Raw genomic sequence first — 113,457 nt, forward strand, 5'->3', positions numbered from 1 at the left:
TCCTGGCGCGTCGCCTCACCGTGCCCGAGGTGAAGTTCGTCACTTCGGCCTCGGACTTCGTGATCCTGGCCCTGGCCGCCGCGCCCTTCGTTACGGGCATCCTGGCCTACCACCAGATCGGCGGGGCGCAGTTCATGACCATCCTGCACATGCTCTCGGGCGAGGCCATGCTCGTGGCCATCCCCTTCTCGCGTCTGAGCCACATGCTCTACGCCCCGTTGACCAGGGCCTACATCGGTTCCGAGTTCGGCGCCGTGCGCCACGCCCGCGACTGGTAACCGCAAGCGTCATAAGGAGAAGCGAATGAGTTCCCAGCCGTACGAACTGGTGAAGGACAAAGGCCTGGACGAGGGCGTGGCCAGGCTCACCCCGGAGAAGATCGCCAAGGTGGTCGGGGCGGTTCTGGAGTCCGAGGGCGGGGCGAGGCTCAAGGCCTACGTGGACACCTGCGCCCACTGCGGCCTGTGCGCCGAGGCCTGCCACTTCTTCCATTCCCACGACCGCGACCCGCGCTACGCCCCCGTGGCCAAGGTGAAGCAGACCCTCTGGGGCATCCTGGACAAGGGCGGGGCCGTAAGCCCGGACTACATCGCCCGGGCCTCCCGCGTGGCCTATACCGAGTGCAACCTGTGCAAGCGCTGCGCCATGTACTGTCCCTTCGGCATCGACATCGCCTACGTGGTGGGCCTCATGCGCCGCATCTGCCACAAGCTGGGCGTTACGCCCCAGTACATCCAGGACACCGCCCACAGCCACTCCGCCACCATGAACCAGATGTGGGTCAAGGACGACGAGTGGATCGATTCCCTCATGTGGCAGGAGGCAGAGGCCCGCGACGAGGTGGCCGATCTGCGCATCCCCCTGGAAAAACACGGGGCGGAGATCATGTACTCGGTCATCGGGCCGGAGCCCAAGTTCCGCACCCAGCTTATCTACCAGGCCGCCGTGATCATGCACGCCGCCGGAGTGGACTGGACCATGCCCGCCACCCCGGGCTGGGACAACTCCGACATGGCCATGTATTCCGGCGACTACGAGATCATGGGCCGCCTCAAGCGCTCCCACTTCGAGTGCGCCCAGCGCCTTGGCGTGAAGCGCATCGTCATGGGCGAGTGCGGCCACGCCTTCCGCTCCGTGCACGACGTGGGCAACCGCTGGCTGGGCTGGCGCGACGAACCCGTGCCCGTGATCCACGCCGTGCAGTTCTACCACGAGCTCATCACCAGCGGTAAAATCATGATCGCCAAGAAGTTCCAGGAGCCCGTCACCTTCCACGACCCCTGCAACATCGCGCGCGGCATGGGCCTGCACGAGATGGGGCGCGAGGTGGCGCGCGCGCTCTGCGAAGAGGTGGTGGAGATGACCCCCAACCGCGAGCACAACTACTGCTGCTCGGCCGGAGGCGGGGTGATCAACTGCGGCCCGCCCTTCCGCAACACCCGCGTGCACGGCAACAAGGTCAAGGCCGAGCAGCTGGCCGCCACGGGCGTGAAGACCGTGATCGCCCCCTGCCACAACTGCCACGGCGGGCTTGAGGACATCATCCACCACTACAAGCTGGACATGAAGCTCAAGTTCCTGGGCGACCTCATCTACGAATGCATGGAAAAACCCTGGAACTGACCGGAGGGCATCATGAACAGGAAAATCCTCACGCTCTGCCTGGCCCTTCTGGCCGTGTCGCTCCTGGCCGGAACGCTCCATTCCCAGGACGACATGAAGCAACTGGCCGACCCGGCCTTCACCAAGGCGTCCAGGCCTGCCGTGTCCTTCAGGCACGACGAGCACAACCGCAAGGCCAAGCTTGAAGACTGCAAGGCCTGCCACCACGGCTTGGGCAAAGACGGCAGGATCGACCCCAAGGCCGACTCCTCGGGCACGAAATGCTCCGACTGCCACACCGTGGCCGGAGGCGGGAAGGGCATGCCGCTCATGCGGGCCTTCCACCGCCAGTGCGGCGAATGCCACGAGGCCAAGGGGGCCGGTCCGGTGGCCTGCGGCGAATGCCACCCGAGGAATCCAGGAAAATAGGGCTTTGCGCCCGCAAACGCCGCCGCGCGCCCGGAAGAGGTCCCGGGCGCGCGGACGGCGCGTGAAGAAAACCGGAGAACGCGGTCCAGCCTGCGCGCCGGAGCTGCCCCGAAGGCGCGCGCACGGAAACGCGGCGATGGACGGCTCCTGTCGAGGGGGCCGTGGAACGGGCCTGGCCGTGCGTCCCGGGCGCTCATGGGATTGGCGTCTCCGGCATCCGGGCGCGCGGCCAGGGTTTCGTTTGGCCCAAACAACTCGAAAGCGCAAGGCCCGTCCTGAACAGCGGGCCCGCGGGGAGCATCCCATGTCCCAGCATGTCGTCGTCATCGGGGCCGTGGCCCTGGGTCCCAAGGCCGCGGCGCGTTTCAAGCGCATGGAGCCCGGCTCCAGCGTGACCATGATCGACCGCGAGGAGCTCATCTCCTACGGCGGGTGCGGCATCCCCTACTTCGTTTCCGGCGACATCTCCGACTCCCGGGCGCTGCGCTCCACGAGCTTTCACATGGTGCGCGACGAGGCCTTCTTCCGCGACACCAAAGGCGTGGACGTGCTCACGGGCGTGGAGGCCCTGGAGATCGACCGCTCGGCCCGGGTGGTGCACGCGCGCCGCTTGAATGACCAGACGCCCCTCAGGCTGCCCTACGACAAGCTGGTGCTCGCCATGGGCTCCACGCCGCGCAGGCTGGGCCTGCCCGGCGAGACCCTGGGGGGCGTGCGCCACGTGGCCAACCTGCACGACGCCGAACGCATCCGCGACGCCGTGGCCAAAGGCCGCGTGAAAAAGGCCGTGGTTGTGGGCGCGGGCTTCATCGGCCTGGAGATGGCCGAGGCCCTCACGGACATGTGGGGCGTGGAGACCTCCGTGGTGGAGATCGCCCCGCAGATTCTGCCGCGCGTGGTGGGGCCGGTGCTGGCGCGCATGGCGCTCCGGCATTTGCGCTCCAAGGGCGTGCGCTTCCACCTGGGCGAGAGCGTGCGCGAGTTCACTGGCAACGAGGCCGGGCGCGTGTGCGGAGTGCGCACCGACGCCTCCCGCCTGGAGGCCGACCTGGTGATCGTGGCCGCCGGGGTGATCCCCAACGCGGGCCTGGCGCGCGCGTCGGGGCTGGACGTGTCGGCGCGCGGGGGCATAGTGGTCAACGCGCGGCTCCAGACCTCTGATGCGCGCATCTATGCCGGGGGCGACTGCGTGGAACTGCGCCATCTCATCACGGGCGATCCCTTCTACCTGCCCATGGGCTCGCTGGCCAACCGCCAGGGCCGGGTGATCGGCACCAACCTGGCGGGCGGGGCCGCGCAGTTCGAGGGGGCGCAGGGCTCCTTCGTGGTGAAGCTTTTCGACAAGACCGTAGCCGGATCCGGCCTTACGCTGGAAACGGCCCGCACCTGCGGCTTCGACGCACTGAGCGTGCTCATCGTGCAGCCCGACCGCGCGCACTTCTACCCCACCCGCGAGGCCATGACCCTGGAGCTAGTCTTTGAGCGGGGCACGCGGCGCATCCTGGGCATCTTCGGGTTCGGCTCGGCCGGGGACGCCCTGGTGGGACGTGTGGACGCCGTGGCGGCCATGCTGCGCTACCGCCCGGTGATCGACGATCTCTCCAATCTGGAGATGGCCTACTCGCCCCCCTTCGCCTCGGCCATGGACATCGTCAACTCCCTGGGCAACCTGGCCGACAACGTGCTGGCCGGGCGCAACGCGGTGCTGGGTCCCGACGAGTTCGAGCGCCTCTGGAACAACGGAAACGGTGAGCGCCCCTACTTCCTGGACTGCCGGGAGGAGGCCGACGCCAGGCAGCTCGTGGCGTGCGCGGGCGAACGCTGGCACAACATTCCCCAGGGGCGCATCCGCGAGCGCCTGGACGAGATCCCCCGCGACAGGCCCGTGGTGGTGGTCTGCAACACGGGGGCGCGCAGCTACGAAGCCCTTGTGACCCTCAAGGAGTCGGGCCTGGAGGACGTGGCGAGCGTTCAGGGAGGGCTGGCCGCGCTGGGCAGTCTCGGCGCCGCGCCTTAGCCGCCGGGGATCGCGCCGGGCGAGGGCCAGACGGGGCAGCCGGGACGTGACCCTTGCGACGCCGTAAGGTCCGGCGTCGCGCCTCCCGTATCCGTTGTCGGCCCGGGGCAACCACACGCCGCTCCGGGCTGGCCTCCGCCTCCCCTACCCCTTCCAAAAACCCGGGGCCGCGCCGGGCAGCCGTCTCATCTCCTCCCAGCGGTCCAGCCACTTGAAGTGGAACTTCACGTCGTTGCCCGTGATGTTGCCAAGGGAAGACATGCTCAGCACGCTGCGCACCGAAACCCCGGAGGTCTGGCGGTGCACGCAGGTCACGGTGCCGCAGTACATCACCTTCCACCCTGCCAGGCAGAGCTGGAGGTCGTGGTCGGTGTCGTCCACCTGGGAGGGGCTGTAGCGGATGTCGAAACTTGGGGCATCCTTGAGGGTGGCCACGCGCAGCAGGTGCTGGCAGCCCATGACCACGCTCGTCTCCTTGATCACGCCGTAGAGCCCGAAATCGTACTGCTGCGAAGGCGCTCCGGGACTCACGCGGACGCCTTCGGACGTGGCGATGGACATATGGCGGTAGAGGTATTGCAGCATGGGGAACTCGCCGGGGAACACCACCTTGCAGCCCACGTTGCCAATCTTCGGGTCCGATTCGGCCACGGTAAGCATGTGAGCCAGCCAGTCGGGCTGGAGGTACACGTCGTCGTCGAGGAAGGCCGCGTAGTCGCAGGCCTGCACGCTGGGCAGGCCCAGGAGCCAGTTGCGCGCGGCCGGAGCGCCGATGTTCACGTGCAGGTCGATGATCTCGTAGTCGCGGTCCGCGAAGAGCGCGCGGGCCTTCTCGGCCACGGCGCGGCTGTGGTCCTTGCAGCCGTTGAGCAGCACCTTGATGGACGCCGGGCCGATGTCGCAGCCGGCGAGGCTTTGCAGGGTATCCCCCAGCATGTCGGCCTTGTTCCAGGTGTAAAGGAGGATGCAGACCTTTTTTGCGCGCACCAGGGTGTGATCGGGCTGGAAAGGCGTGCGCAGGGCCTCCATGCGCCTGGCGTAGGGCCGCTGGAGAGGGTCCAGCTTCACGGCGCGGGCGTAGTGGGCCAGGGCTTCTCCCGTGTCGCCCCGGCGGTGGAACATCTCGGCGGCCTGGCTCAGGCTGATGGGGTCGTCGGCCGCGACGGAGCGCGCGCGTTTCCAAAGGGGCCAGGCGCGTTCGACATCGCCCATGGAGGCATGGTGGTTGAAGAGTCTCCTGCTCCACAGGGGCTCCAGCACCTTGGGGCAGCGGAAGCCCTCCAGGACATCGTCGGGTTGCTCGCTCCTGTGGTGGGCCACGGTCAGCAGCATGTCGGCGAAGCGCACGGCCATGGGGTGGCGCTTGAGCACCTCCCGGCACATCTCCTGGATTTCTTCGGAATGGTACTTGATGTTCGTCTGCCTGGCCTTCTCGAAGACCTCGGGCGCGGCGTGGGTGGCGTCCAGAACCTTGACCACGGTCTCCGCGCCTGGGGCCAACCCCAGCCCGGCCGCGAGCCTGAGGATGTCCGTGTCGAAGGGGGAGAGGCTCACGGCCGCGCGCACGGCCTGGGCCAGGAGCGCGCGCGCCTGGGGAGGCAGCGTGCTCGCGCCCGCGCCCAGCATCCGGTTGATGAAGGAGATGCATTGGAGCATATCCACCTGGAAACCGTCGATGATGGCTGCGTAGTAGCCGCAGGCGTCCTCGAAGGAGATCGCGTTGAGCTCCTCTTCGGGGTTCATCACCTGCCCGAAGGAAAGGGGGTTGGCCATGGGTCGCTCCATGCGTGTTTGATGTTCGTGCCATGCCGCGCCGGGCGCGGGTTGTGTCCGTGTGTTCCGGTCAGCGTCCGGCGGGCTCATCCTGGGGCGTTGAGCGCGTCGACGCGAGTTGGGTTTTGGGGGCGGCCTGGGCTTCCATTCGCAACAGAAGGTTCAGCAGTTGTCCGATGCGTGTCGCAGCCGTTTGCGCGTCGCCCTTGCGGCAGGCCGTTTCCAAGGAGGCTGTGCGCTCCGGCAGGTCGGGGATGCCCAGGGTCATGAACACGCCCTTGATGTCGTGAGCGGCCTGGGCCGCTTCCGCCATGCGCCCTTCGCCCACGGCCACCCGGGCTTGGGCCGCGCGTTCGCGCAGGTAGGCCAGAGCCTCGCCCATCAGGGGACGCAGGGCCGTCGCAGCCTGGGCCAAGAGCGCCTGAGGGGACGGAGCCCCGCCGCACGCGCGCGCGATGGCGGCGTCCAGGGCGTCCAGACTCACGGGCTTGGCCAGGTAGTCAGACATGCCCGCGTCCAGAAAACGTTCGCGATCTCCGGTCATGGCGTAGGCCGTCAGGGCGATCACGGGCATCCGTCGGGCGGACTCCCCGAATTGCCCTGCTCGCAGCCTGCGCACCACCTCCACGCCGTCCACACGGGGCATCTGCACGTCGAGCAGGGCCAGGTCGAAGCCGCCGCGCGCCAGGGCCTCCTGGGCCTGCTGGCCGTCCTCGACCTGGACCACGCGGTGCCCGAGGCTGGAAAGGAACTCACCGAAGACGTGGCGGTTGGAGGCGTTGTCCTCCGCCAGGAGCACTTTCAGGCACGCGGCGTCGTGTTGTTGCACGGAGGTGTCGGCACATGCAGCGCCGGGCGGCGCGGCCAGCTCGAAGCGCGCCGTAAAGGAGAACACGCTGCCTCCGCCCGGCCTGGCATCCACCCAGACGCGTCCTTCCATGAGGTGCGTGAGTTCGCGGCAGATGGCCAGCCCCAGGCCCACGCCCTGGTAGGCCTTGGAATAGCTTGAATCGCCTTGCCGGAAGCTCTCGAAGATGGACTCCTCCATGCCCGGGGGCACTCCCGGGCCGGTGTCGGAAACCCGGAAGAGCAGCTCCACCCTCCCATCCGCCGACGGCGCGGCCACGCGCACCGAGAACGCTATCTCCCCCTGGCGGGTGAACTTGGCGGCGTTGCCCAGGAGATTGTCCACCACCTGCCCCAGGCGCAGGGAATCGCCCTGGAGCCAGGGGGGAAGATCCTCCGGCACGTCTTGTTCGAAGGTGAGACCGCGTTCGTGCAGGGCGGCGGCATGGGGGGCCAGCATGCCCAGGATGGTCCGGCGCGTCTCGAAGGTTTTGCGCTCCAGCCGGAGTTCTCCGGCTTCCACGCGCGAGAGGTCCAGCACTTCGCCGATGATGCCCAGGAGCGAGCTGGCGCAGGTGGTGATCATCTCCAGATTGGCTTCGATCTTGCCCAGGTCGCGCGAACGGCGCGAGAGATCGGCCAGGCCGATGATGGCCGAGAGAGGCGTGCGGATCTCGTGGCTCATGTTGGCCAGAAATTCGCTTTTGGCGCGGTTGGCGGCCTGAGCGGCGGAGGTCATGCGGCGGGCCTTTTCCAGGGCCGAGTCGAGTTCGGCCGTGCGGTCGCGCACGGTCTGGTCCAGGTCGCTGTTGAGCATTTCGAGCCTGCGGGCGTAGGCCTCCTTTTCCCGGTTGGCGCTGTCCAGGGCGTCCAGGTAGCCCTGGAGGCGTTCGTGCATTTCTAGGAAGGCGCGCGCCAGCGTGGATATCTCGTCGCTGCCCGTCGAGGCGCCGGCCAGTTCCCGGCGCATTCCCTTCGGCAGACGGAAGCGCGCGCGCGGCAGCTCCGCCGAGGCCTCGGCCATGGCCCGCAGCGGCTGCGTGGAGCGCGCCAGCACCCAGTAGAGCAGCAAGGCGAAGGTTCCCAGGAAAGCCATGACGATGAAGGCCTGCTTGGTCGCCGTGGCCAGTCCCGCCGCGCGCAACGCGGCGGTCTCCACGGTGTAGTACACGCGCCAGTCCAGGGGCTTGAAGGCGACGGAGAAGACCAGGGCTTCCACCGTACGGCCCGAGGGTTCCCTCCAGCGCAGGGTGGCGGGCTCGCCGGGCTGGATCTCGCGCAGGAGCTTCCAGGTCAGGGGCGTGCCCGATTCGTCGGTGAGTTCCCGTATGGGAGGAACATCCGCCGGAGGCGCGACCACCTCCGAACCGTCTCCGGCGAGGATGAACACCTGGTGGGGCAGGTGTTGCCGCAGGCGGGCCGTCATCTGGCTCATTTCCCCGGCGAGGCGGTCCTTGCGGGCCGTTTCGGCCGTTTCGATGTCGTCGATGGAGTGCCGGGCCACCGCGAGCCAGCCCCACGGGGCGAAGAACCGCGTGTAGGTGAGATAGCGCTTCGTTTCGTCGTTTTCATCCCACAGGATCACGGAGAAGGCTCCGTCGCTCTTGCGGGTTTCCTGGCGAAGGCTTTCGAAAGCCAGGTTGCCGCGCAGGTCGGTGAGACCCGCCAGCACGGGGTGCCCGGCCCCCGGCGGTGCGGCCAGGGCTTGCAGCGTGGCCGCGTCCACCACGTAGAGTTCCGAGTACGCGGGGATGGTCTGGATGCGACCCAGGCAGGACCGGCGCGCCGCCTCTTCCGCCAAGGCCCCGGAATCGGCAAGCTCCCGGAAGGACTCCATGGTGACGACGGCCAGGGCGGCGTCCGCGCTCAGTTGGCCGCGCCGCTTGGCCACCGTCTCCAGGGTGAAGCGCATGAACTCTTCGTAGCGCTCATTGAGGCCCGCCAGAACGATGTCCAGGTGGTCCATGGCCGCGCGTTCCGTGGCCCGGTTGGTTTCACGGTTGAGATCGTTCCAGGCCACCAGGGCCAGACCTGCGGAGCAAGCCCCGAGACAGGCAAGGATGACCAGGAAGAGCTTGCCCGCGAAGGACCTGGGGAACAGGTGCGCCGTCATGTCCTGTCAGGGGGCGGGTTTCGCGGCGGGTTCGGCATCGTGGAGCGTGGCCTCGGCCAGGTATTCCACGGGGATGTGAAACTGGATGCGCCGCGCGGTGTTCAGGTTGATGGCCAGCTTGTGGGGGTCCTCGAAAATCTGCGGGAGGCTGCGCGGCGCGGCACCGGCGAGGATGCGCGTGAGGGTGCGGCTGTAGAACGCGCCGCACCAGTAGAAGTCGGGCTGGGCCATGGAGAGCAGCGCGCCCCGGCGGACTTCGAAGTCCGTGCCCATGGCGAACACGGGGATGCGCCGATCCAGGAGCGGCGCGAGGAGTTCCTGGAGGTTGTCCTCGGCCACGCCCCGGTGGGTGGTCAGGTAGAAGGCGTCCACTTCGGAGGCGAGGCGGCGGTGGCATTCCAGCACGGCGGCCTTGGAGGCCGCGAGGTCCACCCCGGAAAAGGGGGCGTGGCACTCCACGATGGCGAAGCCCTGCTGGGCGGCCAGTGGGGCGATCTGGTCCATGCCTGCGTAGGTCCTGCCCTCTGGGGTGTCCTCGAAGACCACGCCGAGGCGCTTGAAGCCCGCGAGTTTGTGGAAGAGCCTGATCTGGCGCGCGTAACGCGTGGGGTCCACCCGGGCGTGCACGTGGTCGAAGCCGGAATCCGAAGCGCTCTTGATGATGCCCGCAGACACCGGGTTGCTGGAGGAGGCCACCAGGATGGGCACGTGGTGCTCGTTGTTTGCCAGGTCCTGCCCGGCCCAGGTTCCCATGGCCAGCACGAGGTCCAGGTCGCTGGTCTTGAGGCGGCCGATGGCCGCGCGGCGCACGCCGGGGCGCACGGTCTTGTCCCATTCGGAGGACCAGAAGGCGTCCGGCGCGAAGCGCAGCCATGGGCCGGTGTCCGAGGCGGAAAGACAGGCCCATACGTCGCGGTTCGCGCGCGGCGGGTCGAAGCATTCGCCGCAGTCGGTGGGCATCCAGCCGTCCTCATGCAGGCCCTGGAGGATGGACCGGAGCACCGGGGCATAGTCCTTGTAATCGCCGCCCTGGTAGTAGCCGATGCGCCAGGGGGCTCCATCCGGTCTTCCGGCGGGTGGGGCGGGGGGGTCAAAGCCCTGGGCTGTCCCGGCTGCCAGGAAGACGAGGAACAGGAGGGCGGCGAGTTTCATGATGGACCCTTGGACCGGCCGAAACGCGCCGGGTTGAGGCGGAAGCGTGCCGGAGAACTGATTCGGTTGCCAAGAAAACAGATATTCGTCGTAAAGTCCACGACGCATCGCGAGCGACCAGCCGGTTGCCGTGAACGTCCGCCCGGGCTAGAGAAGGGGAAATCTGCGGGTTCCTGCCTGCTCCGCCGTGAGGTGGCCATGCCCTTCGTCCGCGTTCCCGTCATCGGGGTTCTTCGCACGCCCCACTTCACCCTGGAGGCCATCCCCCGCCAGGCCCACCTCGCTCCGCAGGCCGTGGGCCGCGCGGAATTGTATCCCGAGTTCGCCCCGGGGCTGAAGGGCATCGCCCCGGGCGACCGCGTGGTGCTCACCTTCCGCTTCCACAAGGCGCGGCGCACGGAACTGACCACGACGACCCGGAGCACGGGGCGCGTCTGCGGTGTGTTCGCCTCGCGTTCGCCGCGCAGGCCTTCGCGCCTGGGCGAGAGCGTGGTGGAGGTGACGGCCGTGGAGCCTTCGGCCCTGGTCTTCCGGGGGGTGGACATGCTCGACGGCACGCCGCTTCTTGACATCAAACCCTGGATCGGCCCGGACAGGGACCGGGGCTGACCCCGGCGCTCCTGCCCCGGGCCTGCCGGTCCAGCACGCGACGGGAGCGCCCGGCCGGAAGTCCCGGCGGCGCAAGGGGGCAGCCCCCGCCGGAGGGGCCGGACCGCAAGGCGGCCCGGCGCGCTCAGGCGTCTTTGCGATCGTAGGGGGCCAGGGCCTGGACGATGTAGGGCGGGATGACCACCCCCGCGCGGGCCAGGTTGTCGCGCGCCTCCAGCACTTTGGCGATGTCGATGCCCGCCCCGCTCCAGTAGGCGGCCGGGTCGTCCAGGAAGGCGCGGATCACGGTCAGGGCCTCGGGGTAGGAGCGCACCAGGTGGCAGCAGTTGACCACCCACATGGGGCCGAGGGGAGGTATCTCGGCCTGGCCTGTCTTGTGGGCCGAGGAAAGCTCCTGGAACTGCTCGATGGACTTGCGCCAGAGATGCCCGCCCTCGCCGCCCAGGCCCAGGGGGTCCACGAAGACGTAGGGGGCCGGGAGGCAGTGGCCGATCTTCATGAAGGTGAGGGCCATGTTCACCTCGTAGCTCGTGCCGTAGCCGCCCACGTTGAACACCTTGAAGAGGCTGCGCCGGTCCAGGATGTCCTGGCGGGTGTTCAGGGCGATGTTCACGAACTGCACCACGGCCTCGGGGGAGAAGTTGGTGCGCTGGCCGATCTTCTCGCCGTCGATGCCCACGCCGATGCGGTAGATGCCGTGGCGCGCGGCGGCGTCGTCCGCGGCCTTCATGACGCCCGGGCCGGAACCGTGGGCGATGGCCAGGCCCTCGCCCAGGCGGGGATCGGCGGCCAGGGCGGCGAAGAACTCCTCGAACTGGGGCATGAGGATGGGCTTCAACTCGTCCACCACGGAGCCGAAGAGCGCCGCCGTGGTGTGCAGGCGGCCCAGGCGCTCCTTGCCCTCGGCGGAGACCCAGAAGCCGCTGTTGAATTCGCGCACGTGGCAGGCCTCGTCCTGGGCGAAGATCATGTAGAAGCGCATGCCCTCGCGCCAGAGGCGGTTGATCTCCTCGTAGGAGGACTGGTCCAGGTAGTATTCCGGATTGCCGCCGTTGCGCGATCCGCGCATGTTGATGCTGCGGATCACCACGACGCCCACGCCGTTGCGCTTGAGCACGCGCAGGGCGTCCACGGGCGGCAGGGAGTCGCTGACGAACACCTTGGAGAGGCTCTGCTCGCCGCCCACGTATTTGAGGTCGTGCAGGAAGTTCCTGAAACGCTTGGGGATCTCCTCGCCCGTGAGGATGGACTCGGGCACGTTGCCCCGGGCGCACTCGTAGACCAGGCGCCACTGGAATTCCGGAATCCAGCGGTTGTCCTCCTGCTCCCAGGGGATGGTCACGATGCGTCCGGGCATCATGATGCGTCCGTAGAGCCCGCCGCCGCCGGGCGCGGCCGAGATCTCGTCGAAGAGGGCGCGGCAGGCCTCGGCGTTGAAGATGTCGGTGATTTCCGCGAAGTCCACGCCCCGGGCCAGGATGGCCGTGGCCTTGCCGGGCTTGAGCACCCGGGTGGTGATGGCGCTCACGCGCTCGTCGGCCGGATAGAGCTTGATGCGCAGGCGCAGGTCGCGGAAGGGCACGGGATCGTCGCCGCGGTTGTAGATTTCGGCCTGGCGCAGGGTGTCGATGCCCGTGGTGCGCACGCCGTCGAGCAGGCGCGAGGCCAGGTGGAACACGCCGGGGCGGTTGAGATTGCGCGAGATGAAAGCCGTGTAAGGCCCCAGCGAAATGCGCAGGGCGCTCACCATGAATTCCTTGGGGCCGAACTCCTCGGGCAGGCCCGAGGGCGCTGGCTGCTGGAACATGGCCAGGCCATGCTTGCCGCGCACGATCATCTCCGCGAAATTGTTGGGGATGGAGATGAGCCGCTGGGAGAGGATGTAGCGCACGTTCTCCAGGGGCACTTCCAGCACGCCGTCGGCTCCGATCTCGTGGCCCTCGCTCAGCAGCAGTTCCTCGCGCTCCAGGGCCTTGAGGACCTCCTCGCGTGAAAGGTGGTCCGAGAGGGGCACGAAAAGGCGGCCTATGTCCACGGGGGTGCGGCTTGCCAGGGCCTGGAGGTCGGAAAGGGACTCGGCCAGGTGGCGGTTGAGCGCCGAAACCACCACCGGAAGTTCGATGGTCTTGGTCTTGTCCGAAACGTGGGGCTCTCCCTCGCTCAGGTGGATGTCGATGCCGATGCGCGAATGGCCGCTGCGCCCGCTCACGTCCAGGAAGTCTTCCAGCGGGCGCGATTCACTCTTGGCCCGCCCGGCGATGTCGCGCACGAGGCCGCGCAGGGAATCGGAGACGTGGCTGAAGCGCATGGTCCCGAAAAGCTGGGGCGCGGCGAGGTCCTGGTTGAAATGGATGACGCTGGCTTCGACGAGCTGGCCGTCTCCGGTGACGAAGGGAGCGAGTTTCATGCCGTGGTCCGGGTCCTTTGCATGGCGGTTGAAAAGGGATAGACTGGTTAGCGTGATTCGCCCACCAGTGCAACAACCCCGCCGCGGCGCCTGAGGTGGACCCGTGGTTTCCCTGATAGGCGTGGTGATCTCCAACCGCGACTACGGTCCGCGCCTGCCCGGGCTCTTCGCTTCCCTGGCGGCCCAGACCGTGGGCCTTCAGCGCGTGGCGTGCGTCTTCGCCGACGACGCGAGCTCCGACGGCTCCCTGGAGAAGGCCCGCGCGCTGGGAAGCGCCCTGCCCTTCGCGCGCTTCGAGGCCCGGGCCGTGGGGCCGCTTGGCCACCCCGCGCGCACGCGCAACGCGGGCTTCGACCTCGCCGGGGCCGCCGACCCCCTGCTGTTTCTCGACGCCGACGACCTGCTCCTGCCCCGCTATCTGGAAGCCTGCCTGGAGGCCCTGGAGCGCGGCGCCCAGGTGGTCGCCTGCGACTACGAGGAGCGCTCCCCCGAGGACAGCCGCATCGTGCGCCTGGCCGATTTCGACCCCGCCCTCCTGCGCACCCAGAACATCCTGGGCATCGGCAGCATGATGCGCCGCGAGGTGTTCCTGGCGTTGGAGGGCTTCCGGGACCACTCCGACTACGAGGACTGGGACTTCTGGGTGCGCGCCGCCCACGGTGGCTTCCGCTTCGCCCGCGTGCCCGAGGCCCTCTACGTGCACATGCGCCACGGCGTCGGTTTCTCAAGCCGGGCCGAGGCGCGCGACGGCCGGGCCAAGGCCGCCATCGTGGCCGCCACCCCGGGCTTCTTCCCGCCCGAGACCCGGCGCTGGGCCAAGGCCCTTCTGGAGGGCAAGCCCTGGGCGCAGCCCCTGGCGAGGGGGGTGATCCCCCGCGAGGAGGACGTGCGCGCCCTGCGCGACGCCTGGGCCGCCCTGCGTACGGCCCGGGCGCGCCGGGAGGGCTGAGAGGCCCGGCTTGCGTGCGGCCGGACCGCGCCTCCCGCCCGAAAACGGAACCTGCCGGGGCCATCGCCCCCCACGCGGGGGGCGACGGCCGGAAGGGCTCAGATCTCGTGGACTTCCAGGTAGACCAGGGTCTGGTTGAGCAGCTGGTAGGCGATCTCGCCGAAGGTGGCGGGACCGCTGAAGGGCTCGGTCTTTTTGCCTTCCAGCTCGGAATAGAGGTAGTTCAGGATGCAGTTGCAGGAGAACACCAAGTTGGCGGGCTGGATGTTGCAGGCCGAACAGAGCTTGCCGGTGAACTGTGCGGCGTAGTCCGGCACGGGGCGGGCGTGCTTGTAGCGGATGCCGGTGAACACGGGGGCGTAGAACTTCACCTCTCCGTCGGCCTCGTCGATGCCCTGGAAGCTGATGTTCACCAGGGCCCCGTAGTAGTCGGCCACCAGGGGGAGCTTGGTGTCCAGGCGGTTCTTCACCAGATAGGCCGCGAAGTTGCGGCGTTCGCCGTTGACGAGCACGTCCTTGGTGGCGAATCCGGTTTCCGGGAAGGTGAGCGTGTCGCCCTCGCCCTGCTCGAAAAGGTTCACGATGCCGATTTCGGCCGCCTTGCCCGGGGGCAGCGTGGCCGAGAGCACCAGCGCGCCCTCCTCCAGGAACTCGCCCGTCTGCCCGTTGTAGACCTTGGGCGTGCGCTTGCCCAGGTCGTCCAGGTGCACGCCCGCGATCCAGCCGATGAGGGGTACTGTGCCGAAGTCCTTGTAATTTGGGGCGTTGAGCGCGAAGGAGAGATGGGCCTTGCTCATTGCCGGGATGAGGATGAAGCTGAAGCCGTTGTCCGGGCCGTCCGAATAGACGTGGCTCAAGGAGTTTTGATCGTAGGCCTTGATCTCCAGGGACGTGGCGATGTCCGTGATGTCGGTGGCGAACACCTGCTCGCGGGTTGAAAGGCCGCCCTGCTCGTTGGTGATGAAATAGGGGATGGTTCCGGCGATCCAGGAACCTTTGGGCAGGCGGTTCAGGGCCTGCTCGTCGCCCGCCAGGATCAGTTTGCGCCCGGAGGCGATGGCCGTGGAGGCCGTTTCGAGGGACATCAGTTGCTGGCTCATGGGTCCTCCTAGCCGAAGATGGTCTTCAGGTCGTCCTGGACGCTGGGGATGTGGCTGTTCTTGGCGTAGACGTCGTACAGCTGGTCGATGCCCGCCTTGACGTTGTCGGGAGACGGGTTCTCGCTCAGGCTTCGCGTCAGACGCCCAAGAAGAATCTTCGCGGCGAGGAACTTCAGCTCGTAGGCCTTCTTTCCGGTCACCACGTCCTGCCATTGTTTGCTGCTCTTCGCGGGAAGACTCATGCCAACCTCCTTGCGTTGCGGAATGCTCGGGAGCCGCCGGGTGAACCCCACGGCCCCGGCTGGACGGCAGAAAAGCAAGGACCAAACCACAATGAAAAAGCATGTATGTTCAGTGTGTTGCGTGCGCATGGGGCGAAGTGCCCCCTTCCGGGAGGGACAAATGGATACGGTCCTCACCACGTGTGCCGCACGAAGCCTCGTAAATTCGGGAGGATATCCTCCCTCTCCGGCGTGCCTGGATTGTACGGATTCGGGTCATTTTGATGCGGAGCGTGGCTGAGAGGTCACGAACGGGCGACATTTCGTGTTCCTGTTCGCCGGGTGCTCTGTTCGCCTGCAAGTGCTTCCCAGAATGCGCGGGAGGATTATATGAGAGGTTCGCGGACGGCGCTGCCCGCCGTCCCACACCAGGACCATCCACCGGAGACACGCGCATGCAAGACGCTCAGTGCCTGATCATCGGCGCGGGCCCCGCCGGGCTCTCGGCCGCCATCTACACCGCCCGGGCCGGCATGAGGACCCTCGTGCTCGGCAGCGACCCGAAAATCGCGGGCGACTACGACATCGACAACTACTTCGGCTTCGAGGACACCATCTCCGGGCGCGACCTCATGGCGCGCGGACGCCTCCAGGCCCAGCGCTTCGGGGCCGAGATCCGCCAGGAGAAGGTCCTGGGAGTGCACCACGGCGACAACGGGCGCTTCCACGTGAAGACCGACCAGGGCGAATACGACGCCTGCGCCGTGATCCTGGCCACGGGCGCGGCGCGCAACCGCCCGAAGATCAAAGGGCTGGCGGACTACGAGGGCAAGGGCGTCTCCTACTGCGTCTCCTGCGACGGCTTCTTCCACAGGGGCAAGCCCGTGATGGTGGCCGGGGAGGGGCTCTTCGCCGCCAACCAGGCCCTGGAGCTTTTGGCCTACACCCCGGACGTGCGCATCTGCACCCTGGGCAAGCCCTCGGCCATCCCCCCGGAATACGGCGAACGCCTGGCCAGGGCGGGCATCGAGGTGATCGAGGCGGCCGTGGAATCCCTGGAGGGCGATCCCGGCCTGACGGCCGTGCGCCTTGCCGACGGCCGCCGCATCGAGATTTCCGGCCTCTTCATCGCCATGGGCGAAGCCTCGTCCACGGACTTCGCCTACACCCTGGGCGTGGCGCGCAGCGGCATCTTTCTGGAAACCGACCGGGACATGAAGACCAACATCGAGGGCGTGTTCGCCGCCGGGGACTGCACCGGGGGCTTCCTGCAGATCGCCGTGGCCGTAGGAGAAGGCGCGCTGGCCGGACGCTCGGCCATCGCATGGCTCAAGTCCAGCTGCCCGGGCGGGGGCAAACGGTGAAGATGCGGCGCGAAAATTCTTGACACGTCTTTAAAATGGAGCGTATGAATCCAGATTCAGACTTGAGCTGGAGGGGCCTATAGCTCAGTTGGCAGAGCTTCCGGCTCATAACCGGGTGGTCCCAGGTTCGAATCCTGGTGGGCCCACCACTCGCATCGAGGACCAGCACTTGCCGATTTTCCGCACCTTGAATCAATCCCGCGCCCGGCGCACCAACTGCAGGCATCAAGGCGCTTTCCCAGGGGTCTACCCGGAAAGCGCCTTCCTTTTTGCGCAATGAACATCACAGATCTCTTCGCACTCGTCGAGCGCCTCGCTCCGCCGCGCATGGCCGCCTCCTGGGACCGCTGCGGCGTCCAGGTGGCCGGCGCTCACGGCAAGGCCTCCCGGCTGGCCGTGGCCCTGGACCCCCTGCCCGCCACCCTGGCCCAGGCCCTGGACTGGGGCGCGCAGGCCGTGCTCACCCACCACCCCCTGGGCAAAACCCCGCGCCTGCCGGACCGCCGCGACGCCCACCGCGAGGCGCTCAAGCTCCTGCTCGGACGCGATGCCTGGCTCTACGCGGCCCACACCTCGCTCGACTGCGCCCCCGGCGGCCCCGCCGCATGGCTGGCCGACGAGCTGGGCCTCTCGGAGCGCGCCGTGGTGGACCCCCAGGGCGAAACCCGCCGCGTCATGGCCTTCTACAAGGAAGTGGCCATGGACGGCTTCGACGCCTTTCAGCTGCCCGAGGGCCTGGACGTGGACCGCCTCCACTTCGACCGCGACGCCCTGCGCCACGCCCCCCAGGCCTTCTCCTGCCCCGAGCCCCACTGGCCCGCCTTGCGCGCGGCCCTGCAGGCCTGCCCGGACGTTTCGTCCATGGCCGGGGCCGTGTCCCTGGTCGAGCCCTCCGAGCCATACGGCTACGGCATCGTCGGCCGACTGCCCTCCCCCATGGGCTGGGACGATTTCCTTGCCGAACTCTGGCGGCTGCTGCCCCGGGCCTTCCTCTCCTTCGCGGGCGAAGCCGCCGCCAGGGTGGAGCGCGTGGCCTACTGCACCGGGTCCGGCGCGTCCTGCGGGGCCAGGGCTTTCGCCCTGGGCGCGGACGTGTTCCTTACGGGCGACGTGCCCCATCACTTCGCCCTGGACCTGGCTCCCCTGGGGCTCACCGTGGACTGCGGCCACCACGTGCTGGAGCAGGAGATGATGCGTCGGTTCGCCGGTCGTCTCGCCGACGAGACGCGCGGCCAGGAATTGGAAGTTCGCTTTTTCGAGAGCCCTGACCCCCTGCGGGCGGCGCTCAGACCTTCGTGACGGACCGCCGGGGCTTCGTTTCCCGGCCTTGCGACCTCGTGTCGGTAGAGAATCATCCCGGCGGCGCCACGCCTCGGGGGACATAAGCCAGGGGCGCTTCGGGCGCCTGGAGACGGCAATGTACCACAAGCAGATCGAACAGTTGGTGATGCTCCAGCGCATCGACGGCGAAATCCTCACGCTGCGCACCGAGCTGGACAACGCGCCCCAGGAGATCCAGAGCCTGGAGAAGAGGCACCAGGATGCCGAGACCGCGCGCAACGTGGTGCTCGAAAAGCTGGGCTACCTCACCGACCAGCTCAAGCGCCTGGAAAACGACATGGAAGAAGACCATGTCCGCCTGCGCAAGTCCAAAAGCAAGATGATGATGGTGGGCAACTCCAAGGAATACCACGCCATGGTGCGCGAGATGGACAACCTGGAGAAGCTCAACCGCTCCCGCGACGAGGAGAAGGCCGCCTTCGCCGAGGAGCTGGAGCGCCAGACCAGCGCCGAACAGGAAGTGACCGCCAAGGCCGAGGCCGTGAGCAAGGAGCTGGAAGTGGCCCGCGCCGGGCTCGACGAGCGCATGCAGGCCGCCCGCAAGCGCCTGGACGTGCTGGCCGGGCAGCGCAAGGAGGCCTGCAAGGTCCTGCCGCCGCCCATCCTCTCCCGCTACGAGTTCATCCGCTCGCGTCTGCCCAACCCGGTCATCGTCTCCGTGGATCAGGGCGTGTGCGCGGGCTGCAACATCTCCATTCCGCCCCAGGCCTTCATCGAGCTGCAGAAGGGCCAGCAGATCCTCTCCTGCCCCAACTGCCAGCGCCTGATCTTCTGGGTGCAGCACATCGCCCCCCAGACGACCCCCGAAGAGGGCAAGGACGCCAAGGCCTAGTTTGTTATCCCCCGGCCGGACGCACACCGAGGCGGACGCGCCCGGACCGGGGGCTTCTGAAGGTTCGGGGAGTCGGACAGGCTGTCGCCGCGGGGAAACCCGGGGAGGAAAGTCCGGACTCCGCAGGGCAGGACGCTGGGTAACCCCCAGGGGGAGCGATCCCCGGAGAAGCGCCACAGAAAGCAAACCGCCGGCCGGGTCCACCCGGCCGGTAAGGGTGAAACGGTGGAGTAAGAGCCCACCAGTTGCCGCGGTGACGCGGCAAGCTAGGCATGCCCCGTCCGGAGCAAGACCAAATAGGGAAGCGTTCGAGGCCGGCCCGGCCGAGCTTCCGGGTAGGTTGCTGGAGGCGGCGGGCAACCGCCGTCCTAGAGGAATGACAGCCGCCGTCCCGCAAGGGGCGGTTACAGAATCCGGCTTACGTCCGGCTCCCCTTACACCTTCATCATGAACACCTGGATCGTCCTTCTCGCCGCCGGCAGCGGCTCCCGGCTGGCAGCCGCCTCGGGCGGCGCGAAAAAACAGTTCCTGGACGCGGGCGGCTCGCCCGTGTTCTGGCGCTCGGCCCAGGCCCTGGCCCGCTGCGCGGGCGTCTCCGGCATCGTCTTCGTCTTCCCTCCCGACGAACTGGACGCGGCCCGCGAGGCCGTCGACACCCTCGACGCGTCAGCGCCCCTCGGGCTCGACCGGCGCGTGGTCCACGGCGGCGCGCGCCGCCAGGATTCACTGGAGAACGCCCTCTCCGCCCTGCCCCGGGAGTGCACCCACGTGCTCGTGCACGACGCGGCGCGCTGCTTCGTCACCCCGGACGTGGCCGCACGGGTCCTGGAGGCCCTGCGATCCGGGGCCAAGGCCGTCATTCCCGCCGTGCCCGTCAAGGACACCGTGAAGCAGGTGGACGCCCAGGGCGTGGTGGTCGCCACGCCCGAGCGCGCCAGCCTCAGGGCCGTGCAGACCCCACAGGGCGTGGAACTGGAAGCCCTGCGCGCCGGGTTCGCGCTGGCCCGGCGCGAAAACCTCACCGTCACCGACGACGCGGGCCTCGTGGAGGCCCTGGGCCTGCCCGTGTCCGTGGTGGAAGGCTCGGAAGCCAACGTGAAGATCACCACTCCGGAAGACCTGCGCCTGCTCGCCCCGGCCCGGGTCCCGGCCGCCCTGCCCCGCGTGGGCTTCGGCTACGACGTGCACCGCTACGCCTCCGAGGCCGAGGCCGACGCCCCCAACGCCCGGCCCATGGTCCTGGGCTGCGCGCCCATCCCCGGCGCGCCGCGCGTGCTGGCCCACTCCGACGGCGACGTGCTCCTGCACGCCCTGGCAGACGCCCTCCTGGGCTGCCTCTGCCTGGGCGACATCGGCCAGCACTTCCCGGACACGGACCCCTCCCTCTCCGGGGCCGCAAGCTCCGTGCTGGTGGCCGAGATCCTGGCCCGCTTCGCGCCCGCGGGGCTCGCGCTGGTGCACGTGGACCTCACCGTGGTGGCCCAGGTCCCCAAGGTGGGGCCGCACCGGGAGCACATCCGGCGCAACGTGGCCGGGCTGCTGGGCCTTGCCCCGGAGCGCGTCAACGTGAAGGCGACCACCGAGGAAAAGCTCGGCTTCACGGGCCGCAAGCAGGGCATCAAGGCCTACGCCACGGCCACCGCGGTGGAGACCGGAGCCCCCCGCGCGGACTGATCCGCCGCGCAAGGGATTCCATGGCAAAATATTGAAATAAAAAGGTAAAGTGCGTGCAGCGTGCTCGCTCCACCACCCGGAAGCCCGGCGCGCCTTGACTTTTGCCCCCCGCTCTGCAACCTGATTCCCCCGACCTCCAAGCTCTTCAAGGACCAGCAATGCAGCTTTACAACACCCTCACGCGCGCCAAGGAACCCTTCACGCCCGCCCACGAAGGCCGGGTGAACATGTACGTCTGCGGCATCACCGCCTACGACTACTGCCACATCGGCCACGCCCGCTCGGCCGTGGTCTTCGACGTGCTCGTGCGCTACCTGCGCTCGAAGGACCTGGAGGTGCGCTTCGCCCGCAACTTCACCGATGTGGACGACAAGATCATCAAGCGCGCCCAGGAGGAAGGGCTTTCCTCCGAGGCGGTCTCGGAGAAGTACATCGCCGCCTTCTACGAAGACATGGACCGCCTGGGCATCCTGCGCGCCGACATGGAGCCCCGCGCCACCCGCTACATCGGGGAAATGCTCCAGCTGGCGCAGCACCTCATCGACACCGGATTCGCCTACGCAACGCCCTCTGGCGACGTGTACTTCCGCGTGCGGGCCTTCAAGCCCTACGGCAAGCTTTCCGGGCGCAACCTGGAAGAGCTCCAGAGCGGCGCGCGCGTGGCCCCGGGAGAGGAAAAGGAGGACCCCCTGGACTTTGCCCTCTGGAAGGCCGCCAAGCCCGGCGAGCCCACCTGGGAGAGCCCCTGGGGGCCGGGACGCCCCGGCTGGCATCTGGAGTGCTCCGCCATGAGCGAAGACCTCCTGGGCCTGCCCCTGGACATCCACGGCGGCGGCCAGGACCTCGTCTTCCCCCACCACGAGAACGAGATCGCCCAGACCGAGGCCGCCACCGGAAAGGACTTCGCCCGCTTCTGGGTGCACAACGGCTTCGTGCAGATCAATTCTGAAAAAATGTCGAAATCGTTGAATAATTTTGTGACGATCCGCGACATTTTCGGCTACTGCCTGCCCGAGGTGCTGCGCTTCTTCCTGGTGGCCGCCCACTACCGCTCGCCCCTGGACTACTCCACCGAAGCCCTGGACGAGGCCGAGAAGGGCATCCGCCGCATCTACGCGGCCCTGGCCCAGATGGACGATGCGCTGGCCGGAACCAAATGGTCCGCCAACGCCGCCCCGGCCGAACTGCTCGCCGAGCTGGACGGCCTGGAAAAGGACTTCGACCAGTCCATGGAGGACGACCTGAACACCGCCGCCGCACTGGGCCACATCTTCGGCATGGTGCGCCTGGCCGGGCGCGTGATGGAAGACAAGGCCCTGCGCAAGAGCCAGGGCGGCAAGGCGATTCTCGAACGCATCCGGGGCGGCTTCGCCCGCTACGCCGCCATCCTGGGCGTGTTCGGCAGCGAACCGGCCCGCTTCCTGGCCGACCTGCGCGACTCCAGGGCCGCACGCAAGGGCATCGAGTCCTCCAAAGTGGACGACCTGCTGGCCCAGCGCAAGCAGGCCCGCCAGGACAAGGACTTCGCCCGCTCCGACGCCATCCGCGACGAACTGGCCGCCATGGGCGTGGAGGTGAAGGACACCCCCGTCGGGGCCGTCTGGGACGTAGCGTAGCGCCCCTTGGGGGGGCCGAATGGCCGGAATCTCCCGGATTCCCGTTGCGGACGGGACGCTTTCCTTGAGCCTTGCGATCTCCTGGCTTGCCGTGAACGGATGAATAACATCGCCCGCACAGTCGCTTTGGTGATCTTGTCGACCTGGGTCCTGATCCTGCTGGCCGAGGCGGTGCTGCACGTCGTGTCATCCGCGCCGGAATACGTAAATTACGAGTTCCATCCCGACTTGGCGGGCGATCTGCCGCCCAACGTCTCCGTCATGGACACCCTCATCAAGGGCCTGCCCTATCGCGTCAGCACAAACGCGCAGGGGCTGCGCGCCCAGGAACCCCTCCTCCCCCGCGACGAGGTGGGCGTGCGGGTGCTCTGCCTGGGCGACTCCTTCACCTTCGGTGTCGGGGTGGACGACAAGGCGACGTATCCCTTTCTGTTGCAACAATTCCTGCGAAAGGCCATGCCGGGAAAGGTGGTGGATGTTGTCAACAGCGGCATCCCCTTCTTCGATATAGTGGACGAACTCGACTACTGGTATCAGAAGGGGCAGGCGCTCAAGCCCGACGTGGTGGTCTGCCAATTCTACTACAACGATCTCCAGACCATGAACGGCAGATCGTTCAGGCGCGAGCGCAGGGCTCAGTCAGCCCCTTACAGCCGTGTCAAGGCCGTCCTGAAAGAGTCGCGCCTTTTCGCTCTGGCGGCCAGCCTGGCCTATCGTCTTGCCAGCATTGCCCCGGCCGCTTCGGGCGGGGGGGCCTCCGGCGCGGATCCCTGGTACGAAGGGCGTTATTGTTCCGATATGTCTCCGGAGATCATGGAGATCGTCCGCGGCGGCGTGCTTGATGCGGCAAATAACGGTGCACTGGCTTGCCGCTGGGACAAGTATCTGGCGAACCTGCTGGAACTCAAAAGCGCGGTGGAAGCAACCGGAGCGCGTTTCGTGCTGGTGATGATCCCGGACGAGGCGCAGCTAGCCGCCCCCCTTGCAGGTCCGGACGTGTACTTCCAGTCCGTGCTGCCGGGGCTGGGGGTGGACGCCCTGGACCTGCTCTTCGTTTTCCGGGAAGTTCACCACCGGGAACGGCTGAAGCTCTACAACTCCCCTCTGGATTTTCACACTAACGCCCAAGGCAATACGCTGGTGGCCAAACTGACGGCAGAGAGTGTTCTCAGAACGTTATCGGTCCGGGACGACGCCCCGCCCGACAGGGCGAAAGGCTTTCCGGGCTCTTGGCGCGTGGCTTTCCGATTCGGCGCGCACGGCCTGGAAGCTGACCAGGCCCCTCCAGGAGGCGAACGCGTGGAGGTTCAACAGTCCCAGACCCTGCACTGGCAGGGGATGGACACTGTTGACGGTCCAGCCGTGGCCACCACCTATGCCGACGTGCCCGGTGAGCTGACTGTCCGGGTCACCGGTATGGAGCCATCCACCTATCTGGGGCTGACACTGCATCCGATCGTCTACAACGAAGCCGTCAATGGCGGAATTCGCATTTACGTCGAACTCGACAACGGACAGGTGCTCCAGGTTCTGGACAGAGAGAACAGCACACCTCAGGGCACCCGCTTGCTCTGCGATCTTTTCTTTCCCGACAAGCCATTCCGCGCGGTCACGCTCCGCTTTGTGATCGGCAAGTCAACGGGGCTGGCCGTGGACAAGGCCAAAGGCTCGACGTCTTCCCAGCAGCTGACGCTCCGCGCAGGTTGAGCGCGCAGGCGCTCAAAGCGGCAGCCGCGAGGCCTCGCGGGCCAGGGCGGCCAGACGCCGGGCGCGCGCCCCGCTTTTTTCCACGGCGGAGCGGGCCTGAGGGTCGCGGATGTTCAGGGCCACGGTCTCCAGGGCCGTGGCCGACTCGTCCAGGCGGTCGGCCAACAGAGGCAGGCCGCGCAGCCCCTCCTCGCCCAAGGGCCTGGCCAGCAGGCCTTCCAGTTCGCGGGCGGCCTCCCTGGCCTTGGCGGAGGCGCGGGCGTAGGTCTCGCGCAGGAAGGTCCGCTCCTGGGCGGAGAGGCCGTCGCCCGCGGCCGCGCGCTGGGCCGCCTCGGCCATGAGTCGCCCCAGTGCTTCGTCTTCGGCGCCCACGGCCTGGGCGTAGGTCCCCCGAAGGCTCGCGCCCACGTCCCCGGCCGAGGCCGCGGAGAACCGGGCCTGGGGCGCAAATTCCAGCCCGGCGAACATGGTGTTGAAATCCTTGATGTACTTCTGAAGCGATCCAGCAGGACCCACGCCCGTCAGCTCCAGGCGGCCGAAGCCCGTGAGGCGCACGCACAGGTAGTATTCCAGACCGGTCCCGTCCTTGGGGACCAGCCAGGCCACCAGCGTGCGCGCGGTGTCGTCCTGCTGGAGGTGGCGCAGGGCGTAGCGCTCCGGGGAGACGTGCCAGAGCGCCGTGAACTCCAGGTTCCTGTCGCGGGCCATCACCTCCAGCACGCCCTGGGGCGTGGGGGTGCGCACGGCCTTGACCACCAGCGTGGGGTAGCCCTTGGCGGTCTTCACGCCGTCCTCGTGGGCCAGCACGGCGGCCACTCCGCCCTCGCCGCGCTGGGTGACGCTCCAGCCCGGCGCGGGCGTGAGCACGTAGGCCCCGCCGGAACCGGCCAGGGGATCACGGGGATCGCCAGACGGGCCTGAACCCATGCAGGCGGACACGAACAGCGTCAGAAGGGCGGCAAAGAGCGTGCGCATGGCGAAGGTCTCCTCGGCACGGGGCAATGCGCCGCCCTGCGGGCTTTTGTCAAGGAGGCTCCTGGTGTAGGGTGCCCCCATGGACCTTGCCCCCCTCACGCAGCTCGACCCCTGGCGCTGGATGCTGCCGCCCCGCGGCGGCATGGGCGTGCCCGCCGTTTTCGTTGGCTCGCGCCGCCTCCTGCGCGACCTGGAGGAGGCCGCCGCGCGCCAGGCCGCCAACGTGGCCCGTCTCCCGGGCATCGTGGGCGCCTGCTACGTGATGCCCGACGCCCACTCGGGCTACGGCTTCCCCATCGGCGGCGTGGCCGCCTTCGATCCGGACCAGGGCGGCGTGGTCTGCGCAGGGGGCGTGGGCTACGACATCGCCTGCGGCGTGCGCACCCTGGCCACGGACCTGGACGCCAGGGACCTGGATCCGGTGATGGAGCGCCTGGCCGACCGCCTCTTCGCCGCGATTCCCTGCGGCGTGGGCGTGGGCGGCGGTCTCGCCCTGAAGGACAGGGACCTGGACGCCCTGCTGACGGGGGGAGCTGCCTGGGCCGTGAAACGGGGTTTCGGCGAGAAGGCCGACCTGGAGCGCATCGAGGACAGGGGCACGGCCCCGGACGCGCTGCCGGACAAGGTCTCCCCCGGAGCGCGCGCCCGCCTGGGCTCCCAGGTGGGCACCCTGGGCTCGGGCAACCACTACCTGGAGGTGCAGCGCATCGAGGAGCTTTTCGACGCCCGTGCGGCCGCCGTTCTTGGGCTCTTTCCCGGGCAGACGCTGGTGAGCGTGCACTGCGGCTCGCGCGGGCTGGGGCATCAGGTGGCCACCGATTTCATCGACCGCATGCGCCGCGAGGCCCAGAGGCACGGCCTCAGCCTGCCCGACCCGGAGCTGGCCTGCGCACCCATCGACTCGCAGCCGGGCCGGGACTACCTGGGGGCCATGCGCGCGGCGGTCAACTGCGCCCTGGCCAACCGCCAGGTGATCGACCACCTCGTGCGCCGCGTCCTGGAGGAATTCTTCCCCGGGGCGCGCCCGCGCCTGGTGTGCGACGTGTCCCACAACACCTGCAGGGAGGAGCGCCTGGACGTTGAAGGCCGCGCCAGGCGGCTCTTCGTGCACCGAAAGGGGGCCACGCGCGCCTGGGGGCCGTCACACCCCGGATTGACCGACGCCTTCCGGGGCCTGGGCCAGATCATGCCCGTTGGCGGCAGCATGGGCGCGGCCTCCTATCTCCTGCGCGGGACCGACCTCTCCCTGGAGCGCTCCCTGGGCTCGGCCTGCCACGGCGCGGGGCGCGCCCTATCCCGCTCCCAGGCGCTCAAACGCTTCAAAGGCCGCGACGTGATGGAGGGCCTGGCCCGGCGGGGCGTGACGCTGCGGGCCAAGGGGCTTCGGGCCGTGGGCGAGGAGGCCCCGGGGGCCTACAAGGACATCGAGGCCGTGGTGGAGGCCGCGGAGCAGGCCGGGCTGGCCGCGCGGGTGGCCCGGCTGGCCCCGCTGGCCTGCGTCAAGGGTTGATGTTGCAAATGCTCACGAAGCTGCTAGTGAAAAGCACTCAATGCTGCACCACGACTTCTCCAAAACCCGGCTGAGCCTCCTGGTCATCGACGCCTCGGCGGACTTCCGCCTGTCCCTGGCCAACAGGCTTCTGGGGCTCTCGCGTATCGACGGCGACCTGCACACGGCGGCCAGCGTGGCCGAGGCCTGGCAGATCCTGGCCATGGGCTCCTTCGACGCCGTATTGGCCGGTCTGCCCCTGCCCCCGCCCTCGGATTCCGACCCGGGCGAACTGGCGGCCATCTTCTCCGGCATCCAGGTGGTGGGCTTCAGCGACACCGGGGCGCGGCTATTCCTGCACCCGTCGCTCACCGACAACGTGGCCATGGTGCTGCCGCGCGCCCGCCTGGACAACTCCCTGCTGGAACAGGCCATCCTGGCCGCCGTGGGCAAGGCCCGCCTCTGCCGTCAGCTGGAGGCCGCCCAGGTGGGGCTCATCGCTTCGGAAAAGCGCTTCCAGAACGTCATCGACAACAATGCCGACGGCATCGTGGTGGTGGACCTGAGCGGTCGCATCCGCTTCGTGAACCCGAGCGCCGAAAAGCTCTTCGGCGTGCCCGCCTACCTGCTGGTGGGCGAGCCCTTCGGCCATGCGCTCATCCCGGGCGGGAGCATGGAGATCGAGATGCTCACCCGCGACGGCGAACTCAAGACCGTGGAGATGCGCGCCGTGCAGTCGCGCTGGGAGGGAGGCGAGTTCGTCTACCTGGCCAGCCTGCGCGACATCTCATCGCGCAAGCGCCTGGAGCGCGACCTCACTTCCATGAAAGAGGCCGCCGAGTCCGCCAACCGCGCCAAAAGCCAGTTCCTGGCCAACATGAGCCACGAGATCCGCACGCCCATGAACGGCATCCTGGGCATGACGGAGCTGCTGCTGGCCTCGGAGCTCACGCGCAAGCAGCGCTACCACCTGGACATGGTGCGCCAGTCCGCAGCCTCGCTCATGGAGATCCTCAACGACATCCTCGATTTTTCCAAGATCGAGGCGGGGAAGCTGGAATTGGAGGAACAGGTCTTCGACCTGCACGCAACCATCCGCAGCGCCATCCGCATCTTCACCGCCCTGGCCCAGGACAAGGGGCTGGACCTGGGCTACTCCATCGCGGGAGACGTGCCCCGCCGCGCCCGGGGCGACTCCGGACGCCTGCGCCAGATCATCGTGAACCTCGTGGGCAATGCCGTGAAGTTCACCTCCCAGGGGGACATCCGCATCAAGGCCGGGTGCCTGCGTCTCCCCTGCGACGCCGGCCCTGCCGAGGTCCTGCTCAGCATGGAGGTGGCCGACACCGGCTCGGGCATCGCCAAATCCAAGCTGGACACCATCTTCGAGAGCTTCACCCAGGTGGACAACTCCTCCACCCGCAAATACTACGGCACCGGCCTGGGGCTGGCCATCTGCAAGCACCTGGTGGAACGCATGGGCGGCTCCATCCGCGTGGAGAGCGAAGAAGGCAAAGGCAGCGTCTTCAGTTTCGAGGTGAGGCTGCGCCTCGTGGACGACATCTGCCCCCTCCCCCTGCCCAAGCCCGCGCCAAAACCCAAGATCGCCCCCCTGACCATCCTCCTGGCCGAAGACAACCTGATCAACCAGCTCTTCGCCACCGAAATCCTGGAGCAGGACGGCCATAAGGTGGTGGCCGTGCCCAACGGCGCGCTGGCCCTGGAAACTCTGAGCACCACAGCCGTGGACGTGGTGCTCATGGACATCCAGATGCCCGAGATGGACGGCCTGGAGGCCACCCGCCGCATCCGCGAGGGGCTGGCGCCGGGCGTGCCGCGCGACCTGCCCGTCATCGCCATGACCGCCCACGCCCTCAAGGGCGACCGCGAACGCTTCCTGAATTCCGGCATGGACGACTACCTTTCCAAACCCGTCGGATCGGAGGAAATCCAGGCCGCCCTGCACCGCGTGCTCTCCGGCAGGCGCGGGGAACAGGCGGGCGCGCCGCCACCGGGCTCCAAGCTCCTCAACGAGGCATGGCTCCTGGAGAAGGCCCGTGGCAACCGGGACTTTCTCAAAAAGCTCTTCGCCGTGTTCGTGGACCAGCAGCCCGGCAAGGTGGAGGAGATGCGCGCCGCCCTGGCCGCCGGCGACCTGCGCGAGGTGGCCTTCATGGCCCACACCCTCAAGGGCGGCGCGGCGACCATGGGCGCGGAAGTGCTCAAGGACAGGGCCTTCGAGCTGGAAAAGGCCGCCAAGGCTGGCGACTCCGAACTGGCCGGGCAGGAGCTGGACGCCCTGGGCGACGAACTCCTGGAGACCATGCAGGCCATGCGCGAGTTCATGGCACGCTGACACCGGCCCTGCGTGACCCCCTCCTCCCTTCCCGCTTCCGGCGCGGCGCGGTCCCTCCCGTCCTTGCTGCTGCCGGGCCCGCTTCTGCTGCTGGGGCTTTGGCTCGGGCCTGCCGGGACCCTGGGGACCGGCCTGGAGCGCCTGCCCTCCTCCATCGAACGCTCAGGACCCGTCCAGTACTGCCTTGAGCACGGGTTTCGACTGCTGACGAGCCGCGAGCAGGCGTTCACCGTCCTCCCGGTCTTCTTTCCCGCGCGTCAGGTGCAGCCCCTGCAGGAGATGCACCCCGTCACCCTGCCCCTCTACGCCCTGGCCCGGTTCGCCGGAATGGAGCGCGAAAGGGCCTTCCAGGCGTGGTTCGCGGGGCTTTTCGCGCTCAATTTCCTCTGCGCCTGGCTGGCCTTGCGCCGAGAGGGCCCGGGCCAACCGGCCTTGAACGGGGCGGGGCTGGACGGATCGACCGCGCGCGGCGCTTCCCTGGGCGGCACGGGGCCGACCGGAGCCGTCGCGGCGTGCGGCGCGCTCCTCTTCGCCCTGGCGGCCCAGACACCCCGCGCCCTGGCGTATCCGGCGTTCCTTCACGCCTTCCCCCTGCCCCTGGCCTTCTGGGCGTTCCGCACATGGGCGCGCTCGGGGTCCCTGGGGGCCTGGGCCGGGGGATGCGCGGCCGCCGCGCTCCAGTGGCACGCCTGCCCGGAGCTGGGCGCGGCACTTTGCCTGGGGCTCGCCGCCGTGGGCGTCCGGCGCGCCATGGCGCGCCGGGGCAGAGCGGCGTGGGACTTCTTCCGGGCCGAGCGCCAGGGGGCCGTGGCTCTGGCCGCCCTGGCCTGCATGATCCCCCTGGGCCTCAACCTCCGGGAGGCCTTCCCCGGCGGCCCGCCCCTGGACTCCCTCGCCGCCTCCTTGCCGTGGTCCTTCGCGACCCTGGCCGCCTGCGCCCTGGCCTTGCCCGGCGCGCACGCCCTGGCGGCCCTTTTCGCCCGGAGGCGACCCGGTTGGCCATCCCTTGCGGCTCTGACGGCGGGCTTTCTGCTGGCCCTGGCCAGCCTCGCGACCGGCCCCGGCGGGGCGCGTCTGGACCATCTGCGCGCCCTGACGGACGAGGCACGTGGGGCTTTCGAAGTCCGACCGCCCGACAGCTCGGCGGTGGCGCTGGTCTTCGCAGCCGGAACGGACGGCGCGGCGGCTTCGGCGGTGGCCGAAACCCGTCCGGATTTTGGGCCGGACATGGCCCCGCCCGCGTCGCCGGACGGATCATCGTCCGCTGCCGGGTTCACGAGCGGAATCGCGGGCGCATCCGCCGTGGAGCGAACGGTGGCGGCCATGCTGGCGGCCCAGGACCTTGGGCTGCCGGTGGTCAACGGGCTGGCGGCCGCCGTGCCGCCGGGCTACGCCGCCTTCTCGCTGGAGCCCGACTGCCGGGGGCTGGCGCGCTGGCTTGCGCGGACGCAGTCGCGCGCCGAGGACCCGCTCGCCGGGAAATTGGGCGTGGTGCGGATCGACAGAAAGACCTCGCCCGGAGCCACCGGGGCCGCATCCCTGGTCGCACCGGGGACCGGGACGGAAACCCGCGACCCATGCGCCCTGCCCGCTCCGGTACGCGCCGAGGCGCGGGCCTGGCTGGAACGAAGCGCCCAGGAGGGCGACTCGGCGGACCTGGCCTGGCTCCTGGAGCTTCGTGGGTTCGAGCCTTACGGCGGCGGGTCGTGGCGGCTCCAGGGCGCGGGCGGCCTGACGCTTCTCGGCGGCGAACGAGCCACCCTGGAGTGGACGGGCGGCCCCTCGGGCGTGTTGCGGGTTCTGGTGGACGGCCGCTTCGCCGGACGACTTGAGACGGGCGGCGGCCCCGGCCGGGCGAGCTTCTCCCCCGCGCGCGAGACGCGCTACGTCTTTGAAGTGGAAAAGCCCGGCGAGGCGGTAGAGCTCTCCCGCATCGTCTTCACGCCCGCCGCGCGCTGAGAAAGGGCTCTACGCCCGAGGGGGCTTCGCTCCGGCGGACGCGGAGCCGACAAGGCGGCGTGTGCGCCACACCCCGCTGGAGAACGGCAGCCCCGGCCGGATGCGCGCGGGGCTCAGCACTCCATGCGGCTGGCCACGGGCATGCGCCATCCCGTGCCGAAGGCCCGGTCGGTGATCTTGATGCCCGGCGCGGCCTGGCGGCGCTTGAATTCGGCGATCTTCACCAGGCGGCAGACCTGGCGCACGGTCTCGGGGTCGAACCCGGCGGCCACGATCTCCTCCACGGACTGGTGGCGCTCCACGCGCAGGCGCAGGATGGCGTCCAGCACGTCGTAGGGCGGCAGGCTGTCCTGGTCGGTCTGGTCCGGGCGCAGCTCCGCAGAGGGCGTCTTTTCCACGATGGCCCGGGGGATCGGCTCCGGGCCGCGCGCGTTGAGCCACTCGCAGATGCGCCAGACCATGGTCTTGGGCACGTCGGAGACCACGGCCAGCCCGCCGGACATGTCGCCATAGATGGTGCAGTAGCCAACGGCCAGCTCGCTCTTGTTGCCCGTCGTGAGCAGGAGCGACCTGTGCTTGTTGGAAATGGCCATGAGCAGGTTGCCCCGGATGCGCGATTGGACGTTCTCCTCGGTGGTGTCCGGCGGCAGGCCCGCGAAGGCCGGGGCCAGGCTCCTCTCGAAGGCCTCCATGATGTCGCTGATGGGGATGGTGAGGGTCTTCACGCCAAGACGCCGGGCCAGATCCAGGGAATCCTCCACGCTGCCCCTGCTGGAATAGGGGCTGGGCATGAGCACGCCCAGCACGTTTTCCGGCCCCAGGGCCTCGGCGGCCACGGCGGCGGTGAGGGCAGAGTCCACGCCCCCCGAGAGGCCCAGGAGCGCGCCCTTGAAGCCGCACTTGGCGCAGTAGTCGCGCACGCCCAGCACCAGGGCGCGCCAGGCCTCGGACTCCTCGGAGAAGTCGTCCGGGGCGATGCGCCCTTCGCCGCGCCCCTGTTCCAGATCTTCGAGGTCCATCACGAGCACGTCCTCGGAGAAGGCCGCCGCGCGCGCGGCCAGCCGACCCCGGGCGTCCAGGGCCATGGAGCGGCCGTCGAAGACCAGATCGTCGTTGCCGCCCGCCTGGTTGCAGTAGACCACCGGAAGGCCGTATTTGCGCGCCGCCGCGCCCAGCATGGCCTCGCGCACGGGCTGCTTGCCCAGGGTGAAGGGCGAGGCCGAGAGGTTCAGGATGGCCTGGACGCCCTCCGCGACCAGACGCTCCACGGGGTCCTCGTGGTAGCGCCGGTCGCGCCAGTAGGCCTTGTCGTTCCAGATGTCCTCGCAGATGGTCACGCCCAGTCGGCGTCCCGCGAAATCGATGAAGCCCAGGCGCTCGCCCGGCTCGAAGTAGCGGTCCTCGTCGAAGACGTCGTAGGTGGGCAGGAGCTTCTTGGGCAGCAGCGCCTCCACGCGTCCGCCCGCGAGGAAGGCCGCGCAGTTCATCAGGGGGCGGCCCTGGGCCAGGGGACTGCGCGCCGCCGTGCCCGCCAGCAGGGCCGGGCCGTCGGCCAGGGAGCGGGCCAGCTCCTCCAGCACGGCGCGGGCCTTGTCCACGAAGGCGCTCGAGAGCAACAGGTCGCGCGGGGGATAGCCCGTGAGGGCCAGCTCCGGCGTGATGCAAAGCTCCGCCCCTGCCGCCTGGGCCTTGCGCGCCGCGCGGGCGATCCTTCCAGCGTTGCCGGTGAGGTCGCCCACCACGGGGTTCACCTGGAGCAGTCCGATCTTCATGCGAGCATGTCGGCCATGGAGTAGAGCTTGCCCGGCTCCTGCGCGCCGATCCAGAGCGCTGCCCGCAGCGCGCCGCGCGCGAAGTTCTCGCGGGTGTGGGCACGGTGCGTCACCTCGATGCGTTCGCCGGGGCCGAAGAAGTAGACGGTGTGGTCGCCCACCACGTCGCCGCCGCGCAGGGCCATGACGCCCAGCTCCTCCTGCGTGCGCGCCCCGATGATGCCCTCGCGGCCGCACTTCATCACGTCCTGGAGCTCCTGGCCGCGCGCCCCGGCCAGCACCTGGCCCAGCTTGATGGCCGTGCCGCTGGGCGAGTCGGCCTTCTTGTTGTGGTGGATCTCCATGATCTCCATGTCGTAGGCGGGGCCGAGGGCCTTGACCAGCAGCGGCAGGAACTGGGCCAGGGCGTTGATGCCCAGGCTCATGTTGGGCGACCAGAAGATGCGCCCCCTGGCGGAGGCGGCCTGGACGCGCTCCAACTGCTCGCCCTTGAGGCCCGTGGTGCCGATGACCACGGGATTGCCCAGGCGCGCGGCCGTCTCGGACACCAGCACGCTGGAGTCCGGGGCCGTGAAGTCCACGATTACGGCGCCGGGGAGCCTGGAGAAAACCTCCTCCATGGACGAGCCCTTGACGCAGTCCGGGTAGCGGTCCAGGGCCGCCTCGTTGCCCGGGCGCTCCACCACGCCCGCCAGCCGGAAGGCCGGGTCGGCCATGGCCAGCTGGCACAGGGTCTGGCCCATGCGGCCGCCGGCCCCCATGATGATCACGTCGCGCACGCTCATATCGTCCCCCTCGGTTGCGGCCGCCCCGCGCGGGCGGCCGGGTGATGGATCAGGAAAACCATGTGCCCAGAAGTTGTCGCAACAAGACCCGGTGTGAACGCTCGCGTCGCGAAGCCGAAGGGGAGTCCATAGGGCGCGAGCCCTTTGGCCGCCGGAGGCTTCTGAAACCATGACTGGGCAAGTTCCTCATGCTCCGCTTGAAATTGCGGTCTCGTCGCCACGGGAAACCGGGCCTTCGCGCCGTGGGGCGCGGGCTCAGGCCTCCGGGGCCTCCCCGGCCTGGCGCAGCAGGGTCTCGAAGCCCTCCTGGTCCAGCACTGGTACACCAAGAGCCCGGGCTTTATCCAGCTTGGAGCCGGGGTCCTGCCCGGCCACCAGGTAGTCGAGCTTCTTGGAGACGGACCCGGCCGCCGTGCCGCCCAGGCCCTCCACCAGGGCCTCGGCCTGGGAGCGCGTCATGCCCGCGAGCCCGCCGGTGAACAGGAACCGCTTGCCCGCCAGGGGCTTTGGTCCCATGGCGGCCGGGGCGTCGGCTGGCCTTGAGGGCCAGAGGCCAATGGCCCGGAAGCGCTCCAGGAGTTCGCGGTTGCCTGGGTTGTCGAAGAAGGCGCGCAGGCTCTGGGCCACCTCGGGGCCGATGTCGGGCAGGAGCTGCAGCTCCTCGGCCGTCGCCCGGGCCAGGGCGTCCAGGTCCCGGAAGGCCCCGGCCAGGGTGCGCGCGGTCTGCGCCCCCACCTGGCGGATTCCCAGGGCCGCGATGAGCCGGGCCAGCGTGGCGCTCCGGCGCGCCTTGTCGAAGGCCTCCACGAAGTTGGCGGCCAGCTTCTCCCCCATGCGCTCCAGGGGCAGGAGGTCCTCCAGGGTGAGGGCGAAGAGGTCCGCCGGGGACTTCACTATCCCCTTCTCCACGAGGATTTCGATCCAGCGCTTGCCCACGCCTTCGATGTCCAGCCCGGACTTGGAGACGAAGAAGACGATGGCCCCCTTGAGCACCGCCGGACAGGAGACGTTGAGGCAGCGCCAGGCCGCCTCGTCCGCCAGACGCGTGACCCGGGAGCCGCAGGAGGGGCACGCTTCCGGGAAAACGAAGGGCTCAAGGCCCACGGGGCGCTTTTCGGGGACGCTGCGCACCACCTCGGGGATCACGTCGCCCGCGCGCTGCACCACCACGGTGTCGCCGGGGCGCACGTCCTTGGCCTTGATCTCGTCCTCGTTGTGCAGGGTGGCGCGCGAGACGGTCACCCCGGCCAGGCTCACGGGGGCCAGCACCGCCACGGGCGTGAGCACCCCGGTGCGGCCCACCTGGACCTCGATGCGCTCCAAGAGCGTCTCGGCCTGGCGCGGCGGAAACTTCCAGGCCACGGCCCAGCGCGGTGCGCGCGCCGTGAAGCCCGCCTCGCGCTGCCAGTCCAGACGGTCGAGCTTGACCACCATGCCGTCGATCTCGAACGGCAGCTTGTCGCGGGTGCGCTCCAGTTCGGCGTAGAGGGCCTCCACTCCGGCGGCGTCCACGGCCCTGCCCTCGCGGGCCACGGTGAAGCCCAGCCTGCCCAGGCCCTCCATGAGCGCGTGCTGGGTGGGCCATGGGTCGCCCATGGGCCAGCGGGTCTCGCCCGCGCCGTAGGCGAAGAAGCGCAGAGGGCGGGAGGCCGTCACGCGCGAATCGAGCTGGCGCACGCTGCCTGCGGCCGCGTTGCGCGGGTTGGCGAACACCTTGGCCCCGGCCTCGTCCTGGGTCTGGTTGAGGGCGTGGAAGTCGGCCTTGGTGATCACCACCTCGCCGCGCACCTCCAGAAGTTCGGGCACGGGCAGGTTGGCCTTGGCCGCGTGGCGGCGCAGGTCCAGGGGGAGGTTGCGCACGGTGCGCATGTTGTCGGTGACGTCCTCGCCCGTCTCGCCGTCGCCCCGGGTGAGGGCCTGGACGAAGCGGCCGTGCTCGTAGATGACCTCCAGGGCCAGACCGTCGAATTTGGGGTCGGCCCAGAAGGAGAACGCGCGCTCGGGCAGCACGCGGCCCAGGCGCTCCAGGAAGGCCTGCCATTCCTCCGGGGTGAGGGCGTTGTCCAGGCTGTACATCCTCTGGCGGTGCGGGCGGGAGGCGAAGGCCTGGGCCACGGCCCCGCCCACGCGGCGCGTGGGGGAGTTGGGGTCGTCCAGTTCGGGATGGGCGTCCTCCAGGTCCTTCAGCTCGCGGAACAGGGCGTCGTACTGGGCGTCGGTAATCTCGGGAGCGTCCAGGGTGTAATAGAGGAGGTTGTGGCGCTCCAGTTCGTGGCGCAGCTGCTGGACGCGCTGGGCCGGGGTCTGGCCGGTGGGGTTCATGGGTCGATCCCTTGTCTGCTGGGGGTCTTGGCGTTGAAGATCACCTGCCAGAGCCGCTCGAAGGCGTGGCCGGTGTTGCGGGCGTCGTCCGGGTCGTCCAGGATGAGTTGCAAGCAACGTTTATAGAAACGTTTTGAGCGCGACAAGATGCGCTCTTTACTGACGAAAAGCAATCCGGCAGGGGCCGTCGCTAGAAACGTCTCGGGCACGTCGCCCGCGAAAAGCTCCGCGTACACAGCACCCACGGGGATGTCCCGGGAGCGGCCCTTCCAGCGATCGCGGGCCTCGGGAGTGTCCATGGCGTGGGGCCTGCCCAGGCGGTCGCACTTGAGCTTGAACCAGGCGAAGCCGGTGAAGGCCGATCCCAGGCGGACGTTGCGTTCGATGGCCGCCTTGAGGGCCGCCGCGTCCGCTTCGCCGTCCGCGCTCAGGTGCTTGAAGGGGTCTCCCTGGAGGAAGGCCGTGAAGTCCGGAAAGTCCGGGTAGCGGGCCAGGATGTGCGTCAGGTAGGTGTGGCTCTCCCGGCCCACGTTGGGCAATGGCGTCCAGACCGCGCCGAAAGTCTCCGGGGGCGTCGGGTCGCCGGACTTGTCGTAGACCGTGGCGGGCAGACCCATGTCCGCCAGCCAGGAGACGTCCTCGCGGTAGCGCGCGATCACCAGCTCCACCGAAGGCGGCTCCAGCGCATGCTCCCGCTGGCCCGGCCCGCGCATCTGGCCCTCCGGCTTGTTGAGGATCGGTTCCATGGGGTACACCTGCTGGGCCGGTCCGCGCGCGGCGTCCCGGCCGGGTCGCGGCCTAGCTGGCGGCCTCGCGCTGGAGGTCGGCCAGGAGCTTCTTGCCTCCCACCAGGATGAGGGTGTCTCCGGCCTGGAGCACGGACTGGGGCTGTGGGTTGAAGAGCAGCTTGCCGTCGGGCTTCTGGATGCCGATGACGATGACGTTCCAGCGCTGGCGCAACTGGGAGGCGATGAGGTCCTTGCCCGCGAGGCTCGATCCCTGGGAGATGGTGAGCTGTTCCATCTGGAGGTCCTCGTTGTCGCCGCGCATGGCCAGGTCCATGAAGCCCAGCACCGAGGGGCGCAGCACCGAGTGGGCCATGCGCACGCCGCCGTAGAGGTGCGGGAAGAGCACCTGGTTGGCCCCGGCGCGCTGGAGGCGCTGGGAGTGGTCGGGCGAGTCGGAGCGGGCCACGATGACGATCTCGGGGTTGAGCTGGCGGGCCGTGAGCGTCACGTAGACGTTGGCCGCCTCCTCGGAGAGCGCCGAGACCAGGGCCTTGGCGTGTTTGAGCCCGGCGGCCAGGAGGATGTCGTCCTTGGTGGCGTCTCCGGCCACGAAGGGGATGTCCTTGCCTTCCAGCTCCTCCACCAGGGCGTGGGAGCGCTCCACCACCACCACGTCCTGGCCCTCGGCCGCGATCTCGCGGGCCACCACGGACCCGATGCGGCCGTAGCCGCAGACGATGGTGTGCCCCCGCATGTTCTCGATGGCGTGCCGCATCCAGCGCCTCCCGAAGATGTTTTGGATGTGCCCCTCGATCATGAGCTGCACGATGGCTCCCGCCAGGTAGAAGAAGGTGCCCACGCCCGAGAGCAGCAGCACGGCCGTGACCGCCCTGCCCGCCCGGGTGAGGGGGTGCACCTCGCCGTAGCCCACGGTGGTGAGCGAGATGATCACCATGTACACGCTGTCGAAGAGGTCCCACTCCTCCACGAACATGTAGGCCAGCGTGCCGCCCACGAAGATGAAGGCCACGGCCGTGAGGCCCGCGATAACGGGCCAGAGCACGCCCAGCCTGCGCCGCATGAGCGTGAAGCGGTTCACGCGGCGCAGCACCCTGCCCCGGCGCATGCCGCGCACGCCGGGTTCGATCTTGCGCGGGGCTTTCACGGGGCGTCCCCGCCATCCTGCCGGGCGCGCAGGGCGGTGATGGCGTCGCGCAGTTCGGCGGCGCGCTCGAAGGCCAGGTCCTTTGCGGCGGCGCGCATGTCCTTCTCCAGGCGTTTGAGGAGCTTTTCCACGGTCTGGGCGTCCTGGGCCTGTTCCATAAGCCCGTCCACGAAGCTCACGGAACGGCCCTTGGGCTCCTTGACCGGCTTGGACTGGGCGTAGATGCCCTCCAGCACGTTGTCCATCTCTTTGTGGATGGTGCGGGGCACGATGCCGTGTCGGGCGTTGTGCTCCTCCTGGCGGGCGCGGCGGCGGGCCGTCTCGTCGAGCGCGTCCCTCATGGAGCGCGTCACCTGGTCGGCGTAGAGGATCACCCGGCCCGAGACGTTGCGCGCGGCGCGCCCGAAGGTCTGGATGAGCGAGCGCGTGGAGCGCAGGAAGCCCTCCTTGTCGGCGTCCAGCACGGCCACCAGCGAGACCTCGGGGATGTCCAGGCCCTCGCGCAGCAGGTTGATGCCCACCAGCACCGAGAACTCCCCGGCGCGCAGGGCCTGGATGATGGCCACGCGCTCCAGGGTGTCGATGTCCGAGTGCAGGTAGCGGGTGGCCACTCCGAAATTGTTCAAGTAGTCCGTGAGCTCTTCGGCCATGCGCTTGGTGAGCGTGGTCACCAGCACACGATCGCCCAGGGCCACGCGCTTCTTGCATTCCGAGAGCAGGTCGTCCACCTGGCCCTTCACGGGGCGCACCTCGGCCACGGGGTCCAGGAGCCCGGTGGGGCGGATGATCTGCTCCACCACCAGGCCCTGGGCGCGCTCCATCTCCCAGGGGCCGGGCGTGGCCGAGACGTACACCGCCTGGCCGATGCGCGTCTGGAACTCCTGGAAGTTCAGGGGCCTGTTGTCCAGGGCCGAGGGCAGGCGGAAGCCGTAATCCACCAGGGTGGATTTGCGCGAGAGGTCGCCGTTGTACATGCCCCCGATCTGGGGCACGGTGATGTGCGATTCGTCCACGAAGAGGATGAAGTCGTCGGGGAAGTAGTCCAGGAGGGTGGCCGGGGGGTCGCCCGCCTTTCGGCCGTCCAGGTGCCTGGAATAGTTCTCGATGCCGTTGCAGTAGCCCACTTCCTCGATCATCTCCAGGTCGTAGAGTGTGCGCTGCTCCAGGCGCTGGGCCTCCACGAGCCGGTTTTCCCGCTGGTACTGCATCAGGCGTTCGCGCAGTTCCTCGCGGATGTCGTGCATGGCGCGCGTGAGGTTGTCGCGGTCCGAAACATAGTGGGAGTTGGGGAAGATGACGGTCTTCTTCAGCCGCGAGAGCACCTCTCCGGTGAGTGGGTCGGTCTCCAGCATGGCTTCCAGTTCGTCCCCGAAAAATTCCAGGCGCAGGGCGCGCTCGCGGGAATAGGCGGGGATGATCTCCAGCACGTCGCCGCGCACGCGGAAGACGCCGCGGTGGAAGTCCATGTCGTTGCGCTCGTACTGCACCTCCACCAGCCGGGAGATGACCTCCTCCATGGCGATGCGCTGGCCCTCCTCCAGGGGGAGCACCATCTTGGCGTAGTATTCGGGCGACCCCAGGCCGTAGATGCAGCTCACCGAGGCCACGATGAGCACGTCGCGCCGGGTGAGCAGCGCGTGGGTGGCCGCGTGCCGGAGCTTGTCGATATCCTCGTTGATGGAGGAGTCCTTTTCGATGTAGGTGTCCGTGCGGGGCAGATAGGCTTCGGGCTGGTAGTAGTCGTAGTAACTGACGAAGTACTCCACGGCGTTCTCCGGGAAGAGTCCCCGGAATTCGTTGAAGAGCTGCGCGGCCAGGGTCTTGTTGGGCGCGATCACCAGGGCCGGGCGGCCCGTGGCGGCCACCACCTGGGCCATGGTGAAGGTCTTGCCCGTGCCCGTGGCGCCCAGGAGCACCTGATCGCGCACGCCCTCGTTCAGGTTTTCCACCAGCCCGGCGATGGCCTGGGGCTGGTCGCCCTGCGGCGAGAACGGGCTGGAGAGCCGGAATGCTGATTGACTTTTGCCCAGTTTTTTCAAATCTTTCCCCCTCGGCAACCAACACGGCGATTCTACGGCCTCCAGGGCCATAAAACAAGCGGAGAAGCCACCATGCTCAGAGAGTTCGTCCCGGCCAGCGAAAAGCTCCCCGTGGACCGCGCCTGGTCCATGTCCATCGTGATCAAAAGCTTCAAGGGGCGCAAGGACGTGGAAGTCCACCTCTTCCGGCCCGAATGGGACTGCCTGGAAGAAGACTCCTTCGACTGGAACGACATCCTGGGCGACCCCATGCACCCGGACATGGACGCCGACATGGGCTCGGGCCGCAAGCTCGTGATGGAATCCTTCACCCCCGACGAGCGCGACATGGTGGCCGCCTACTTCGAGGAGCGCTACGCGGGCAAGCTGGCCGCCATCCGCGCCTGCCCCATCGACTTCCCCGTGCCCCTGGGCATCCCCGCCCTCTGCGACCTGGAGGAAGGCAAGGACATGGGCTTCGTGCTCTTCGACCGCATCCCCAACTACGCCCTGCCCTTCCCCGTGCGCGGCTTCTTCGACCTGAGCCAGCACGCGCCCATCGTGGAGGTGGAGGAAGGGTCATGAAGAACCTCTGCGTGTTCCTGGGCTCCAACCCCGGGACGAAGCCGGGCTACGCCGAGGCCGCCGGGGAGATGGGACGTCTCCTGGCGGCCCGGGGCGTGGGGCTGGTGTACGGCGGGGCCAAAAACGGGCTCATGGGCGTGCTGGCCCGGGCCGCGGCCGAGGCCGGAGGCCGCGTGATCGGCGTGCTGCCGGGGTTCCTCAAGGCCAAGGAGCTGGCCTTCGAGGGGCTTACGGAGATGCACGAGGTGGAGTCCATGCACGAGCGCAAGGCGCTCATGGCCGAACTCTCCGACGGCTTCGTGGCCATGCCGGGGGGGCTCGGAACGCTGGAGGAGATCTTCGAGGTGGCCACCTGGGGACAGCTGGCCCTGCACGCCAAACCGGTGGGTTTCCTGAACATCCTCGGCTACTACGACAAGCTCACGGGATTTCTGAACCACATGGTGGACGAAGGCTTCCTCAAAAGCCCTCACCGCAACAACCTGCTCTTCTCCGACGACCCCGGGGAACTGCTGGACCTCATGGAGGCGCACCGCCCCGCCGTGCTCGGCAAGTGGTACGGGCTGGAGAAGTCGTGATCCGTTCCGGCGGAGAGAGCCCTCTTGACGCTGTATCGTAAAAGATACATTCTCCCATGACGTACACCGCCCGCCGATACGCCTTTGAAGATGGCAAGGAGCCTTTCAGCCTGTGGTTCAAAGCCTTGCGCGACTTCCGGGCCAAGGCCGCGATCCTGAAGCGGATCGAGCGCCTTGAAGCGGGCAATTTCGGCGCTGCCAAACCATGCCGGAACGGAGTGCATGAATTGGTGGTGGATTTCGGGCCAGGGTACAGAGTCTATTACGGCCTGGTGGGGAAGGAGATCGTCCTGTTGCTCTGCGCCGGGGACAAAAGGACGCAGCAGGCCGACATAGACAGGGCCATCAGCTATTTGGACGACTACAGGGAGCGTACGCGGTGAAATCTGCATGCAGGGCCAGTGTGAGCCATCATGACGCCGTGGTCCGGGAACTGCGGGAAGACCCGGAACTGGCGTTCGAATACCTGAAGGCCACTCTGGAGGAAGAGGACGAGGTTGCGCTCCGGCTGGGGCTTCGCCGTCTGGTGCAGGCCTATGGCGCGGCGGAGGTGGCCGGAAAGGCCGGACTGCGCAGGGAAAATCTCTACCGGGCGCTCTCTCCTGGCGGCAATCCCACCCTGAAGACGCTTACGTCCATCCTGCGGGCCTTGGGCCTGCGCCTGAGCGTGGAGCGCATCCAGAGCGACGCCCAGGCGGGTTGCTGATTTCCGCAGGGCTGAAGGCCCCGCCAGCCCCCTCCCCCCAATCCAACAAAACCGGCCCGGGAATCTCTCGATTCCCGGGCCGTTCGTTATCTTGGTCCGCGACGATCCGTTCGACTTCGCTAGGCCTTTTCCTTGCCCTTGGCGGGTGCGTACTCGAAGCTCAGCTCCGAATCCGCCTTGCCGTCCGCGTCGTTCTTTTCGCCCACGTCCACCTTGGCCGTGCCGCCCTTCTGGAGCGCGCCGAAGAGCATCTCGTCGGCCAGGGGGTCCTTGAGCTTTTCCTGCACCAGCCGGGCCAGGGGCCTGGCGCCGAAGGCCGGGTCGAAGCCGCGTTTGGCCAGCCAGGCCACGGCCGCCTCGCTCAGTTCCGCCGAGGCCTTGCGCTCCTTGAGCTGGGCGTTCAACTCCGCCAGGTACTTGCGCACGATGCGCTCCATCACCGCGCTCGAGAGCGGATTGAAGGAGAGCACCGCATCCAGGCGGTTGCGGAACTCCGGCGAAAAGAGTTTTTCCAGGGCCTTCTGGCCGTGCCAGGAGGCGTCGTCCACCTGGGTGCCGAAGCCGATGGTCTTGGCGGCCATCTCGCGGGCACCGGCGTTGGAGGTCATGAGCAGGATCACGTGGCTGAAGTCGGCCTTGCGCCCGTTGTTGTCGGTGAGCGTGGCGTAGTCCATCACCTGGAGCAGGATGTTGAACATGTCCGGGTGGGCCTTCTCGATCTCGTCGAGCAGGAGCACGCAGTGCGGGTGCTTGCGGATGCCGTCGGTGAGCAGCCCGCCCTGGTCGAAGCCCACATAGCCCGGGGGCGCGCCGATGAGCCGGGCCACGGCGTGCTTCTCCATGTATTCGCTCATGTCGAAGCGCATGAAGTGGATGCCCAGCACCTCGGCCAGTTGCTTGGCCAGCTCGGTCTTGCCCACGCCCGTGGGACCGGTGAGCAGGAAGTTGCCCGTGGGCTTGCCCGCAGGGGAGAGACCGGCCCGGGAGCGCTTGATGGCCTTGGCGAGCACGTCGATGGCTTCGTCCTGGCCGAAGACCAGACGCTTGAGCTCCTCCTCCACGGCGGCCAGGCGGCCCCGGTCCGAGGCCGAGACGCGCTGCACGGGCACGCGGGCCATGCCCGAGACCACCTTCTCGATCTCGTGCACGCCGATGGCGTTCTTGCCCGGTTTGGGGGAAAGGCGGAACACCGCCCCGGCCTCGTCGATCACGTCGATGGCCTTGTCGGGCAGGTAGCGGTCGGTGACGTGGCGCGCCGAGAGCTCCACGGCGCTGCGCAGGGCCGCCGCAGTGTACTGCACGCCGTGGTGCGCCTCATAGTGGCCCTTGAGGCCCTTGAGAATTTCCACGGCCTCGTCCTGGGTGGGTTCGCGCACGTCGATCTTCTGGAAGCGCCGGGAGAGGGCGCGGTCCTTCTCGAAGTGGTTGCGGTATTCCTCGTAGGTGGTGGAGCCGATGCAGCGCAGCTGCCCGGAGGCCAGCACGGGCTTGAGGATGTTGGAGGCGTCCATGGTGCCGCCGCTGGTGGCCCCCGCGCCCACGATGGTGTGGATCTCGTCCACGAAGAGGATGGCCCCGGGCTTGGCCTTGAGCTCGTTCAGCACGGCCTTCATGCGGGCCTCGAAGTCGCCCCGGTACTTGGTTCCGGCCAGGAGCGCGCCCATGTCCAGGGCGAAGACCTCGGTCTGGCGGAAGCTCTCGGGCACCTCGCCCTGGACGATGCGCAGGGCCAAGCCCTCGGCCAGGGCCGTCTTGCCCACGCCGGGGTCGCCCACGTAGAGGGGGTTGTTCTTGCGCCGCCGGGCCAGCACCTGGATGGTACGCGTGAGCTCCTCGGAGCGCCCGATGAGGGGATCGATGGCGTTGTCGCGGGCCTTGGCCACCAGGTCCACGGTGTACTGCTCCAGGGCGGACTGCTTGGTCGGCTCGCCCTGGCGGGCGTCGCCCGCGGCTTCGCGGCCCTCTTCCGCTCCCTGGCCGTGGGAGATGCACTCCAGGATGTCCAGGCGCGTGACGCCCTGAGCCTTGAGGAAGTAGACGGCGTAGGAGTCGTCCTCCTCGAAGAGGGCGGCCAGCACGTCGCCCACCTCCACCTTGTCGCGCCCGGCGGACTGGATCTGCATGATGGCGCGCTGGAGCACGCGCTGCACGCCCAGGGTCTGGACCACTTCCGGGGCCTGGGCCTGGGGCAGCGTTTCCATGTGTTCGGCGAAAAAGCGCTCCAGCTGGTGGCGCAGGCGCACCACGTTGGCCCCGCAGCTCACGAGGATGTTCTTGCCGCTCTCCTCCTGGACGATGGCGTGCAGGAGGTGTTCGAGCGTCAGGTACTCGTGGTTGCGCCGTTTGACTTCCTTCACCGCATTGGTGAGGACGCGTTCGAGTCTCTTGCCCAGCATTTATTCCTCTTCCATGGTGCACTTGAGGGGGAAGCCCCCCTCCTTGGCCAACTGGCGCACCATGACTACTTTCGTTTCGGCCACCTCGGCCGTGAACACGCCGCACACGCCCTTGCCGTTCTGGTGCACGGCAAGCATGATCCGGGTGGCCTCGGCCTCGGACTTGTGAAAGACGCTCACCAGCACCCGCACGACGAACTCCATGGTGGTGTAGTCGTCGTTGTGCAGGAGCACCTTGTATTTGCGGGGTTCCCGGATCTCGTCTTCGACGCCGGTTCCCGAGAGGGTTTCTTCCTGGTTCAGTGAGTCTGTCATGTCTGCGCTCCGGGGGCGCGCCCTTGGCGCTGAGTGAGATAAGACCTGATGCAGGCTTGTCGAGACGTGGACAGCACGAGCCCGCACTTGCGCCTGTACTGAAAAAGGTCCCTCCAGGCAAGGCGTGCAAAAGCCCACTGGACGCGCAAGCCCCGGGAGATGTATCAATGGCTGACACAGGCGCGGTTTCCCGACGGGGGGCCCTGGGCGCGCCGCAAGCAACGGGATCGCGGAGAAGAGCCATGCAGCACGAACTTACCTGGAACGGCCATTCCAACTTCACCCTGAAGACCGGGGGCCAGACCATCCTCATCGACCCCTTCTACGACGGCAACCCCAACGCGGCGCTGGCCTCCAAGGACGTGGCCCAGGCCGACCACGTGCTGGTGACCCACGACCACGGCGACCACGTGGGCCAGGCCGTGGCCATTTGCCAGGCCACCGGGGCCAAGCTCCTGGCCATCGTGGAGACGTGCTCCAAACTGGTGGACCAAGGGCTGCCGCGCGAGCAGGTGGTGAACGGCATCGGCATCAACATCGGGGGCTCCATCGCCCTGGGCGGCGTGAAGGCCACCATGGTGCAGGCCGTGCACTCCAGCGAGTCCGGCCTGCCGGTGGGCTACATCCTCACCCTGGCCGACGGCTTCACGCTCTACCACGCTGGCGACACGGCCATTTTCGCCACCATGGAGCTCTACGGGAAGCTCTTCCACATCGACATGGCCCTGCTGCCCGTGGGCGGCGTGTTCACCATGGACGCACGCCAGGCGGCCGTGGCCTGCAAGCTGCTGCGCTGCCATCAGGTGCTGCCCATGCACTGGGGGACCTTCCCGGTGCTCGAGAAGAACACCCGGGCCTTCGGACTGGCCCTTGAGGACCTGGGCGTGGAGACCATGATGGTGCGCTGCCAGCCCGGGCAGACCATCACCCTCCAGAAGAACCCCTTCAACGAGGACTGCGGCTGCGACTGATCCGCACCAAGACTCCGCGACCAGATCCGCGAAACGTTCGCCGGGACCGCGAGCCGGTCCCGGCGGAGCGCCACTGCACCGCCGCGAGGTTCTCCCCGTTCGCTCCGTCCCTCGTCACGAAGCGCCCCCCGGCGATCCGGCCTGACGCCGGGGCGTTATACGCCGCCCGCCGCCGCGCGACGCTAGGCTGTTGACGGTCCGGCGCGCGCCGAAGCGTCTCCAACGGCCTAAGGCGCGTTGCGCCCCTGGTAGCGCCCCTGGGCGTCGTAGCGGCGTCCGTCCTTGTCGATGCGCCCCTGGTAGCTGCCGTGGCTGTCGTAGAGGCGCTGGTTGCCCGAGGTGTCCGTCTCCACCCTGCCCTTGTAGCTGCCGTGGCTGTCGTAGAGGCGTCCGTCCGGGGATTGCCGCCCCTGGTAGCCGCCGTGGGCGTCGTAGCTGCGCGTTTCCCCGGAGGCGTTGGTCTCGGTGCGGCCCCGGTAGGAGCCGTGGCTGTCGTAGGCGCGGGAGCCGCCCTGCTGGTCGCGCCGGACCTGGCCCTGGTAGCGCCCCTGGGCGTCGTAGCGGCGTTCGGTGGTCTGCGCCCGGACGGCGGACGCGCCGAGGAAAAGCAGAAAAAGGAAGAGGGGAATGAGGGCCTTCATGGGAACCTCCGGAGATCGCGGATGTTCCCTCATGCCACAGGGCGGGAGAAAGAGGAAGGATCGGCCTGGATCAGCGATACAATCGCATGAATTTGCGGGGCTTTTCGTAGCCGGGGGCGAGGTCCGAGAGCATCTGGATGTTCCAGCGGTCCTTGAAGAAGTCCCGGACGTATTCGAGAAGGTGCATCGCGCCGCCATGCAGGTAGGCCTCGGGGTAGAAGCGGCGCATGGTCTCCATGTCGGAGCCCAGCTCCTTGCGGACGTAGTAGGACTTCTGCACCGAGAGCACCAGCTCCTTGTCGGAGAGACGCTCGTAGAAGGCGAGCGTCCGCTCCACCAACCCTGCGCGCACGAAGGTCTTGCCCATGAACTCCACGAGCATGGCCATGTCGAAGGTGCGGCCTTGCAGGCAGTTGCCGGGGCTTTCGATGTCGCAGGCGAGAAAGTTCACAGTGTTTTGGCCGAAGGCGTCGCGCAGAAGGCATGCGCCCTGGAGCACATTCGCCTCACGATCCACGGCCAGCACGCTCGCCGCCCCCCTGCGGGCGGCCTCGAAGGCGAAGAACCCGAAGTTGCATCCGAGATCCACCACGTGCTTGCCCTGGAAATCCACCTTGCGGAAGGCTTCGAGCCCCTGGAAGTCCAGATCCTCGACCCCCTGGATGAGGGGCGTGTAGTGCTCGTCGTAGATGGTGCGGTAGACGTGTTCCCGGCCGATGCCGGACACGAGCTGGCGCAACCGCTCAAAGCGGGGCATGGGGACTCCTTGGCGTGGCGTGACCCAGCGCCGATACAGACTTTTTCCGGGAAATGCAAACGCAGAGCACATGTGAGGCGCCATACCGCCGACAACGCAGGCATTTCCTCCATGTCGGCAGCCCCGCGCGAAGCGCCGCTTGGAACCGGGCGGTTGTTTCGCCCGTCAACGGCTCTCGCGCTTCCGATCAGGGAGGCATCCGACAAGGCGCGCAAGCGCCATCCGATGGAACGGCTCCGTGCCCCGGGGAGGCGGGAGTTCAGGCGGGGCGGGAGCGGGCCTTTCGCAGCGCCGCCAGGGCCTCGCCCACGCTCTGGGCCTTGGCCGGGCCGAAGCCGTCCAGGCCCATGAGGTCCTGTTCGGTGGCGGCCAGGAGGCGCTCCAGATCGCCGAAGCGGTCCCAGAGGAGTTTCGCCGTTTTGGGGCCGACGCCCGGCAGGCCCAGCACCTCGCTGTGCAGTCCCGCCTTTTTGCGGGCCTGGCGCTGGCGCCCGATGACGTAGCGGTGGGCCTCGTCGCGCAGCTTTTGCAGGAAGAGCAGTTCCCTCGATCCGGGGCGCAGACCCACGGGGTTCTTGCGCCCGGGCCGGAAGATCTGGTCCTCCTGGGCGTTCTTGGCGCGGCCGGACTTGGCGATGGAGGCCAGCTCCCACAGGCGCGGCAGACCGGCCTGGGCCATGGCCCGCTCCACGGCCGCCAGCTGCCCCCTGCCGCCGTCCACCAGCACGAGGTCCGGCCAGGGCTCGCCCAGCCCGATGCGCCGGGCCACCCAGGAGGAGAGCGCGGCGTAGTCGTCCCCCGTGCCCTCCAGCTCCGGAAAGGCGAAAAGCCTGTAGTCGTCCTTGGCGAAGCGCCCCTCCTCGAAGACCACCATGCCCACGCGCATGCCCTTGCCGCCCAGGTGGGAGGCGTCCACGGTCTCGATGCGCCGGGCCTCGCGTCCGAGTCCCAGCCTGCGGCCCAGGAGCGCGGGAACGCCCTCGCCCTCCCCGTCCTGCACGCGGGCTTCGCTCAGGGCGCGCGATGCGTTGGCCGAGGCGATCTCCAGCAGGCGTTCCTCGGCCTCGTTGCGCGCTCCGTCCAGCACACAGCGCGCCTCCCGGCGCTCCGTGAGCACCTCGGCCGCCAGGGACAGGCCCGCTGCGCCCAGGGCCTCCAGGGCGCGGCGCGAAAGGAGCACCCGGCCCGGCACGAAGCTCTCGGGGCGGTAGAACTGGGCCAGGAAGCTCGGCAGGATATCGGGGAGCGCGGCCTCGTCCACGTCGGTCCAGTGGAAGCTGGCGCGGTCCAGGAGCCTGCCCTGGCGCACGAAGAGCACGCACAGGCCCAGGCCCGAAGGCGCGGTGAACACGTCCACGGCGTCCAGGTCGGCGTGGTTGGGCAAGACGGCGGCCTGGCCCTCGACGGTGGCGCGCATGGCGGCGGCCAGGTCGCGCAGGTCGGCGGCGCGCTCGAACTGGAGGGCCTCGGAGGCTTCGAGCATTTCGCGCTCCACGCGCTTGATCACCTCGGCCGAGCGCCCCGAGAGGAAGGCCTCCACCCTGCGTACGAGCGCGGCGTACTCCTGGGGCGAGACGTTGCCAGCGCAGGGGGCCAGGCATTGGCCGATGTGGTGGTAGAGGCAGGGGCGCACGCGGTTTTTGAAGCTGGCGTCGCGGCATTTGCGCAGGGGGAAGAGCTTGCCCAGCTCCTTCCAGGTGCGGCGGGCGGCCCCGGCGGAGGTGAAGGGGCCGAAATAGGCCGAGCCGTCGCGCACCACGCGGCGGGTGAAGGCGATCTTGGGGAACTCCTGGGTCTTGTCGAGCTTGAAGAGGATGTGGCTTTTGTCGTCGCGCAGCACCACGTTGTAGCGGGGACGGTGCTTCTTGATGAGGCTGGCCTCCAGGAGCAGGGCCTCCTTCTCCGTGGCCGTGACGAGCACGTCCACCCCGGCCACGCGCGCCACCATGGCCCGGGTGCGGGGATGGGGCACGTCGGCGCGGAAATAGGAGGAAAGCCGCGAGCGCAGGTTCACGGCCTTGCCCACGTAGAGCACCTTGCCCTGGGCGTTCTTCATGAGATAGACGCCCGGGTCCTGCGGGAAATCCCTGGGGACGAACTCGAACATGGTGCGATTGTGCCCGCAAGAGCGGCAGGCTTCAAGCCCCGCGGAATTTTCGCGCGTGAGCCTTGGCCGGAATCCTTCCTGCCGCTTGCCCTCGGGCCATCTTCCGTGTACGGGAATTGGACTCTTTCAAACGAAATCAAGAATGAAAAAGCGTATTTCCGTCATCGGTGCGGGCGAATGCGGCCCGGATGTCGAGGCCGTGGCCCATCGCCTCGGCACGCTCATCGCCCAGAACGGGTTCGACCTGCTCTGCGGCGGGCGCATGGGCGTGCAGCGCGCCGCCTGTCGCGGGGCCAAGGAGGCCGGAGGCTTCACCATCGGGTTGCTGCCCGGGCTCGATTTCACCCAGGCCAACGAGTTCGTGGACGTTCCCGTGGTCACGGGCCTGGGGCACATGCGCAACTTCCTGGTGGTGAAGAACGGCGCGGCTGCGGTGGCCGTGGAGGGCGGCGCGGGCACGCTCTCCGAGATCGGCCTGGCCATGAAATCCGGGATTCCCGTGGTGGCCATCGGGCGCTGGTCCGGCGTGGACGGCGTGCGCGCGGCGCGCGACGCCGACGAGGCCATGGACATCGTGCTCTCCCTGGTGGGCCGCTGATGGATGTGCTCTGGGCGCCCTGGCGGATGGACTACATCCTCGGCCCCAAGCCCGATTCCTGCGTCTTCTGCGTGCCGGAACACGCCGGGGAGGACCGCGAGCGCCTCATCCTGGGCCGGGCCGCCACCTGCTACGCCCTCATGAACAAGTTTCCCTACAACTCGGGGCACATCATGATCTGCCCCTACCGCCACGTGAGCTGTCCCACGGAACTCACGGCCGAGGAGTCCTCGGAGTGCATGGCGGCCCTCACGGCCACGGTGGCCATCCTCAAGGAGGCCTTCAGGCCCCACGGCATCAACGCCGGGCTCAACCTGGGCGAGGCCGCCGGGGCGGGCATCGCGGCGCACCTGCACTTCCAGATCGTGCCGCGCTGGAACGGCGACAATTCCTTCATGGCCGTGTTCGGCCAGACCCACGTGATCCCCGAGCTTCTGCTCGACACCTACGACAGGATCAGGCCGCGTTTCGCGAACGCCGGTCCATTTCGCAACATCTGACGAGGGAGGAGGCTATGCGTTTCATCAAGTTCGTGCTGCTGGTGGTGTTCTTCCTGTTCTTCATGGTGTTCTTCATCCAGAACCAGGCCCAGCTGGCCACGGCCCTGGAGCTGAAGTTCAGCCTGTTCACCCTGAACTGGCAGGCGCAGCCGCTGCCCTTCTACCTCGTGGTGCTCATCTTCTTCGTGCTGGGCGCGCTGTTCAGCACCATCTTCTTCGTGATCGACCGCATCCGCGTCGGATCGGTGTGCAGCTCCGCCCAGTCCAAGGCCAAGAGCCTCCAGGCCGAGCTGGACTCCCTCAAGGCCAAGCAGAGCCTCGCCTCCCCGGCTCCCGCCCCGGTCGTCACCCCGGCCCCCGAAGCCGAGACCAAGACCGAGAGCAAGGCCTAACGCCGCCGGCTCCCACGGATTCAAGCGGCCGGGCGCTTCCTGCGTCCGGCCGCTTTCGTGCCTTTTCCGGGTTGACGCGACGAAATTGCCAAGGATAGAAGACTTGGGCGACCTCAACCTGTCAATTCACAAAATCGTAAAACGCACCACGCCATGAGCACCCCCCGGCTCACCCCCATGCTCGAACAGTACCTGTCCTTCAAGGGCGAGTACCCTGACTGTCTGCTCATGTACCGCATGGGAGACTTCTACGAGCTTTTCTTCGAGGACGCCGAGGTGGCCGCCCGGGAGCTCCAGATCGCGCTCACCTCGCGCGACAAGAACTCCGACTCCCCCGTGCCCATGTGCGGCGTGCCCCACCACGCCTTCAACGCCTACGCCAGCCAGCTCACGGAAAAGGGCTACAAGGTGGCCGTGTGCGACCAGGTGGAGGACCCGCGCTTCGCCAAGGGGCTCGTCAAGCGCGAGGTCACCAAGGTGCTCACGCCCGGCACCGTCCTGGACGATGCAAGCCTCCAGGCCAAGGAGAGCAGCTTCCTGGCCGCCCTCTTCTGGGACGCCGACGAGCGCGCCGGCGGCCTGGCCTGGCTCGAATTCTCCACCGGCGAATGGGAGGGCCTGCACGCGCGCGACGAGGCCCAGCTCTGGCAATGGGTGGAAAAGCTCCAGCCCCGCGAGCTGCTCCTGCCCGACATGAAAACACCGCCCAGGCATCTGCCGGAACTGGGCATCCAGATCGCCAACCTGCCGCTCAAGCCCCATTTCCACCTGGCCACGGCCACGGAGCGCATCGTCAAGACCTTGCGCGTGGGCGGGCTCGAAGTGCTCGACGTGGCGGACAAGCCCCAGCTCGTGCGCGCCATGGGGGCCATCCTGGCCTACCTGGAGCGCACCCAGAAGCAGACGCCAGCCCACATCGCCTCCTTCCGCCCCCTGAACCTCTCCAAGCACATGCTCCTGGACGAGGTGACCGAGCGCAATCTCGAAATTTTCCGCAGGCTCGACGGCCGCAAAGGGCCTGGTGCCCTTTGGAACGTGCTGGACCGCACCGTCACCCCCATGGGCGGCAGGCTCCTGGAAAACCGCCTGCGCAAACCCTGGGTGGATTTGGAGACCATCACCGCCAACCAGGAGGCCGTGCGCTTCTTCTTCAAGGAGGACGCCCCCCGCGAGGCCCTGCGCCGCGCCCTGGACGACGTCTACGACCTGGAGCGCCTGACCACGCGCATCCTCCTGGGCCGCGCCGCGCCCAGGGACTACCTCGCCCTGCGCCACACCCTGGCCGCCCTGCCGCGCGTGCTTGCCCCCTTCGCCGAGGATGGTCCCGAGGACGCGCGCTTCCTCCAGGAGCGCCCCAAGGCCCTGGGCGACCAGTTGGGCGCCTGGGACCCTCTGGACGACGTGCGCGAACTCCTGGAACGCGCCCTGGCCGACAATCCGCCCCCGGCCATCACCGAGGGAGGCCTCTTCCGCCAGGGCTACGACCCGCGCCTGGACGAGCTGATGGAACTCACCGAGCACGGCGAGGCCCGCCTCAAGGAGCTTCTGGAGCGCGAACAGGCAGAACACGGGCTGCCCAAGCTCAAACTCGGCTACAACCGCGTCTTCGGCTACTATTTCGAGCTCTCGCGCGCCGCCGGACAGGCCCCGCCCCACTTCGAGCGCCGCCAGACCCTGGCCAACGCCGAGCGCTACCTCACCCCGGACCTCAAGGACCTGGAGGACAAGCTCCTCTCGGCCAGCGACCGCCGCAAGGACCTGGAACTTGCCCTCTTCCACGAGCTGCGCGAGGAGGTCTGCCGCGCCGGGGCGCGCTTCAAGCGCATGGGCCAGGCCCTGGCCGTGCTGGACTGCTGGCAGGGCCTGGCGGACGCCGCCCGCGCCAACGAATGGACCCGCCCCATCCTGCACCAGGGCATGGACATCGTGGTGCAGGCCGGACGCCACCCGGCGGTGGAGGCCGTGCAGGGCTCGGCCAACTACATCCCTTCGGACCTGACCCTGGCCGGGGAGTCGCGGCTGCTGCTCATCACCGGCCCCAACATGGCGGGCAAGTCCACGGTGCTGCGCCAGACGGCCATCATGGCCATCATGGCCCAGATCGGCTCCTACGTGCCCGCGGCCAAGGCCTCCATCGGGCTCACGGATCGCATCTTCTCCCGCGTGGGGGCCTCGGACAACCTGGCCCAGGGCCATTCCACCTTCATGGTGGAGATGATGGAGACCGCGCGCATCCTGCGCCAGGCCACGCGCCGCAGCCTGGTGATCCTGGACGAGATCGGCCGGGGCACCTCCACCTTCGACGGCCTGGCCCTGGCCTGGGCCGTGGTGGAGGAACTCTGCGGCCGGGGCCGCAAGCCCGATTCCCGCGAGCCCGGCGGCATCCGCACCCTCTTCGCCACCCACTATCACGAGCTGACGCAGCTGGAAGGCAAGCTTCCTGGCTTGCGAAACGTGAACATTGCGGTCAAGGAATGGCGAGGCGACATCATCTTCCTGCGCCGCCTGGTGCCCGGCCCCTCGGATCGCAGCTACGGCATCGAGGTGGCCCGGCTGGCGGGCGTGCCCGCCAGGGTGGTGGCGCGGGCCAAGGAACTTCTGGCCGGGCTGGAAAAGAAGGCGCGCGACTCGCGCGCTCCCCAGCCCGAGCAGGCCGCCTGCCAGAGCGTGCTGCCGGGCCTGGGCGCTCCCCGCGCGGAGGCCCCCAGGCCGGAGCATCCCCTGGTGGAAGAGCTTCTGAACCTCAAACTGGACTCCCTCACTCCCCTGGACGCCCTGAACATCCTGGGCGAATGGCGCAGGCGGTGGGGCGGGGACACCCCCAAGACCTTCTAAGGAGACAGCGCATGCATTTCTTCGAATACGTCGACGGCCAGCTCCACGCCGAGGGCGTTCCGGCCGCCGAGCTGGTCCGGCGCTTCGGCACGCCGCTCTACGTCTATTCGGCGGCCACCCTGCGCCGCCACTTCGAGGCCTTCGACTCGGCCTTCGCGGGCCTGCCCCACATCACCTGCTACTCGGTGAAGGCCAACTCCAACCTGGGCCTGCTCAAGCTCCTGGGCCAGTGCGGCGCGGGCATGGACATCGTGTCCGGCGGCGAGCTGCACCGGGCGCTCACGGCGGGCATCCCCGCCTCGCGCATCGTCTACTCGGGCGTGGGCAAGCGCGAGGCCGAGATCCGCCAGGCCCTGGAAGCCAACATCCTCATGTTCAACGTGGAGTCCATGGGCGAGCTGGAACGCCTCTCCTCCGTGGCCTCGGACATGGGCAAGACCGCGCGCATCAGCCTGCGCATCAACCCCGACGTGGACCCCAAGACCCACCCGTACATCTCCACGGGCATGAAGAAGAACAAGTTCGGCCTGGACATCGAACAGTCCCTGGCCGCCTACTCCCGGGCCATGACGCTGCCCGGCATCGAGCCCGTGGGCATCGACTGCCACATCGGCTCGCAGCTCACCACCCTGGAGCCTTTCATGGAGGCCCTGGACCGCATCATCCGCTTCTACGACCGCCTCAAGGGCATGGGCCTGCGCATCGAATACCTCGATCTGGGCGGCGGCCTGGGCATCACCTACAACGAGGAGGAGCCCCCCCACCCGGCCGAGTTCGGCAAGGCCCTGGTGGGCGTGCTCAAGGACCACCCCATGACCCTCATCCTGGAGCCCGGCCGCGTGATCGCCGGAAACTCCGGCATCCTGCTCACCGAGGTGGTCTACACCAAGAAGACCCCCTCCAAGGATTTCGTCATCGTGGACGCCGCCATGAACGACCTGGTGCGCCCCTCGCTCTACGGCTCCTTCCACGCCATCAAGGAAGTGACGCCCAAGGGACGCCCCGTGCTCAACGTGGACGTGGTGGGCCCCATCTGCGAATCCGGCGACTTCCTCGCAAAGGACCGCGACCTACCCGCCGTGGAACAGGGCGAACTGCTGGCCGTGTTCTCGGCCGGGGCCTACGGCTTCACCATGTCCTCCAACTACAACTCCCGCACCCGCGCCGCCGAGGTGCTCGTGGACGGCGACAAGGCCACCCTGGTGCGCCGCCGCGAAACCTACGACGACCTTATCGCCCTGGAGAAGGACGCCCTGAACGGCTGAGCAGCCCTCTGTCCCTGAATGATTGACCGGCGCACGGGATGCCCTTCCGTGCGCCGGTTTTTTATTGTCGGCTTTCCGATCGGATAGCGCGCACCGTGTATGCCTGCGGCGCGCTGAGCCTTCGCGCCACCCCGTGCCGGGCCATAGGGAATCCCCGTGGCCGATCCGTTCGTCATCCACGCCCTGTGCCGTCCGAAAGGGATTGGCGGCACGTCTCCAATATATCGAAATGCACTGCTCGTGCGTCTGAACTTGTTCGCCATTTGGCGTGTGTGGTATGCGATGTCCCATTCATCGACAGGGAGGGCCACCATGGCCAGACAAGTCATCATTCTCCACGGCTGGAGCGACAGCTCCAAATCCTTCAAAGCCTTGGCAAAATTTCTGGATGAGCACGGGTTCACTCCCCACGCCGTACACCTTGGAGACTATATCTCCATGGACGACGAGGTGCGCGTGGAAGACGTGAGCCGCCGCATGCGCGACGTCATCCGCCAGCGTCAGGATGAAGGAACGATCGACGCGTCTTTCGACATGATCGTGCACTCCACCGGAGGCCTCGTGGCCAGGCAGTGGATCGCCGACCTGGCGGGTCTGGGCCTGCCCTGCCCCCTGAAGCGTCTGGTCATGCTCGCCCCGGCCAATTTCGGCTCCGCCCTTGCGGTCAAGGGCAAGAGCCTGCTTGGACGCATCCTCAAGGGAGGGGGCAACTGGTTCCAGACGGGCAAGGCCATGCTGGACGCCCTGGAGTTGGCCTCCCCCTACCAGTGGAAGCTTGCGAGCCAGGACCTCTTTGTCCCGGCGGGGAAATCCGACGCACCCTCGCCCTACGGCGACGAGGGGGTGTGGCCCTTCGTGGTCGTCGGCAGCCACCCCTATTCCGATCTCCTGCGCAAGATCGTCAACGAGAACGGCTCGGACGGCACCGTGCGGGTCTGCGCAGCCAACCTCAACGCCCGGGGCATGACCATCGACTTCAGCTCGGACCCCGAAAACCCCGAAGTCACGCCCTGGACCTTGCGCAATCCTGAGTTGCGCATGCCCCTGGCCGTACTGCTGGACAGGGACCACGGCTCGATCACCCGGCCCGACACGAAGGGCGTTAACGCCGGAGACCCCAATCTGTTGGGGGAACTCATCCTCCAGGCCCTGCGCTGCGGCGATCTCAACGAGTACTCGGCCATCGGCCAGCAGTGGGACGCCATCACCGAGGGGACCGGACGCCTCGCGGGAGACAAGAATTCGAACAAGGACAGCCGGGCCTTCTACCACCAGTACTTCCAGGTGGTGGTCCGGGCCGTGGACGACCAGGGCAACGATATCGAAGATTTCTTCCTGGAGTTCGGTGGGGCAGACAAGAACGACCGGCTCACCGGCATCTTTCACACGGAGGTGCTGGAGAAGGTCAGCCCCAACCAGACCAACCCGGCTTTGCGTTGCCTCTACGTGGACCGCAACGACCTCTTCGAACTCTACTACGACCAGATCAAAGACCCGACCAACAAGGTGCTCACCCTCACCGTAAGCGCTGCTCCCCCCGGCCCCAACGTCGCCTACCTGAACCAGGGACAGGGTCGGATCAAGGTGCACAGCGAGCATGTCGACGTCCGCGACAATCTGGGAGAGTTACGCATGAGGCGCAACACGACGCACTTCCTCAAACTCGTGATCCCGCGCACGCCCAAGGACGATGTTTTCAAACTCAGAGTAGCGCCTTAAGGAGACGGTGTTCCGGCGGCTAGGGGATGCCCCCCAGACCCGCAATAGCCTCACAGGTTCCAAAGGGAACGACGACTGAGAGATGGAGAATGCATCCGGCCGCCGAGCGACGCTGGCTTGTCCAGCGCCGTTCGGCGGCAGGTTCTTTTGATCAGGGGAGTACGCGGAGCTAGGCGGTGAACTCGAAGGTGGTCTCCACGCCCTCGTCCCAGCCGTCCCAGAGGAAGTCGTCCGCGCGCCCGTCCGCGATCAGCCGGAAGGCGTAGCGGGCCTGTTCCTCGTAGAAGCGGCAGAAAGCGCCCTTGCGGTCCATGCCGCCGTTCATCTCGGCGGCCTCGGCCGGGCAGGGCGAGCCGCAGAAGTGCCGCACGGCGCAGCGCGAGCACTCCTCAATGTCCTCCACCTTGCGCCCGGTCACGGCCTTGAAGGGCGCGCTCTCCAGGATGTCGCCCAGGCTGTCGGCGAAGAGGTTGCCGCCCCGCCAGTCGGGCAGGCCGATGAACTCGCTGCAGGGGAACACGTCGCCGCCCGGGGCGAGGGCGAAGAAGCAGCGGCCGCCGCCGCAAGGCGAGATGTCGCACATCAGGCGGCGCGCCGTGGGGGCCAGGATCGCCAGCAGGATGTTGGCGAAGTTGCCCACCACGAGCTTGCGCCCGGTCTCTTTGTAGAGTTCGTGGGAGCGTTCCAGGGCCTTGACGAACCAGCGGGCCGCCAAATCCTCGTCAGGCTTGATCTTGCGCGCGCCGAGCAGGGTGCAGCGCACCATGTTCAGCAGGCAGGTTCCCACGCCGTGCTTGTGGAAGAACTCCACCACCTTGGGCAGGGTGCGAACGTTGCCTTCGGTGACCGTGCAGATGACGCTGAAGGCCGGATACCCGGCAAGCTTCTCCATGGCCCACAGCACCTTGCGCGAAACGCCCTCCCCGCCCCAGGTGACGCGGGCGCGGTCGGCCACGGCGGCGCTGGCCCCGTCCAGGGAGACGCCCACGCCCACGCCGTGCCCGGTGAGGAAGGCGATGGCCTCTTCGTCCAGGAGCGTGGCGTTGGTCTGGATGCCGAAGCGGAAATGATCCCGATGGCGCTCGATGCCCGCGAACATGGCTTCCCGGTTGAGCAAAGGTTCCGCCCCGTGGAACACCACCTGGGGGCGCGTGCCCTCCGGGAGCGTGGCGTCGAAGTGGGCCTTGAGCCTGTCCAGGGCTTCCAGAAGGCGTTCTCGGGACATGTGCTCGCCGCCGGAACGCATCGCTGCCGGGATGTAGCAGTAGGCGCAGTTGAGGTTGCAGCGCTCGGTGGGGTTGAAATAGACCGCCGAGGGCGTGAGCCCGAAGCGCAGGCGGCGCATCTCCTCGGCGAAGCGGTCGGCCTGGGAGGCATAGGCCTTCATGAACTTGCGGCTGGCGAGGGTCTGTCCCAGCTTCTCGGTGCGTACCAGGGCCCAAAAGGCCGTGTCGGGGTCCACCACGGCCATGTAGTCGCGGTGGCCGATGTCCACGGGTTGGAGCGCGGGGCCGGAGCCGGTGTTGAAGTGGCGGCCCCTCTCCGGGGCCGCCTGATTGCTCGTGGAAGGCATCGCTACTTCTTGGGGTCCATGAGGATGTAGTGGGACAGGCCGACGCCGTCGGCCTTGCAGGACTTGCGGACGGCGATCACGTCCTTCTTGTGTTTGCCTTTCATGCTTCCTCCGTGGCTGGGGTTGCGACAAAAAAAAGGTTCCGGCAGGAAGAACCTGCCGGAACCCTTTGCCTTCAGGTTCCGATGGGGCGGCGTTTCGACAGGTCTTCTGGCTTCCGGATCCTCCGCGCGGGGACGGCCTTCCCGGGGAAACCCCCAGTGACCGGCTTTCGCCATGTCCTCCCGCGTCCCCGGTTACAGCGACGGGTTCGCCACGGATTCGCACCGTGTTCCGAGATGTCGAACGCAAACAGAGGGTTGATACCCTCTCGCGGTCCGAAGGTCAAACCTCGGGCTACTTCCTGCCGAATTCCTGGAGCACGGCGTTGTGGCCGTGGGTGTCGGTGATGCGCACGAAATAGGCCACCTCGGGGGAGTACCAGAGGGTGTAGGTTCCGCTCCAGCCGGTGGTGTTCCTCTTCTGCACTTTGATGCGGAAGGTCTTGAAGGTCCCGGCCGGGGTGGTGACCTCTTCGGAGGCCTCCACGGTGACGGTGTTGGTGTAGCTTGCGCTGCCCTTGGCCGTGCTTGCGTTCTGGGTGAAGGTCCGGGTCTGGCCCACGGCCAGGGGGAAGAAGATGTAGGCGTCGGTTCCCGAATCCACGGAGTAGGCCAGCAGCGAACCGTTGGAGCTCCTGACGGAGAGGTCGCGCCCGAGCACGGCCTTGCGGGCCTGGTCGCCGTCGCCGGTCAGGACGATCTCGTCGCCCACGGAACGCACCTCCATGCGCTCGGCCAGGGCGTAGGGGCTCCTGGTCTTGGCGGAGAAGCGCCACCAGTCGCCGGTTTTCCACTGGGGGGCCTGGGCGGCGGGCAGCGGGGCCACCTCGGTATGGCGCGAGGCGCATCCCGCAAGGGACAGGGCCAGAACCAGGAGCAGCAGAACGCTGAGAGGCCGGACGGATGGGGCGTTAGTCGTCATCGGCGGACTTCCTTTCCTTGGCCAGCTCATCGGCGCTCATGCTCCACCAGGGCATACCGTCCTTGGTGCGGCGCACCTTGAGCTGGAGCTTCTCGTCCTTTTTCACCTTGGAGGCCATCACCACCTCCTTGCCGCCGATGCTGGCCCAGACGCCCGTGACCTTCACGGAGTCGCCCTTGCGCAGCCCGATGGACTCCAGGTCCACGAAGGACTTGGGGCCAAGGTGCACGGTTTCGGTCTTGTTGTCCTTCTTGTCGCGCACCACGAGGGCCACGCCCTTGTCCATGCCCGGCAGGGGGACGATTTCCAGGATGTCTTCCACGCGGCCCTTGAAGGAGTCTGCCTCCTTGGGGTCGTAGGCCTTGTCGTAGGCCCCTCCGCGCTCCCAGCCCTTGATGTTGTCGGCGGCCAGGACGGGCGCGAAGAGGCAGAAAACAGCGAGGAAAGGAAGGACGGCGAAACGGACGAACGATGCCATGGATTCCTCCGGAATGATGTGACGATTCTTGTTAGCTAATGCGCGAGGGCTCCCGTGTAAAGTCGTCGTCATGCGCTTTGGGGTGCGCGCCCGGGGGGGGCCGCCGCGTCCTGCCCCAGTCCGGTTTCGCCCGTCCCGCGCAGGCGCGCCAGGGCGTAGTCGTGCTCCGGGTCGCCCGGGAAGAGGAACTGGTAGGAGATGTTCTCGCGACAGAAGTCCTCGAAGGCCCCGGCCCAGTCCGCCCCGGGGAGCGCGGCGCGGCGCTCCATGTGCAGCAGGGCGAAGAGCGGCTCGCGCCCGAAGGCCTCGGACCCGAAGAGGTATTTGCCCGACATGTGGAAGGGTTTGCGCGAGGCGATGAGCGGGTTGCGCAGCGGCTCGGGCAGCATGGCCACGGCGAAGGACTGCATTTCCGTAAGGTGGAAGTTGCCGTAGAGGAACGCGCCCCAGCAGTGAAGCTCCCCGTGCAGGGAATTGGGCTCCGTCTCCAGGTAGAAGCGCGCGTCCAGGCGCAGGCAGTAGGGGTCGGCCGTGTGGATGGCCAGCGCCATCTTGTTCACGCCCACATCGAAGGGCACCTTGGCCAGGTAGACCACGTAGAAGCCTTTCAACAGTTCGAAGAGGGCGTTCACGTATTCGGGGCGGTTGTAGTCCAGGAATTGCTCGTTGACCGTCCCGCCGAAGATGTTCTGGAGCATGATCGTCGGTGGCGCCTGGTCCGGCTTGGCCGCGACCACGGCGGAGACGAAGGCCGGGTCCGTGGGGGCCAGGGCGTCGTCCGTGAGCATGGAGGGCGTGACGTTCAGGAGCGCCGCATACCTGGACACCCTGTCGAAGGAGACTCCGGCGCGGATGTCTTCCTTTACGGTCTTGATGCTTTTGGGAAGGCCGCACTGCCCCCAGCGCTTCATGTTGAAGAGGTGGTTGGGGGCGGCGGTGTTGCTGCCCCAGGTTTTGCCAAGGAGCATGAAGGCCATGCGCAGTTTGTCTCCGGCGCGGGCCAGGCGTCCCTTGCGGGGCCTTCCGGGCGATGCGGTCAACGGTTCCTGGGCTTTCGTCACGGTAGCGCCTCCGGGGTCGCGTCGTATCACGCCGGTGCGTCGATTTGTAACCCCTTTTTTACCATATAATAAACCAAAAAAGGGCCATTGCCAAATCGGGCCCTGCCTCCGATTGTGCGGCCAACACGGGAGCGAGTGCATGGGGGAAAAACAATCCGCCGCTGGCTGCCGGAACCCCGCACGCGAGGCGGCCAGAGCCTCCGCTCCCGCCCGGGGCTGGCTTGGCAGTGGTGGATCGGCAGAACGCTTGCGTGGTCCGGGATTACAACCTCTCATCAGGAGGTTCCATCATGTTGCGGCGCATCCAGGCAACACCGGCCGAGCCGTCGTCCATGCCTTCAGTGCCGTCCTGTCCCCCGGATCTCAGGAGCGCCCACCGCGTCGAGGTGGCCCGGGACTTCGTCATTGAGCTGGCGGTCTGGTTCGGCCGCTGCCTGGGGCTGCGCCGCATCCACCTGAGAGATCTCGGTTCCCCGGTGTTCACCCTTGGGAGGCCGCCCTACCCCTGCATCGACAACATCTCTGCCGGTGGCCTCGGGCTCTCCTTCGCCGCCTCGGCCCCGTCGCAACTTGCGGCCCTCCGTGAGCGCCTGCCCTTGGCCCTGGTCTACTTCAAACTTCACGACCCGGCCGAGACCAACTCCTGGCCCCTGGCGTTCATGGCCGGCTACGAAGTGAAACGCGTGCGTTACCACGAGGGCCGCATCTGCCTGGGCCTGAGCCTGGCCTTGGACGGAGCGCCACACCCCGAGGAAATGGCCCTGGACTTCGTGGACGCCCGCAAGTACGGCAACGCCTGCCTCACCAAGTGGTGCGACGACATGCAGCGTCGCAACGTCCGGGGCGGCTGCGCCAAGGGCTTCCAGGGCCTGCGACTGGACATGCTGCTCAGCCAGCTGGACGCCGCCCTGGCCGAACTTCCGGGCCGTTCCGTCTGTCCCGGAGCCTGACCACTGGATGCATGACACAATGGCCAGCCCACGCCGCAGCGCCCCGTGCGCCGCAGAACTCTCCCCCAGCGCAGGGAGCCCCGAGCGCATCCGCAAGATCGCCGTGGCCGAGTTGCGCCCGGGCATGACCGTGGTGGATACCGGGCTTTCCTGGACGGAACACCCCTTCCTCTATTCCGCGGCGGGGCCCGTGGACTCCCGGAGGCAGGTGGAGGCCCTGCTGGCCGAAGGCTACCGCGAGACCTTCATCCGGGAGGAACGCACGCCCGCGCCCCCTCGCCGTTCCGGCATGTCCCCGTCGTCCCGGCCGCTGCCGGGCCGGGACGATTACGCCCGGGCCCGGGCGCTCCAGGATGAATCCGTCGGTGTGATCAGCGCCTTCATGCGGGCCGCGCGCCTGGGCAAGCCCCTGGACCGCGAGGCCCCCGCGCGCCTTGTGGAAAAGGTGATCGATACCGTGGCCGGAAACCCCGACGCGCTGGTGAGCCTGGCGAACTTGCGCCGCAACGACGCCTATTCCTACACACACTCCCTCAACGTCTCGGTCCTGGCGGTTGTGTTCGGGCAGTACCTGGGCCTGGACAAGGACGCGCTGCGCGGGCTGGGAGAGGCCGGCCTCTTCCACGACCTGGGCAAAACCCGTATCCCGGACGCCATCCTGGACAAGCCCGGGCGTCTCACCCCGGAGGAGTTCGCCGTTATCAAGTCCCACCCGGGCGAGGGGGCGGACATCCTGGAAAGCCAGGGGCTCGGGTCCCCAAAGGTGTTGGCGGCCATCCGGGACCACCACGAGAAGTTCAACGGCGCGGGCTATCCCCGGGGCCTGGCCGGAGACAGACTGGAGCGCGCGGCGCAGGTCGTCGGGCTCGTGGACTCCTACGACGCCATGACCAGCAACCGGCCCTACCGGGGCGCCATACAGCCCAACACGGCCATGCGCATCCTGTTCGCCATGCGCGACAAGGACTTCTCGCGCGAACTGTTGGAATCGTTCATCAAATGCCTGGGCATCTATCCGGTTGGCAGCCCCGTGCGCCTGCGCGACGGCTCGGTGGCCCTTGTCTGCGGTTCCAACCCCGAGAGCCCCCTGCTTCCCACGGTGAAGATCATCCTGGACGCCCGCATGCGTCCCAGGCCCCACCTCGTGCTGGACCTCGCCTCGCCGCAGGTCAAGGCCCTGGGCGATGCTGTGGTCATCGAAGCCCCCCTGGACATGTCCGTGCTGGGCATGGACCCGGCCGGCTTTCTCTTCTGACGCTCTGTCCGTCCAGTGCGGCCCTGGTCATCCCCGGCTGCTCCCGGCCCGGGAGACGCGAAACGCCCGGCGAGGGCCGGGCGTTTCGTGCATGCCCTGCGTCGCGGGGAAAAGGCCGAGTCCCTTGCGGAGTTTCTCTCCGTGAGGGCCGGGCAATTCCCAGCGGCGCAGCGGGGGGATACTTCGACAGGTCGCTAGCAGGCGAACTGGCCGTTCTCGTAGACCACCTTGATGCCGCCGCCGCGCAGACGCGCCGTCACGCGCTTGGGTTCGGTGTTCACCAGGTCCCAGTGGAGGGCCGAGTCGTTGAAGCCCAGTTCGGCCTTGCGGGCCTCGGTGAGTTCGGCGGGGTCTCCGTCGTAGGTGTCGGAGTAGGAGCTTCCCAGGGCCACGTGGCAGTTGCCGTGCTCGCCGCCGAAGTTCTCGTCGAAGAGGGTGTTGGCCATGAAGCGGTCGATGCGGGAGAAGCGGCGGTCGGTCAGGGAGAATTCGCCCAGCCTGGAGGCCCCGGCGTCCATGGCCACCTGCTTTTTCACGAACTCCTCGCCTTCCTCCGCCTTCACGTCCGTTACCATGCCCTCGCGGAACTCCAGGCGCACGCCGCGCACGAGGTTGCCGTTGCGGTAGGAGGGCTGGTCGGCGAAGTAGACGCCCTCGGTGCCGCGCCAGTCCGGCGAGAGGAACAGCTCGAAGCTGGGGATGTTGTGCCCCGAGATGCCGATGAACCGGCGCTTGAGTCCGGGGGTGACGGTGAGGTCCACGTTGGCGGACTCCACGTGGTAGGCCTCCACGTCCAGGGCGTTGATCCATTCCTTGATGGTCGTGGCGTCCTTGTGGATGCGCCGCCATTCGGCCACGGGGTCGGCGGCGCGCAGGTGGCAGGCCTTGATCACCTGTTCGGTGAACTCCTTCTTGGTGAGCCCGGCGCAGCGCGCGTATTCCGCGGTGGGGTGCACGCAGAGCGTCCAGCCGAACTGCCCGGCCTCCTCGCGGCGGGTGAGGATGTCGCGGTAGGGCTTGCGGGCGATGGCGGTCTGGGCGATGCGCTTTGGGTCCACGCCGGAGAGGTGGGTGAGGCTGTCGGGCGCGATGATGTACACTGAGCCGTGCAGGTTCTCGTAGAGCTCCCTGGTGCCGGGTGCGATGAAGCTCAGCTGCGGGTCATTGCCCCGGGAGTAGAAATCCAGTTCCATGCGCGAGGTGAAGACCATGCGCGGCACCACGTTGAGGCCCCTGTCCACCAGTTTGGCGAAAAGGGTCTCGGCCAGCTTGAGCCCGGCCAGGTCGTACTGCACGAGCACGTTGTCCCCGGGCTGGTAGGGGGTGGTGCGGGAGGTGTCCAGGCCCCAGATCAGGACGTCGGCGTATTTGTCCAGGAGTTTGGCGGTCAGCACGGCGGATGGCTCCAAGAATGGGGTTGTCGGCGTGCAAGCCGTTTGCCCAAAAGAGCCCGCAATGTAAAGCGGGGCGGGAACCCGCGCCGCGCGGGCGGCGCTGGTTTCGTCACGGGGCCGTCACATCAGGGGCGGACACTCTCTGGCGATGCTGCCCTTCATCCAGTCCACCTATCTGGCCGCGCTTCTGGAGAGCTTCCACTCAGGGGTGTTGATCCTCAACGTCCGGGGCGACGTGTACGCCGCCAACGAGACGGCAGGAGCCATGCTCGGGCTCGATCGCGAGGACCTGCTGGCCGGGAGCTTTCGCGAGCACGTGCTTCCCGGCGTCCGGGAGAAGGACGAGGCCCTGGCCCTTTTCGAACGTATCCGCGACGGGGGCGAACCCGGTCCGGGCATCCAGACCACCTTCGACCATCCCGCGCTGGGGCCTCGCCACGTCACGCTTACGCTCTCCCGTCTGGTGGAATACGGCAAGGTTTTCGGCATCGTGGCCCAGCTGACCGACGTGACGCCCATCTACGAAATGCACCGGCGCGAAAAGGACATGCTCGAGGAGCAGGCCCGGCTCCAGCGCGAACGCATCGCCTCGTTGGACCAGCTATCCATGGCCCTTGCCCACCAGATGCGCAACCCGCTCATGAGCATCGCCGGCTTCGCGCGCATCCTGGAACGCAAGGGCCGTCTGGACGAGTACTGCACGGAGGCCCTGCGCGCCATCCTGGACGGGGCCGGACGCCTGGAGGAAATCGTGCGGGCCGTCACCTGCTACACCGCCTCGCGACCGCTGGAGCGCGTCGCCTCGGACCTGGGCGGCCTGGCCAGGGAGGCCCTGCGCGCCGTGGAGCCCCTGCCGGGCGGCGTGCGCGTGGAGTGCGCGCCGCACTGGCCCTGCGTCCAACTGGACCCCCGACGGGTCCGCGACGCCCTGGCGGAGGTGCTGCGCAACGCCGTGGAGGCCTGCATCCCGGCGGGGGGCGCTGTGCGCGTTGTGCCGGAACTCGACGCCGACGGCCCGGGCATCGTGGTCACCGACCAGGGGCCGGGCATCGACGCATCGATCCTGCCCTTTCTGTTCGACCCCTTCTTCACCACCAAGGCCGTGGGCGTGGGCATGGGCCTGCCCAAGGCAAGGCGCTGGATGCGGGAGATGGGGGGAGACGTGGCGATTCGCAGGATTCCCGGCGGAGGAACCATGGCCATCCTGCGTTTCCCGGCAGGCAGCGTCTTGAAGGGCGCGGAAAAATAGTCTAATAAACGCTGCTTCACATCACCGGAGGAGGCAGCCCATGCCCAAGGAAGACGCCATCGAAGTGGACGGAACCGTCCAGGAAGCCCTGCCCAACGCCATGTTCCGCGTGGAACTGGAGAACGGGCACGAGGTCCTGGCGCACATTTCCGGCAAGATGCGCAAATTCTACATCCGCATTCTGCCCGGCGACAAGGTCAAGGTCGAACTTTCGCCCTACGATCTCTCCCGGGGCCGCATCACCTACCGCATGAAATAGGCCTCCTTCCGGAGGCTTTCCGCCTGGCCGCGCGCCCCGTCCCGGGGATCCTTCGCAGCCCACGCCGTCCCGCAGCTTCCGCCGTCCGGCCTGCCACGCCCGTCAGGGCAGGAACGCCCGGCGCCTTGCGCCCCCTCGCCCGTTCCCAGAAGAGCTCTCTCCGGCGTCGGGAACATGCCGCGCGCTTCGGAAAATCCTCAGCGTCCTCCAGCTGTTCGTGCCCCCAGGGACCCCGTCCCGTGCGACCCTCATCCGATGGCGACACGGCCGCGCGGCAAACCGGAAACCGCTGGAAGCCCTCCGCGCCGTCTGGCGCGCGGCGGCACCGCAGGTCCGTCCCGCGCAGGGGCAGGCCCGGGAGCCCGCCCGACCGGCGGCGCGGCTCCCACGTCCCCGCCCGGAATGACCCGCGAGGTCCCGGCCGCCCCTGTGGGGACCGGCCGGTCCTGCTGTGAAGGCCTACATCTGGGAGATCATCTCCATGAGGTCCTTGTTCACTTCCAGAAGCCTGTCGCGCAACTCCACCTGCTCCACCCAGGGCCGCTCGGCGGCCTTGTCCAGGCGCTGCTTGAGCATCGTGAACTTGGATTCCGTGTCGGTGAGGATGAAGTTCCAGTCCACCCGGGGCATGGCGCGCTCGGTGTGCAGCACCATGGCCGTCTCGGCCCCGGGCTTGAGGGTGCACTCCTCCAGGTATTCCGGGGTGCGCACCGTGAATCCGAAGCGCTCCCGGATGAGCCCGGCCAGGGTGTTGATGGCCCCGTTTTCGCCGTGGACCAGGAAGACTTCCATGCCGTTGGGCTTGAAGTGGTTGAGCCATCCCAGGATCTGGCTCTGGCCCGCGTGGGCCGAGAAGCCGCCGATGGTCCAGATTCTGGCGGCCACCTGCACGTCCTCGCCCAGCAGCTTGACGGTCTTGGCGCCGTCCACGATCTTGCGGCCCGGGGTGCCCTGGCCCTGGTAGCCCACGAAGACCACGCTGGCTCCCTTGCGCCACAGGTTGTGGCGCAGGTGGTGCTTCACGCGCCCCGCGTTGCACATGCCGCTGGCCGAGATCACGACGGCCGGGCCGTCGGTGGTGTTGATATTGCGCGATTCGTCCGCCGTGAGCGTGAACTTGAGGTTCGGAAGGCTGAAAGGATCTTCCCCCGCTTCGATGAGCGCCTTGACCTCGGCCTCCATGTACTCGGGATGCTTTCGAAAAACCTCCGTGGCCCGGATGGCTAGGGGGCTGTCCACGTAGACGGGCATGTCCCGGGGCAACTTGCCTGCCTTGGAGAGCATGTGCAGCGAATAGAGCACCTCCTGGGTGCGCTCCACCGCGAAGGCTGGGATGATCACCTTCTCGCCGTGGGCATAGGAGAACGAGATGGCTTCGGCCATTTCGTCCAGGCTGGAGCCCAGGTCCTTGTGGTCGCGGTCGCCGTAGGTGGATTCCAGGAAAAGGTAGTTGGCGTCCTCCACGTGGCTGGGGTCGCGCACGAGGAGCTGGTCCTGACGGCCCAGGTCGCCCGAGAAGACCATCTTGCTGGTGGCCCCGTTCTCCGTCACCCAGATTTCGATGAAGGCCGAGCCCAGGATGTGCCCCGCGTCGCGGTAGATCACCTTCAAGCCCGGGGCCGGCTCGAACTCCTGATTGTATTCGATCACCTGCATCATGGGCATCACGGCCGCCGCGTCGGCCTGGGTGTAGAGGGGCTCCACCGGCTTGCCGCCACGCCGGGCGTTCTTGCGGTTGGCCCACTCGGCCTCCATCTCCTGGATGTGGGCCGAGTCCTGGAGCATGATCCAGAGCAGGTCGCGGGTGGCCGTGGTCACGTACACCTTGCCGGAGAAGCCGTGGCGCACCATGCGCGGCAGCAGGCCCGAGTGGTCCATGTGGGCGTGGGTGAGCAGGAAGAAGTCGATCTTGCGCGGCTGGTAGGCCGTCACGTCCTGGTTGCGGGACTCGATCTCGCGGTTGCCCTGGTGCAGGCCGCAGTCCACGGCAAATCGGATGCCGCCCGTCTCCAACACGTAGCACGACCCGGTGACGGTCTTGGCCGCACCCAGAAACTTGACTTTCATCAGTGCCCTCGGCAGGTTGCGGTTGCGCGTTACAACGCGGGGATCGCAGCCTACACCAAGACGACGCGGATTCCAAGGCGCGCCGGGAACCCGCCACGGAGCATCACGTCATGAGCACCCTTCCGGGCATCGTCCCTGCGGCCCCCCAGGACACCGAAGCCGTCCGCGCCCTCTTCCGCGACTACCAGCAGAGCCTGGGCATCTCTCTCTGCTTCCAGAATTTCGAGACCGAACTGGCCACCCTGCCCGGCCGCTACGCCCCCCCGCACGGCGAGATTCTCCTGGCCCGGGACGCTCAAGGCCCCGTGGGCTGCGTGGCCATGCGCCCCCTCGACCAGCCCGGCGTCTGCGAAATGAAGCGCCTCTTCGTGCGCCCCCAGGCCCAGGGCACGGGCCTGGGCCGCGCCCTGGCCCGGGCCGTGGTCGCCGCCGCGCGTGCCGCCGGATACCGCGTCATGCGCCTGGACACCCTGCCCTCCATGGGCCGGGCCATCGCCCTCTACGAGTCCCTTGGCTTCAGGGACATCCCCCCCTACTGCGCCAACCCCCACGAGGGCGTGCGCTACCTGGAGCTGGACCTGACCACTTAGCTGCCTGTCGACAAGGTCGATTCTTGCAGCCTGTTCAAAAAACTCGCTGCAACGCAACCAGCGAGGGTTGTTCAACAGGTTGTCAGGACCCCGGGGCGTAGAGCACCCCGCAATCCAGGCCCGATCCGCCCGCCAGCACGTCCTCGAACGCCGTGAGCCCGGCCGGATGGCTGGCGCTCCACCCCTTGGCCGAATAGACCAGGAACTCCGCCCCCGTGAAGGCGAACGTCTTCGCCGTCAGGTCCACCGTGAACTTCACCCGCAGAAAGGCGCGGGCGGCCTTCACCTGCCCGTCTTCCCCCGCCGCCGGGCACAGGCGCGCCTCCGGCAGGTCCATGCGGTATTCGCCCGTGGAGAGCACCCGCGTGACGCCCTGGGCGTCCACGTACTGCTCCCACGTCACCTCCTTGAACACCGGGCCCACGCGCATGGCCTGGCCCACCGGCACGGCCGGGTCCAAAGGCGTGACGCCGCCTTGCACCAGCTCCACGCCCGGATCGCCGCACCCCGCCAGAGCAAGGCAGATCGCAAAGCAGAGGAGAATGCGCCCTGGACGGCTCGCGATCCCGGATTCAGACGGTTGCCTCGTGTCGCCCATGGGTGGCTCCTTGCCGCGTGTGCTTGAATTCAACTGAAACCGGGGATAGAATCAACCATCCCCCCCATGCTGTCCACAACGGATGTCCTATGATCGAATGGAACGACTCCCTGTGCACCGGCGTCGAGGAGATCGACGCGCAGCACCGCGAACTGGTGCGCCGCTACAACGTTTTCTCCCAGGCGGCCGCAGACGGCGCGGGAGCCGCCGAACTGGCCGAGATGCTCCGCTTCATGCACGCCTACGCCGAAGAACACTTCCGCACCGAGGAACGCTTCATGGAGCGCACGGGCTATCCTGGCCTTCCCAGCCACATCCTGCAACACCGGGAATTCACCGGCAGGCAGTTCTGGCTCCTGGAAGGGGCCGACTCCCCCGAAACCGTCCAGGAAACCGTGGACTTCCTGCGCGAGTGGATCGCCCGGCACGTCGGTGAAGTGGACGCCAAGATCGGACTCCATGTGCGGGAACTCGCCCGCAAAAGCTGACCCGCGCGCCCTTCAGCAAGATCGTCGACTCGGCTGGAGGAGAGGCCTCCGGCGGCCAGGGCAGAGCCCTGCAGCAGGGGGCACAGCGTCCCAGGTTCTTCAGGAGGCGAAGCCCTGGCCGCCGGGGGCTCTTGCCCCGGCCGCCCTGCCGCACCTTGCCGCAGCCCCGGGCGTCCCCTCTTCCCCCCTACGCGCCGGCCGCCTGGAAGGCCTCGTCGAGCATGGCCTTCGCTTCGGCCTGGATGGCTCGCAGGTGCTCGGTTCCCTTGAAGCTCTCGGCGTAGATCTTGTAGACGGGCTCCGTGCCGGAGGGCCGGGCGGCGAACCAGCCGTTTTCGGCGGTGACCTTGAGCCCGCCGATGGACGCCCCGTTGGACGGGGCCTTGGTGAGCTTGGCCAGGATCGGCTCGCCCGCCAGGGAGTCGGCGCGGACGTTCTCGGGGGTGAGCTTGGCGAAGGCGGCCTTTCCGGCATCGGAGAGGGGCGCGTCCACGCGTTCGTAGACCGGGTCTCCGAAGCGGGCCGTGAGCTCGCGATAGTGGACGGCGGGGTCCTTGCCGGTGACGGCGGTGATCTCGGCGGCAAGGAGGTCCATGATGAAGCCGTCCTTGTCGGTGGTCCAGGCCTGGCCGTCCTTGCGCAGGAAAGATGCCCCGGCGGACTCCTCGCCTCCGAAGCCGAAGGCCCCGGAGAGCAGGCCCTCCACGAACCATTTGAAGCCCACCGGCACCTCGGCAAGATCGCGTCCCAGGTCCTTGGCCACGCGGTCGATCATGGCGCTGGAGACGAGGGTCTTGCCCACGGCGGCGCGTGCGGGCCAGCCGGGTCGGCTGCGGAAGAGGTAGCCTATGGCCGTGGCCAGGTAGTGGTTGGGGTTCATGAGCCCGCCGGTGGGGGTGACGATGCCGTGGCGGTCGTAGTCGGGGTCGTTGCCGAAGGCCACGGCGTAGGTGTCCTTGTGGCCGATGAGCCGGGCCATGGCGTAGGGCGAGGAGCAGTCCATGCGGATCTTGCCGTCGCGGTCCACGGTCATGAAGCCGAAGGTGGGGTCCACGGTGGGGTCGGTGACTTCCAGGTTCAGGCCGTAGCGCGCGGCGATGGGCTCCCAGAAAGCCACGCCGGAACCGCCCAGGGGGTCCACGCCGATGCGCAGGCCGCTCTTGGCGATGGCTTCCATGTCCACCACGTTCTGGAGGTCTTCCACGTAGGGGGTGACGAAGTCGTACGCCTGGACGTTGGGGGCCTTGAGGGCCTTCTCGAAGAGCACGCGTTTGACGCCCGAGAGCCCGGCGGCCAGGTAGGCGTTGGCCAGGTCCTGCACGGCCTTGGTCACGTCGGTGTCGGCCGGCCCGCCGGAGGGCGGGTTGTACTTGAAGCCGCCGTCGCGCGGGGGGTTGTGGGAGGGCGTGATGACCACGCCGTCGGCCAGCCCCTGGGAGCGCCCCCGATTGTAGCAGAGGATGGCGTGGGAGATCACGGGGGTGGGGGTGTAGCCCTCCCAGTTCATGCGGGTCTCCACGCCGTTGGCGGCCAGGACCTCCAGGGCCGAGACCATGGCCGGGGCCGAGAGGGCGTGGGTGTCCATGCCGATGAACAGGGGCCCGGTGATGCCCTTGGCCTTGCGGTAGTCGCAGATGGCCTGGGTGGTGGCCCAGATGTGGTTCTGGTTGAAGGTGGCGTCCAGGGAGGACCCCCGGTGTCCGGAGGTGCCGAAGGAGACGGCCTGCGCCTTCTCGGCCGGGTCGGGCTGGAGCGTGTAGTAGGCGCTCACGAGCTTGGGAACGTCGACCAGGAGCGAACGGGGCGCGGGCTTTCCGGCCAGGGGATGGACGGCCATGGGAGCTCCTTTACTGATGCTTGTAGTCGGCCGGGGCGTGGAACTTGTCCAGGCACTGGGCGAATTGCTTCACGAAGTCTCGGTAGTCCTCGAAGGTCATGTCGGTCTTCACGCCGATGGCCTCGGAGGAGAAGCAGTGGGAGTCCGAGAAGCAGCAGACGTCGAATTCGATGTCCACGTAGACGGTGTTGGGCTTCTCGAAATAGCGGTTGAATACCACGGAGCCGTCGGGGTCCACCAGGTCGATGCGGGCCGCGCCGAAGTCGGTGTTCAGGGCCTCCAGGCCGTCGAGGGTGTACTTCACCGCGTCGGCGTAGAGGTTCATGCGCGAGATGGAGTAGTCGTCGGTGACGTGCAGGGCGGGGTTGAACACCGGCTTGCCGTCGATGGTGACGACGAGTTCCACGGCGTAGCCGTAGTCGGTGGCTTCGAAGTCCAGCTCGACGCCGAGCACGCTGGAATTGACTTTCAGGGGGCATTTCATGGTTGGGATCACCTTTCGGGGCGCTATGGTTTCGGCTTGTCCTGCATACCCGCATTGTCCAGGATGGTGAAGTCCTTGGGAGGGGCGTACTGGAAAAAGTCCTTGGGCACGGCGGGGTTGGTCTTGAGGTTTTCCAGGGTGACGTCGTTCAAGTTCCCGTAGAAGTCCTCGATGACGATGCGGGCGAGCATGTTGGTCTTCAAGTCCACCCAGGCGTGGGCCAGCACGAGCCCTGGTTCGGCCTCGCGGGGCACGAGCTTGAGCTGTGCCTGGCCCTGGGGGGCCTCGGGCTCCTGGGAGACGTGGAAGTCCTCGCGCAGGTTGCCCTTGCCGGAGAGGAAGCGCAGCATGGTCTTGGAGCCCAGGATGTCTTCAACGGCGTAACGGTAGGCGGTCTTTTCCCCTGGGAAGACGTTCCAGGCGGCGTCCTTGCCCACGATGAGCAGCTCCTTCTCGGGGCGCTCGGTCTCCCAGCGGATCAGGGCGGGCTGGGAGAAGACGAGCTTTCCGGTGCGCGTTTCGCGCTCCTTGCTGGCGGCGTTGACGAGCACCTGGGTGAAGTCGGCGGAAAAGGACGTGACGGACTGGTACTGCTTCTGGACCTTGTCGGGGAGCCCGGCCACGTCGGCGGCCAGGGCGTTGGCGGAGCACAGGAGCGCGCACAGGGCGCACAACACGCGAAGCGTCATGGGGACCTCTCAGAAACCGGTGTGCCGGATGGCCTGGAACACGGCCTCCACGTCGAGGACGGCGGCCAGTTCCGGCGTGAGGGTGTAGGGGACCACGTGGATGTCGTGGCGGAAGAGCACCTGGGTGAAATAGGGGCCAAGGGGGCCGGGCACGGCCAGGCACTTGGCGGCGCGCAGGGTGTGGCGCGAGAGGATGAGCTCCCCGATGGCGCTCTCCAGGGCCGCGGGGGCCAGGGAATCGCGCACCTGGAACACGGCCTGCACCGCGCCCTCGCCCGAGGCCAGCACGATGTCGCAGCCGGGGGCGGAGCCCAGCTTGCAGCGCAGCTTGCGGGCGTCCACGAACTTCTGGAGCTGTTCGCGGAGGCTGCGGGCTACGGCCTCGCGCAGGGGCTGGGCCTGTGCGCCCTCCACGCAGGCGGAGGCCAGGGCGCGCGGGCCGAAGGCGATCCGCGAGCCCGCATCGCCCAGGCCCAGCGCGTTCCAGCGCTCGTGGTCGTGAAGGGCCCCTGCCAGGCGGCGCAGGTGGAAGCCCGCGTCGGGGCTCGCCGCGCTGCACAGGATGAAAGCCTTGAAGGAGCCCGCCCCGGGGCTATCCTGCTGTTGGCCGGATGCGCCCGGCGCGGAGCCCGGCTCTTCCAGTTCGTGAACGGTGGGACCGTGGCCGTGCCGTTCCAGAAAGGCGGCCAGGGATTCTCCGTTGCCGCGCTCGCGCAGGCGGCAGGCCACCAGGGCGTCGCCGCCGAAGCGCACGAAGAAGCCCGCCTCCCGGGGATCGATGCCCCCGGCGCGGAAGCCGATCTCGGCGCAGGGGGTGAGCCGGGCCGGGTACGCGGGGTCGCCCAAGCCCAGGAAAAGCGTCTCGCGAGCCTTGGTGGAGCGCCAGGCGGTCCACAGGCCCAGGCCGGGGTTCCACGCCACCTCCAGCCTGCGCCAGCCAGTGCCCACGCGCACCTGGGCGGTGAGGGGCACGCAGTCTTTCTTCAAGTGGGACTTGAACGATTCCAGGGCCGCGCGGGCCAAGTCGGAGTCGGTGAGGATGCGCATGGGGTCATTCCCTGCCCTTGAGCACGACGCGCGGCTTGCTGCCGTCGGCCGGTCCCAGCAGGCCGTCGCGCTCCATCTGTTCGATGAATCGGGCCGCACGGTTGAAGCCGATGCGGAAGCGGCGCTGGATGAGCGAAATGGAGGCCTTGCCCTGCTCCATCACGAATTCCAGGGCTTGGGGATAGACGGGGTCCGAGAGGGAGTCGCTGCCGTCGTCGCCGCCGCCTATGGCCACGCCCTCGGCCGAGGCCTCCTCCTTCCAGCTTGCCAGGTCCATGAGGTAGCTGGGGGCCTGGCGCTCCTTCCAGTATTGCACCACGCGGGCGCTCTCCTCGTCGGAGACGAAGGCCCCGTGCATACGCACCATCTTGGCCCCGCTGGGCTTGAAGAGCATGTCACCCTTGCCCAGCAGGTGCTCCGCGCCCACGGTGTCCAGGATGGTGCGCGCGTCGTGGCGGCTGGTCACCTGGAAGGCGATGCGCGTGGGGAAGTTGGCCTTGATGAGCCCGGTGACCACGTCCACGCTGGGGCGCTGTGTGGCCAGGATCAGGTGGATGCCCGCCGCGCGCGCCAACTGGGCCAGGCGCACGATGGAGATTTCCACCTCCTTGGCGGCGGTCATCATCAGGTCGGCCAGTTCGTCGATGATCAGCACCAGATAGGGCAGCGGGTCCACCACTTCCACGTCCGGGCCGGGGTTGGCGGCGAGCTTGGCGACCTTCTCGTTGAAGCCGTCGATGTTGCGCACGCCCATCTGGGCCATGGCTTCGTAGCGGCGGTCCATCTCGGCCACGCACCAGTCCAGCGCGGACTTGGCCAGGGCCATGTCCGTGACCACGGGGTGCACCAGATGGGGCAGGTCCTGGTACATGGCCAGCTCGATGCGCTTGGGGTCGATGAGCAGGAGCTTCACCTCGTCGGGCTGGGCCTTGTAGAGGATGGAGAGCAGGATGCCGTTGATGCACACGCTCTTGCCCGAACCCGTCGCGCCAGCCACCAGAAGATGGGGCATGCGCGCCAGATCGGCGGTGAAGGGCTTGCCCTGGATGTCCTTGCCCACGGAGAGCGTCAGGCGGGAGGGCTGGCCCGTGAAGGCCTCCGATTCCAGGATGTCGCGCAGGTAGACGGTCTGGCGTCGGGCGTTGGGTATTTCCACGCCCACGGTGTCGCGCCCGGGGATGGGGGCCTCGATGCGCACGGCCATGGCCTTCATGGCCAGGGCGATGTCGTTGGAGAGCCCGGCGATGCGGCTGACCTTCACGCCCGGCGCGGGCCTGATCTCGAACATGGTCACCACGGGGCCGGGCACCACGCGCACCACCTCGCCCTGGATGCCGAAGTCGGCCAGGCAGGTGACGAGGCTCGCGGCCTGGGCGCGCAGCACGTCGTCGCCGGGCCCCACGGCCTGGGCCGGGGGCTTGGAGAGGAGATCGAGCGAGGGCAGTCCGTCCGGACGCGGGGCGGGCGTGGGCGTCTTGCGCAAGAGCGGCCTGGCCTTGGGCCGGGCGGTGCGGGAGGCCTGCGCCTTGGGCGTGACCACCAGCTCCTCGTCGGGATCGTGGGCTTCATGGACCGCGGGCGCGGCTGCGTGGTCCTCGTCCTCGCGCTCCTCTTTTCCCGGGCCGAAGAGGAACCGCCGGACGGTCGGCCCGGCCACGTCCCATATACCGGCCAGGAAATCCTTCGCCTTGAGGAACATCTCCTGCCAGGAGACGCCCAGGAAGAGCTGCACGCTGGCCACGGCCAGGAAGGTGACGGCCAGATAGGTGCCCACCGGGCTCAAAAGCCTCGCGCCCAGGCCGTAGAGGGCGCTGCCGAACCAGCCCCCGCCCTTGACGTGGTTGATGGAGAGCCCCGGGCCGGGCCAGTCCGACCCCAGGGAGACGAGCACCACCAGGAAGATTCCGAAGAGCCCGGACCAGTGGGTGCGGGTGATGCCCATGAGCGGGAAGAGGCGCGCAAGCCCGGAATAGGCGGCCAGGGCGGGCAGGAACCAGCCGGCCAGCCCGAAGAGGTCCACCAGGAGCCCCGAGAGGTAGGCGCCGAGGAAGCCCGCCAGGTTGGCGATCTCGCGGCCCGCGATGCGCGTCTGGTTGAGCGTGGGGTCCAGCGGGTGGTGGGTGGCCAGGGCGAGCCCCAGCAGGGCGGCCACGAACAGCCAGCAGACCCCGGCCAGTTCGGTCAGGATTTTTTTGCCTTCGGGCGAGGGGTCTTGCGTGGTTTGTTCTTCCATGGGAGCGCCAAGGGCCGTGAAGCCCACGCTTCACGGCCCTTCTAGTCTAATTCGCGCGCGAACGCACTACACGCGGCCCAGGTATTCCCCGGAGCGGGTGTCCACCTTGATCTTCTCGCCCTCGTTGACGAAGAGCGGCACGTTGAGCGTGACGCCCGTGGAGAGCGTGGCGGGCTTGGTGGCGCCGCTCACGGTGTCGCCCTTCACGCCGGGCTCGGTGTGCGTCACTTCCAGCACCACTGAGGCGGGCAGGTCCAGGTCCAGGGCCTTGCCACGGTACATGAGCATGGTCAGCTCCATGCCGTCCACCAGGAAGCCGCCCTTCTGGCCCAGGGCGCTCTCCTCCACGGAGAACTGCTCGTAGTTCTCCATGTCCATGAACACGAAGCCCGAGGAATCCTTGTAGAGGTACTGCATGGAGCGGGTTTCCATGTCGGGCTTCTCCATCTTCTCGCCGGAGCGGAAGGTGTTCTCCACCGTGCGCCCGTTGAGCATGTTGCGCAGCTTGGTGCGCACGAAGGCCCCGCCCTTGCCGGGCTTGACGTGCTGGAAGTCGACGATTTCGTAGGGAACGCCGTCCAGCTCGATCTTGAGGCCGCGGCGGAAATCGGTGGTGGAAAGCATCGTGTCTCCTTGGATGTCAGCTGTTCTTTTTGAGCCAGTGTTGCCACAAGGCGCAAACCGCGAGGGCATAGCTCATCATGCCGAAACCTGCAATCACCCCGATGCAGTTGCGGCCGATGAGGCTCTGCTGGCGCAGAGGCTGGTCGGTGCGCCCGAAGATGTTGGAAAGATGCACCTCCACGCTGGGCACGCCGATCCAGGCCAGGCAGTCGGCCAGGGCCAGGCTCGTGTGGGTGTAGGCCCCGGCGTTGAGGGCCAGGCCGTCCACGCCGTCCTTGCGGGCGGCCTCCAGGCGGTCGATGATCTGCCCCTCGCCGTTGCCCTGGTAGTGGGAAAGCTCGATGCGCGACGCCTTCTGGCCCAGCACGGATTCCACCATGCCCGGCAGCGCGTCCATGCCCAGTGATCCGTAGATCTCGGGCTCGCGCACGCCCAGGTTGCCCAGGTTCGGGCCGTTGACGACCAGTATCCGGCAGTTGGTCATGTTCCCCACCTTGCTTTCGCGTGCGATCGCTGTATGCTTGGCGCTCCAAAATCGTTCGTGACGGAATCCCGAACCATGCGCAAGACGTTGCACCTAGAAAAGACCATCTACGGCCAGAACGACCTGACCGTGCCCGAGGCCCCGCAGATCGCCCTGGCCGGGCGCTCCAACGTGGGCAAGTCGAGCCTCCTGAACCGCCTTGCCGGGCGCAAGCAGCTGGCCAAGACCAGCTCCACACCCGGCAAGACCCAGTCCATCAACCTCTACCGGGTGGACCCCTCGGGCTACTACCTAGTGGACCTGCCCGGCTACGGCTACGCCCGGCGCTCCAAGGAGGAGCGCGCCCGCTGGGCCAAGCTCATCGAGAGATACCTCACCGGCAACGAACGCCTCCAGGGCGTGGCGGTGCTCATCGACTGCCGCCTGCCGCCCCAGCAGTCCGACCTGGACATGGTGGGATGGCTGCGCGCCGAGGGAGTGCCCGTGCTCGGCGTGCTCACCAAGGCCGACAAGTGCACCCAGCGCGACCGCCAGGCCCAGAAGGCCCGCTGGGCGGCGCTCCTGGGCGGACAGGCCCCGGTGCTCTTCTCCTCGGTGAGCGGCATGGGCTTCGAGGAACTCTGGCGTCTCTTCGACCAGGCCGTCGGCTTGGCCGATACCGAAAGCGCGGCCCCCGCGCAGCGCCAGGAGACTGCGCAAGACGCCTAGCTCCCCTGCCCTGCCCCCACCGGACCCGGCGCGGCCCGAGCGGACCCGGAATACGCCCAGGCCCCCGCACCGCCCCGATCAAATCCCGGCTCGCCGTCCGCAAGACGGCGGGCCGGGCGCGTTTCGATCTACGGCATCAGCTCCAGCACCTTGCGCATCACCTCGAAGGCGTCGGCCACGTAAAGCACGTCGGCCTTGCCCTGGGCCCAGCCGCACGAGGCGTCCAGGTTCACCGCGCGGCGCTCGCCGATGAAGCGCCAGCCCACGGTGTGGGGCTCCTCGCCGTGGCAGCACGTGGCCAGCCCCTTGGCGTGGCGCGGCGTGGCCCCGGTCTGCCCCACCTGGTGCATGTGCGTGAGGAAGCTCATCACCTGCTGGCCCTCGCCTGAGAGGTCCACCAGGGATTTGGACGTGCCCAGCGAGGCCTGCGCCTTGCCCAGGAACCCCAGGATAAGCTGCTCGGCCTCGGTGAGGTGCGCCTGGCCGTCGGCCTGCTTCTTGGTCCAGCCCGCGCCGGCCACGAAGAGCAGCGCCGCGTCGGGGCGGATGGTCTGCTCCTCGGCGGAGGGGCAGATCATGCCCGTCACCTTGGAGCGCACGCCGGCGGGAAGCTCCGGAGCGGCCGCAGCCACCTGGGCCTTGCCGGGAGCGGCCTCGCAGGGCGCGAAGCACCCCGTGGAAAGGGCGACGAACCAAGGACGCGCGGGACGAGCGATCTCGGCGTACATGCGCTGGCGGTAGTACCAGCGGGTGGCCACGGGCTTGCCGTCCTGCACGGACAGGGCCGTGACGCCCGTGTCGCACACGCCGCCCAGGCGGGCGGCCACGCCGGGCAGCGCGCGGCTCACCCGCGAGGTGGCAGCGCCCACCGCCACCGTGGCCCCGGAGGCCTTGCACAGCGCGGCGAAGGCCGCCGCGTCGGTGGCGTAGCGCGGCTGGGCGTATTCGGCCCCGGCCACACCGTAGAATTCGGCGGCCCCGCATCCGGCCACGGAATCGGCCGCGGCCTGCACGTCCGCGCCCACCAGGCCCACGCACAACGGCGCGCCCAGCTGGCCCGCGAGATCCCTGGCGGCCGTCAGGGCCTCCAGCGAAGCCTTGCCCAAAGAGCCGTCGCACTCGACGGGGGCGATGAGAAGAACCTTGTCCATGATGTCCTCCGGCGGTCCGGGCGTCCGGCCCGGGTTGCCAGTGTGGTCGTTGTCAGGCCTCCGGCGGCCAGAGAGGGCGCTGCCCTCTCTGGACTCGCCCGCCAGGGGGATGATCCCCCTGGACCCGCAATTGCTTCGCGTCGGTTCCCGGACCGCCCGGCGGTCCGGGAACCGGCGCGAAGCGGAAAGGGAGTCCAGAGGGCGTAGCCCTTTGGCCGCCGGAGGCTTCTCTTACGTCAATGCCACCCGACCGCGACTAGGCCTTGAGCCAGTCCACGATCTCCTTGGCGATCTCGTCCACGGGGGTGTCCTTCACCACGCGGGTCTCGCGCTTCTGGCTGGGCACCTGCACCGAGAGATATTCCGGGCCGCCCTCCACTTTCACGGGCTTGGCCTTCTGCAGGGCGGGCATCACCAGGCGCATATTCTGCATGCCCACCTGGGGGTTGTTGGGGGGCTCGGGGAGCTCGCCCGTAGCCCAGCCCACCACGGCGGGGGGGCCGTCCAGGGTCGATTCCTGGTAGCTGCCTCCCTCCACGCGCTCCAGCAGGCGCAGCGCGCCGCCGGACTGGACTTCCAGCTTGTCCACGCCCTGGAACTGCTCGAAGATGCCCAGCTTCTCGCCCACGATCTGCAGCGTGGCTCCGGCCCCGCGCGAGGCCGACATCCAGCCGCCGAACACCAGCAGGCGGGACTTGTCCAGCCCGGGAATGGCCTCGATGGCCTCGGCCAGGGCGGTCCCCACGGCCTGGGCCTCCACGAAGCCGCCCGCCGGGCCGTCCAGCACCACCAGCTCGAAAGGCACCTTCTGGGCGATGGTCATCATCACCTGCTGGAGCTTGGCCTTGGGGCCCATGCTCACCAGCCAGACCTTGCTGCCCGGCGCGTTCTTGGCCAGGTTGGCGGCCTCGAACAGCGCATGCCCGGCCCAAGGGTCCAGGATGGCCGGAAGCATCAGCTCGTTTTTCAGGCCCCACCCGGCGGGCCCCTTCACGGGTTCGAGCGTCTGGAGCGGATCGGGCACGATGCCGCCGCAGACCACGATATGATAGCCAGCGCTCATAGATTCTCCTTCAGGTCGTGTCTGGATGGCCTCCGGCGGCCGGGGCTTCGCCCCGGACCCCACCAGAGAGGGCGCCGCCCTCTCTGGACTCTCCCGCCAGGGGGATGATCCCCCTGGACCCGCAATTGCTTCGCGTCGCGTGCCGGGCCGCGTGCGCGGCCCGGCACGCGACGCGAAGCGGAATGGGAGTCCAGAGGGCGTAGCCCTTTGGCCGCCGGAGGCTTTCTTTACGTCGTTATCTCAAGCGTCACTTCAGCGTCTAGTTCTCGGCCGAATGCAGGCCGCCCGCACCGGCGCGGAAGTCCACGTTGGTCTTTTCCGGGTCATTGGGGTGGGCCTTGGAGCAGTTCCAGAGGCAGGCTCCGCAGTGCACGCATTTCTCGCGGTCGAACAGGGGCACGCCAGCCTCGGGGTTCATGGTGATGGCCTGGCCGGAGCACATGTCGATGCAGATCTTCTCGCCGCATTCCTCGCAAAGTTGCGGGTCCACGAAGACCACGTGGTCGGCGTAGCCGAAGGGGGCCTGCACCTTGCCGCCCAGGAGCAGCGCGTCCTGGTGCGACACCAGGAGCTGTCCGTCGTATTCGATTTTAGGCCAGCCCACGCGGTCCATCACGGCGTCGTGCAGGGCTTCGCCCTTGGCGCGGCATTCCTCGCGCATCCTGGCCAACTCGGCGGCGGGAATCTGGGGGTAGTAGGTCTCCTCCAGGGTGGGCACGCGCTCGTGGGGGGCGCGGTGGTCGCCGCACATGTTCAGTTTGCCCTCGGTGAAGCCCGTGAGGGCCATGCCCATCAGCCCCTGGATGAAGCCCTTGCCGAAGCCGTCGCGGGACTTTTCGGCGACCTTGGCCTCGGCCTCCAGGTGCGAGGCGCGCCTGCGGGCCACGTAGGCCTCTTTGAGGTTGGCCCGGCTGAAGGGCTTTCCGGCCCTGAGCAGTTCGAGGACGCCCTCGGCCAGCTGCACGCCCGAGGTCCAGGCCTCGTCCACGCCCGAGCCCGTGAGCACGTTGGTGGTGCCGGAGCCCTCCCCGATGCGGGCGTAGCCGTCGCCCACCAGCCAGGGCTCGCCCCTGCGGCCCGACTCCAGGAGCGACTTGGCCCCCCAGGAGCGCATGACGCCGCCCTTGAGGTGCTGCCAGAGGTAGGGATGGGTGATCCAGTGCTGCAGGTAGCGGTAGGCGGTGCGCACGGGGATGTCCAGCCAGGAGGGCACGAAGATGCCCAGGGAGGCCACGCGCCCGGGCAGCACGTAGAGGAAGCCGAAAATGTCGGGCTCCGGATAGCCGAACGTGTGGAGCACGAAGCCCTCGGGCAGCGTGCAGGATTCGGGCAGGTCCACCACCATCTTCATGCCCAGGGCCCAGTCGCGGCGGGTGTGGCCGTGGGGCATGCCCATGGCGTCGTCCAGGCCGCGCCCCACGGGGCCGACGGGGCCGTCGCCGATCACGGTGAGGGCCGCCTTGATGTCCATGCCGGGCATGTAGCCCGCGTCGGGCTCGCCCTGCTTGGTGACGCCCTGGTCCACCAGGCGCACGCCCACCACGCGGCCGTCCTCCACCAGCGCCTTGTCCACGGGCATGCCGGGCCAGACCTGGGCCACGCCCTCGGCCATCACCTGGGCGCCCACCCACTGGTTGAACTGGCCCAGGGAGAACACCAGGCCCGGCTCCTTGCGCAGGAACGGGGGAATCCAGGGCAGCTCCACGGAATGCTCGCCGCAGAAGGGCAGGTGCTTGCCGAAGGTGCGGATGAGGCCGTCCTTGATGTCCAGGAGGTCCTGGCGGCGGCTCGCGCCGTGGGGGTCCAGGAGGTAGGCCACCTTCTCGTGGGTCACCTCGGCGCACAGGGGCACCTGGGCCGGATCGAAGTCCGGGAAGGTCTCGCGGATGCCCCGGGCCTTGCTCACCACGCCGGAGACGCCCGCGGCGATGTCGTCGGCGCGCTCATAGCAGATCACCTGCGGGGGCATGCCGGGCATGACGGCGCTCTCCACGGCGGGCGTGCCGTCGGGGTTCATGAGGCCCCGGGACAGGGTGGTGAGGAATCCGCCCATGGCAGGGCCGAAACCGACGCAGACGATGTCCACGTCCATGCTTTGGCGTTCCATCTCCGACATGCTCTCTCCCTCGTTGGGCAGCCCCGGCGCGTCCGGGGTCACGGTAAGGTCTGTGGAATCAAAGGATCGCAAAGGGCGCGGCCCTTTGGCCCGCAGCGGGCTCTCCCCGTCGGGAGGGCCGCCGCTCACGATGCCCGCGAGACGTCACCAAGGACGGCCTCAGGGCGCGAACGCCGCCGGACGCCTTTCCGTGCGGAAAAGCGTCCGGCGGCCGGATCGTCGTTCGTCAGCCGGGGCCGGTCTACTGGGGGTAGTCCAGGGCCTCGGGGATCATCACCTGGGTCAGGGCCTGGCCGGCGCGGTCTTTGGCCAGGGCGGCCCCGGCGGTGGCGCGGTCGATTCCGGCGCGCAGGGCCTCGAAGGCGGCCAGCTCGGCCTCGTCCTGGGGGCCGAAGCCGTAGACCATCTGGGCGCACACCCGGGCGCACTCCCCGGCGGCGCGGGCGGCCTGCACCATGGAGAGGTCCGCGAAGAAGCCCAGCGTGCCTTCCAGGCCCTCGGCCACGATGGGGTTCTCGGGGCCCTTCTCGGCCAGCTCCAGCACGTCTCCGACCTGGGCGCGGGAGGCCATCACCCAGCAGAGGGCGTCGGCCATGGGGAAGGTCACGTTCTGGCGGCGGTTGTGGTAGAGGCGCGCGCCGGAGGGGTCCTTGGCGCGGTGGAGGAACTCCAGTGTCCACAGCCACAGCTCCATGGAGGCGGCCACGGCCCCCGCGCCGGTCTCGGGGCGGGTGGCGGCCAGGATATTGAACTCCTCGATCCAGATGCGCAGCCTGGCCAGGAAGACCTCGTTGGTCATGGTGATGGAGAGGTGGCGGCGCTGCACGGCCTCGGGGCCTTCGTAGGTGGCTTCCAGCTGGCAGTCGGTCCATTTGTAGAAGAGGAAGCCGGGGCAGTCTTCGGTGATGCCGTAGCCGCCCATGAGGGCCAGCACTTCGCGCATCATGTTGGCGCCCTGGCCGGTGTTCCAGAGCTTGCAGGCCGGGCAGAGGATGTTGGCCAGGGCCTCCAGGGTGGCGTAGCGCACCAGGGGGTCGGCCTTGAGCGCCTCGATGCGGGCCTCGTCGCGTTGGCCTTCGGGCTGGGCTTCCAGGCCGAGGAGCTCGATGGCCTGTTTCTCGACCTTGCGAAGGGCCGACAGCTGGGACTTGGGACCCATGATGCCCTGCTCGGAGAAGATGCGGTCCTTCTCCTTCTCGGAGGGGTCGAGCTGGTCGAAGAGGCGGGCGGTCTCGAAGCCCAGGGAGGCTCCGGCCTCGCCCATGGCCCATACTTCGGCCAGGCGCAGCACGGCGTCCTGCTTCTGCTGGATGCCCAGGTCGAACTTGGGGGTGCCGGGCTGGGCGTCGCCGCCGCGGAAGCGCTGGCGGTGGTAGCGGATCACGGGTTCCACGGCCGAGAGGAGCTTGGCCGTGGACATGAGCGCCACGGGCACGCGGGTACGGTGGAACACCGCGCCGATGATCTCGGAGTGGGTGTAGTTGGGAACGATGACGCCGTCCTTGACGGTGTAACCGCCCACGATGCGGCTGGCCGGGACCTTCAGGTTGAACACCGGGTCGCGCGTGGAGGAAAGCTGGTGCACCATCTTGAGGGTGGGCGCGCCCCGGTCGAAGAGGCCCTCGTCGGTGTCTTCCACGATGACGATGCAGGAGGTTTTGATGCGCGGATCGTCGGTGTCCACGGCGCAGGTGGCGAAGTTGGCGAAGTCCATGCCGGTGATGAAGCGGCCGCGCTTGTCCACCTGGAGGATGGGCTCCTTGCCCTCCTCCCACTCGGCCACGCGGAGCTTGCCCACCAGGGTGTTGGTCTCCACGCCCACGTAGGGCAGGGGCTCGGTGAGGGCGAAGGCGCCGCGGATGATGGTGCGGTCCTCGCCGGGCTGGGGGGGCACGCAGCGGCTCATGTAGGAGTCGCGCTGGTCGGGGGTGCCGCGTTCGTGGATGGGGGCCAGGGCCAGGTTGGTGGCCAGCGAGCAGGTGGCCGCACCGGCGTCCACCCAGGCCAGCTCGAAGGCGACCAGGGCCAGGGCGAGGTTCTTGGGACCCTCGATGAAGCCGCCCTGGTGGGGGTCCATGAAGAGGGCGGTGAGCCCGGAGGAGTCGAAGGCGTCGAGGAGCTGGGCCTTGTGGTCGGTCCACTCGTGGGTGTGGCGCGCGCCCTCCGCCACCAGGCGCGCCACCAGGGTGCGGGCCAGGGAGCGGGCGGACTGTACGGTCATCTGGATGTCGTAACGGTCGGCGAAGCGCCACATGATCTGGCGGACATCGTCGCCGGGAAGCGTGCGAAGGGTCTCCATGAGTGTTCCTATCACCTTTGGATTTGCGAAAAGACGGCCGGATACGGCGCGAAATTCAATGTTTTTACGCCATCGGGAGGGGCGCGTCAACGTGGCGCGAAGCCGCGCGTCCTCCTGCCGCTCCGGATTCAGAAGGTCAGGCTTTCGCCGGTGAGGGCCTGGTAGGCCTCCAGGTACTTGGCCTGGGTGCGCCGTGCCACCTCTTCGGGCATGGCGGGGGCGGGGGGCTTCTTGTTGAAGCCCACGGATTCCAGCCAATCGCGCAGGTACTGCTTGTCGAAGCTGGGCTGTCCCTGGCCGGGCTTGAAGCCCTCCGCGGGCCAGAAGCGCGAGGAGTCGGGCGTGAGCACCTCGTCGATGAGGATCAGCTTGTCGCCGATCATGCCGAACTCGAACTTGGTGTCCGCGATGAGGATGCCCCGGCCCGAGGCGTAGGCGCGGGCCTTGGAGTAGATGGCCAGGGCGGTCTCCTGGGCCTTGTGGAACACGTCCTGGCCGGTGAGGGCCTTGGCCTGCTCCAGGGTGATGTTCTCGTCGTGCTGGCCGATGTCGGCCTTGGTGGACGGCGTGAAGAGCGGGGCTTCGAGCATCTGCGACTCCTCGAGCCCCTGGGGCAGCTCGTGGCCGCAGACCTTGCCGGTGGCCTTGTAGTCCTTCCAGCCCGAGCCCGTGATGAAGCCGCGCACGATGCACTCGATGGGCAGTGGCTTGGCCTTGCGCGCCAGCACCGCCCTGCCCTCCAGCATGTCGGCGTAGGGCTTGAGCTTGGCCGGGAAGTCGGCCACGTCCACGGCGAGGAGGTGGTTCTCCACCACGCCATCGAACATGCGCATCCAGAACGTGGTGATCTTGTTGAGGATCACGCCCTTGAAGGGGATGGGGTCCGGCAGGACCACGTCGAAGGCGGAGATGCGGTCCGTGGTGACGATGAGCAGGGCGTCGTCGGCGACCTGGTAGATGTCGCGGACCTTGCCTCTGGAAATCAGGGGATATTCCTTGATGTCGGTGGTGACGGCCACTTGCATGGTCGGGTCCTCCGGGGAGCTATTCGTTGCGGCACTCGACGGAGCGGGCGTGGGCCTCCAGGCCCTCCAGGCGCGCCAGCCTCGCGATCTTGGCCCCGTGCCTGCGCGCGTAGGACGGGGGCGCGGCGATGAGGCTGGACTTCTTGATGAAGGTCTCCACGGACAAGGCCGAAGAGAACCGGGCGTTGCCCATGGTGGGCAGCACGTGGTTGGGCCCGGCGAAGTAGTCGCCCACGGGCTCGGGGCAGCCCGCGCCCAGGAAGATGGCCCCGGCGTGACGGATGCGCCCGAGGATGCCCCAGCCGTCTTCCACGGCCAATTCCAGGTGTTCCGGGGCCAGGCGGTTCACGGCCGCGAGGGCCTCGTCCATGTCCGGGGCGACGACCACCGCGCCCCATTGGGCCAGGGAGCGCCGGGCGATCTCGGCCCGGGGCAGGCGTTCGAGCTGGTCGCGCAAGGCGGCCAGCACGGCGTCGGCCTGGGCCGGGCTGTCCGTGACCAGGATGGAGGCGGCCAGGGGGTCGTGCTCGGCCTGGGAGAGCATGTCGGCCGCCAGCCAGGCGGCGGGGGCGCTCTTGTCGGCCAGGATGACGATTTCGGAGGGGCCTGCGATCATGTCGATGCCCACCTGGCCCACGAGAAGGCGCTTGGCGGTGGTGACGTACATGTTGCCCGGCCCGGCGATCACGTCCACCGAGGGGATGGTGCGGGTGCCGAAGGCCAGGGCGGCGATGCCCCAGGCGCTGCCCACGCGGTAGACCTCCCGGATGCCCAGGATGGCCGCTGCGGCGAGGATGTAGGGGTTGAGCGTGCCGTCGGCGCGCGGCGGCGAGATGGCCGCGATGCGCTCCACGCCCGCCACCTGGGCGGGGATGGCGTTCATGAGCAGCGAGGAGATGAGCGGCGTCTCGCCCCCCTGCCCTCCAGGCACGTAAAGGCCCACGGAGTCCACGGGGCGCACCATCTGGCCCAGGATCACGCCGTCGGGCCCCGTGGTCCACCAGGAGTTCTGTTTCTGGCGTTCGTGGAAGGCGCGGATGTTGGCGGCGGCCTCGCGGATGATGGCCAGGTCCGAGCCGATCACCAGGGACTCGGCCGCCTGGATCTCGGCCTCGGGCACGCGCAGCATGGAGGCGGCGAAGGAGGGGCAGTCGAAGCGGCGGTTGAAATCGGCCAGGGCTTCGTCTCCCTGGGCCTGGACGTAGGCCAGGATGTCGCGCACGCGGGCTTCCACGTCCTGGCCGGGGTCTTCCCGGCCCTTGAGCTTGGCGAGCAGCGGATCGAAATCGGCCTGACGCTGGATGACAATGCGGGGACAGGGCATGAGGGCTCCTGATGGCGTCGTTGGCGGCTTGATAGATGAAGAGGTGGTGTTTGTCGAGAGGCGGCGCGGGCAAACAGCGAAGGCTCCGGGGCGGCTAGCGGACGCGGCGGACGCCAAACGGTTCCGGCGGGCGGCCCCTCATGCCGCCCGCCGGAAACGCAGAATCAGCCCTTGAGGAAATTGCGCATGAAGAACTTTTGGGCGTACTCCGGCCGCCCTTCAAGGCCCATCTCCTGGATGCGCACCAGGCGCAGGGCGCCCTTGGGGCAGGTACGCACGCACTCGGGCTGTTCGCCGTGTCCTGCCTTGCCTCCGCAGAGATTGCACTTCACCGTGGGCGTGTCGCCCAGCACACGCGGCACGTGCCAGGGGCAGGCGTGCACGCACTCGGCGCAGCCGTGGCAATTTTCCTCGGAGACGCGCACCACGCCCTCCTCTGTTCGCACCATGGCCCCGTGCGGGCAGGCGTGCACGCACTTGGGGTCTTCGCAGTGGTGGCAGGAGAGAAAGGCGAAGTGATGCGTCCCCACCTTGGTGTGGTGGGGAGACACCATGTCCGCCATGCGCACCCTAGCCGGGAAATGGTTCGATTTCATGCACTTGGCCACGCACGCCTCGCAATGGCCGCACTTGTCCGCATCCTGGATCACAACGAAGTTGCTCATGATAAGGCCCCCCTTACATCTATGTAATAAAGGCTGGGACAAACTTGTCAATGAAGACCGTCGGAGGATGAATAGACACCAGGCACCACCCGTTAATCATATCGCAATGGTATTGCATTCCTCGGAATTTCACCGAAAATACGGACCTCTGCGGTCATTTTCAAAAATAGCGGCCCCCCGGACGACGGACTTCGCCCCCGGGTCCGTCTTGGGGATCAAGACGCGCGCATGACCACGGTCCCCTCGGACATCCCGGCAAGGGACGGGAGATCGTCGGGACGGACCGGTCAGGCGCCGACAAGGAACAGGCGAGCCGAACACAACGCGCCCGTCCAATCTTCCCCGAAACCGGGATGCGGAAGACGCGGACACAATTCAAGGAGGGGCCTCATGACTTCAAGGATCACCATCTTCCTGGCGACTCTCGCGTGCATCTTCGTATTCCATCAGGAATGCCGGGCTTACGACATCTACAGCAGGGAGCTGTCCTCCAGGGTCTCCTTCGACGCGGAGGGCCAGTTGCGCATTGAGTCGAGCGGCACTCGCAGGATTCCGGTGATCGGTTCGCCCGAGCCAGACCCGGAATTCCTCAGGCAATCGCTCACCGTGAAGAGCGCCGGGCGGGTCTATGTGGAGAACAGGATCGTCGGAGCGGTCACGAGCCTGAAGCTCGACGCGGACGACTTCTTCGGAGACGAACAGCTCGAGGTAACGCTCTGCGAAAGCGAATTTCCGTCGGTTTGCGCGAAGCAGACGGTCCGCACTCCCAAGCGCTCCGCCAGCATGCAGTTCACTCTGCGCGCCGACTTCGTCAACCGTCCCTACGAAGTCTCCTACGGGATCGCGCTCTCCTCCATGCCCGTGGAGAACGGCAAGCCCTCAGCGCGCAGGGAATACGGCAAGCCTTTCCAGACCAGGATCACCCTGTATCCCATGAACGACAGGTCCCTGGCGGTCACCTACACCGTGGACAAGGCCGAAGGCGTGCTGGACCTTCGCGATTCGAACCGGTTCGACGATTTCCAGAGGAAGATGCGCGACAACATCGACGCCTACGGCAACTGCTACATCGTGGCCGACGCCAGCGTGACCGCCGAGAGCAGGACCATGACCTTCGAGGGCTTCCGCCACCAGTTCTCGGGGATGTCGCGCCGTCAGCTCGAAGCCGACGTGGACGCAAAGGCCCAGGAGGCCGCTCGGAAGATCGTCTCGCTGGTGGGCGGGGGACGCGACATCCACGCCAACGTGCTGTCCTTCACCAAGGGGCCCCGTGCCGACTCCTACGAAATCAAGGTAGACGTCTCCTTCAACGGCGCGATCTTCGCTTTCAACCACTACCGTTTCGGGGCAGTCATCCGGATCGATGCAGGCGAAATGCGCTTCACGGAAACCTGGGCGTCCCAGAACTACACGGATCTCAAGGAGCGACTCAGGATCATCATTCCCCCTCTCTTGCTGCTTGCCAGCGTTGAGTAACGGTCGGCTCCCCGCCGCCCTTGCCGAACCCGGCAGGGGCGGCAAGGGCGTGGGACGCAGCGCGCCCCGAGAGGGACTGGGGAAGACGGCAGGGGCGTGGTCGGCGAAATCGGGGGGAGCGGCGGGCGGATATGCCGCAGAACAAGAGGATGCCCCCTATCAAAGGCCGGAGTACCCCTCCGGAGAACGCAAAAAGGCCGGGAGCAATCCCGGCCTTTGGGTTTTGCGGCGTCCGTGCGGCCTAGTGCCTGGTCTGGCCCTGGTATTCTTCCTTGAGCAGACTGGCGGCCAGGGGCGCGACGCCCGCTCCGCGCCCGCAGAAGAGCTTGTCCGGGCCTTCGCAGAGGATGGCCTGGGCCAGCACCTCGTCCATGTGCTTCACCTGGACGATCTCCAGGCCGTTCAGGATGGCCTCGGGCACTTCCTTGAGGTCCTTGGCGTTCTCCTCGGGAATGAGCACCTTCTTGATCTGGGCGCGGTGGGCGGCCAGGAGCTTCTCGCGCAGGCCGCCGATGGGCAGCACGCGCCCGCGCAGGGTGATCTCTCCGGTCATGGCCAGGTCGTTGCGCACGGGCATGTTCAAGAGGGCCGAGACCATGGCCGTGGCCAGGGTGATGCCCGCGCTGGGGCCGTCCTTGGGGATGGCGCCCTCGGGCACGTGGATGTGGATGTCGATCTCCTTGTGGAAGTCCGGCTTGAGCCCGAAGTTGGCCGAGCGCGAGCGGATGTAGCTCAGGGCCGCGCGGGCCGACTCCTGCATCACGTCGCCCAGCTTGCCGGTGATCTCCACCTTGCCCGCTCCGGGCATGAGGGCCGTCTCCACCATGAGCATCTCGCCGCCCAGCTCCGTGTAGGCCAGGCCGGTGGAGACGCCCACCTGGGGGGCCTCCTCCATCTCGCCGTAGCGGAACTTGGGCACGCCCAGGTACTGCTGGACGTTCTCCCCGTCGATGGGGAATTTGGCCTCGCGGTCGTGACCTTCCACCAGTTTGCGGGCCACCTTGCGGCACAAGGAGGAGATTTCGCGCTCCACGTTGCGCACGCCCGCCTCGCGGGTGTAGCGGCGGATGATCTCCAGCACGGCCTCGCTGGAGACGCTGATGTTGCCGGGCTTGAGCCCGTTCTCCGCGATCTTCTTGGGCAGGAGGAAGTTCTCCGCGATGGCCTGCTTCTCCGTCTCCAGGTAGCCGGGGATGCGGATGATCTCCATGCGGTCCTGCAGGGGCAGGGGAATGGAGTGCAGCGAGTTGGCCGTGGTGATGAAGAAGATCTTGGAAAGGTCGTAGTCCAGGTCCAGGTAGTGGTCCCCGAAGGCGTAGTTCTGTTCGGGGTCGAGCACTTCGAGGAGCGCCGAGGAGGGGTCGCCCCGGAAGTCGGTGGACATCTTGTCCACCTCGTCCAGGCAGAAGACGGGGTTGTTGAACTTCACGCGCTTGAGCGACTGGATGATCTTGCCGGGCAGCGCGCCCACGTAGGTACGCCTGTGGCCGCGGATTTCGGCCTCGTCGCGCACGCCGCCCAGGGAGAGGCGCACGAACTCGCGGTCCATGGACCGCGCGATGGACTTGGCCAGAGAGGTCTTGCCAACGCCCGGGGGGCCCACCAGGCAGAGGATGGGGCCCTTCATCTTCTCCACGAGGCTCTGCACGGCCAGGTATTCGAGGATGCGCTCCTTGGGCTTGTCCAGGCCGTAGTGGTCGGCGTCGAGAATCTCCTTGGCCTTGGTGACGTCGATGGTCACGTCCTGGAGGGTGTTCCAGGGCAGGTCCAGGATCCATTCCACATAGTTGCGCACCACCGTGTACTCCGCCGAGGAGGGCGGGGTGTGCTTCATCTTCTTGAGCTCGCGCAGGGCCTTCTCGCGGGCCTCCTGGGGCATGTCCTTTTCCTGGAGGCGCTGCTCGAACTCGGCCACCTCGGCAAGGGGGTCCTCGTCGCGGCCCATTTCCTTGTGGATGGCCTTGAGCTGCTCGTTGAGGTAGTATTCCCGCTGGTTCTTCTCCATCTGCTGCTTCACGCGGCTCTTGATCTTCTTCTCGATGGAGGAAATCTCGATTTCGCCCTGCAGGAGCGCGAAGGCCTCTTCCAGGCGCTTCACGGGGGCGAGCTGCTCCAGAATCTCCTGCTTCTTGATGTAGTCCACCTTGAGGTGGGGCATGATGGCGTCGGCCAGACGGCCGGGCGCGGTCTGGGCGTTGATGGCCAGGATGGTTTCCGGGGCGAGCTTCTTGTTGATGCGGCCGTAGTGCTCCATGGCTTCGTGGGCCGTGCGCACCAGGGCCTCGGCCTCGCTGCCCTCGCCGTCGTCTTCGGCCATGCGCGAGACGCGAGCGGTGGGGAAGTCGTCCTCGAAGCCTTCAAGGCCGTCCTCGTCCCACTCGGCGCGGTAGAGGCCCTCGAAGAGCACCTTGATGGTGCCGTCGGGCAGGCGCAGCATCTGGAGGATTTTGGAGACGGTGCCCATGCGGAACAGGTCGTCCGCCTGGGGCTTTTCGGTTTCGGGGGCACGCTGGGCCACCAGGAAGATCTTCTTGTCGTAGGTGGAGACCGCGTTCTCGATGGCTTTGATGGAGGCCTCCCGGCCCACGAACAGGGGCACGATGGAGCGCGGGAACATGACCACCTCGCGCAGGCTCATCACAGGCAGGCGGAGACGGTCCGCCCGGCGGGGCTGGTCATCGGAGAAAATGCTGGTCATTCTGGCCTCCTGGGAATGGTTGTCCGCGCCGGAGGGGCGCGAGACGGCACAACGAAAGGCAAGAGAGATTAAGACAGGCCCTGGAAATGTCAAATCATCAAAATGTGAAACAATTTTAATGCGCTGCCCGGACGTTACGGGAAGGGGATCTCCCGGGGGCACGCCCTTCGAGGCTGCTGTTGACAACGATGGGCCGCCAAAATACTGATTGGATCGGATGGACGAACCGTTCAAGCCGCATCCGACCGTAATCCTGGAGGGAGAATGACACGGGGCAAACGCAGGCTGTTTCACGTCGCAGCGTTCATGTTTTTGTGTCTCGCGTGGGCCGTCTCCTGCTCCAGGAACGAAGCGCAGCAGCCCTGCTCCGACCCCCTGGGCTGCGTCACCATTGCACCGGGCAAGCCCGTCCGCCTGGGCGTCATCCAGTCACTGAGCGGCAAGGTGGCGGTCATCGGACAGGACCAGCTGCGCGGCTTCGAACTGGCCCTGGAGAAGCGGGGCAACAAGCTCCTGGGCCGCGAGGTCTCCCTGCTGGTGGAGGACACCGGCTGCAAGCCCGAGGGCGGTGCCGTCTCGGCCCTGAAAATCGTCTCCGACCCGGCCGTGCTGGCCATCTTCGGCACCACCTGCTCGGCCGACGCCGCCACCGCCGCCCAGGTGATGACCGAGGCCGGGCTCTCCATGATCTCGGGCAACAACAGCGCCCCGTTCCTCACCTCCATCGGCGGACAGAAGGCCCCCAAGTGGCAGCCGGGCTTCTTCCGCACCGCTCCCAACGAGGAGTTCGCCGGCCCCGCCGCCGCCCGTTTCGCCTTCGAGAAACTCGGCCTGCGCCTGGCAGCCGTGATCAACGACGGCGACATCTACACCCGGGGGCTCACCGAGGGCTTCCGCACCGAATTCGAGCGCCTGGGAGGCAAGGTCGCCCTGAGCGCCACCGTGAACAAGGGAGACGCCAACATGGCCCCCGTGCTGGAGGCCGTGGCCGTAACCGGCGCGCAACTCGTGTTCTTTCCCCTCTTCCAGCCCGAAGGCAACCACGTGCTCGCACAGGCGCGCAAGACCCCCGGCCTGGAAAACCTGGTGCTCATGAGCGACGGGGCGCTCATCGACCAATCCTTCCTGGACGCCGTGTCCTCGGCAGCCGTGGGCATGTACTTCGTGGGGCCCACCCCGCCGCCCCAGGGGCCGGAAGTGGCCGCGCTGACCGCCCAGTACGTCCAGAAGTTCAAGCAGGACCCGCCCACGGACTACTGGCTCTCCGCCTACGACGCGGCGGGCATCCTCTTCGCCGCCATCGAAAAGGCCGCCCAGAAAGGACCGGGCGGCTCCGTGCGCATCGGCCGCCAGGCCCTGCGCGACGCCCTCTACGCCACGCGAGACCACAAGGGCGTCGGCGGTCTGTTGGCCTGCAACGAGTTCGGCGACTGCGCAAGACCAAGCTTCAACGTGTTGCGCCTGGAGGATTCTTCCCAGGGAGTCAAGGGGCTCAAGGCCAACGTCGTGTTCACCCATGCCCCTTGACCCAGCCCCCTCCTCCCCTGCTCCCGGCGTCCGGGCGCGCCTGGGCGTCACCTCCCGGTTCGGACTCGCCTTTGCCGTGGTGCTGGCGGCCTTCGTGCTGGGCGGCGCGGTGAACTTCGCCTCCATGATGATCATCCACGACGCCGAAGCCGACATCCAGACCAGCATGGACGTGCGCCAGAAGGTGTTCGACATGGACGCAGGTCTGGAAAAGGCCCGCCGCCTCTACCGCGACTTCCTGCTCACCTACCAGGAGGTGGGGTTTGCCAAGGCGCAGGAGACCTACGGCCAGCCAGCCTTCGCCGCCACGGCCCGCGTCATCGCCGTCAACGAGGAGCTCAGGAACCTGATGCCCGCCTTTGTCGCGGGCGAGTCCCTGCGTCGGCGCAACATGGACATCACCCTCTACCTTTCCATCGCCAAGCGTTTCTCCACGGTGATGCTCGAAAGCATGGCCCTGCTCACCGCCCTGGCCGATCCTGAAAACGGGCTGGAAACCCGTCTGGACCAGCGCATGGCGGAACTCAAGGCCGTCTTCGCCAGCAACCCGAACCTGAGCTTCCTCGTGCGCGAGGCGGAGCTGGATGAAAAGCGCTACCGCATCACGCGCCAACGTCCCTCCATGCAGCTGGCGTTCAACAAGCTCTCCAGGATCAGGCTCGCCCTGGGCGAAATGGACTCCATGCCCATGCAACGCAAGTTGGAGGCCATCCACCTCGTGGACGATTATGCAACCCTGGCTTCCAGGGTTCTGGACGCCGACGTGGAGGTGCGCTCCAAGATCAACGACATGTCCCTCCAGGCCAAGACCATCGACCCCATTTCCCAGGAACTGCGCAAAATCTCCCAGGACGAGGTGACACGCAGCCGGGAACGCATCGAGCGTGTCAGCGGAGCGGCGTTGTGGATCAACCTGGGCATGACGCTTCTGGGCATCGCCTGCGCCGCGGGCGCGGCGGCGTACGTCAGTCGGGGCGTCACATGGCGCATCCTGGCCATAACGCGCGGTGCCGAGCGGGTGCGAGCGGGTAACCTGGAGGTGACCGTGGACCCGGGCGGCCGCGACGAACTGGGCGCGCTGGCCGAAGCCTTCAACCAGATGACCGGACGCATCCGCGAACTTGTGGACCATCTGGAGGAAACACTGCGCGGGAAGGACCGGGAACTCGACCTCGGCAGGCGGGCGCTCGACGCGAAACAACGCGCCCTGCTGCAACTCTCCCCTGCAGACAGGCTCACGGGCCTGTGCAACCGTCGCAGGCTGGAACACTCCCTGCGCGCGGAACTGCGCCGCCACAAGCGCTTCCACAGCGCGCCCTTCTCGGTGATCCTCCTGGACGTGGACCTTTTCAAGACCGTCAACGACCGATTCGGCCAGCAGGTGGGCGACCTCGTGCTCGTGCGTATCGCCGACGCCCTGGAAGACCTGGCCCGCGAGACGGACACCGTGGGGCGCTGGGGCGGCGAGGAGTTCCTGCTGGTGTGCCCGGAGACGGACGCCAACGTGGCGGCCAAGCAGGCTCAACGGCTGCGCGAGGCCATCGGGGAGATCGAGTTTTCCCTGGTGGGACACGTAACGGCCAGCTTCGGCGTGACGGCCTGCGTGCCCGACGACGACGAGAACGGCGAATCGCTCCTGCGCCGCGCCGAAGCGGCCCTCTACCGGGCCAAATTGAACGGCAGGAACCGCATCGAGATATGTATCTAGGCTTTGGGTATCCACTCGCAACAGTCCGGAAAGCAACGTGACCGCCCCGGAATCAGCCCAGAGAATTCAATGAAATTTTCGCAACGATCCGCAGCAACATGATCCATATCCCGATGCCCGACGACGTGGGGCCCCCTCCGGCGACACGAGCGTCTATTGAAGGCTGCAAGGGATTCTGACCCGGAACGAACCCTGATGAGCACCCACCCGCGGATACGTCTCCCGGACCGCTCCAGCACGGAGTTCCCAGACCGCTCACCGTGACAGAATGCACGGGCGGCCTTGTAACAACAGGCACGTCCTGGTGCGTCACCCATGGGCGCTACGAATTTTCCTGGCGCCGGGGCCGTATGTACTCCAGCAAGTTCCGGACAAAACATCGCATGCCCCTGTCGAAGACGAGGCGCGGTTCATCAAGGGGCACAAAGCGGCGCAACGACGTAATCCTCCCGGACAAAGGGTGCAGGGACTGCGGCATGCTTGACAAGTGTACGCAGGAACCGTTTCTACTCCCCGAGACATCGATCGCCGCGTGATCGAAACGCCACGATCGGACAGCGATGGTTTGGTGGAGTATCCGACAATGACGTCAGTCGGTAAGCGTTTCCGGGATCAAGACTTTCAGTCGATTCTGGATCCAGTGACAGAAATTAACAGCGGCCGTTGACCTTTTTCGATGACCCCAACAGAAAACCTCCGACCATTCCGGGGAAACAAACGGGGGGACCCCAACTCGGCTGTCCTCGCAGGTCATCTTGAGAAGGCCAGAACGAAGACCGACGCGGCAGGCAATCCGGCTTAAACTCCCATCCGCTGGGCGTCGGCGTCGGGTTACAACCGCCACTCTGTACAGCATTTGGAAAATTTCGGAATGCAACCAGGATATGGGATGAAAGAGAATACAGGCCACGCCGGTAAATGTTGCGGAGTGCAAAGCGCACACATTTTGTATGTATTGACAGCCCTAGTTTACATACCGCATGTTTTACTGTTTCTGCCAGGATATCGATTGACGCCGGATCAGCTGGCAATACACAACAGGGCGATGGAGGGCCTAAATGACGTATTTTCTCTTGCCCTTGAAACAACTCTCGAATCAGGAAGGCTGAGTTTATTCTTTCCCTTCACATTTTGGATCGAGCTTGCATCGGACTACTTTCTCGCGAGACTTGTATATGTAGTCATATTTTTTATCACACACGCTCTGTTTGCCTATTACTTTTCAAAGGCCATCAAAAGCGATATATTTATACTGGTGATGGTTCTCACTGTTTCTTTTCAGGTGTTGGACCTCAACAACCTCCCGCCAAACAGCCACAATATTGCCACAACTCTGCCACTCATGGTGTTGCTTGTGGCAAGAATCATTATTCAAAGACATGAAGTTGGAGCCTGCCGTTTTCAGTCGGCGCACCTTGTGCTTGGTGTTCTCATATGCTGCATATGCTATCTTGCGTCAGACTACGTTTTTATATTCGGAATGACAATGCTACTGTTTGAGTATGTGATATATTTTCTGAATTCACCATTTTCAATGAAGCGCTCGTTGTTCAGTTTTGCCTCTTCCAGAAGGCTGCTGCTTGACATTGCACCCGTATTGATTTCCGGACTAACACAATACACCCTAAGGACATTTTCATCTCCATCATACGCTGGAGCCGTCGTCTCAACAAAATCCAACCCCTTGCTTATTGCTCAAACTATTTTTGAGCATACTGTTGGATGTATAAGCTTGGCGAGGCAGGACTTATACGACTTCAAGTTCTCTCTAGACTTTCTTCCGTCGGCATACTTCGTGGCCATGCTGCTGGTCGCCCTGTTGTGCACATATCTGTGTTATCGGACCATGTCGCGGGCCCTAAAACCAAACAATCGAGGCGTGATCATCGGCCTCTGCATCCTGCTCTCCGCATTCACTACCCTTCCATTAGCCCTTACTTCAAAGTATCAGAACATCCGCCTGGCAGCGTACATCGACAGCAGGTTCGCATTTTTTTGGGCGATTGCTGCAATGTCTTTGTTTGTCAATTATTTAGCGACAATTCGCAACCCCTTGGGGCGATTTCTTCCTGTAATAGTGTCTGTACTTGTCGGTCTTTCGTCTGCATTTACATACTATCACAACGTAGACTCAAGCCAGGTGATGAACGACTATGTGGAACCATGGGGTCTTGCGCGGCAACTCGCATTCGGATGCGGTCAAAAGCCTGTGCATGACGCAAACATACGAACTCTTGTCGATCCATTTTCGCAAGTGACACATCATGCTGGATTTAACTTGGACAAATACTGGAAGACATATATAATGTACAAAAAAATGCTCGGTCGGAATGCACTTCTGAATTGGAACCCGTTACACTTCGACCGCATAAACTTCGACCTCAAGCCTAATGTACTTTACAAGGTAAACGAATTGCCTAAGATGTTCTTCCATCGCAACGGGTGGCACACACCCGAACCATGGGGTGGAGCATGGAGCTCCGGCATCGTTTCCTACCTGCCGTTCACCGTCCCTTCTCCGAATCTCGGAATGACGCTCGAATTTATTGCAACAATTCCCGTATGGCCGGGCAGAACATCTAGGCTTCTTGAAGTGCGTATCAACGGAAGAGATGTCAAGTCCGTGCAACTTGAATCCGGTGTCCAAAAGTATATCGTAGAGGTACCGGGTGAACTTCTGTTGAGCGGTCATGCCGTCATTGAATTCATTGTCAATGATGCGCTCTCGCCCTCGCATTTTGGCGATGGCGACAGCAGAACGCTCGGAATTGGCCTTCTCAGCGTAAAACTCAGCGGCTGCTGACGCCCGAGCGCTATCGGACGGGCCTGACACAGCATCGCACCATCAATGTGTGCAAATCGTGGAGCAAGTGAGCAGCGTAACGCACGCTTTGGCCTTGGTGTGATTTGCAAAAAAAAGGGAGAGCTGCTGCTCTCCCCTAAGTGCTTTGGATTCGATACGGCTACGCGGTCTTCACTTCCTGCTGGTAGAAGAGCAACGGGTCCTGCCCTTTCTCCACCACGGCCTTGTTGATAACGCACTCTGTGACGCCGTTGAGCGAAGGCAGCTGGTACATGATGTCCAGCATGATGTTTTCCATCACGTTGCGCAGGCCGCGCGCGCCGGTCTTGCGTTCGATGGACTTGCGCGCGATGGAGGCCAGGGCGTTGGAGGTGAAGCGCAGGCGCACCTTGTCCAGCTCGAAGAGCTTCATGTACTGCTTCACGAGGGCGTTCTTGGGCTCGGTGAGGATGCGGATGAGGTCGTCCTCGGAGAGCTCCGTGAGCGAGGTGATGATGGGGATTCGGCCCACGAACTCCGGGATGAGGCCGAACTTCACCAGGTCCGAAGGGTGGGACTGCACCAGCAGCTTGGACACGTCGTCCTCGCGGGTTCCGTCCATCTTGGCGCCGAAGCCCAGGGACGCGCCGCGCATGCGCTGCTGCACGATCTTTTCCAGGCCGATGAAGGCGCCGCCGACGATAAACAGGATGTTCGAGGTGTTGAGGCGGATGAATTCCTGCTGGGGGTGCTTGCGTCCGCCCTTGGGGGGGATGTTGGCCTCGGTGCCCTCGATGATCTTGAGCAGGGCCTGCTGCACGCCCTCGCCGGACACGTCGCGGGTGATGCTGGGGCTGTCGGACTTGCGCGCGATCTTGTCGATCTCGTCGATGTAGATGATGCCCTTGGACGCGGCCTCGATGTCGTAGTCGGCGTTCTGCAGGAGCTGGACGAGGATGTTCTCCACGTCCTCGCCCACGTAGCCGGCCTCGGTGAGGGTGGTGGCGTCGGCGATGGCGAAGGGCACCTTGAGGATGCGCGCCAGGGTCTGGGCCAGGAGGGTCTTGCCCGAGCCGGTGGGGCCGATGAGCAGGATGTTGGACTTGTCCAGCTCCACGTCGTCGCCCTTGGCGCCGCCGGCGTAGAACACGCGCTTGTAGTGGTTGTGCACGGCCACGGCCAGAATCTTTTTGGCCTGGTCCTGGCCGATGACGTACTCGTCGAGCAGGCGCTTGATCTCGGCCGGAGGCAGGAGCTTGCCGTCCACTGTCTCCTCGTTGAGGCTCTCTTGCGCGATGATCTCGTTGCACAGCGAGACGCACTCGTCGCAGATGTAGACGTCGGGGCCTGCGATGAGGCGCTGCACCTCGTCCTGGCTCTTGCCGCAGAACGAGCAGCTCAGCTCGGAGGATACGGGATTCTTTTTCTTGGTCATGGCGTCTTCCCTGACGCCCGGGGGAAAAACCTTCCGGGCGGCGTTGCGGAGGCTATTTCTTCTCGTCTTCCTGGGTCTGGCGCGAAGCGAGCACTTTGTCGATAAGCCCGTAGGTTACGGCGTCCTCGGAGCTCATGAAGTAGTCGCGTTCCGTGTCGTCCCGGATTTTATCAATATTCATGCCAGTGTGATTGGCAAGGATCTGGTTGAGCTTTTCGCGCATGCGCAGGATTTCGCGCGCATGAATGTCGATGTCGGTCACCTGTCCCTGGAAGCCGCCGGAGGGCTGGTGGATCATGATGCGGGAGTTGGGCAGGGCGTAGCGCATGCCCTTGGCCCCGGCCGCCAGGAGGATGGCCCCCATGCTGGCCGCGCTGCCCATGCAGAGGGTGGCCACCGGGCAGGAGATGAACTGCATGGTGTCGTAGATGGCCATGCCCGCCGTGACGGAACCGCCGGGCGAGTTGATGTAGATGGAGATTTCCTTCTTGGGGTCCTCGGACTCCAGGAAGAGCAGCTGGGCGCAGACCACGTTGGCCACGTGGTCGTCGATGGCGGTGCCAAGGAGGATGATCCGGTCCTTGAGCAGGCGCGAATAGATGTCGTAGGCGCGCTCGGTGCGCCCGGTGGTCTCGATGACGATGGGTATCTGCGCGTGCACGGTGGTCTCCTTGCTGCGCGCCGGGCGTGAATCCGGCGTTGTTGTATCCTGCATGGTAGCAAGCCGTCCGGCGGGCGTGCAAGCGAAAAGGCCGGGGCGGCCTGCGGGCCGCCCCGGCGAATCGATGCGCGGCCCCCGCGCCGACCGGGCGGCGGGGTTCTCCGCTTTCTAGGCCTCGGCGGCCTGGGGGTCCTTCACGGGGACCTTGGTCACCTTGGCCTGGGTGTAGACGAAGTCCATGGCCTTGTCCGCCAGAAGCTTGTCGCGCACGGGGATGATCAGCCCGTTCTGCTCGTAGTGCTGCTTCACGGCCAGCACGTCCTGCCCGGTGCGGGAGGCGATCTGCATGAAGTAGGCGTCCATCTCCTGGGGAGTTGTCTCGATGCCTTCCTTGTCGGAGAGCTTGATCAGGAAGAGCTGGGTCTTCACGATCTCCTTGGCCTTGGGCTCGGCCTCGGCGCGCAGGTCCTCGTCGGACTTGCCCAGGGCCTCGGGCGACTTGCCGGTGCGTTCGATCTTGTGCTTGGCGTCCTCCACCAGCAGCTTGATCTGCTCTTCGACCATGGCGGGCGGCAGGGGGAAGTCGACTTTTTCGAGCAGGCCGTCCAAGAGCTTCTTCTGCGCGGTGGCCTTGAAGAGCTGCTGGCGGCTCTGCACGTAGGAGCGGCTGATGGCGTCGCGCAGCTTCTCCAGGCTCTCGAAGCTGCCGGCCTTCTGGGCCAACTCGTCGTCCACGGGCGGGAGGTCCTTCTCCTTGACCACGTGGACGGTGACGGTCATGTCCACGGTCTTGCCGGCCAGCTCCTGGTTGATGAAGTCGGCGGGGAAGCTCACGGGCGCGGTGTTGGTGGCGCCGGAGGAGGTGTTCTTCACCAGGTTCTCGAAGTCGGGCAGGGCCTGTCCCTCGCCCAGGGCCAGCTGGAAGTTCTCGGCGCGCACGCCGGGGACGGGCTCGCCGTCCTTGGTGGCGTGGAAGCTCACCACGGCCACGTCGCCGTCCACGGGGCAGCGGTTCTCCTTGACGACCTTGAGCTCGGCCAGGTTGCCGCGGATGCGCTCGATCACCTTGGCGATCTCTTCCTCACTGGCCAGGGCTTCCTCTTCCTCGACCTCGAGGCCCTTGTATTCGGGCAGATCGAACTCGGGGCAGTGCTCGAAGGAGAGGGTGTAGTCGATGCCCTTGCCCTTCTCCAGTTCCACGGGGCTCACGTCGAGCTTGGCGATGGCCAGGTACTTGAGGCTGGACATGATCTCGTTGATGTGAACGTTCATGAGTTCGTTGGCCGCCTCGCGCAGGATCTGCTTGCGGAACTTGGATTCCACGAGGCTGGAGGGCACCTTGCCCTTGCGGAAGCCGCGCAGGTCCAGGTTCTGGCGGTAGAGGGCGGTGGTCACCGCCAGGGAGGCGTCCACTTCTTCGGCGGGAACGGTGATCGAGACCTTGGTCTCGACCGGGGAGATGTCATTGACGGTATACTCCATGGGGCGTGGCTCCTCGATGATCTGTCGATGCGGAAAGTGGGGTTGTGTAAATGAGATCGCGAAAAAAGAAAAGCCCCCGCCGCCGGGAACGCTTGACTGCTACGGCGCGGACTGGGGAAAGGACACGGTGATGGCCGCGCCGCGACCAGGCGAGGACTCCACGCCCACCCGTCCACCGTGCTGTTCCACCACGATGTAGTAGACGATGGAGAGCCCCAGGCCAGTGCCCTCCCCGGGGGGCTTGGTGGTGAAAAAAGGCTCGAAGACGCGCTCCTTCTGGGCTTCGTCCATGCCCGGGCCGTTGTCCTCCACGCGCACGAAAGCCCAGCCGTCGGCCTGTCCGGTGCGGATGGCGATGCGGGGCTCGGGCGTGCGGCTGGCGGAGAGGGCCTGGGCCGCGTTCTTCACCAGGTTGAGCACCACCTGCTCCACCTGGGTGGGCACGCACCAGATCTCGGGCATGTGGGGGGCGTCCTCGCGCTCGATGCGGATGTGCCGGAAGTCGTATTTCTTCTTCAGGTCGAATTCGCTGCGGGCCAGTTCGAGGGCCTTGTCCACCAGGTCGCTCAGGCGGGCGCGCGCCTTGCTCATGTCCGAGCGGCGGCTGAACTCCAGGATGTTGTTCACGATGCGCGCCGCGCGCACGCCGGATTCCTGGATGGAATCGAGCATGACGGGAATCTTGCGGTCTTCTAGGTAGGCGGCCAGGGCCTGCAGGTCCAGCCCGGCGCGGGCGGCGACCTGGAGGTTGGCGGCCAGCCCCGGCGCGAGCCTGCGGCGCACCGACTGAACGCCCTGGAGGATCCCCGCCAGGGGATTGTTGATCTCGTGGGCCATGCCTGCCGCCAGCGCGCCCACGGAAAGCATCTTTTCGGTCTGCACGAGCACCTCTTCCATGCGCACCCGGGCGGTCACGTCGTCGATGCGCGCCACGGCCTCCACGCGTCCCTGGTTCAGGGGAAAGACGGTTGCGTCGTACCAGGTGGCCCCGGCTCCCCCTTTTCCCGGCATCTTGCGCAGCACGGCTGGGACGCGCCGGGACATGGCCTCGCGGAAGGCGCCCGGCAGACCGTGAAACCAGGGCATGAGCGCTTCGATCTCCATGCCCCGGGCCTGCTCGGGGGCCACGCCGGTGTGGAGGGCGCACTGGGCGTTGGCCAGGGTGACCCGCAGGTTGGCGTCCGCGCCCACGAGGACGGAGGGCATGGCGTCCATCACCGAGCGCAGGTAGCGTCCGGTGCGGTCCAGTTCGTCCATGCGCTCGCGCAGTTCGGGGTAGTAGCTCTTGCGCATGGAGCGCTCGCCCAGGCCGATGAGCTTGTCGCGCAGGGCCTCCTCCCCCTGCCCTTCCTGCCGCGGGTCTTCTTCAGAGGGCGGCTTCATAGATGGCCTCGATGTCGGCCTGCACGGGCACGCGCGGATTGGTGAGCAGGCAGGGGTCCTTCATGGCCATGGACGCGAGCCGTGGGATGTCGGCGCGGGTGACGCCAAGGTCGGCAAGATTCCGCGTGAGTCCCGTCTGCGAGCGCAGCAGGCGTATGGAATCCAGGAGCGCGGCCAGCACGCGGGAGTCCGGCTGCCCGTCCACCACGCAGCCCATGGCTCTGGCCACTTCGCGGTAGCGCTGGGGGGCGCTGGGGAAGTTGAAGGCGATCACGGGGCCCAGCAGGATGGCGTTGCATTCGCCGTGGGGCAGGTCCAGGCTGCCGCCCAGGCTGTGGGCCATGCTGTGCACCGCGCCCAGGATGGCGTTGGAGAAGGCCAGCCCTGCGTCGAGGCTGGCCAGGCACATCTGGCCCCGGGCTTCCATGTTGTGCGGTTCGCGCACGGCCAGCCCCAGGGAGGAGCGCGCCAGGCGCACGCTCTCCAGGGCGAAGAGGTCCGTGACCGGGGAACTGGCGTTGGAGACGTAGGCCTCCACGGCGTGCGTCAGGGCGTCGATGCCTGTCTCGGCGGTGAGCGCGGGGCTCATGGTGGTGGCCGGCGTGGGGTCGATGAGCGAGACGTCGGGAACGAGCATCTTGCTCACCAGGGCAATCTTCACCTTGCGTGTGGTGTCGGATATGATGGCGAACTGCGAAACGTCTGCGGAGCTTCCCGAGGTGGTGGGGATGCAGAGCAGCGGCGGCAGGGCGCGGGGGATGGTGTCCACGCCTTCATAATCGAGGATGTGGCCGCCGTTGGCGTGCACCACGCCGATGCCCTTGGCGCAGTCCAGCACGGAACCGCCGCCCAGGGCCACCAGGGCGTCGCACTCCCGCTCGGCGTAGACGCGCGCGCCCTCCATCACCTCGTGGTCTTTGGGGTTGGGCGTCACGTCCTGGAAGAGCACGCATTCCATGCCCACGTCGGCGAGGGCGCGTTCCATCTTCCCTGCCCAGCCCGATGCGATCAGGCCGGAATCGGTGACCAGCATGGGACGCCGGACGCCGTAGTTCTCTGCATAGCGCGGCGCAAGCAGCCACGCGCCTTTGCCCAGCACGAACTCCGGAGCGAGGAATTTACGCAGGCCGACGTTGGGGCTCTCGGTCATGACGCGTCCCCCATGGTTTAGATGCGAACATCCGATTCTCGCGCATATTTAGCACGGCCTCAGGACGTCGTAAAGAACACGTAACGATTCTTGGCAAAGTTCGCTCCGGTCAACAATGGAACGGCGCAAAACGGCCACGGGAGGGCTTTCACCCTCCCGTGCAAGCTTCCCGGCGCGACAAGGCGCGCCAGATGCCGTCCCTCTCCCCTTCGGGTTCAGCCCGCCTTGTCCACGAAGCGGCTCCCGGCCGCTGACGTGCGCATGGACGAACGGTACCCGGTCAAACGCTGGTTTTCCTGCTTGGCGCGCAACAGGTCGCGCCGGATGGCCTCGTGCAGGCGCTTGGCTTCGGCGGTGATCTGCCCCTGGATGCTCTGGAGCTGGAGCAGCTTCTGCTTGAGCGCGCCGATCTTCCTGGGGTCGCGCATGCGCCAGGCCTCCTCCATGAGGGCCAGGCGTTCGCCCGCCAGGCGTTCGGCCTCCTCCACCTCGCCTCCGGCCAGGTGCCCGAGTTCCAGACGGCCTGTCTCCAGCGCCTGGTCAATGATGTCGAGTTCGTCGCGCATGGCGCACCGCCTTTGTTACGCCGCCCTGGCGATTTCCTTGATGTCCTCGCGCAGCTGGGCGATGACCTTCTTCCAACGCTCAACGGCGGGGATGAATTCGTATTCCAGCAGGTCGGCCAGGAGAATCCAGTCCTCGTTCTCGAGCACTTCGAGCATCTCGGAGAACAGCGCCGAGATCTCGTTGGCAGCCTGGTTGAAGCCCGGGGTCTGCTTGAGGCTGAACTCGTTGCGCAGCACGCCGATCATGCCCAGGAAGTCGCGGGTCACGTCCATGAGATCCTGGTAGACTTCCAGGGCTTCGGCGTCGTCCGCCTTGCGGAACAGATCGGCCACGCGGCGCGCGCCCCGGTCCATCAGGGTGACGACCTTGTAGAGTTCGCGCGTGATGTTCACGGCCATCTCGCTGGTGGCCACGCTGACGATTTCCACCGTTTCGATGCCCGAGGCGTCCACGTCCTCGGCCTGGTGCGGGTAGATCTCGGAGAACGGTTCCTTGTTGACCAGCACGTCGGTGACGATGCGGCCTTCCAGGTGCTTGTCCTCCATCACCTTGACGAGCAGCTGTTCCAGGTTCTCGAAACTCTGTACAGCCAATCCGGTTTCCCGGCCGTCGACCATGATCATGTCTTGCTCCCTCCTCCGATGGGTGTGGCGACTCCGGAAACTTTTTCCGGCGCAATTTCCCATACAAGGAGCGTGCCAGACGGCGTTCAGGGCCGGGATGCGAGCAGGTCTCGCAGGGCGCGGACCAGTTGCGACACGGAATCGGCGAAGGCAGCGAAGCGGGCGATGTCCTGGCCCTCGTCCTGGGAGAGGTGGAGCCAGAGGTGCGCCAGGGCGCACAGGCGTTGATCGGCGGAGAAAAGAGCGTGCAGGCGCTGCCACGTGGTCATGAACTTGGCGCGCAGGGCCGGCCTGGGCGCGGCCAGGAGCACACGGGCCTGCTGCGCCAGCAGCTCCAGCAGCGCGGAGGCCTGCTCCAGCGTGGTCCGCAGGCCAGCGCGGAACTCCTCCGTCAGAGCGTCGGCTTCGTGCCCCTCGAAAGCAGGGGGCAGGCCGTCAAGAAACCGCCGCCAGGCCAGGCGCTGCACGCCGATCCACACGGCGCGCTCCCCCGAACCATGCCCCGAAAGCGAACGCAGGCCCATGAAGCCGTCGGGCTGGACCACGCTTTCCCAGAGGCGCACGCCGCGGCCGGGCAGTTCGGGCCAGACGCCCCGCTCCATCCAGCCGTCCACGCAGGCCGCCAGCACCTCGGGGCGCACCTTCTCCCGGCAGGCCCAGCCGATGGGGCACTGGTGGCCGAAGGGGCAGGGATGGCACTCCATGTCGGGCTCCACGCAGCAGGCCCCTGGCAGATAGGGCCCCGTGTCCCAGGGTTGGGCCGTGGCCAGGAACACCGCCAGCACCGGGACGCCCAGGCCTGCCGCCAGGTGCATGGTGCCCGTGTCGTTGGAGACCACCAGACGCATGAGCCGCACGGCGGCTGCCAGTTCCGCGAGCCCCGTGCGGCCCACGAGGCTTGCGTGGGGCACGCCGGAGGCGGCGAACGCCTCCGCCAGGGCCTGTTCGCCCCCCGAGCCGAGGAGCACGGGGAAGAGGCCGTGGCGGTCCAGGAGGTGACGCGCCAGGCTTGCGAAAGACTCCACCGGCCATTGGCGCATGGCCGCGCTGGCTCCCAGCTGGAGCCCCACCGGCGAGGCGCCGGGGGGCGCTCCCAGTTCCGCCAGCAGGGCGCGCAACGCCTCCAGGGCGGCGGGCTCCGGGTCCTTGAGGCGGAAGGAAGGCCTGTCGTCGTCCAGGTGGGCGGCCTTGCGGAACAGGTCCACAAGGTTGAAGGGGCTCGACCCCCTGTGCCGCGAAGTGGCCTCCAGAAAGGCGGCCCAGGGCGTCGAGTAGGCCCCGAAGCCGAAGTCGTCCAGGCCGAACCCCTGCACGGCCCCGCCCGACAGGGCGCGCGCCAGAAGCCGCGCCGGGAGCGAGGGCGTGAGGTTGATCACCCGGTCGGGAGCGAACTCGCGTCGGACCTTGTCGGCGTAGTCCAGGCAACCGGCCAGGGCGTGGGGCCAGGAGCGGTCGAGATCGGCCAGGAAACGAGCCCCGGGGATGCCCGAGGCGTGGGAGAGGTCGCTCAGCAAGGCCGTGGCCTGGACGAAATTTTCAAGGCAGACCAGGCCCACGCGCTCGCCACGCGCCGCGAGACCGCAGACCACGGGCTGCGTCTGGAGAAGATCTCCGAAGCGGGTGAGGTTCACGACCAAAGTGTTCATGGAGGGCATCCGCGCTTGTGGCTTGTTTCACGAAAGCAGTTGCGCATGAGGGCGGAGTGTACTAGGGATTTTCGCACTCGCACTCGCCCGCTTCAACGCTTGAAAGCATCCTGGAGGTTCCGGATGGCCCTGTTCACCAAAGAGGAAGCCCTGCGCTACCATTCCACCGCGCGGAAGGGCAAGCTTGAAGTGGTTCCCTGCAAACCGTTCCGCAACCAGAAAGACCTCTCCATGGCCTATTCCCCGGGCGTGGCCGAGGCCTGCCGCGAAATCCACGCCGACCCCTCCAAAATTTTCGACTACACCAACCGCGGCAACAACGTCGCCGTGGTCTCCAACGGCACGGCCGTGCTGGGCCTGGGCAACATCGGCCCCAAGGCCGGCAAGCCGGTCATGGAGGGCAAGGGCTTCCTCTTCAAGATTTTCGCGGACATCGACGTCTACGACCTGAACATCAACGCCCCCACCGTCGAACAGGTGGTCGCCTTCTGCAAGATGCTCGAACCCTCCGTTGGCGGCATCAACCTGGAAGACATCAAGGCCCCCGAGTGCTTCGACATCGAGCAGACGCTCATCGAGGCCCTTGAGATCCCCGTCTTCCACGACGACCAGCACGGCACCGCCATCGTCTCCGCCGCGGGCCTGCTCAACGCCTGCATGATCACCGGCAAGAAGATCGAAGACCTGCGCGTGGTGGTCTCCGGCGCGGGCGCGGCCGCCATCGCCTGCACCAAGCTCTACGTGGCCATGGGCGTCGACCCCGCCAACGTGGCCATGTTCGACACCCGGGGCCACATCAACAAGAGCCGCACCGGCCTGCACGCCACCAAGGCCTTCTTCGGCGACGTGCAGAAGACCGAATACGCCAGCCTGGGCGACGCCATGAAGGGCGCCGACGTGTTCCTGGGCCTCTCGGTGAAGGGCGCGGTCACCCCGGACATGGTCAAGGGCATGGGCAAAGACCCCGTGATCTTCGCCATGGCCAACCCCGACCCCGAAATCTCCTACCCCGACGCCAAGGCCGCCCGCCCCGACGCCATCATGGGCACCGGCCGCTCGGACTTCCCCAACCAGGTGAACAACGTCTCCGGCTTCCCCTTCATCTTCCGCGGCGCCCTGGACGCCGGATCGCGCAAGATCAACGAAGAAATGAAGATGGCCGCCGCCAAGGCCATCGCCGAACTGGCCAGGGAGCCGGTGCCCTCCGAAATCTGCGACATGTACGGCGTGAAGGAGCTCAAGCTGGGCCTGGACTACATCATGCCCAAGGCCCTGGACTTCCGCCTGCTCGAATGGGAAGCCCCCGCCGTGGCCAAGGCCGCCTTGGACACCGGCGTGGCCACCATCAAGCTCGACCTCGAACAGTACAAGCTGGACCTGCGCAAGCGCATGGACGACGCCCACACCCGCATGAAGTCGTTCCTCACCACCTACGACCTCAGCGAGATCGGCTAGTTCCGACCCACGCACGATGCAACGGGGGCGCGCCGCAAGGCGCGCCCTTTTTCGTGGCGCTCGGGGGCGCATCCCCTCTCATTCCAGGCCACGCGGCCCATATCCGGCTTCCGGAAGCCGTGGGCAGCTCCGCCCCTCATGGACTCAAACCGGGACACAAGCCGGGCATTCCTCTTTTGCCCGGCTTGGTGTACGCCATCCCCATGACGCCCCGACACCTCGCCGCCCTGCTTTCCGTCACGGTCTTACTGCTGCTTGCCCCCATCCTGTCCTTGGCCCAGCCCGAGCCCTCCCCGGCCTCCCTGTCCCTGGAGGAAAAGATCGGCCAGATGCTCATGGTGGCCTTCAAGGGCCCGGCGGTTTCCCCCGAGATCCGCGAGATGATCGCCAAACGGCACATCGGCGGCGTGATCCTCTATTCCTCCTGGGGCAACGTGGAAAACCTCCGCCAGGTGGCCGCCCTCACGGCGGCGCTCCAGGCCGAGGCCGCCGCCACGCCCTCTGGGGTGGGGCTCTTCGTGGGCGTGGACCACGAGGGCGGCCCGGTGATGCGCCTGCGCGAGGGCGTTACGGTGTTCCCCAGCCAGATGGCCGTGGCCGCCACGGGCAACCGCGAGCACGCCCGGGCCATGGCCCGCGTGAGCGCCTCCGAACTGGCCGTGCTGGGCGTGAACATGACCTTTTCCCCCGTGGCCGACGTGAACTCCAACCCCGACAACCCCATCATCAACATCCGTTCCTTCGGCTCCGACCCCAACGTGGCCTCGCGCCTCGCCGCCGCCATGACCGAGGAGTTCGTGCGCGCCCGCATGCTCTGCACGCCCAAACACTTCCCCGGACACGGCGACACCGGCGTGGACTCCCACATGGGGCTGCCCGTCTCCGAGCACGACCGCAACCGCCTGGAGCGCGTGGACTTTCCTCCCTTCCGGGCCGCCATCCAGGCCAAGGCACCCGCCGTGATGACCGCCCACGTGGCCGTGCCCGTGCTGGATCCTTCGGGACTGCCCTCCACGCTCTCCTCCCGGGTGCTGGAGGGGACCCTGCGCAAGGAGTTGCGCTTCGAGGGGCTGGTGATCACCGATTCCCTGGGCATGGGCGCGCTCTCCAAAGGGGTCGGCACGGTGCGCGCGGCGGTGCTGGCGGCCAAGGCCGGGGCGGACGTGCTGCTCTTCGGGGCCGACATCGGACACGAGCCCCCCGAGCAGGCCGAGGCCTACGAAGCCCTGCTCGCGGCCGCGCGCTCCGGCGAACTGCCCATGGCCCGCATCGACCAGGCCGTGGAGCGCATCCTGGCCGCCAAGAAAGCCTACGGCATCCTCCAGGCCAAGGCCGTGCCGGACCGGGCCGCCCTCATCCCCTATCGCGTGGGAATCCCCGACAACATCCAGGCCGCCCTTGCCGCCGCCCAGGACAGCATCACCCTGCGCCACGACCGCACCAAGCTCCTGCCCTTCCGCCGGGGGGAACGCATCCTGGTGGTCTGGCCCGAACGCACCGCTTTCGATCCCGTGGCCAGCCTGACCCTGCCCGAGGGCGCGCAGCTTCTGCGCACCCCGCGCGAGCCATCGGCCCAGGACCTCCAGAACGCCGTGGAAGCCGCCCTCAAGGCGGACAAGGTGGCCGTGTTCACTTACGACGCCATCCGCAACCCGGCCCAGCGCAACCTGGTGAACACCCTGCTCTCCATGAAGCCGCAGTCGCTGATCCATGTGGCCCTGGGCGGCCCCTACGACCTGGCCCTCTTCCCCCAGGCCCCGGCCGGCGTGGCCACCTACGGCGACGTGCCCGTCTCCCTGGAAGCCCTCTCCAAGGCCCTGGCCGGGAGCATCCCCCTCACTGGCAGGCTCCCCGTGCGCCTGCCTTGAGCCCGGCCGTGGAGCCCTGCGTCAGCGTCGCCTTCGCGGAGTACGCGGTGAGCGTTCCGGCCCTGCTGGATCTGGCCGGGTAGGCCGGGCGCGGATCGGCGAGTGGGCTTGCGTCGCGCCGCGAGCGGCGGCGCTGTGTCCGGGGTCACGAAATCCTTGCCAACGGCCTGAGTTTCCCCTAATGTGCGCTTCCTTCGAGTTGCGGAGAGGTACCGAAGTGGCCGTAACGGGCCCGACTCGAAATCGGGTTGTGGGTTAATAGCCTGCACGTGGGTTCGAATCCCACCCTCTCCGCCATCTTTCCCCTGCCCCCATCGATCCCCCGTCTCCCTGCCTGAAGAGTGGCCTGACGTCCTTCCGGAAGCGCATTCATGCTGCACGGCCACGAATTCGCCACGGCCGGGCGCGTCTGCCATCCTCACCGTGCCTTTGGACATCGGGCGGTTCCTGGACGAACATACCCCCATGCCCTGAGTTCCCCCACGGATGCCGGAACGCAACGGGCCGGGACGCGCTCTCGGCGGCGTCCCGGCCCGTCTTCGATCGAGGGGATCGGGGGCTAGGCCAGGGCCAGGGCGTCCAGGCGGCCCTTCAGGGTCATGAGCACGGCGCTGCACTGGCGCAGGCGCTCCTCGGGCAATCCCTGGAGCATCAACTCGCTGAACTCACGGGCGATCTGTTCGAAGCGCTCCACCACGGGCAGCACCTTGTCGGTGAGGGTCACGTGCTTGCTTCGCCTGTCGCCCACGACCGACTCGCGCCGCACCCAGCCGCCCTCCTCCAGGCGGTCCAACAGCCGCACCATCGAGGAAGCCTCCATGGACATGGCGTCGGCCAGGGCCTTCTGGGTCATGGGCTGAGCTGCCATGGCCAGGTTCCAGACCACGGTCCACATGGCGGTGGAGAGCCCCATGGGCTTGAGCCGCTCGTCGAGCTGGTTGCGCCAGGCCTTGGCCACTTCATAGATCAGCAGGCCCAGCATGCGCGGCTCGCTCCGGTCGGCGCGGCAGCACTCAAAAGCCATGGCCGTCGTCCTCCCGGCGGTCCTGCCCCCGCAGGCCCCGTATCCTGGCCGCGGCGTTCATGATGATCTTGAAGAACACCGGGATGAAGAACGGGGCGATGAACGTGGCCGCCAGCATCCCGCCCACCACGCCCGTGCCGATGGCGTGGCGGCTCGAAGCGCCCGCGCCCGTGCTGATGGCCAGGGGCAGACAGCCCAGCACGAAGGCCAGGGAGGTCATGATGATGGGCCGGAAGCGCAGCTTGGAGGCCTCCAGGGCCGCCTCGTACACGCTCATGCCCTGTTTGAGCCGCGCAGAGGCGAACTCCACAATGAGGATCGCGTTCTTGGCCGCCAGGCCGATGAGCGTGACCAGGGCCACCTGGAAGTAGAGGTCGTTCATGAGTCCGCGCCCGAACGTGGCCAGGATGGCCCCGAACATGGCGAAAGGCACCGCCAGCACCACCGCCAGAGGCAGAGACCACCTCTCGTACTGCGCCGCCAGGATCAGGAAGACCATGAGGATGGCCAGCAGGAACACCATGGTGGACGTGCCGCCCGTGGCCTTCTCCTGGTAGGCCGTGCCGGTCCAGGCCAGGGTGTAGCCCTCAGGGAGCACTTCCGCCGCCAGGGCTTCCATGGCCGCCAGGGCCTGGCCCGAGCTGTAGCCAGGGGCCGGGCCGCCCATGATCTTGGCCGCCGGGAACACGTTGAAGCGCTCCACCACCTCGGGGCCGCTGGAGAGTTCCACGTCCACCAGGGCGGTGAGGGGGATCATTTCGCCCTTGGTGGAGCGCACGAACACGTCGCGAAGATCCTCGGGGCGGTCGCGGTATTCGGCCTCGCTCTGGAGCATCACCCGGAAGGTGCGTCCGAACTTGTTGAAGTCGTTGACGTAGTAGGCCCCGAAGGTGGACTGCATGGCCTCGAACACCGCGTTGACGGGCACGCCCAGGGCCTTGGCCTTGTTGCGGTCCAGGTTCACGCGCATCTGGGGCACGTTGGCCCCGAAGGTGGTGGAGAGCCTGCCCAGTTCAGGATGCTTGGCCCCGGCGGCGATCACCTTGTCGATCACGGCCGAGAGATCCTTGAGGCTGCCCTCGCCCCGGCTCTGGATGTACACCTCGAAGCCGCCGGTGTTGCTCATGCCCTGGATGGGCGCGGGGTTGAAGGCCAGGGTGAGTCCGCGCGGCAGGGCCATGCCCCGGCCGAAGGTGCGTCCCACCAGGTCCTTGGAGCCCTCGCCGGGCTTGGTGCGTTCCTCCCACGGCTTGAGCGTGACGAAGGACGTGCTGTAGTTGGAGCGCGTGGCCCCGGTGAGGAAGTCGTACCCCGAGAAGGTGATCACGGACTTCACGATGGGGTCCTGGAGGGTCATGGAGTCCAGGGCCCCGGACATGGCCAGAGTGTGGTGCAGGGCCGCGCCGTCTGGGAGGATGTTCACGGCCAGGATGAAGCCCTGGTCTTCGTCGGGGAGCAGGCCCGTGGGCACGGTGCGGAAGAGCCAGAGCGTGGCCGCGCCCAGCACGCCGAAAAGGGCCACTGCCAAAAGCGTGCGCTTGAGCAGAAAGGCCACGCCCCCGCCGTAGAGATCCGTGAGGCGCTCGAACCAGCGGTTGAAGACCTTGAAGAAGCCGCGCGGCTCCTTGTGGTCGCGCAGGAGCAGCGCGCAGAGGCTCGGCGTGAGCGTAAGCGCCACCAGGCCGGAGATGACCACCGACACCGCGATGGTGATGGCGAACTGCTTGTACATCTCGCCCGTGAGCCCGCCCAGGAAGGCCACCGGCACGAACACGGCGCAGAGCACCAGCACGATGGCGATGACGGGCCCCGTCACCTCCTCCATGGCCTTGGCCGTGGCCTCGCGCGCCCGCAAATGCTGCGTGCGCATGATGCGCTCCACGTTCTCCAGCACCACGATGGCGTCGTCCACCACGATGCCGATGGAGAGCACCATGCCGAAGAGCGTGAGCGTGTTGATAGTGAAGCCCAGGGCGTACATGCCCGCGAACGTGCCCACGATGGACACCGGCACGGCCAGGCACGGGATGAGCGTGGCCCGGAAGCGCTGCAGGAAGAGGTAGACCACCAGGAACACCAGGACCATGGCCTCGCCCAGGGTCTTGACCACCTCGTGGATGGAGACGCGCACGAAGGCCGTGGTGTCGTAGGGGATGGCGTAGCTCACGCCCTCGGGGAAGCGCTTGGAGAGCTCTTCCAGTTTGGCCTTCACGCGGTCGGCGGTGTCCAGGGCGTTGGCCCCGGAGGCCAGGAAGATGCCCAGGGGCACCGTGGGGTTGCCCATGCGCTTGCCCACGAAGGCGTAGTCCCTGGCGCCCAGCTCCACGCGGGCCACGTCGCCCAGGCGCAGGGTGGAGCCGTCGGGGTCGGCGCGCAGGATGATCCCCTCGAACTCCTCCACGGTGGTCAGGCGGCCCTGGGTGGTGACCATGTAGTTGATGTCCACCTGGCTCACCTGAGGTTCCTCGCCGATGCGCCCGGCCGCGAACTGGGAGTTCTGCTCCCGGATGGCCGTGGCGATGTCGCCGGGGGTGAGCTTGAGCTGGGCCAGGCGATCCGGGCGCAGCCAGATGCGCATGGAGTAGTCTTTCGCGCCGAAGATGACGGCGTCGCCCACGCCCTGGACGCGCTTGAGCTCGTCGATGACGTTCACCAGCGCGTAGTTGCTCACGAAGATGGTGTCGTAGCGTCCGTCGGGCGAGTCCATGGAGAGCACCATGAGCATGTTGGAGGTCTTCTTGCTCACGGTGACGCCTTGGCGGCGCACGTCCTCGGGCAGGAAGGGCTGCGCGGCCTGGACGCGGTTGTTCACGTTGATGGTGGCCTGGTCCGGGTTCACGCCCACGGCAAAGACCACGGAGATGCTCACGGAGCCGTCGCCGGCGCTGGTGGAGCGCATGTAGAGCATGTTCTCCACGCCGTTGATCTGCTGCTCCAGGGGCGCGGCCACTGTCTGGGAGATCACCTCGGGGCTCGCGCCCGGGTAGGCGGTCTGCACGCGCACCTCGGGCGGCACGATCTCCGGATACTGGGCCACGGGCAGCACGCGCATGGCCACCAGCCCGGCCAGCACGATGATCAGCGAGATCACCGTGGAGAACACGGGCCTGTTCAGGAAGAAACGCGAGATCACTTGCCGCCCTCCGCCTTGGGGGCCTGCTGCCCGGGGGCTCCGCCGGGGGCTCCTGAAGAAGCGCCCTCGGGGCGAACGTTCACCTTCGCACCGGGGCGCACCTTGATCACGCCTTCGGTGATGATGCGTTCGCCGCCCTCAAGCCCCTGCTCAACCAGGTAGCGGTTGCCCACCTGCTCGCCCAGGACCACGGGGCGCGGCTGCACCACGTCGGAGGCGTCCAGCGTCCACACGAGCGCCCCCATCTGGGTCTGAAGAACGGCGGCCTGGGGGATGGCCAGCGCGCCCGCCAGCCTGGCCCCGGTGAGGCGCACGCGCACGTACTGGCCGGGCAGCACCTCGGCCTCGGGGTTGGGGAACTCGGCGCGCACCTTCACCACGCCGGTGCTGGCGTCCATGATGGTGTCGGTGAAGTTGAT

At 67.3% G+C, this 113,457-nt stretch carries 91 protein-coding genes, 2 tRNA genes, 1 other RNA gene and 1 riboswitch (2 of these 95 running past the window's edge); of the genes, 42 read left to right on the top strand and 52 right to left on the bottom strand.

Annotated elements, in window-relative coordinates:
* The 4 genes from tmcC to NNJEOMEG_RS11575 all read left to right on the top strand — a co-directional run.
* On the top strand, positions 1-278 hold the 3' portion of the coding sequence (gene tmcC / locus NNJEOMEG_RS11560) for a TmcC family electron transfer complex membrane anchor subunit (RefSeq protein WP_173084576.1). It extends 382 nt beyond the left edge of the window; 278 of the gene's 660 nt are visible here — the last part of the coding sequence; its start codon lies off the left edge, out of view; the stop codon is at positions 276-278.
* A 25-nt stretch (positions 279-303) separates the two neighbouring features.
* The gene (gene tmcB, locus NNJEOMEG_RS11565) at positions 304-1,623 is read left to right on the top strand and encodes an electron transfer complex ferredoxin TmcB (RefSeq protein ID WP_173084578.1); all 1,320 of its coding nucleotides are present in this window, start codon (positions 304-306) and stop codon (positions 1,621-1,623) included.
* Between the two features lie 12 nt (positions 1,624-1,635).
* Positions 1,636-2,031 carry an acidic tetraheme cytochrome c3 TmcA gene (tmcA, locus tag NNJEOMEG_RS11570; RefSeq protein WP_173084580.1) on the top strand — a complete coding sequence of 132 codons (396 nt, stop codon included), beginning with the start codon at positions 1,636-1,638 and terminating at the stop codon, positions 2,029-2,031.
* Between the two features lie 304 nt (positions 2,032-2,335).
* On the top strand, positions 2,336-4,048 hold the full coding sequence (locus NNJEOMEG_RS11575; protein ID WP_173084582.1) for an FAD-dependent oxidoreductase: 1,713 nt from the start codon (positions 2,336-2,338) through the stop codon (positions 4,046-4,048).
* Positions 4,049-4,192: 144 nt separating this feature from the next.
* On the opposite strand, the gene NNJEOMEG_RS11580 is transcribed toward NNJEOMEG_RS11575, so the two are convergent.
* The 3 genes from NNJEOMEG_RS11580 to NNJEOMEG_RS11590 form a co-directional block, all read right to left on the bottom strand.
* Positions 4,193-5,821, bottom strand: a complete 1,629-nt coding sequence (locus NNJEOMEG_RS11580; RefSeq protein WP_173084584.1) for a glycosyltransferase — start codon at positions 5,819-5,821, stop codon at positions 4,193-4,195.
* A 70-nt stretch (positions 5,822-5,891) separates the two neighbouring features.
* Entirely contained in the window at positions 5,892-8,780 is a 2,889-nt protein-coding gene (locus NNJEOMEG_RS11585) for an ATP-binding protein (protein ID WP_173084586.1), read from the bottom strand.
* Between the two features lie 6 nt (positions 8,781-8,786).
* Complete coding sequence (locus tag NNJEOMEG_RS11590) at positions 8,787-9,932, bottom strand: ABC transporter substrate-binding protein (RefSeq protein WP_173084588.1); 1,146 nt, start codon at positions 9,930-9,932, stop codon at positions 8,787-8,789.
* Between the two features lie 198 nt (positions 9,933-10,130).
* Here NNJEOMEG_RS11590 and NNJEOMEG_RS11595 point away from each other — a divergent pair, with 198 nt between their 5' ends.
* Positions 10,131-10,541 (top strand): TrmO family methyltransferase domain-containing protein, encoded by a 411-nt coding sequence (locus NNJEOMEG_RS11595; protein ID WP_173084590.1) that lies wholly within the window; start codon positions 10,131-10,133, stop codon positions 10,539-10,541.
* Between the two features lie 124 nt (positions 10,542-10,665).
* Here NNJEOMEG_RS11595 and NNJEOMEG_RS11600 read toward each other — a convergent pair whose 3' ends face one another.
* Positions 10,666-12,948, bottom strand: coding sequence for a Rossmann fold nucleotide-binding protein (locus tag NNJEOMEG_RS11600; RefSeq protein WP_173084592.1), 2,283 nt, complete (start codon positions 12,946-12,948; stop codon positions 10,666-10,668).
* Between the two features lie 103 nt (positions 12,949-13,051).
* Between NNJEOMEG_RS11600 and NNJEOMEG_RS11605 the strand changes: the two genes are divergently transcribed.
* The gene (locus NNJEOMEG_RS11605) at positions 13,052-13,897 is read left to right on the top strand and encodes a glycosyltransferase family 2 protein (protein WP_173084593.1); all 846 of its coding nucleotides are present in this window, start codon (positions 13,052-13,054) and stop codon (positions 13,895-13,897) included.
* Positions 13,898-13,995: 98 nt separating this feature from the next.
* On the opposite strand, the gene NNJEOMEG_RS11610 is transcribed toward NNJEOMEG_RS11605, so the two are convergent.
* Together NNJEOMEG_RS11610 and NNJEOMEG_RS11615 are read right to left on the bottom strand one after the other, a co-directional pair.
* Complete coding sequence (locus NNJEOMEG_RS11610) at positions 13,996-14,997, bottom strand: DUF6976 family protein (RefSeq protein WP_173084596.1); 1,002 nt, start codon at positions 14,995-14,997, stop codon at positions 13,996-13,998.
* Positions 14,998-15,005: 8 nt separating this feature from the next.
* The gene (locus NNJEOMEG_RS11615; RefSeq protein WP_173084598.1) at positions 15,006-15,239 is read right to left on the bottom strand and encodes a hypothetical protein; all 234 of its coding nucleotides are present in this window, start codon (positions 15,237-15,239) and stop codon (positions 15,006-15,008) included.
* A gap of 434 nt (positions 15,240-15,673) precedes the next feature.
* Between NNJEOMEG_RS11615 and NNJEOMEG_RS11620 the strand changes: the two genes are divergently transcribed.
* The 8 genes from NNJEOMEG_RS11620 (at position 15,674) to NNJEOMEG_RS11655 (ending at position 23,752) form a co-directional block, all read left to right on the top strand.
* Positions 15,674-16,582, top strand: coding sequence for an NAD(P)/FAD-dependent oxidoreductase (locus NNJEOMEG_RS11620; RefSeq protein WP_173084600.1), 909 nt, complete (start codon positions 15,674-15,676; stop codon positions 16,580-16,582).
* Between the two features lie 73 nt (positions 16,583-16,655).
* Positions 16,656-16,731, top strand: a tRNA-Ile gene (locus tag NNJEOMEG_RS11625).
* A gap of 127 nt (positions 16,732-16,858) precedes the next feature.
* The gene (locus NNJEOMEG_RS11630; protein WP_173084602.1) at positions 16,859-17,881 is read left to right on the top strand and encodes a Nif3-like dinuclear metal center hexameric protein; all 1,023 of its coding nucleotides are present in this window, start codon (positions 16,859-16,861) and stop codon (positions 17,879-17,881) included.
* A 118-nt stretch (positions 17,882-17,999) separates the two neighbouring features.
* Positions 18,000-18,755 (top strand): zinc ribbon domain-containing protein, encoded by a 756-nt coding sequence (locus NNJEOMEG_RS11635; protein ID WP_173084604.1) that lies wholly within the window; start codon positions 18,000-18,002, stop codon positions 18,753-18,755.
* Positions 18,756-18,823: 68 nt separating this feature from the next.
* Positions 18,824-19,191, top strand: an RNA gene (gene rnpB / locus NNJEOMEG_RS11640) — RNase P RNA component class A.
* A gap of 11 nt (positions 19,192-19,202) precedes the next feature.
* Entirely contained in the window at positions 19,203-20,429 is a 1,227-nt protein-coding gene (ispD, locus tag NNJEOMEG_RS11645) for a 2-C-methyl-D-erythritol 4-phosphate cytidylyltransferase (protein WP_173084606.1), read from the top strand.
* A gap of 158 nt (positions 20,430-20,587) precedes the next feature.
* Positions 20,588-22,045, top strand: a complete 1,458-nt coding sequence (cysS, locus tag NNJEOMEG_RS11650) for a cysteine--tRNA ligase (RefSeq protein ID WP_173084608.1) — start codon at positions 20,588-20,590, stop codon at positions 22,043-22,045.
* A gap of 99 nt (positions 22,046-22,144) precedes the next feature.
* Complete coding sequence (locus NNJEOMEG_RS11655; RefSeq protein WP_173084610.1) at positions 22,145-23,752, top strand: SGNH/GDSL hydrolase family protein; 1,608 nt, start codon at positions 22,145-22,147, stop codon at positions 23,750-23,752.
* Between the two features lie 12 nt (positions 23,753-23,764).
* On the opposite strand, the gene NNJEOMEG_RS11660 is transcribed toward NNJEOMEG_RS11655, so the two are convergent.
* Positions 23,765-24,727 (bottom strand): hypothetical protein, encoded by a 963-nt coding sequence (locus NNJEOMEG_RS11660; protein WP_173084612.1) that lies wholly within the window; start codon positions 24,725-24,727, stop codon positions 23,765-23,767.
* 79 nt (positions 24,728-24,806) lie between these two features.
* On the opposite strand from NNJEOMEG_RS11660, the gene NNJEOMEG_RS11665 reads away from it, so the two are divergent.
* From NNJEOMEG_RS11665 to NNJEOMEG_RS11675, 3 genes are all read left to right on the top strand, one after another.
* Positions 24,807-26,237: an RtcB family protein gene (locus NNJEOMEG_RS11665; protein ID WP_173084614.1), complete on the top strand. Its 1,431-nt coding sequence runs from the start codon at positions 24,807-24,809 to the stop codon at positions 26,235-26,237.
* A gap of 40 nt (positions 26,238-26,277) precedes the next feature.
* Positions 26,278-28,572, top strand: coding sequence for a hybrid sensor histidine kinase/response regulator (locus tag NNJEOMEG_RS11670; protein ID WP_173084616.1), 2,295 nt, complete (start codon positions 26,278-26,280; stop codon positions 28,570-28,572).
* A gap of 63 nt (positions 28,573-28,635) precedes the next feature.
* The gene (locus NNJEOMEG_RS11675) at positions 28,636-30,531 is read left to right on the top strand and encodes a hypothetical protein (RefSeq protein WP_173084619.1); all 1,896 of its coding nucleotides are present in this window, start codon (positions 28,636-28,638) and stop codon (positions 30,529-30,531) included.
* Between the two features lie 113 nt (positions 30,532-30,644).
* On the opposite strand, the gene NNJEOMEG_RS11680 is transcribed toward NNJEOMEG_RS11675, so the two are convergent.
* The 6 genes from NNJEOMEG_RS11680 to uvrB form a co-directional block, all read right to left on the bottom strand.
* Positions 30,645-32,303, bottom strand: coding sequence for an NAD+ synthase (locus NNJEOMEG_RS11680; RefSeq protein ID WP_173084621.1), 1,659 nt, complete (start codon positions 32,301-32,303; stop codon positions 30,645-30,647).
* Positions 32,300-33,088 (bottom strand): 4-hydroxy-tetrahydrodipicolinate reductase, encoded by a 789-nt coding sequence (dapB, locus tag NNJEOMEG_RS11685; protein WP_173084623.1) that lies wholly within the window; start codon positions 33,086-33,088, stop codon positions 32,300-32,302. The genes NNJEOMEG_RS11680 and dapB overlap by 4 nt, the downstream gene beginning before the upstream one ends.
* Before the next feature lie 255 nt (positions 33,089-33,343).
* Positions 33,344-35,410, bottom strand: a complete 2,067-nt coding sequence (gene ligA / locus NNJEOMEG_RS11690; protein WP_173084625.1) for an NAD-dependent DNA ligase LigA — start codon at positions 35,408-35,410, stop codon at positions 33,344-33,346.
* The gene (locus tag NNJEOMEG_RS11695; RefSeq protein WP_308464637.1) at positions 35,407-36,156 is read right to left on the bottom strand and encodes a DUF3431 domain-containing protein; all 750 of its coding nucleotides are present in this window, start codon (positions 36,154-36,156) and stop codon (positions 35,407-35,409) included. Before NNJEOMEG_RS11695 ends, ligA begins: the two co-directional genes overlap by 4 nt.
* 52 nt (positions 36,157-36,208) lie before the next feature.
* Positions 36,209-37,303 (bottom strand): potassium channel family protein, encoded by a 1,095-nt coding sequence (locus NNJEOMEG_RS11700; protein ID WP_235956938.1) that lies wholly within the window; start codon positions 37,301-37,303, stop codon positions 36,209-36,211.
* On the bottom strand, positions 37,300-39,342 hold the full coding sequence (gene uvrB, locus NNJEOMEG_RS11705) for an excinuclease ABC subunit UvrB (RefSeq protein WP_308464639.1): 2,043 nt from the start codon (positions 39,340-39,342) through the stop codon (positions 37,300-37,302). Before uvrB ends, NNJEOMEG_RS11700 begins: the two co-directional genes overlap by 4 nt.
* Positions 39,343-39,414: 72 nt before the next feature.
* Between uvrB and NNJEOMEG_RS11710 the strand changes: the two genes are divergently transcribed.
* The 4 genes from NNJEOMEG_RS11710 to NNJEOMEG_RS11725 are packed head-to-tail and all read left to right on the top strand — an operon-like array spanning position 39,415 to position 41,190.
* Complete coding sequence (locus tag NNJEOMEG_RS11710; protein ID WP_173084629.1) at positions 39,415-39,906, top strand: hypothetical protein; 492 nt, start codon at positions 39,415-39,417, stop codon at positions 39,904-39,906.
* Entirely contained in the window at positions 39,903-40,484 is a 582-nt protein-coding gene (locus NNJEOMEG_RS11715; protein ID WP_173084631.1) for an LOG family protein, read from the top strand. The genes NNJEOMEG_RS11710 and NNJEOMEG_RS11715 overlap by 4 nt, the downstream gene beginning before the upstream one ends.
* 56 nt (positions 40,485-40,540) lie before the next feature.
* Positions 40,541-40,867 carry a type II toxin-antitoxin system RelE/ParE family toxin gene (locus NNJEOMEG_RS11720; RefSeq protein WP_173084633.1) on the top strand — a complete coding sequence of 109 codons (327 nt, stop codon included), beginning with the start codon at positions 40,541-40,543 and terminating at the stop codon, positions 40,865-40,867.
* 20 nt (positions 40,868-40,887) lie between these two features.
* On the top strand, positions 40,888-41,190 hold the full coding sequence (locus NNJEOMEG_RS11725; protein WP_235956939.1) for an addiction module antidote protein: 303 nt from the start codon (positions 40,888-40,890) through the stop codon (positions 41,188-41,190).
* Between the two features lie 119 nt (positions 41,191-41,309).
* Here NNJEOMEG_RS11725 and clpA read toward each other — a convergent pair whose 3' ends face one another.
* Together clpA and clpS are read right to left on the bottom strand one after the other, a co-directional pair.
* Positions 41,310-43,586, bottom strand: a complete 2,277-nt coding sequence (gene clpA, locus NNJEOMEG_RS11730; RefSeq protein WP_173084636.1) for an ATP-dependent Clp protease ATP-binding subunit ClpA — start codon at positions 43,584-43,586, stop codon at positions 41,310-41,312.
* On the bottom strand, positions 43,587-43,901 hold the full coding sequence (clpS, locus tag NNJEOMEG_RS11735) for an ATP-dependent Clp protease adapter ClpS (protein WP_173084638.1): 315 nt from the start codon (positions 43,899-43,901) through the stop codon (positions 43,587-43,589).
* 242 nt (positions 43,902-44,143) lie between these two features.
* On the opposite strand from clpS, the gene NNJEOMEG_RS11740 reads away from it, so the two are divergent.
* Positions 44,144-44,872 carry a metal-dependent hydrolase gene (locus tag NNJEOMEG_RS11740; protein WP_173084640.1) on the top strand — a complete coding sequence of 243 codons (729 nt, stop codon included), beginning with the start codon at positions 44,144-44,146 and terminating at the stop codon, positions 44,870-44,872.
* Positions 44,873-45,099: 227 nt separating this feature from the next.
* Here the strand turns inward: NNJEOMEG_RS11740 and NNJEOMEG_RS11745 are convergent, their stop codons facing one another.
* The 3 genes from NNJEOMEG_RS11745 to uvrC form a co-directional block, all read right to left on the bottom strand.
* Positions 45,100-45,513 (bottom strand): type IV secretion protein Rhs, encoded by a 414-nt coding sequence (locus NNJEOMEG_RS11745; protein WP_173084642.1) that lies wholly within the window; start codon positions 45,511-45,513, stop codon positions 45,100-45,102.
* Positions 45,514-45,583: 70 nt separating this feature from the next.
* Positions 45,584-46,270, bottom strand: a complete 687-nt coding sequence (locus NNJEOMEG_RS11750; protein WP_173084644.1) for a methyltransferase domain-containing protein — start codon at positions 46,268-46,270, stop codon at positions 45,584-45,586.
* Between the two features lie 259 nt (positions 46,271-46,529).
* Positions 46,530-48,377, bottom strand: coding sequence for an excinuclease ABC subunit UvrC (gene uvrC, locus NNJEOMEG_RS11755; RefSeq protein ID WP_173084646.1), 1,848 nt, complete (start codon positions 48,375-48,377; stop codon positions 46,530-46,532).
* A 142-nt stretch (positions 48,378-48,519) separates the two neighbouring features.
* On the opposite strand from uvrC, the gene NNJEOMEG_RS11760 reads away from it, so the two are divergent.
* The 6 genes from NNJEOMEG_RS11760 (at position 48,520) to NNJEOMEG_RS11785 (ending at position 55,686) form a co-directional block, all read left to right on the top strand.
* Positions 48,520-48,975, top strand: a complete 456-nt coding sequence (locus NNJEOMEG_RS11760; RefSeq protein WP_173084648.1) for a TIGR00725 family protein — start codon at positions 48,520-48,522, stop codon at positions 48,973-48,975.
* Positions 48,975-49,475, top strand: coding sequence for an HIT family protein (locus tag NNJEOMEG_RS11765; protein ID WP_173084650.1), 501 nt, complete (start codon positions 48,975-48,977; stop codon positions 49,473-49,475). The genes NNJEOMEG_RS11760 and NNJEOMEG_RS11765 overlap by 1 nt, the downstream gene beginning before the upstream one ends.
* A gap of 14 nt (positions 49,476-49,489) precedes the next feature.
* On the top strand, positions 49,490-49,867 hold the full coding sequence (locus NNJEOMEG_RS11770; RefSeq protein ID WP_173084652.1) for a LapA family protein: 378 nt from the start codon (positions 49,490-49,492) through the stop codon (positions 49,865-49,867).
* A gap of 153 nt (positions 49,868-50,020) precedes the next feature.
* Entirely contained in the window at positions 50,021-52,702 is a 2,682-nt protein-coding gene (gene mutS / locus NNJEOMEG_RS11775; protein ID WP_173084654.1) for a DNA mismatch repair protein MutS, read from the top strand.
* A gap of 11 nt (positions 52,703-52,713) precedes the next feature.
* Positions 52,714-53,967 carry a diaminopimelate decarboxylase gene (gene lysA / locus NNJEOMEG_RS11780; protein ID WP_173084656.1) on the top strand — a complete coding sequence of 418 codons (1,254 nt, stop codon included), beginning with the start codon at positions 52,714-52,716 and terminating at the stop codon, positions 53,965-53,967.
* 312 nt (positions 53,968-54,279) lie between these two features.
* The gene (locus NNJEOMEG_RS11785; RefSeq protein ID WP_173084658.1) at positions 54,280-55,686 is read left to right on the top strand and encodes an esterase/lipase family protein; all 1,407 of its coding nucleotides are present in this window, start codon (positions 54,280-54,282) and stop codon (positions 55,684-55,686) included.
* A gap of 169 nt (positions 55,687-55,855) precedes the next feature.
* Here the strand turns inward: NNJEOMEG_RS11785 and cbpB are convergent, their stop codons facing one another.
* The 5 genes from cbpB to NNJEOMEG_RS11810 all read right to left on the bottom strand — a co-directional run bounded on the left by cbpB (position 55,856) and on the right by NNJEOMEG_RS11810 (position 59,821).
* The gene (cbpB, locus tag NNJEOMEG_RS11790; protein ID WP_173084660.1) at positions 55,856-57,259 is read right to left on the bottom strand and encodes a peptide-modifying radical SAM enzyme CbpB; all 1,404 of its coding nucleotides are present in this window, start codon (positions 57,257-57,259) and stop codon (positions 55,856-55,858) included.
* Positions 57,260-57,261: 2 nt separating this feature from the next.
* Positions 57,262-57,363: a modified peptide precursor CbpA gene (cbpA, locus tag NNJEOMEG_RS11795; protein WP_173084662.1), complete on the bottom strand. Its 102-nt coding sequence runs from the start codon at positions 57,361-57,363 to the stop codon at positions 57,262-57,264.
* Positions 57,364-57,464: 101 nt separating this feature from the next.
* Positions 57,465-57,594: riboswitch (cobalamin riboswitch) on the bottom strand.
* A 61-nt stretch (positions 57,595-57,655) separates the two neighbouring features.
* The gene (locus NNJEOMEG_RS11800) at positions 57,656-58,282 is read right to left on the bottom strand and encodes a TapB family protein (protein WP_173084664.1); all 627 of its coding nucleotides are present in this window, start codon (positions 58,280-58,282) and stop codon (positions 57,656-57,658) included.
* Positions 58,272-58,760: a MamS/MamX family magnetosome protein gene (locus NNJEOMEG_RS11805; protein ID WP_235956940.1), complete on the bottom strand. Its 489-nt coding sequence runs from the start codon at positions 58,758-58,760 to the stop codon at positions 58,272-58,274. The genes NNJEOMEG_RS11800 and NNJEOMEG_RS11805 overlap by 11 nt, the downstream gene beginning before the upstream one ends.
* A gap of 68 nt (positions 58,761-58,828) precedes the next feature.
* Positions 58,829-59,821, bottom strand: coding sequence for a hypothetical protein (locus NNJEOMEG_RS11810; protein ID WP_173084666.1), 993 nt, complete (start codon positions 59,819-59,821; stop codon positions 58,829-58,831).
* A 332-nt stretch (positions 59,822-60,153) separates the two neighbouring features.
* Here NNJEOMEG_RS11810 and NNJEOMEG_RS11815 point away from each other — a divergent pair, with 332 nt between their 5' ends.
* Together NNJEOMEG_RS11815 and NNJEOMEG_RS11820 are read left to right on the top strand one after the other, a co-directional pair.
* Positions 60,154-60,771, top strand: a complete 618-nt coding sequence (locus tag NNJEOMEG_RS11815) for a hypothetical protein (protein ID WP_173084668.1) — start codon at positions 60,154-60,156, stop codon at positions 60,769-60,771.
* Positions 60,772-60,790: 19 nt separating this feature from the next.
* Positions 60,791-62,026: an HD-GYP domain-containing protein gene (locus NNJEOMEG_RS11820; protein WP_173084670.1), complete on the top strand. Its 1,236-nt coding sequence runs from the start codon at positions 60,791-60,793 to the stop codon at positions 62,024-62,026.
* A 194-nt stretch (positions 62,027-62,220) separates the two neighbouring features.
* Here the strand turns inward: NNJEOMEG_RS11820 and NNJEOMEG_RS11825 are convergent, their stop codons facing one another.
* Complete coding sequence (locus tag NNJEOMEG_RS11825; protein ID WP_173084672.1) at positions 62,221-63,420, bottom strand: aminopeptidase; 1,200 nt, start codon at positions 63,418-63,420, stop codon at positions 62,221-62,223.
* 148 nt (positions 63,421-63,568) lie between these two features.
* Between NNJEOMEG_RS11825 and NNJEOMEG_RS11830 the strand changes: the two genes are divergently transcribed.
* A complete protein-coding gene (locus tag NNJEOMEG_RS11830; RefSeq protein ID WP_173084673.1) occupies positions 63,569-64,669 on the top strand; it encodes a two-component system sensor histidine kinase NtrB in 1,101 nt (366 codons plus the stop codon).
* A 40-nt stretch (positions 64,670-64,709) separates the two neighbouring features.
* A complete protein-coding gene (infA, locus tag NNJEOMEG_RS11835) occupies positions 64,710-64,928 on the top strand; it encodes a translation initiation factor IF-1 (protein WP_027190819.1) in 219 nt (72 codons plus the stop codon).
* Positions 64,929-65,387: 459 nt separating this feature from the next.
* Here infA and NNJEOMEG_RS11840 read toward each other — a convergent pair whose 3' ends face one another.
* The gene (locus tag NNJEOMEG_RS11840; protein WP_173084675.1) at positions 65,388-66,995 is read right to left on the bottom strand and encodes an MBL fold metallo-hydrolase RNA specificity domain-containing protein; all 1,608 of its coding nucleotides are present in this window, start codon (positions 66,993-66,995) and stop codon (positions 65,388-65,390) included.
* A gap of 110 nt (positions 66,996-67,105) precedes the next feature.
* Here NNJEOMEG_RS11840 and NNJEOMEG_RS11845 point away from each other — a divergent pair, with 110 nt between their 5' ends.
* Positions 67,106-67,585 (top strand): GNAT family N-acetyltransferase, encoded by a 480-nt coding sequence (locus NNJEOMEG_RS11845; protein WP_173084677.1) that lies wholly within the window; start codon positions 67,106-67,108, stop codon positions 67,583-67,585.
* 82 nt (positions 67,586-67,667) lie between these two features.
* On the opposite strand, the gene NNJEOMEG_RS11850 is transcribed toward NNJEOMEG_RS11845, so the two are convergent.
* On the bottom strand, positions 67,668-68,075 hold the full coding sequence (locus NNJEOMEG_RS11850; protein ID WP_173084679.1) for a hypothetical protein: 408 nt from the start codon (positions 68,073-68,075) through the stop codon (positions 67,668-67,670).
* A gap of 197 nt (positions 68,076-68,272) precedes the next feature.
* Here NNJEOMEG_RS11850 and NNJEOMEG_RS11855 point away from each other — a divergent pair, with 197 nt between their 5' ends.
* A complete protein-coding gene (locus NNJEOMEG_RS11855) occupies positions 68,273-68,671 on the top strand; it encodes a bacteriohemerythrin (protein ID WP_173084681.1) in 399 nt (132 codons plus the stop codon).
* 187 nt (positions 68,672-68,858) lie between these two features.
* Here the strand turns inward: NNJEOMEG_RS11855 and pgm are convergent, their stop codons facing one another.
* The 7 genes from pgm to NNJEOMEG_RS11890 form a co-directional block, all read right to left on the bottom strand.
* Positions 68,859-70,508, bottom strand: coding sequence for a phosphoglucomutase (alpha-D-glucose-1,6-bisphosphate-dependent) (pgm, locus tag NNJEOMEG_RS11860; RefSeq protein ID WP_173084683.1), 1,650 nt, complete (start codon positions 70,506-70,508; stop codon positions 68,859-68,861).
* 10 nt (positions 70,509-70,518) lie between these two features.
* Positions 70,519-70,992 carry a hypothetical protein gene (locus tag NNJEOMEG_RS11865; protein WP_173084685.1) on the bottom strand — a complete coding sequence of 158 codons (474 nt, stop codon included), beginning with the start codon at positions 70,990-70,992 and terminating at the stop codon, positions 70,519-70,521.
* 23 nt (positions 70,993-71,015) lie between these two features.
* A complete protein-coding gene (lolA, locus tag NNJEOMEG_RS11870; RefSeq protein ID WP_173084687.1) occupies positions 71,016-71,681 on the bottom strand; it encodes an outer membrane lipoprotein periplasmic chaperone LolA in 666 nt (221 codons plus the stop codon).
* A 9-nt stretch (positions 71,682-71,690) separates the two neighbouring features.
* The gene (locus NNJEOMEG_RS11875) at positions 71,691-72,728 is read right to left on the bottom strand and encodes a hypothetical protein (protein ID WP_173084689.1); all 1,038 of its coding nucleotides are present in this window, start codon (positions 72,726-72,728) and stop codon (positions 71,691-71,693) included.
* Positions 72,729-72,732: 4 nt separating this feature from the next.
* Positions 72,733-74,961, bottom strand: coding sequence for a DNA translocase FtsK (locus NNJEOMEG_RS11880; RefSeq protein ID WP_173084691.1), 2,229 nt, complete (start codon positions 74,959-74,961; stop codon positions 72,733-72,735).
* 66 nt (positions 74,962-75,027) lie between these two features.
* Positions 75,028-75,585, bottom strand: a complete 558-nt coding sequence (gene efp, locus NNJEOMEG_RS11885; RefSeq protein ID WP_173084693.1) for an elongation factor P — start codon at positions 75,583-75,585, stop codon at positions 75,028-75,030.
* Between the two features lie 16 nt (positions 75,586-75,601).
* Positions 75,602-76,069: a type II 3-dehydroquinate dehydratase gene (locus tag NNJEOMEG_RS11890; RefSeq protein ID WP_173084695.1), complete on the bottom strand. Its 468-nt coding sequence runs from the start codon at positions 76,067-76,069 to the stop codon at positions 75,602-75,604.
* A gap of 75 nt (positions 76,070-76,144) precedes the next feature.
* On the opposite strand from NNJEOMEG_RS11890, the gene yihA reads away from it, so the two are divergent.
* Positions 76,145-76,777 carry a ribosome biogenesis GTP-binding protein YihA/YsxC gene (yihA, locus tag NNJEOMEG_RS11895; protein WP_173084697.1) on the top strand — a complete coding sequence of 211 codons (633 nt, stop codon included), beginning with the start codon at positions 76,145-76,147 and terminating at the stop codon, positions 76,775-76,777.
* Between the two features lie 128 nt (positions 76,778-76,905).
* Here yihA and NNJEOMEG_RS11900 read toward each other — a convergent pair whose 3' ends face one another.
* The 7 genes from NNJEOMEG_RS11900 to NNJEOMEG_RS11930 all read right to left on the bottom strand — a co-directional run bounded on the left by NNJEOMEG_RS11900 (position 76,906) and on the right by NNJEOMEG_RS11930 (position 86,420).
* Complete coding sequence (locus NNJEOMEG_RS11900) at positions 76,906-77,928, bottom strand: electron transfer flavoprotein subunit alpha/FixB family protein (protein WP_173084699.1); 1,023 nt, start codon at positions 77,926-77,928, stop codon at positions 76,906-76,908.
* Between the two features lie 256 nt (positions 77,929-78,184).
* Positions 78,185-78,991: an electron transfer flavoprotein subunit beta/FixA family protein gene (locus NNJEOMEG_RS11905; RefSeq protein ID WP_173084701.1), complete on the bottom strand. Its 807-nt coding sequence runs from the start codon at positions 78,989-78,991 to the stop codon at positions 78,185-78,187.
* A 259-nt stretch (positions 78,992-79,250) separates the two neighbouring features.
* Positions 79,251-81,107, bottom strand: a complete 1,857-nt coding sequence (locus tag NNJEOMEG_RS11910) for a 4Fe-4S ferredoxin (RefSeq protein ID WP_173084703.1) — start codon at positions 81,105-81,107, stop codon at positions 79,251-79,253.
* Between the two features lie 241 nt (positions 81,108-81,348).
* Positions 81,349-83,406 (bottom strand): acyl-CoA dehydrogenase family protein, encoded by a 2,058-nt coding sequence (locus NNJEOMEG_RS11915; protein WP_173084705.1) that lies wholly within the window; start codon positions 83,404-83,406, stop codon positions 81,349-81,351.
* A gap of 128 nt (positions 83,407-83,534) precedes the next feature.
* Positions 83,535-84,431 carry a phosphoribosylaminoimidazolesuccinocarboxamide synthase gene (locus tag NNJEOMEG_RS11920; RefSeq protein WP_173084707.1) on the bottom strand — a complete coding sequence of 299 codons (897 nt, stop codon included), beginning with the start codon at positions 84,429-84,431 and terminating at the stop codon, positions 83,535-83,537.
* Positions 84,432-84,450: 19 nt separating this feature from the next.
* Positions 84,451-85,755 carry a histidinol dehydrogenase gene (gene hisD / locus NNJEOMEG_RS11925; protein ID WP_173084709.1) on the bottom strand — a complete coding sequence of 435 codons (1,305 nt, stop codon included), beginning with the start codon at positions 85,753-85,755 and terminating at the stop codon, positions 84,451-84,453.
* Between the two features lie 164 nt (positions 85,756-85,919).
* Positions 85,920-86,420, bottom strand: coding sequence for a 4Fe-4S dicluster domain-containing protein (locus NNJEOMEG_RS11930; protein WP_173084711.1), 501 nt, complete (start codon positions 86,418-86,420; stop codon positions 85,920-85,922).
* Between the two features lie 390 nt (positions 86,421-86,810).
* On the opposite strand from NNJEOMEG_RS11930, the gene NNJEOMEG_RS11935 reads away from it, so the two are divergent.
* Positions 86,811-87,896 (top strand): hypothetical protein, encoded by a 1,086-nt coding sequence (locus NNJEOMEG_RS11935; RefSeq protein ID WP_173084713.1) that lies wholly within the window; start codon positions 86,811-86,813, stop codon positions 87,894-87,896.
* Between the two features lie 241 nt (positions 87,897-88,137).
* Here NNJEOMEG_RS11935 and lon read toward each other — a convergent pair whose 3' ends face one another.
* Positions 88,138-90,594: an endopeptidase La gene (gene lon / locus NNJEOMEG_RS11940; RefSeq protein WP_173084715.1), complete on the bottom strand. Its 2,457-nt coding sequence runs from the start codon at positions 90,592-90,594 to the stop codon at positions 88,138-88,140.
* Positions 90,595-90,900: 306 nt separating this feature from the next.
* Here lon and NNJEOMEG_RS11945 point away from each other — a divergent pair, with 306 nt between their 5' ends.
* From NNJEOMEG_RS11945 to NNJEOMEG_RS11955, 3 genes are all read left to right on the top strand, one after another.
* Positions 90,901-92,121 carry a branched-chain amino acid ABC transporter substrate-binding protein gene (locus NNJEOMEG_RS11945; protein WP_173084717.1) on the top strand — a complete coding sequence of 407 codons (1,221 nt, stop codon included), beginning with the start codon at positions 90,901-90,903 and terminating at the stop codon, positions 92,119-92,121.
* Positions 92,111-93,829: a GGDEF domain-containing protein gene (locus NNJEOMEG_RS11950; protein ID WP_173084719.1), complete on the top strand. Its 1,719-nt coding sequence runs from the start codon at positions 92,111-92,113 to the stop codon at positions 93,827-93,829. Before NNJEOMEG_RS11945 ends, NNJEOMEG_RS11950 begins: the two co-directional genes overlap by 11 nt.
* Before the next feature lie 889 nt (positions 93,830-94,718).
* Positions 94,719-96,632 carry a hypothetical protein gene (locus NNJEOMEG_RS11955; protein WP_173084721.1) on the top strand — a complete coding sequence of 638 codons (1,914 nt, stop codon included), beginning with the start codon at positions 94,719-94,721 and terminating at the stop codon, positions 96,630-96,632.
* Positions 96,633-96,792: 160 nt separating this feature from the next.
* Here NNJEOMEG_RS11955 and clpX read toward each other — a convergent pair whose 3' ends face one another.
* The 8 genes from clpX to NNJEOMEG_RS11995 all read right to left on the bottom strand — a co-directional run bounded on the left by clpX (position 96,793) and on the right by NNJEOMEG_RS11995 (position 105,558).
* Positions 96,793-98,046 (bottom strand): ATP-dependent Clp protease ATP-binding subunit ClpX, encoded by a 1,254-nt coding sequence (clpX, locus tag NNJEOMEG_RS11960; protein WP_173084723.1) that lies wholly within the window; start codon positions 98,044-98,046, stop codon positions 96,793-96,795.
* 52 nt (positions 98,047-98,098) lie between these two features.
* Complete coding sequence (clpP, locus tag NNJEOMEG_RS11965; protein ID WP_235956941.1) at positions 98,099-98,707, bottom strand: ATP-dependent Clp endopeptidase proteolytic subunit ClpP; 609 nt, start codon at positions 98,705-98,707, stop codon at positions 98,099-98,101.
* Between the two features lie 168 nt (positions 98,708-98,875).
* A complete protein-coding gene (gene tig, locus NNJEOMEG_RS11970; RefSeq protein WP_173084727.1) occupies positions 98,876-100,189 on the bottom strand; it encodes a trigger factor in 1,314 nt (437 codons plus the stop codon).
* A gap of 99 nt (positions 100,190-100,288) precedes the next feature.
* Positions 100,289-101,572, bottom strand: coding sequence for a two-component system sensor histidine kinase NtrB (locus NNJEOMEG_RS11975; protein ID WP_173084729.1), 1,284 nt, complete (start codon positions 101,570-101,572; stop codon positions 100,289-100,291).
* Positions 101,556-102,722: an alcohol dehydrogenase-like regulatory protein ErcA gene (gene ercA / locus NNJEOMEG_RS11980; protein WP_173084731.1), complete on the bottom strand. Its 1,167-nt coding sequence runs from the start codon at positions 102,720-102,722 to the stop codon at positions 101,556-101,558. The genes NNJEOMEG_RS11975 and ercA overlap by 17 nt, the downstream gene beginning before the upstream one ends.
* Before the next feature lie 215 nt (positions 102,723-102,937).
* A complete protein-coding gene (locus tag NNJEOMEG_RS11985) occupies positions 102,938-103,288 on the bottom strand; it encodes a hypothetical protein (RefSeq protein ID WP_173084733.1) in 351 nt (116 codons plus the stop codon).
* Positions 103,289-103,303: 15 nt separating this feature from the next.
* Positions 103,304-103,912, bottom strand: a complete 609-nt coding sequence (locus NNJEOMEG_RS11990; protein ID WP_173084735.1) for a DUF8043 domain-containing protein — start codon at positions 103,910-103,912, stop codon at positions 103,304-103,306.
* 86 nt (positions 103,913-103,998) lie between these two features.
* A complete protein-coding gene (locus tag NNJEOMEG_RS11995) occupies positions 103,999-105,558 on the bottom strand; it encodes a glycosyltransferase family 9 protein (RefSeq protein WP_173084737.1) in 1,560 nt (519 codons plus the stop codon).
* Positions 105,559-105,681: 123 nt separating this feature from the next.
* Here NNJEOMEG_RS11995 and NNJEOMEG_RS12000 point away from each other — a divergent pair, with 123 nt between their 5' ends.
* The 3 genes from NNJEOMEG_RS12000 to NNJEOMEG_RS12010 all read left to right on the top strand — a co-directional run bounded on the left by NNJEOMEG_RS12000 (position 105,682) and on the right by NNJEOMEG_RS12010 (position 109,178).
* A complete protein-coding gene (locus NNJEOMEG_RS12000; protein ID WP_173084738.1) occupies positions 105,682-107,013 on the top strand; it encodes a malic enzyme-like NAD(P)-binding protein in 1,332 nt (443 codons plus the stop codon).
* A 203-nt stretch (positions 107,014-107,216) separates the two neighbouring features.
* Positions 107,217-108,881, top strand: coding sequence for a glycoside hydrolase family 3 protein (locus tag NNJEOMEG_RS12005; RefSeq protein ID WP_173084740.1), 1,665 nt, complete (start codon positions 107,217-107,219; stop codon positions 108,879-108,881).
* Positions 108,882-109,084: 203 nt separating this feature from the next.
* A tRNA-Ser gene (locus NNJEOMEG_RS12010) sits at positions 109,085-109,178 on the top strand.
* Positions 109,179-109,440: 262 nt separating this feature from the next.
* On the opposite strand, the gene NNJEOMEG_RS12015 is transcribed toward NNJEOMEG_RS12010, so the two are convergent.
* The 3 genes in view from NNJEOMEG_RS12015 to NNJEOMEG_RS12025 are tightly spaced (each overlapping or abutting the next) and all read right to left on the bottom strand, a layout consistent with a single transcriptional unit that may run on beyond the window.
* A complete protein-coding gene (locus tag NNJEOMEG_RS12015) occupies positions 109,441-109,905 on the bottom strand; it encodes a MarR family winged helix-turn-helix transcriptional regulator (protein WP_173084742.1) in 465 nt (154 codons plus the stop codon).
* Positions 109,895-113,038 carry an efflux RND transporter permease subunit gene (locus tag NNJEOMEG_RS12020; RefSeq protein ID WP_173084744.1) on the bottom strand — a complete coding sequence of 1,048 codons (3,144 nt, stop codon included), beginning with the start codon at positions 113,036-113,038 and terminating at the stop codon, positions 109,895-109,897. The genes NNJEOMEG_RS12015 and NNJEOMEG_RS12020 overlap by 11 nt, the downstream gene beginning before the upstream one ends.
* Positions 113,035-113,457 carry the 3' portion of an efflux RND transporter periplasmic adaptor subunit gene (locus tag NNJEOMEG_RS12025; protein ID WP_173084746.1) on the bottom strand. The gene runs 795 nt beyond the window's last position, so the window shows 423 of its 1,218 coding nt (coding positions 796-1,218); its start codon lies off the right edge, out of view; the stop codon is at positions 113,035-113,037. The genes NNJEOMEG_RS12020 and NNJEOMEG_RS12025 overlap by 4 nt, the downstream gene beginning before the upstream one ends.

Source organism: Fundidesulfovibrio magnetotacticus (genome assembly GCF_013019105.1).
Lineage (GTDB): Bacteria > Desulfobacterota > Desulfovibrionia > Desulfovibrionales > Desulfovibrionaceae > Fundidesulfovibrio > Fundidesulfovibrio magnetotacticus.

Excerpts from the sequence above, each read along its gene's own strand:
- tmcB (WP_173084578.1), top strand. The coding sequence starts at position 304 with ATGAGTTCCCAGCCGTACGAACTGGTGAAGGACAAAGGCCTGGACGAG.
- tmcA (WP_173084580.1), top strand. The coding sequence starts at position 1,636 with ATGAACAGGAAAATCCTCACGCTCTGCCTGGCCCTTCTGGCCGTGTCG.
- NNJEOMEG_RS11575 (WP_173084582.1), top strand. The coding sequence starts at position 2,336 with ATGTCCCAGCATGTCGTCGTCATCGGGGCCGTGGCCCTGGGTCCCAAG.
- NNJEOMEG_RS11580 (WP_173084584.1), bottom strand. The coding sequence starts at position 5,821 with ATGGCCAACCCCCTTTCCTTCGGGCAGGTGATGAACCCCGAAGAGGAG.
- NNJEOMEG_RS11585 (WP_173084586.1), bottom strand. The coding sequence starts at position 8,780 with ATGACGGCGCACCTGTTCCCCAGGTCCTTCGCGGGCAAGCTCTTCCTG.
- NNJEOMEG_RS11590 (WP_173084588.1), bottom strand. The coding sequence starts at position 9,932 with ATGAAACTCGCCGCCCTCCTGTTCCTCGTCTTCCTGGCAGCCGGGACA.
- NNJEOMEG_RS11595 (WP_173084590.1), top strand. The coding sequence starts at position 10,131 with ATGCCCTTCGTCCGCGTTCCCGTCATCGGGGTTCTTCGCACGCCCCAC.
- NNJEOMEG_RS11600 (WP_173084592.1), bottom strand. The coding sequence starts at position 12,948 with ATGAAACTCGCTCCCTTCGTCACCGGAGACGGCCAGCTCGTCGAAGCC.
- NNJEOMEG_RS11610 (WP_173084596.1), bottom strand. The coding sequence starts at position 14,997 with ATGAGCCAGCAACTGATGTCCCTCGAAACGGCCTCCACGGCCATCGCC.
- NNJEOMEG_RS11615 (WP_173084598.1), bottom strand. The coding sequence starts at position 15,239 with ATGAGTCTTCCCGCGAAGAGCAGCAAACAATGGCAGGACGTGGTGACC.
- NNJEOMEG_RS11620 (WP_173084600.1), top strand. The coding sequence starts at position 15,674 with ATGCAAGACGCTCAGTGCCTGATCATCGGCGCGGGCCCCGCCGGGCTC.
- NNJEOMEG_RS11630 (WP_173084602.1), top strand. The coding sequence starts at position 16,859 with ATGAACATCACAGATCTCTTCGCACTCGTCGAGCGCCTCGCTCCGCCG.
- NNJEOMEG_RS11635 (WP_173084604.1), top strand. The coding sequence starts at position 18,000 with ATGTACCACAAGCAGATCGAACAGTTGGTGATGCTCCAGCGCATCGAC.
- ispD (WP_173084606.1), top strand. The coding sequence starts at position 19,203 with ATGAACACCTGGATCGTCCTTCTCGCCGCCGGCAGCGGCTCCCGGCTG.
- cysS (WP_173084608.1), top strand. The coding sequence starts at position 20,588 with ATGCAGCTTTACAACACCCTCACGCGCGCCAAGGAACCCTTCACGCCC.
- NNJEOMEG_RS11655 (WP_173084610.1), top strand. The coding sequence starts at position 22,145 with ATGAATAACATCGCCCGCACAGTCGCTTTGGTGATCTTGTCGACCTGG.
- NNJEOMEG_RS11660 (WP_173084612.1), bottom strand. The coding sequence starts at position 24,727 with ATGCGCACGCTCTTTGCCGCCCTTCTGACGCTGTTCGTGTCCGCCTGC.
- NNJEOMEG_RS11665 (WP_173084614.1), top strand. The coding sequence starts at position 24,807 with ATGGACCTTGCCCCCCTCACGCAGCTCGACCCCTGGCGCTGGATGCTG.
- NNJEOMEG_RS11670 (WP_173084616.1), top strand. The coding sequence starts at position 26,278 with ATGCTGCACCACGACTTCTCCAAAACCCGGCTGAGCCTCCTGGTCATC.
- NNJEOMEG_RS11680 (WP_173084621.1), bottom strand. The coding sequence starts at position 32,303 with ATGAAGATCGGACTGCTCCAGGTGAACCCCGTGGTGGGCGACCTCACC.
- dapB (WP_173084623.1), bottom strand. The coding sequence starts at position 33,088 with ATGAGCGTGCGCGACGTGATCATCATGGGGGCCGGCGGCCGCATGGGC.
- ligA (WP_173084625.1), bottom strand. The coding sequence starts at position 35,410 with ATGAACCCCACCGGCCAGACCCCGGCCCAGCGCGTCCAGCAGCTGCGC.
- NNJEOMEG_RS11695 (WP_308464637.1), bottom strand. The coding sequence starts at position 36,156 with ATGGAACCGATCCTCAACAAGCCGGAGGGCCAGATGCGCGGGCCGGGC.
- NNJEOMEG_RS11710 (WP_173084629.1), top strand. The coding sequence starts at position 39,415 with ATGCTCAGAGAGTTCGTCCCGGCCAGCGAAAAGCTCCCCGTGGACCGC.
- NNJEOMEG_RS11715 (WP_173084631.1), top strand. The coding sequence starts at position 39,903 with ATGAAGAACCTCTGCGTGTTCCTGGGCTCCAACCCCGGGACGAAGCCG.
- NNJEOMEG_RS11720 (WP_173084633.1), top strand. The coding sequence starts at position 40,541 with ATGACGTACACCGCCCGCCGATACGCCTTTGAAGATGGCAAGGAGCCT.
- clpA (WP_173084636.1), bottom strand. The coding sequence starts at position 43,586 with ATGCTGGGCAAGAGACTCGAACGCGTCCTCACCAATGCGGTGAAGGAA.
- clpS (WP_173084638.1), bottom strand. The coding sequence starts at position 43,901 with ATGACAGACTCACTGAACCAGGAAGAAACCCTCTCGGGAACCGGCGTC.
- NNJEOMEG_RS11740 (WP_173084640.1), top strand. The coding sequence starts at position 44,144 with ATGCAGCACGAACTTACCTGGAACGGCCATTCCAACTTCACCCTGAAG.
- NNJEOMEG_RS11745 (WP_173084642.1), bottom strand. The coding sequence starts at position 45,513 with ATGAAGGCCCTCATTCCCCTCTTCCTTTTTCTGCTTTTCCTCGGCGCG.
- NNJEOMEG_RS11750 (WP_173084644.1), bottom strand. The coding sequence starts at position 46,270 with ATGCCCCGCTTTGAGCGGTTGCGCCAGCTCGTGTCCGGCATCGGCCGG.
- uvrC (WP_173084646.1), bottom strand. The coding sequence starts at position 48,377 with ATGTTCGAGTTCGTCCCCAGGGATTTCCCGCAGGACCCGGGCGTCTAT.
- NNJEOMEG_RS11760 (WP_173084648.1), top strand. The coding sequence starts at position 48,520 with ATGAAAAAGCGTATTTCCGTCATCGGTGCGGGCGAATGCGGCCCGGAT.
- NNJEOMEG_RS11765 (WP_173084650.1), top strand. The coding sequence starts at position 48,975 with ATGGATGTGCTCTGGGCGCCCTGGCGGATGGACTACATCCTCGGCCCC.
- NNJEOMEG_RS11770 (WP_173084652.1), top strand. The coding sequence starts at position 49,490 with ATGCGTTTCATCAAGTTCGTGCTGCTGGTGGTGTTCTTCCTGTTCTTC.
- mutS (WP_173084654.1), top strand. The coding sequence starts at position 50,021 with ATGAGCACCCCCCGGCTCACCCCCATGCTCGAACAGTACCTGTCCTTC.
- lysA (WP_173084656.1), top strand. The coding sequence starts at position 52,714 with ATGCATTTCTTCGAATACGTCGACGGCCAGCTCCACGCCGAGGGCGTT.
- NNJEOMEG_RS11785 (WP_173084658.1), top strand. The coding sequence starts at position 54,280 with ATGGCCAGACAAGTCATCATTCTCCACGGCTGGAGCGACAGCTCCAAA.
- cbpB (WP_173084660.1), bottom strand. The coding sequence starts at position 57,259 with ATGCCTTCCACGAGCAATCAGGCGGCCCCGGAGAGGGGCCGCCACTTC.
- cbpA (WP_173084662.1), bottom strand. The coding sequence starts at position 57,363 with ATGAAAGGCAAACACAAGAAGGACGTGATCGCCGTCCGCAAGTCCTGC.
- NNJEOMEG_RS11800 (WP_173084664.1), bottom strand. The coding sequence starts at position 58,282 with ATGACGACTAACGCCCCATCCGTCCGGCCTCTCAGCGTTCTGCTGCTC.
- NNJEOMEG_RS11805 (WP_235956940.1), bottom strand. The coding sequence starts at position 58,760 with ATGGCATCGTTCGTCCGTTTCGCCGTCCTTCCTTTCCTCGCTGTTTTC.
- NNJEOMEG_RS11815 (WP_173084668.1), top strand. The coding sequence starts at position 60,154 with ATGCCTTCAGTGCCGTCCTGTCCCCCGGATCTCAGGAGCGCCCACCGC.
- NNJEOMEG_RS11820 (WP_173084670.1), top strand. The coding sequence starts at position 60,791 with ATGGCCAGCCCACGCCGCAGCGCCCCGTGCGCCGCAGAACTCTCCCCC.
- NNJEOMEG_RS11830 (WP_173084673.1), top strand. The coding sequence starts at position 63,569 with ATGCTGCCCTTCATCCAGTCCACCTATCTGGCCGCGCTTCTGGAGAGC.
- infA (WP_027190819.1), top strand. The coding sequence starts at position 64,710 with ATGCCCAAGGAAGACGCCATCGAAGTGGACGGAACCGTCCAGGAAGCC.
- NNJEOMEG_RS11840 (WP_173084675.1), bottom strand. The coding sequence starts at position 66,995 with ATGAAAGTCAAGTTTCTGGGTGCGGCCAAGACCGTCACCGGGTCGTGC.
- NNJEOMEG_RS11845 (WP_173084677.1), top strand. The coding sequence starts at position 67,106 with ATGAGCACCCTTCCGGGCATCGTCCCTGCGGCCCCCCAGGACACCGAA.
- NNJEOMEG_RS11855 (WP_173084681.1), top strand. The coding sequence starts at position 68,273 with ATGATCGAATGGAACGACTCCCTGTGCACCGGCGTCGAGGAGATCGAC.
- pgm (WP_173084683.1), bottom strand. The coding sequence starts at position 70,508 with ATGGCCGTCCATCCCCTGGCCGGAAAGCCCGCGCCCCGTTCGCTCCTG.
- NNJEOMEG_RS11865 (WP_173084685.1), bottom strand. The coding sequence starts at position 70,992 with ATGAAATGCCCCCTGAAAGTCAATTCCAGCGTGCTCGGCGTCGAGCTG.
- lolA (WP_173084687.1), bottom strand. The coding sequence starts at position 71,681 with ATGACGCTTCGCGTGTTGTGCGCCCTGTGCGCGCTCCTGTGCTCCGCC.
- NNJEOMEG_RS11875 (WP_173084689.1), bottom strand. The coding sequence starts at position 72,728 with ATGCGCATCCTCACCGACTCCGACTTGGCCCGCGCGGCCCTGGAATCG.
- NNJEOMEG_RS11880 (WP_173084691.1), bottom strand. The coding sequence starts at position 74,961 with ATGGAAGAACAAACCACGCAAGACCCCTCGCCCGAAGGCAAAAAAATC.
- efp (WP_173084693.1), bottom strand. The coding sequence starts at position 75,585 with ATGCTTTCCACCACCGATTTCCGCCGCGGCCTCAAGATCGAGCTGGAC.
- NNJEOMEG_RS11890 (WP_173084695.1), bottom strand. The coding sequence starts at position 76,069 with ATGACCAACTGCCGGATACTGGTCGTCAACGGCCCGAACCTGGGCAAC.
- yihA (WP_173084697.1), top strand. The coding sequence starts at position 76,145 with ATGCGCAAGACGTTGCACCTAGAAAAGACCATCTACGGCCAGAACGAC.
- NNJEOMEG_RS11900 (WP_173084699.1), bottom strand. The coding sequence starts at position 77,928 with ATGGACAAGGTTCTTCTCATCGCCCCCGTCGAGTGCGACGGCTCTTTG.
- NNJEOMEG_RS11905 (WP_173084701.1), bottom strand. The coding sequence starts at position 78,991 with ATGAGCGCTGGCTATCATATCGTGGTCTGCGGCGGCATCGTGCCCGAT.
- NNJEOMEG_RS11910 (WP_173084703.1), bottom strand. The coding sequence starts at position 81,107 with ATGTCGGAGATGGAACGCCAAAGCATGGACGTGGACATCGTCTGCGTC.
- NNJEOMEG_RS11915 (WP_173084705.1), bottom strand. The coding sequence starts at position 83,406 with ATGGAGACCCTTCGCACGCTTCCCGGCGACGATGTCCGCCAGATCATG.
- NNJEOMEG_RS11920 (WP_173084707.1), bottom strand. The coding sequence starts at position 84,431 with ATGCAAGTGGCCGTCACCACCGACATCAAGGAATATCCCCTGATTTCC.
- hisD (WP_173084709.1), bottom strand. The coding sequence starts at position 85,755 with ATGCCCTGTCCCCGCATTGTCATCCAGCGTCAGGCCGATTTCGATCCG.
- NNJEOMEG_RS11930 (WP_173084711.1), bottom strand. The coding sequence starts at position 86,420 with ATGAGCAACTTCGTTGTGATCCAGGATGCGGACAAGTGCGGCCATTGC.
- NNJEOMEG_RS11935 (WP_173084713.1), top strand. The coding sequence starts at position 86,811 with ATGACTTCAAGGATCACCATCTTCCTGGCGACTCTCGCGTGCATCTTC.
- lon (WP_173084715.1), bottom strand. The coding sequence starts at position 90,594 with ATGACCAGCATTTTCTCCGATGACCAGCCCCGCCGGGCGGACCGTCTC.
- NNJEOMEG_RS11945 (WP_173084717.1), top strand. The coding sequence starts at position 90,901 with ATGTTTTTGTGTCTCGCGTGGGCCGTCTCCTGCTCCAGGAACGAAGCG.
- NNJEOMEG_RS11950 (WP_173084719.1), top strand. The coding sequence starts at position 92,111 with ATGCCCCTTGACCCAGCCCCCTCCTCCCCTGCTCCCGGCGTCCGGGCG.
- NNJEOMEG_RS11955 (WP_173084721.1), top strand. The coding sequence starts at position 94,719 with ATGAAAGAGAATACAGGCCACGCCGGTAAATGTTGCGGAGTGCAAAGC.
- clpX (WP_173084723.1), bottom strand. The coding sequence starts at position 98,046 with ATGACCAAGAAAAAGAATCCCGTATCCTCCGAGCTGAGCTGCTCGTTC.
- tig (WP_173084727.1), bottom strand. The coding sequence starts at position 100,189 with ATGGAGTATACCGTCAATGACATCTCCCCGGTCGAGACCAAGGTCTCG.
- NNJEOMEG_RS11975 (WP_173084729.1), bottom strand. The coding sequence starts at position 101,572 with ATGAAGCCGCCCTCTGAAGAAGACCCGCGGCAGGAAGGGCAGGGGGAG.
- ercA (WP_173084731.1), bottom strand. The coding sequence starts at position 102,722 with ATGACCGAGAGCCCCAACGTCGGCCTGCGTAAATTCCTCGCTCCGGAG.
- NNJEOMEG_RS11985 (WP_173084733.1), bottom strand. The coding sequence starts at position 103,288 with ATGCGCGACGAACTCGACATCATTGACCAGGCGCTGGAGACAGGCCGT.
- NNJEOMEG_RS11990 (WP_173084735.1), bottom strand. The coding sequence starts at position 103,912 with ATGATCATGGTCGACGGCCGGGAAACCGGATTGGCTGTACAGAGTTTC.
- NNJEOMEG_RS11995 (WP_173084737.1), bottom strand. The coding sequence starts at position 105,558 with ATGAACACTTTGGTCGTGAACCTCACCCGCTTCGGAGATCTTCTCCAG.
- NNJEOMEG_RS12000 (WP_173084738.1), top strand. The coding sequence starts at position 105,682 with ATGGCCCTGTTCACCAAAGAGGAAGCCCTGCGCTACCATTCCACCGCG.
- NNJEOMEG_RS12005 (WP_173084740.1), top strand. The coding sequence starts at position 107,217 with ATGACGCCCCGACACCTCGCCGCCCTGCTTTCCGTCACGGTCTTACTG.
- NNJEOMEG_RS12015 (WP_173084742.1), bottom strand. The coding sequence starts at position 109,905 with ATGGCTTTTGAGTGCTGCCGCGCCGACCGGAGCGAGCCGCGCATGCTG.